The organism is Acuticoccus sp. I52.16.1 (assembly GCF_022865125.1).
Classification (GTDB): domain Bacteria; phylum Pseudomonadota; class Alphaproteobacteria; order Rhizobiales; family Amorphaceae; genus Acuticoccus.
This window is the reverse complement of sequence record NZ_CP094828.1, coordinates 3,759,163-3,874,505: the sequence shown is the minus strand read 5'-3', so window position 1 is coordinate 3,874,505 and position 115,343 is coordinate 3,759,163. Positions and strand designations below refer to the sequence as shown.

Sequence of the window (115,343 nt, the reverse complement as noted above, 5' to 3'; positions counted from 1 at the left end):
GCGAGGAGCCGATGTTGGAGGAGTATTGGAACACCTCCGCCGCCGTCAGCACGCGGTTCTTGCCGTGGAAGTCGCCGATGGCGTACTTGCCGATCTGGAGCTTGCCGCGCGCGTCGATCCGGCTCGACGGGGTGATGATGCCCGAATCGAGGCCCATCGCCAGGGTGAAGGTCTTGAACACCGAGCCCATCTCGTAGACGCCGGCCATGGCGCGGTTCATCCGCACCTCCTCCAGCGCCTGGGCGGGGTCGTTGGGGTCGTAGTCCGGCAGCGAGGTCATCGCGACGACTTCCATCGTCTTGGCGTCGAGGATGATCCCGATGGCCGCCAGCGCCTGGTAGCGCTCGATGGCGCGCGACAGCTCGTCCCGCACCGCATGCTGCACGCGAAGGTCCACCGAGAGCCGCACCGGCGCCAGGTCCCGCCCCTTGCGCGCGAGACCCGTCAGCTGCAACGCCGAAAGGCCGCCGCCGTCGATCGTCTTCTCCATACCCGCGATGCCGGCATTGTCGATGTTGGTGTGGCCGACGATGTGGCCCACCGTCGAGCCGCCGGGATAAAAGCGTTTCGTCTCGGTCAGGAAACCGATGCCGGGGATGCCCAGGTTGTGCACCGCCTCGCGCTTGCGGCCGGAAACCTCGCGCTGCAACCAGATGAAGCCGCGATCGGTCGACAGCTCTTCGCGCAGCTTGTCGGCGTTCAGCTCCGGGATCTCGCGCGTCAGCAGGTCCACCGCCTCGTCGACGTCGGTGATGTTGCGCGGCTCGGCGTAGAGCGACGCGGTGGCGAGGTCGGTCGCCAGCACTTCGCCGTTGCGGTCGACGATGTCGGGCCGGGCGGCCTGGACATCGTCCTGCGGCGAGGCGGCGTAGAGCGAGGCGGCGACGGCGGGGGCCGACGCCAGCGTGACGAGGCGCGCCGAGATGACGCCGAGGATCGCGACGCAACCCAGGAGGAGGAGCGCGATGCGCCCGCGGGACCCGTCGTTGCGAACTGAACTGCGCCTCATTCCTCGCCCCCCTTCCTGTTCTCGCGAATGGCCGCGGCGACGTCGCGCACCGTGGCGATCTGCTTGCCCTCGATCGGCTTCAGCCGCAGGACGTCTGCGTGCCGGTCGACCAGGGCCTGCAGGCGCTGCGGATTGTCGAGTGCGCCCCACTCGGCCCTAAGTTCGCTGATTCTCTGCTGCTCGGCGGCAATCTTTCGATTCAGTTCACGGATTGCGAACGCATCGCGCTCTGCCTCCTTCTTCATCACGAAGACGGCGGCCGCGCTGACGGTCGCGGTCGAGATGGCGAGGACGAGGGCCGCGAAGCGGACCGGGCGCTTCATCATCAGATCCCTTTCAGCCGAACGTTCGGAACGAGGGCGGTGAGGTCGAGTGGGAGGGCCGGCGCGTCGGTGCGCGTGGCGGCACGCAGCTTGGCCGAGCGGGCGCGCGGATTGCGGGCGGCCTCCGCCTCGCCGGCCGACAACGCCCGCTTGGCCGACGGCGCGAAGCTCGCCGCGGGACCGGAGACGACCGGCATGTGGCGCGAGCCGCCGCCGGCGCCGGCGCGTTCGGCGAGGAAGCGCTTCACGATGCGGTCCTCCAGCGAGTGGAAGGCGACGACGACGAGGCGGCCGCCGTTGGACAGGATGCGTTCGGCGGCGGCGAGGCCGCGGGCGAGTTCGTTCAGCTCGTCGTTCACCGCGATCCGCAGCGCCTGGAAGGTGCGCGTGGCGGGGTGGATGCCGGGGCCGGGCTTGAGCGCCCGCTCGCACACCGCGGCGAGTTCGGCCGTGCTCGCCAGCGGGCGGGCGGCGACGATCGCGCGGGCGACGCGGCCGGCGTGCCGCTCCTCGCCGAAGGTGCGCAGGAGGTGGGCGAGGTCCGACACGTCGGCCCGGTTGCAGATGTCCGCCGCCGTCGGCCCGTCTGCGCCCATACGCATGTCGAGCGGGCCGTCGAAGCGGAAGGAGAAGCCGCGTTCGGCCTGGTCGAGCTGGAACGACGAGACGCCGACGTCGAGCACCACGCCGTCCACCGTCTCGAGACCGAGGGCGGCGAGGTGCGTGTCCATCGCGCCGAAGGTGCCTTCGACCATGGTGAAGCCCGGCTCGGTGATGGCCCGGCCTCTGGCGACGGCGTCCGGATCGCGGTCGATGCCGATCACCTGGGCGCCGGCCCCCAGGATGGCACGCGTGTAGCCGCCGCCGCCGAACGTTGCGTCGACGATGCGCTCGCCCGGCTTGGGGGCGAGTTCGGCCATCACTTCGGCGAGCATGACGGGGATGTGCGCGGATGGGGCGCTCTCCCGATCCGCCGTCATCGGTCCGGGCTCTCCGGGCCGGGGGGGCGCTGCCCCATCATCTCCGCGAGGCTGAGCCCGCCGCCGCCGGCGGCGCGGGCGCGGCCACGGCTGCCCGCCTGACGCATCACTTCGAGGGCACGGGCCTGCGAGGCCTGGCGGTGCTCTTCGTACTTCTCGGGCGTCCAGATCTGGAACTTGTAGTTCATGCCGACGAACACGACTTCCTTGTCGATGCCGGCGTGCTTGCGGATCGTATCGGTGAAGACGACGCGGCCTTCACTGTCGATCCGGAGCTGCTCGGAGGCCCCGTAGAAGGTCATCGCCAAGGCTTCGTGCTCTTCGGTCATGGGATCGAAGTCTGCCAGTCGAGACTCGAGAACGTTCAGCAATTGAAACCCTCCCGCATCGACTGTGGGAGCGGTGAAGGAACGGTAGCAGTAGAGGCCGTCGTACCCGTCCTTCGCCAAGGCCGATCGAAAGGGCGCGGGTATGGATACGCGCCCTTTTGCGTCGAGCTTGTTCGTGAAGTTCGAGACGAACCCGGCCACCCCAGCTCCTACGCTGGCGGCCTTGTCACCGCCCGTCAGGTTTCCCGCACCGCTCCGTGACGGGATGATTTGGGATACCATGGGCTCCCATGGGCGTCAACGAAACGATTTACCAAACCGGTCGCATTCGAACGACCTGGGCCAGGTGTGACGATCCTGCAACGGTGAGAAATATCCGCACATTCTGCGGCATTTTCAAGCCCCAACGCCCCTTCGGAGCCATCCGATTCGCCATCCCGAACGACCCCACGTGCGTCCTGGCGGGTGCGACGCCGACTGCTTGTGCGCGGTCGCGTGTCAGATAATCGCAGGTGCAGGGCGCGTGGGCGGGGTCGAAAAGGGGGGACCGGCCCAAACCATCCCATGCCGCAGGCCCACGCGATCCCAGCCGCGGCCCCATGCCCTCCCATGCGCGGCACCGGCCACCGGCGCGCGGCGACGCGGCCGCGCGTCCGCCCTCGCCCGGCGCGGCGACGCGACCGCGCGCCGGGCGCGGCGGCCCGATCAGAGTTAACGAGGAGAGGTTTGCCAGCCGGTCTGTAAGCCGGGTTCTGTATGGCGAGGGCGAACCCTCACGTGACGACCATTCATCTGGGACGCCCGTTGCCGGACGCCTCCTGCGACCCACCCGGGTGGTTATGGCCGGAAACGCGCCACCACCCCTATGCGGTCTTGCTCCCGGCGGGGTTTGCCGTGCCGGAGACGTTGCCGCCTCCGCGGTGGGCTCTTACCCCACCGTTTCACCCTTACCGGCGGGCGAACCCGCCGGCGGTCTGATTTCTGTGGCACTTTCCCTGGGGTCACCCCCGCCGGGCGTTACCCGGCGCCGTGTTTCCGTGGAGCCCGGACTTTCCTCCCCGACGGCCTTTCGACCTTGTCGGAGCGGCCGTCCGACCGGCTGGCCGGGGGGATATGACCCGCCCGCCGCGCGAACGCAATGCGCCGCGGGCGATCAATCGCCACCACGGAACGGAAAAACGGAAAGGAAAAAGGGGTCCGACCAGTGGCCGAACCCCAGTTGAGGGAGGAGCGACACCACTGTCGCACAATTCCTGCCGTACGGGGATAACCGAGAATACACACTCGACGGTTGCGGCAAGCCTCGCGCAAGCCTTGCAGCAAGATTTCTCGAATTATGGCCGAAATGTGCCCTCTTTGGTCACCCTAAGCTATCGAGATAATTGACGATTCTGGTCATCGCGGTGCTCAGACTGTCCTTGCTGCGCAAAAAGCACACTCGAACATATCCTTCCCCGTTTTCCCCAAAAGCGGTCCCCGGAGCCGTCCCGACCATTGCTTCGTCGATCAACTTGAAGGCCGCTTCCTGAGACGATTCGATTCCTGCAACCTTGAAGAAGGCATAGAGCGCCCCGTCCGGCGGCGCATACACCACACGGTTGCGCCCGCCGAGCGCCTCCGAGACGATGTCACGCCCCTCCCGCGCCCGCTCGATCATCGACTTGACGAACCACTCGCCGTCGTTGATCGCGGCGATGCCCGCGCGCTGCATGAACGGAGCGACGCCCGAGGTGGAATACTGGATGAGGTTCTCAAGCGTCTGCTTCAGCGCCAGCGGGGCGTGGATCCACCCCATGCGCCAGCCCGTCATCGCCCAGTTCTTGGAGAAGGTGCCGACCCACAGGATGCGGTCGTCCGCCTCGGCGATGTCGAGGAAGGAGGGCGCGCGGGTGGCGCCGGTCCAGATGTAGCGGGAGTAGATCTCGTCGGCGATGATCCAGAGCTCGTTGGCGCGGGCGAAGGCGAGCAACGCCTCCATCTCCTCGCGCGTCGCCGTCCAGCCGGTGGGGTTGGCGGGGGAGTTGATGAAGATCGCCCGCGTGCGCGGCGTCAGCGCCCGCTCCAGCGCCTCAACCGTCAGCACCCAGCGCCCCCCGTCCTCGTCCATCGGCACGACGACCGGGTTGGCGCCGATCACCGTCGACGCGCCGGCCGCGTTGGGCCACGACGGGGTCGGGATGAGGATCTCCTCGTCGTGCCCCACCGTCAGCGCGACGCAGAGCTGGATCGCCTGCATGCCCGAGCCGGTGACGAAGAAGGTATCCGGATCGAACGGGCGGCCGAACTGATCCTCGTAATAGCCGGCGATCGCCTCGCGCAACTCGGGGATGCCGCGCGAGTGGGTGTAGAAGGTCTCGCCGTCGTACAGGGCCTTGGCGGCGGCCTCGGCGATGAACCGCGGGGTCGGCAGGTCGCCCTCGCCGGCCCACAGCGGAATGACGTCCGGCCCCTTGGCGCGTCCGTAGTTGGCCGTGCGGATGATCCCCGAAATCGGCGTCCGCTGTGCTGCCGGCCGAACAGCCGCCAATAGATCGCCCATCTGCGCTCCCTCCTGATGACGCCGTCGAGTGCCACGCGCGCCGGGGAGCGTCAAACGAGTTCGTTCAGCATATTTTCAGATCGGACCCGCAATGCTTCACGAGCTCTCGAACTGTCTCGCGTAGGGAGCACGGATTGGACCGCCCGGCCCGCATGCGCGAGGGGCCGGGCGGCCCCGCCGGAGGCTTCGGCGAGGCGCGGCGCGATGCGGGCGGCTCCGCGGCAAGGCCCCGCAGCGGTGCCTTGAATGCGGCGAGCCCCCTCGCCCCGCGGTGAGAGTGTGATAGGCTGAACGGACGGTGCCCGAGCGGGACCGCCGACCCCACCATTGACCCAGTTGCGACCAACAACAGACGAGCGATGCGCATCATCCCCGCCGCCACGGTCTTGTCGATCGGCACTGTCGCCTTCCTGGCGCTCGCCGCTCCTCGACTCTACACCGGCTTCGAGGAACGCGAGATCCGCCGCGAGCTGCAAGCCGCCACCCCCGGCGACACGCTGGACGAGAAGGTGCGCGCCGCCCTCGCCGAGGACGACATCGCCGGCGCCGTCCAGTACGCCGAGCTTGCGGACGAGCTGGGCAAACCCGTCGCGCCTCAGACCGCGGCCGCCCTCGTCGACGCGCAGAGCCCGGTGCAGACCGTCCTGCGCAACGCCGGCGACTTCGCCGGCGCCTACATCACCGGCCATGCCGATTCCGCCGCGGGCCTCGCCGGCGCCGTGGTCTCCGACCTCACCGTCGTCGGCGACGTGCGCGACATCATCCGCGAAGGCGGCAAGGCGGCCGTGGGCGAGGACTACTCACAGTTTCTGCTGACACTCGCCGCCGTCGGCCTCGCGGCCGAGGGGGTGACCCTCGCGACCGGCGGCGGCTCGCTCGTCCTCAAGGCCGGGATCTCGGTGCTGAAGGTCGCCAAGCGCACCGGCAACCTCACCACCGCGTTCGCGGCACGCCTCGTCAAGCTCGCCCGCGCCGCCGGCCGCCCGGCCGACACCGCCGTCGCCAGCGCCGGCCCGGTGGTCGTGCGCACGCGCCGGGCGATGGACGACGTCCCCCGAGGCCTCGCCCGCGCCGAGCTGAAGACGACGCTGGGCGCCGTCTCGACCATGGCCGGCAATGCCGGTCCGGCCGAGGCCGTCCGCCTGATGCGCTACGTGAAGACGACCGACGACGCGACCGAACTCGCGACCTTCACCAGCCGCTTCGGCCGCCGCAGCCGCGCCGTCGCGGAGCTGACGGGCAAATTCACCCTGCGCGCCTTCCGCGTCACCATGCGGGGCCTTCGCCTCCTCGTCGGCTTTCTCTACAGTTTCGTCGCCTGGGTCGTCGGGCTGGTCGCCTTCCGCGTCGTGAAGGGCGTCCTGCGCGCGGTCCTCTCGTTGTTCCGCGGCGCCTTCGTTGCCGTCGCCCTGCCCTGATCCCCGGGGCTCTGCGCCGTTCGAGCGAGGGTAATCGCGCGTGACACTCTACCTGCCGATCGCGGAGATGCCCGTCAGCGTCCTGCTCGTTCTCGCCATGGGGGCGGCGGTGGGGCTCATCTCCGGCCTCTTCGGCGTCGGCGGCGGCTTCCTGATGACGCCGCTGCTCATCTTCTCCGGCATCCCTCCCGCCGTCGCCGTCGCCTCGGTGACGCCGCAGATCGTCGCCAGCTCCACCTCCGGCGCCCTCACCTACTGGCGACGCGGGCAGGTCGACTTCAAGCTGGCCTTTCTCCTGATCCTCGCGGGTGCGTTCGGTGCCTACGCGGGCGCCGAACTGTTCGCCGCGCTCGGCAGCCTCGGCCAGCTCACCCTCGTGATCGCCATCTGCTACACGATCTTCCTCGGCGCCATCGGCGGGCTGATGGTGAACGAGAGCGTGCGGGCGATGCTGCGCGCCCGCGCCGCCCGCAAGCGGGGCGAGACGCTGGCCCCCATGCGCCGCTCCGCCTCGCGCGGCTGGATCCACCGCCTGCCGCTGAAGATCCGCTTCCGCCGCTCCAAGCTCTACATCTCCGTGCTGCCGGTGATCGCGCTCGGCGCGTCGATCTCCTTCCTCGGCACGCTGCTGGGCATCGGCGGCGGGTTCATCATGGTGCCGGCACTCATCTACCTCCTCAAGGTGCCGACCTCGGTCGTCGTCGGCACGTCGCTGGTGCAGATCGTCGGCGTCATGGCGATCGCCACCGTCAGCCACGCCATCGCCTCGCAGACGGTCGACATCATGCTCGCCTTCATCCTCATGCTGGGGGGCGTGATGGGGGCGCAGATCGGCGCCTCGATGGGGCAGGCGCTGCGGGGCGAGCACCTGCGCGCGCTGCTGGGGCTCCTGGTCCTCATCGTCGGCGTGCGGTTCGCGCTCAACCTGGTCCTCCCGCCCGAGGATCTCTTCGCCATCACGACGCTGGCGCCATGAGGGGGTTGGTCCTCGCCGTCATGCTCGGTCTCCTCGCGACGCAGGCGCGCGCCGAGACGCTGACCGTCGCCCTCTCCAGCGACGAGATCGCCATCGGCTCCAACTTCTCCGGCACCCGCCTGTCGCTGTTCGGGGTGGTCGAGCGGGACGAGAACACGGTGGCCCGGCCGGGCGCCTACGAGGTGATCGTCGTCGTGCGCGGGCCGGACCAGACCGTGCTGGTGCAGCAGCGCATGCGGCGCTTCGGCATCTGGGTGAACGATGCCGGCGAGCGGTTCGACAAGATGCCATCCTACTACGGCCTCTTCGCCACCCCCGGCGCGCGCGAGCTGATCGAGGACGAGGACGGTGTGGCGCGGCGGCTGTCGCTGACCATGCTGGGCACGGAAGGGTCCACGCGCGAGGCGCAGCGGGCCGCCCACCGCGCCGCCCTCGCCGAGGCGAACCGCGAGGACGGGCTCTACGTCGAGCAGCTCGACGGGATCGAGAAGCTGAGCAAGACCTTCTTCCGCACCGAGGTGCCACTGCCGCCGCTGCTGGACGACGGGCGCTACCGGGTCTTCGTCTTCCTCTATGCCGGCGACACGTCGATCGCCACGGATGAGCTGGGCTTCGACGTGCAAAAAACCGGTTTTGAGCAGCGCATCTTCGAGTGGAGCCGCACCGAGCCGTTGTTCTACGGGCTCGGCGCGGTCGCGCTGGCGCTGGTCACGGGCTACATCGGCGGGGTCGTCTTCCGTCGCGGCTGAGGGCGGGCCCGTCAGCCTTTGGGGCGGCCGATGGCGATGGCGTCGAACACGGCGCGGGCGGTGGCCGCCAGCGAGGCGCCGCCGGTTTCGAGCGCCTCCTGAAGGCTCGCCGGACCGCGGCCGATCGCGAACGCGGCACAGACCCCCTCGGCGGCGAGTTCGGCCGGGGTGACGGCGATGCGGCCGGCGAAGGCGATCACCGGCTTGCCCGCCGCCATCGCCGCACGCGCGACCGCCACCGGCCCCTTGCCCGAGAGCGACTGCGCGTCGAGCGAACCCTCGCCGGTGATGACGAGGTCGGCCGCGGCGATCCGCTCCTCGAGGCGCTGTTGGCGAAACACCAGCGAGAAGCCGTCGACCGCCTCGGTCGGCGCCGCGGCGGCGAGGCCGACCATGATGCCCCCCGCCGCCCCGGCAAAGGGCGTGTCGGCGAGCGGGGCGGCCCCCTTGGCCGTGGCGAGGCGGCCGTCGAAATGGGCGAGAGCGGCGTCGAACGCGTCGATATCGTCCGCGGCGACGCCCTTTTGCGGGCCGAACACCCGTGCCGCGCCCCGCTCGCCGACGAGCGGATTGTCGACGTCGGCGGCGAGGATGATGCGCACGCCCGAAAGGCGCGGATCGAGGCCGGAGAGATCGACCGATTCGACGGTGCGCAGCGCCCGGCCGGCGGGGCGCACCACGGGCTCCTCGTCCGCCGCGAAATACCGCGCGCCGAGCGCTTCGAGGGCGCCGGCCCCGCCGTCCACCGTGATGGAGCCGCCGACCGCCACCACGATTTCGCGCGCCCCCGCGTCGAGCGCGGCGCGGATGAGGTCGCCGATACCGGCACTGGTGGCACGGTCGGGGTCGTAGCCGGCGGTCACATGGGCGTGGCCCGCGGCGCCGGCCATCTCGATGACGGCCCGACCGGCGGCCCCGTCGTAGCCCCAGGGGGCGTCGATGGTGCCGTCGAACGGGGCGGTGACCGCAGTGGTGCGGAACGCGAGAGTGGGGCTCGCCAAGGCGTCGAGCGTCCCTTCCCCGCCGTCGGCGATGGCGATGGCGATGGCGTTGCCAGCGGCGGTGAGATCGCTCGAGGCGAGCGCCTCGAGGATGATGGCGTTGGCTTCGCGCGCCGTCAGGCTGCCGCGAAACTTATCGCATGAGACGAGAATATCCACGGAAGGTCGACGTCGTCCGCCTGTGTGTCAGCCGACGGGGGCGGGGTGGACGGGCATCTGCCAGCCCTGTGCGATATCGTCCATGATCCGGGCGCGGTGCTGAGGGCTCTCGGCGAGCAGGTGGACGTGAACCTCGGTCGCGCCGGACTTGATGGCGCGCATCAGCGCCGGGCCATAGTGGGCGAAGAGATCGTCGCTGACGTTCTCGCACGCGCCGACCATCAGCGGGGTGCAGCTCCCATTCGGCTCGCGCCTGACCAGAACGAAAGTGCCGGGCTCATCACACGAGAAGCCTTTGATGTCGAACACGGACGTGACGTACCAGGCGCTCGACCAACCTTGCCACCAGAAGAGCGGCACCGCGTCGGGCGATCGTCCTGCCGTTTCCGAAGTGAAACCATTGATGAGCATGGGGCCTCCTTGCCAACTCTCGCGTTGCGCGAACTTGACACCGCTGACCTTACCGCATCGTGAAAGACCGAACGAACGTGGAACGGCTTACCCCCCACTATACACAGACTGTGGAAAACTTCCTGCGTTTCTTGCCAAACCCTCAACGTCACGACGCGAAGGCGAACTTTCCACAGCTATCACGCGCCTCACGACCCATTGCGGCTCGCCGTCAGGCCGCTGATTCGGATGCCGATTTCCACCCTCGCCGCCGGATGCATGCCAAAGCCGGCTTTGGAAGCCCTCGGCGCGAATTGATTCGCGACAGCCGGAATTTTCCTTCACCTGTGACACAAAGTGCCGGGCACTTTGCCGCCGAACGAGGCATCCCGGACGGGACCATCGCTTCCACCCGAGAGTCAATTCAGCGTCCGAAAATAAAGATTGTGGATAATTCGTAAACAAGGGATCGAAAAAGCACTCAATTCACACGTGTGTCATTCATAGATAGCTTATTTCACCCTTAGATTGTGTTTAGGGCCACGCCGCCGCTTTTTCACCGCAGAAGCTCGGAGGCAACCGGTTGACGTCGCGCAAGCGCTTGCGCGGCCGGTCGCATCCGCGATCCGGCAATTTAGAATGAGATCAACTTAAGGGGGATGAGAACTATGCCGCCGGGGCGGGCCGGCGGCATCGGCCGGCGCTCGGCGCCCGCCGCCACGGTCTGCGCCGCGAGGGCGGACGGGCGTCCTCGCGGCGCAGATCGGGGCGGCTCAGATCGTGGTGGGTTCAGGGGCGGGCGAGGCCCAGGACGTCGCGCATCGAGTAGAGGCCGGCGGGCTGTTTCACCGCCCAGATCGCCGCCGCCACCGCACCACGGGCGAACACGCCGCGGTCCTCGGCGACGTGGCGCAGCACCACGCGCTCGGCGTCGAGTGCCAGGATCACGTCATGCTCGCCGACGACGGAGCCGCCGCGCAGCGTGGCGAAGCCGATGGTGCCGGCCTTGCGCGGGCCGGTGTGCCCCTCGCGGGCGAACACCCCCTCCTCCTTCAGCGACACGCCGCGGCCCGCTGCCGCCGCCTCGCCCAGGAGGAGCGCGGTGCCGGACGGCGCGTCGACCTTGCGGCGGTGGTGCATCTCCAACACCTCGATGTCCGCCTGCGGCAGTGCCGCCGCGGCCTGCTCCACCAGCACCGACAACAGATTGACGCCGAGCGACATGTTGCCGGACTTCACGATGGCGACGCGTTCCGCCGCCTTGGCGATCCGCGCCTCGTCCGTGTCGCCGAAGCCGGTGGTGCCGATGACGTGGGCGGTGCCCATGCCGGCCAGCGCCTCGGCCAGCTCGGCGGAGGCGCCGGGGGCGGTGAAGTCGAGCACCGCGTCGCACGCGCCGAACGCGGCCGGGTCGGCGCCGATGGCCACCCCGCGCTCGCCGACCCCGGCAAGGACGCCGGCGTCCGCGCCCGTCTCGCCCGCGCCGGCCCGCTCGGTCGCGGCGGCGAGGGTGACGCCCTCGGTCTCGTCGACCGCCCGCACCAGGGCGCGGCCCATCCGGCCCGCGACCCCTGCAACGCCGATCTTGATCATTGGCCGGGCTGGGGTCCGTCGTACCCCTCGATGATGACCTGCTCGCTGACCGAACAGCGCTCGCGCACCGCCAGCGCCTTCTGGTAGCCCTCGGAATAGAAGCAGTCGAGCGCGGCCTGATAGGTCGGAAACTCGATCACCACGTTGCGCTGCCGCGCCTCGCCGACGACCGCCTCGAACGGGCCGCCCCGGACCAGGAACTTGCCGCCGAACTCGGCGATCGGCGCGCCGTTCAACGCGACATATTCCTTGTACCCTTCCGGGTCGTGCACGTCGACGCGTGCCATCCAGTACCCTTTTGCCATCAGTCCCCTCCCGTTTCGGCGCGCCGCGCGGCCTTCAAGGCATAAAGCGCATCGAGCGCCTCGCGTGGGGATAGGGCGTCGGGGTCGATGTCGTCCAGCGTTTCCAGTGAAACGAGCCGGGCGGCGGGCGCCGGATCGACGGCCGCGGGCTCGGCGCCGGCGGCGAAGAGCGGCAGATCGGCGGCGAGCGCGGCCCGCGCGGCCCCGCGGTCGGACTCTTCCAGCCGGGACAGGACGTCCCGCGCGCGGCGCACCACCGTCGCCGGCAGCCCTGCGAGCCGCGCCACTTGCACACCGTAGGACCGGTCCGCCGCCCCCGCCTCCACCTGATGCAGGAAGACGATGTCGCCGCGGAATTCCTTGACCCGCATCGTCGCATTGCCGATGCGCGCGCGGCGCTCCGCGAGGGTGGTGATCTCGTGATAGTGCGTCGCGAAGAGGGTGCGGCAGCCCACCTCGTTGAGCCGCTCCAGCGCGGCCCAGGCGATGGACAGGCCGTCGAACGTCGCCGTGCCGCGGCCGATCTCGTCGAGGATGACGAGCGCGCCGGGGCCGGCCTGGTTCAGGATCGCCGCCAGCTCGACCATCTCGACCATGAAGGTGGAACGGCCGGCGGCGAGGTCGTCCGAGGCGCCGATGCGCGAGAACAGCCGGTCGACGATGCCGATGCGCGCGCGCTTGGCGGGGACGAACGAGCCCGCCTGCGCCAGCACCGCGATCAGTGCGTTCTGCCGCAGATAGGTGGACTTGCCGCCCATGTTGGGGCCGGTGAGGATGACGGCGCGGGCCAGCTCGTCGACCGTCGGCGGGGAGAGGTCGCAGTCGTTCGGCACGAAGCGCGAGCGGTCGCCGAGCGCAGCCTCGACCACCGGGTGCCGCCCGCCCTCGATGTCGAAGGCGAGCCCGTCCTCGATCAGAGGGCGCACCCAGCGCGAGACGGCGGCCCGCTCGGCGAGCGCGGCGGCGACGTCCATCTCCGCCATCTGCCGCGCCACGTCCGACAGCCACGACCGCGCCTCGACGATGGCGGCGACGAGACCGGCGAAGATCGCCTGCTCGGCGGCGCGGGCGTCCTCGGACGCGGCCAGGATGCGCGATTCGAGGTCGCGCAGCGTGTCGGTGGTGAAGCGCGCGGCGGAGGCGAGCGTCTGGCGGTGGGCGAAGGCGTCGTGCGCGCGCAGCGTGTCGGCGTGGCCGGCCGGCACCTCGATGAACCAGCCGAGCACCGCGTTGTGCTTGATCTTCAGCGACTTGACGCCGGTATCGCGCTGGTAGTCCGCTTGCAGCCCGGCGACGAAGCGGCGGCTCTCGTCGCGCAGCGTGCGCGCCTCGTCGAGCGCCGGGTCGATGCCGGCCGCCACGAACCCGTCCGGCTGGTTGGCCGCGGCGGCGCGCTCGTCGAGCGTCGCGGCGAGGCGCTCGCCCAGCGCGCCGGGTGCCGCCGCCAGCACTTCGGCCGCGGCGGCGAGGAGCCGGGGCCGGGGCCGGGGCCGGGTCGGGGGCAGTGCGGCGGCGGCCTCCCCCGCGGCGTGGAGCGCGCGGCACACGGCGAGCGCGTCGCGCGGCTGTCCGCGACCGGCGGCGAGGCGGCCGGCGGCGCGCATCATGTCCGGCACCGCCTTCAAGGCGCGGCGCACCGTGTCGCGGGCGACGGGGTCGGCCTCGAAGGCGGCGACGGCGTCGTGCCGGTCGGCGATCTCCTCGCGCACCAGGGACGGGCTGGAGAGGCGATCGGCGAGGAGCTGCGCGCCGATGCCCGAAACCGTGCAGTCGATCGCCGACAGGAGGGTCGGCCCCTCGGGGCGTGCGGGGCGGGTGATCTCGAGGCTGGCACGGGTCGCGGCGTCGATCGCCATCACGCGGTCGGGCGCGTCCTTGCGCGGCGCATCGAGGGGCGGGGCGTTGTCGAGCTGCGTCTCGGCGAGGTAGTTGACGAGGGCGAGGCCGGCGGCGGCCTCCTGGTCGGTGAAGGTGCCGAAGGCGGCGAGGTCCGCCACGCCGAAATTGCCGGCGAGCCGGGCCGCCGCGCCGGACGCGCGGAACTCGGACGGCACGCGCCGGGCGACGGTGACGCGCAGCGGCAGCGGTGGCAGCTCGGCCCCTTCCGGCGCGATCAGCTCCACCGGATCGAGGCGGGCGATCGCAGCGGCCAGCGTCTCCGGCGTCGCGGCGGTCAGGACGAAGCGACCGGCGGCGACGTCGGCCGCGGCGATCCCGACCTCGGCCTTGCCGCCCTCCCCCTTGCCGGGCGCGATCGCGACCAGCAGCGAGGCGCGGTCGGGCGCCAGCAGGCGCTCCTCGGTGATGGTGCCGGGGGTGACGATCCGCACCACCGCCCGCGCCACGACCGACTTGGCGCCGCGCTTCTTGGCTTCGGCCGGATCCTCGGTCTGCTCGGCGATGACGACGCGGAAGTTCTGCGCGATGAGGCGCGCCAGATATTCCTCGGCGGCATGCACCGGCACGCCGGCCATCTTGATCGGCTCGCCCTGGTGCGTCCCGCGGGTGGTGCAGTGGATGGACAGCGCCTTGGCGGCGATCTCGGCGTCCTCGAAGAACAGCTCGTAGAAGTCCCCCATCCGGTAGAACAGGAGCCCCTCGGGGTTCTGCGCCTTGATGGTGAGGTACTGCGCCATCATCGGTGTGGCGTTGGCGATCTCCGCCTCCGTGGCGGCGCTTCGCGGATCGGCCGGAGTGCCGCGCCCTGCGGTCAGCCCCTCGACGGCAGAGGTCGAGGCGAGCCGCTCGGCGGTCTCGTCGGCGTCGCGGCCCATCGCCTCCATCGGTGTCCCTTGCGCTCAGCGGTCGGCAGGAACGGCGATGGTGCCCCGGCGGGCGGGCCATGAACAAGGGGCGAGGCCGCCTCTCCACAGGCGGCCGCGCGGCGGGGGACAACCGATGGCCGGCGGTGCCAGATCGCCGGATCGGCGCGCCGGCTCAGGCGGGTTCGCGGCTGCGGCCCCGCATCTCCGCGTCGCTGGAGGCACGCAGGTTGGTGATGAAGTCCGAAATCGTCGCCTTGAGGCCGTTGCTGCCGCTGTCGAGCCCGGTCGACGTGTTGAGCACAACCTCGGCGGCGGAGTTCGTCGTCTCCGCGCGGCTCCGGACGCGGCCCATGTTCTGGCTCACCGCGTCGGTGGAGCGGGCCGCCTGGGCGATGCTCTCGGTCACCTCGCGGATCGCCGCGCCCTGCTCTTCCAGCGCCGCCGCCATCGCGGTGGTGTTGGACGACACCTCGCCGATCACCGAGACGATGCGGTCGATCGTGGCGACGCTGGCGTTGGCGGCACCATGCATCGCGCCGATATGCTTCTCGATCTCCGAGGTCGCCTTGGCGGTCTGCTCGGCGAGGGCCTTCACCTCCTGGGCGACGACGGTGAAGCCCTTGCCGCTCTCGCCCGCCCGCGCCGCCTCGATCGTGGCGTTGAGGGCGAGGAGGTTGGTCTTCTCGGCGATGTCGTTGATGAGCTTGGTCGCGTCGGAAATGTCGGAGCTGGTCTTGGCGAGGGCGCGCAGGGTTTCCGCCGCCTTGTCCGCCTCGGTCACGGCCGAGCGGGCGCGGTCGGCGGCGGCGTCCACCTGATGGCTGATCTCCTCGGAGCTGGCGCTCAGTTCCTCGGCCGCGGCGGCGACGGTCTGCACGCTGGTGTTGCCCTGCTCGCAGGACTGCAGGATGTCGGCCGCGTCGTCGGTCATCTCGCGGGCGAGGCCGCGCAGGCTCTGAGCCTGCTGCGTCATTTTGCCGACGTCGCCGCGCATCGCCTCCACGACGTTGGAGATCTTGGCGTCGAGGTCGTCGGCGGTGCGGCGCACGTCGGCGGCGCGTGCGGCCTGGCTGCGCGCCTCGGCCTCCTTCTGCGCCGCCTGCAACTGCTCGCGTTCCATCACCATCCCGCGCAGCCGGCCGACCGAGCGGGCGATGGAGCCGATCGCATCCGCGCGCGCCGCATAGCGGCTCTCCTCCACCATCTCGCCGTTGGCCAGACTGTCGACACGCGCCGCGAGGTCCTGGGCGGGGCCCGACAGGTCACGCGCGGTGAGCCAGTTGACGAAGAGGACGACCGCCGTCGCACACAAGGTGAAGCCGATGCACAGCCAGCGCATGCCGGCGAAGGCGGCGTCCACCGTGTCGAGATAGACGCCGGTGCCGACGAACGCGTCCCACCCCGGCACGGGCACGAAGGCCGAGACCTTTCGCTGCGGCTCGGTCCCACCCTTGGCGGCGAAATAGTATTCCAGCGTGCCGCCGGTGCCCGATTTGATGGTCCGCGTCATCTCCTGGATGATCTTGACGCCGTTGATGTCGGTCGAATCCCACTTGTTCTGGCCCAGCGTGTCGGGTGCGCTGCCGTGGGCGAGGCGGGTGCCGACGTGGTCGTAGGCGAAAAGATATTCCTTGCCGCCCGAGTAGAGCATGCTGCTGACCAGCCGGCCCCAGGCGGCCTTCGCCTCGTCCTCGGTCATCTCGCCGCGGGCGACGGCGGCCTGGAACGGCTTGGCGGCGGTGGCCGCAGTCTCGGCGATACTCTGCGCCTTGGCGAGTTCCCGCTCGATCGCCTGCTGCTTGGCCTGCGGCAACACCATCAACATGAGCGCCACGAGCGTGATCACGTTGATCGCGCCGAGAAGCCACAATTTTCCCGCGATGGACAGTTTGCGATAGAGGCCAAGCATGCCCGTCTCCCACAGTGAGGTCGACTGCGAGCGATACCGCACGGGCGTTGTCCGCAGCTTGCGGCTCCGGGCGACGGATGGGATGCGAACTAACCGGCTACCGTCCCTCCGAAGATTGTGCGCCGCAAGATGGACGAAGGTGCATCGATCAGCGTACGTGTTTGAGCAAAAGTGGCTTTTGGGGGAGCGCGCAAGTGGATGCAGCAGAACGCGGTCGGCGTGGACGGCCAGCGATTACCGACCAGGAGGCGCTGACCTTCCATAGCCGCGGACGCCCCGGCAAGCTGGAGGTCACGCCCACCAAACCGATGGCGACGCAGCGCGACCTGTCGCTCGCCTATTCGCCCGGCGTCGCCGTCCCGGTCCGGGCCATCGCCGAGGACCCCGACAAGGCGTTCGACTACACCACCCGCGGCAACGTCGTCGCCGTGATCTCCAACGGCACGGCAATCCTGGGGCTGGGGAACCTCGGCGCGCTCGCCTCCAAGCCGGTGATGGAGGGCAAGGCCGTCCTCTTCAAGCGCTTCGCCGACATCGACGGGATCGACATCGAGGTCGACACGCAGGACGTCCAGGCCTTCATCGATTCGGTGAAGTACCTCGGGCCGTCGTTCGGCGGCATCAACCTCGAGGATATCAAGGCCCCGGACTGCTTCATCATCGAGAGCCAGCTGAAGGAACTCATGGACATCCCGGTGTTCCATGACGACCAGCACGGCACCGCGATCATCGCCGCCGCCGGCCTCATCAACTCCGCCTTCCTCACCGGGCGCGAGCTGTCGGAAATGCGTATCGTATGCAACGGCGCGGGCGCGGCAGGCATCGCCTGCGTCGAGCTGGTGAAGTCCATGGGCGTGCCGGCCGACAACATCCTCCTGTGCGACACCAAGGGTGTCATCTACGCCGGGCGCGAAGAGGGCATGAACCAGTGGAAGTCCGCCCACGCGGCACGGACCGACCGGCGCACCCTGGCAGAGGCGATGGACGGGGCCGACGCCTTCCTCGGCGTCTCGGTCAAGGGCGCGGTGACGCGCGAGATGGTCGCCTCCATGGCGCCGAACCCGATCATCTTCGCGATGGCCAACCCCGACCCGGAGGTGACGCCCGAAGAGGTCGCCGAGGTGCGTGACGACGCCATCGTCGCGACCGGCCGCTCCGACTATCCCAACCAGGTCAACAACGTCCTCGGCTTCCCCTACATCTTCCGCGGCGCGCTCGACGTTCGGGCGACCGCGATCAACGAGGACATGAAGGTCGCCGCCGCCGAGGCGCTCGCCGCCCTCGCCCGCGAGGACGTGCCGGACGAGGTCGCGGCCGCCTACCAGGGCAACCGTCCCCGCTTCGGCCGCGAGTACATCATCCCGGTGCCGTTCGACCCGCGGCTGATCTCCGTGGTGCCGCCCGCAGTCGCCAAGGCGGCGATGCGCACCGGCGTCGCCCGCCGGCCGATCGAGGACATGGACGGCTACGTCGAGGAGCTGTCGGCCCGGCGCGACCCGGTCGCCGGCACGCTGTCGCGCATCTTCGCCAAGGTCCGCCAGAACCCGCGGCGCGTGGTCTTCGCCGAGGGCGAGGAGGAGGCGGTCATCCGCGCCGCCGCCTCGTTCGTGAACCAGGAGCTGGGCACCGCGATCCTGATCGGCCGCGAGGAGACGGTGCGCGAGCAGGCCTTCCAGGCCGGCATCGAGATGCGGCCGGGGCTGGAGATCGCCAACGCGCGCATCTCCAAGCGCAATACCGAGTACGTGCAGTTCCTGTACGCCAAGCTACAGCGCAAGGGGCACCTCTTCCGCGACTGCCAGCGCATGATCAACCAGGATCGCAACTTCTTCGGCGCCACGATGGTGGCGCTGGGGGACGCCGACGCGATGGTGACCGGCGTGACCCGCAACTACGCCGTCGCGCTCGACGCGCTGCGGCTCGCGATCTCGGCCAAGCCGGGGCACAAGATCATCGGCGTCTCGCTGGTCCTGGCGCGCGGCCGCTCGGTCATCGTCGCCGACACCGCCGTCAACGAGGAGCCGTCCGCCACGGACCTGGCCGACATCGCCGAGGAGACCGCCCGCGTCGCCCGGCGCCTCGGCTACGAGCCGCGCGTCGCGATGCTGGCCTCCGCCAACTTCGGCAACCCGCCGGGCGAGCATGCCGAGCGGGTGGAAGAGGCGGTGAAGATCCTCGGCAAGCGCCGGATCGACTTCGAGGTCGACGGCGAGATGGCCGCCGACGTGGCGCTGAACCCGCAGCTGATGCAGTCCTACCCGTTCTGCCGCCTGTCGGGTCCGGCGAACGTGCTGCTGATGCCGACGCTCGACGCCGCGTCGATCGCCACGAAGATGCTGCAGGAGCTGGGCGGGTCCACCGTCCTCGGGCCGATCCTGGTCGGCCTCGACAAGCAGGTGCAGATCGTGCCGATGGGCGCGCGCGACATCGACATCGTCAACATGGCGGCGATCGCGAGCTTCGGCGTCAACTGACGTGGCCGGCGCGCCGGTCGCGATCGCCTTCCTGCGCGCCGTCAACGTGGCGGGGCATGGCCGCCTCGCCATGACCGACCTCGCCCGCGCCGTCACCAGCCTCGGCGGCACCGACGCCGTGACGGTCCTGCAGACGGGGAACGCGGTCTTCCGCCTCCCCGCCGGCACGGCCCCGGATGCCTTCGCGGCCGCCCTCGCCGACCGGCTCGCCGCCGACCCGGGCGTCGCCACCGAGGTGATCGTCCGCCTGGGGAAGGACTGGTCGGCGACGCTCGCCGCCAACCCCTTCCCCGCCGTCGCCGCCGAGACGCCGCGCAAGCTCGTCGTCATGCCGCTCAGGAACACGCCGGACGCGGCGCGGGTCGCCGCACTCGCCGCCGCCATTGCGGGGCGGGAGGAAGTCGCGGCGGTCGGCACCACGCTCTTCGCGGTCTATCCGGACGGGGTCGGCCGCTCGAAGCTGACGACGGCGCTGATCGAAAAGACGCTCGGTACCCGCGGCACCGGCCGCAACTTCGACACCGCCCGCAAGATCGAGACGGCGGCGCTGACGCTCAGCGCCGCGTGAGCGTCAGGTAGCGCGGCGTGCGGCCTTCGCGCAGGGCCTTCGCCTCGTAGCGCGTGCCGGGCCAGCCGGCATAGGGCGTGGCGGTGTCCTCGGTCAGGTCGAAGGCGTCGTGCGCCGCGACATGGGCGCGGGTCCAGTCCACATAGGTCGGGATGTCCGAAGCGAAGCGCACGACCCCGCCGGCCCGCACCGCGCGGGCGAGCCGGTCGAGCCCGTCCTCGGAGATGAAGCGGCGCTTCCAGTGGCGCTGCTTGTGCCAGGGATCGGGGTAGAGCACGTCCGCCCGCTCCAGCGCGCCCTCCGGCAGCCAGTCCAGCACCCGCCGCGCGTCACCCATATAGAGGCGCACATTGGAAAGGCCCTCGGCCTCGACGGCCGCGGCGGTGCGCATCATCCCGGTCTCGAACGGCTCGACGCCGACGAGGCCGACGTCCGGCGCCGTGCGGGCGTGGTGCAACAGATGCTCGCCCCCGCCGAAGCCGACCTCCAGCCGCACCGGGCGGCCGGCGAACAGCGCCGCGAGGTCGGCCGGCTGTGCGAGATCCAACGCGAGGCGGTCGTAGGCCGGGTCGACCTTGTGGCCGTGGGTGCGGCGGCGGCCGTAGAGGCCGTCGACCGGTGCCTTCTGCGCCCGGCCCAGCAGCGGCTTCTCGAAATGTACCCGCTCGAACGCGGACATGCCGCTGCGGCGGGCCTCGCGATAGCCGAGCCGGCGGTAGAATTCCAGGTTCCGCGCCACGCGCGCGGTCGTATAGAGCGTGATCGTGCGGGCGCCGGAGCGGCGGGCCTGTCGCTCGATCCGCCGCATCAAAGCCCGGCCGACGCCGAGCCCGGCGAAGTCCTTCGTCACCGCGACCGCCTCGACGTAGACGTCGCCCTCGGCGTCCGTCTGCGCGACCAGCACGCCGCACGGGCTTGCGCCCACACTGGCGATGAGCACGGTGCAGGTGGCGATGGCCTCGGCAATGTCCAGCGAAAGCGGTGCAGGCGGGCGGCCGATGACGGCCTCGCGCCCTTCGAACGCGTCGGCGATGATACCGCCGATCGCGCCGCGGTCGTCCGACCGGGCGACACGAATGGCGACCTCGGCCGCAACGGGGCGCGCGCCTGGCGACGGCGCCCCCTCGCAGTGGCCCCGCTGAGGATCAGCGAGGCCGGCCGGCACGTCAGGCGTTGCTACGAAGAGCCTCGACAAGATCGGTCCGCTCCCAGGAGAAGCCGCCGTCCGCTTCCGGCTCGCGACCGAAGTGGCCGTAGGCCGCCGAACGGGCGTAGATCGGACGGTTGAGCTGCAACGCCGTGCGGATCCCGCGCGGCGACAGGTCCATCGACTTGGCGATGGCCGCCTCGATGCCCTCGTCGCTCATGCCGTTCTTCAGGGTGCCGTGCGTGTCGACGTAGACCGACAGAGGCTGCGACACGCCGATGGCGTAGGCGAGCTGGATCGTACAGCGATCGGCCATGTCCGCGGCGACCACGTTCTTGGCGAGGTAGCGCGCGGCATAGGCGGCCGAACGGTCCACCTTCGTGGGGTCCTTGCCGGAGAACGCGCCGCCGCCGTGCGGGGCCGCACCGCCGTAGGTGTCGACGATGATCTTGCGCCCGGTGAGGCCGCAGTCGCCGTCCGGACCGCCGATGACGAACTTGCCGGTCGGGTTGACGTACCAGATCGTGTCGTCGGTCAGCCATTCGGCCGGCATCACCTCACGGATGTACGGCTCGACGATGCCGCGCACGTCGTCCGACGTCAGCGACTCGCTCATGTGCTGGGTGGAGAGGACGATCGAGGTGCAAGCCACCGGCTTGCCGTTCTCGAAGCGCAGGGTGACCTGGCTCTTGGCGTCCGGGCCGAGCTCGGGCTCGGTGCCGTCGTGACGCACCTCGGCGAGGCGCTTCAGGATCTGGTGGGAGTAGTAGATCGCCGCCGGCATCAGAACGGGCGTGTCGTTGCACGCGTAACCGAACATGATGCCCTGGTCGCCCGCGCCCTCGTCCTTGTTGCCGGACGCGTCGACGCCCTGGGCGATGTGCGCCGACTGAGCGTGCAGGTGGACGGCGACTTCGGCCGTCTTCCAGTGGAAGCCGTCCTGTTCGTAGCCGATCTCACGGATCGCGTCGCGTGCGACCGCTTCGATTTTCTCGGGGGTGATGGTGTCGGGCCCACGGGTTTCGCCCGCGATCACGACGCGGTTGGTCGTCGCGAGGGTCTCACACGCGACTCGAGCCTCAGGCATCTCCCCCAAAAAGAGATCGACGACCGCATCGCTTATCCGATCGCACACCTTGTCGGGGTGCCCTTCTGAGACGGATTCACTCGAGAACAGATAGGATTGCCGCGCCAATGCTATGACTTTCCGGGGTTTGGGGCTCCGCCGCCCTGGGAGAAACAAGCGTTTGCGCAGGAGCACGCCAAACGCACCGCGCCGCGAAAGGGGTCCTCGCGGGCGGCGCATTCATCAATCAGATCGGCCTGACGCCGTCAACACGACGATGAGTTTGCAAACCGGTCAGTTAGCCGAAAGCCGAGATGTCCGGCGGGGTGGTCGCTCAGGGGCGCTGGCCGTCCGCGAGGGTTTCCACCAGATCGATGATTCTGCGGCGAATTCGGGCATCTGATATGCGGCTGAAGGCCCTTGCCAGCGCATGGGCTTCACCGCTCGGAACGTGCGGCAGGTCGAACGCCGTGCCCAGGTCCTCGGCGAAGCCGTACTCCATGTTGCGGTCGGCGTCGGGGTTATTTTCTTTCGCGTCTTCGAAGAAATATGCAACGGGGACGGTCAGAATACGGGCGATTTCTTGCAAGCGGCTCGCGCCGATGCGGTTCGCACCCTTCTCGTACTTCTGCACCTGCTGGAACGTCACGCCGAGCTGGTCGCCCAGCTTCTCCTGCGTCATCCCCACCATCGTTCGGCGCAACTTCAGTCGACTGCCGACATGAATGTCGATCGGATTCGGCTGTTTTCGCGGCGCCATGACGTCAACCCGTTTCATATTTCCCTCAAACTCGATGCCCCCAACTCGACGTCGGCACGGCGCGGACCCGATGGTCGCCTCGGGTTGCGGGAGATCAACAACCTTTACCCTACCTGGTTGCGTCGTCTCAAGTTAAAAGTGTTATCCGTAAACAGTTGGGGCGTCAGATACTCCACCCTTTTCATCCACGCCGCCCACCCTTCAGACGCCAGACCTCCGCCCCAACGCAACCCATGCGAGCAACAAGGTGACGACCAGAAGGAACGGGGCGTAACCGAAGCGGGCGTAGAGCGTCGAGACGCTTTCACTTAACGATATGTCGCGAAAAGCCAACCGGCTTAGCAAAATTTCATCTTTTACCCGGCCGTAGGCATCAATTGTGCCCGATAACCCGGTATTTGCGACACGAACCGTCGGCAAGCCTGCCTCAATGCTACGCAACACCACGTGCCGAAAGTGCTGATAGGGGCCCGGCGTATCGCCGAACCAGGCGTCGTTCGTCAGGTTGAGAATCCACCCGGCGGGAGCGTGTCCGGGTTGGTGGGGAAAGATTGCCTCGTAGCAAATTCGCGGCCGGGCGGGTGGCAGGCCGGGCACCTCGAGCACGTCCCGCGGGTCCCCCGGGACGAAGGTGTCGGTGCCGGCGGCGAGCGCCCCGAGGCCGATCCGCGTCAACACTCCGGCGAAGGGCACATACTCGCCGAAGGGGACCAGGTGGGCCTTGTCGTAGCGGTCGGTCACCTCGCCCCGATCGTCGATCACGAGGATGCTGTTCGTCGCACGTCGTCCGGCGTTCGTGGCCTCGATCTCGACCGCCCCGGTCACCAGCACGGCGCCGGGGCCGAGCGCACGGGAGAGCTGCATCTGCTCCAGGCTGGGCGTGCTCCACAGGAACGGCAGCGCCGTCTCCGGCCACACCACGACGGACGGCCGCGCCCCCGCCTCGGACACCTCCGCGGTCAGCCGCAACAACGTTGCCCAAATGCTATTTCGTTCGTCGGGATCCCATTTCTCGCGCTGCGGTATGGACGGTTGCACGATCCGGATTCGCGCGTTGGCGAGCGGGATCGCGTCCTGCGTGAGGCGCATCTCGCCGTAGACGATCGCCGCTATCGCGGCCATCAGCACGGCGCCCGACAATCGCCAGGATCGCGCCACAACCAAGGCAGGCACCGCGCCCAGGAGGATCGCCAGCGGGGCCATTCCAGCGACGCCGACCAGCGCCACCGGCTGCACCAGTGCCGGGATCGACGAGATCTGCACTGCCGGGACGTTCCACGGGAAGCCCGTGAAGGCGAAGCCGCGCACCCACTCGGTCAGCGCCAGGGCGACGGCGAGCGCAACCGTACGTCGCGCGAACCCCGGCGGCGCCAGCCCCGCCAACGCCACGGCCACCGCATGGAACGGCGCCAGCGCCAGCGGCAGGCCGACGACGGCGAGCGGGATCAGCGCGCCGAACTGCGCCGCGTCGACGAGGAAGGCCTCGCCGATCCACCACAAACCGGCAACATGGTACCCGAACCCGAAGGCCGCCCCCAACAGCGCACGATGGGCGATGCGCCGCCGTGCCCACCTGTCCCCGGCCGCGGCGAGCGCGGCGAGACCCGAGTAGGCCGCCAGCGCCGGCAGCAGGTCGAACGGTGGCAGGGTGAGCGAGAGCACGGCGCCGCACACCAGCGCGGCCACGGCGCGCACGACCGCCCAGCGGAACGGCCGCGCCAACGGACCGTCCGCGGTCCAGTTGCCCCCGCGGCGCCGAGACGGTTCCGCCGCGGCCGGGCCGACCACCCCCTCAGGCCGCGTCGTGGGAGCGCTCCTCCAGCACCTCCTGGTGGACGGTCACCTTCACGCGCTTGATGCGCCTGAGGTCCGCCTCCAGCACCTCGAACTCCACGCCCGGCAGCTGCTCCGAGGTGACGATCTCGCCCCGTACCGGCACCCGGCCGAGCAGCGCGAAGACGATGCCGCCCAGCGTGTCGACGTCCTCGAAGAGGTCTTCAGCCTCGGGGAAGGTGATTCCGGCCTCCTCCTGGAAATCGTCGATGTCGAGGCGCGCGTCGGCGATCCATGCGCCGTCCTCGGCCTGGATCACGGTCGGCTCGTCGGGCCAGTCGTACTCGTCCTCGATGTCGCCGACGACCGTCTCGATGAGGTCCTCCAGCGACACCAGGCCGTCCGTCCCGCCGTACTCGTCGACGACGAGGGCGAGCTGGGTCCGGTTGGCCTGCATGCGCACCATCAGGTCCATCGCCGGCATCGACGGCGGGACGAACAGGATCGGCCGCAGGATGTCCATCTCGCTCAGCGGGCGGGACAGGTCCACGCTGCCGAGGCGGATGGCATCCTCGTCCATCGCCTCCTCGGCGACGCGGATCATCACGTCCTTGGCATGGACGAAGCCGACCGGATCGTCGAGCGTCTCGCGATAGACCGGCAGGCGCGAGTGGCCCGCCTCACGGAAGGTCTTCATGAGGTCGCCGAGGCTGATCGTCTCGGGCACGGAGTCGATGTCGGCGCGCGGGATCATCACGTCGAGGATCCGCACGTCGCGCAAGGACAGGATGTTTTGCAAGAGGCGCCGTTCCTCGGCGCTGAAGATCGCGTCTTCGCCGGCGGCGTCCTCGATCAGCGCCTGGGCGAGATTCTCGCGAAGGCCCTCGCTCGCGCGAAGGCCGAAGGCCGTCAGGAGGCGGTCGAACCAGCGCTCCTCGGGCTCACGGTGGTTTGCGGCGACCGGACCGTTGGGTCCGGCCGCGCGGGGACTATCAGCGTCGGCCATGGTCCTCTCGGCGCAAAAAGGCGCCCCTTCAACTCCCCTCATAGGGATCGGCGATGCCGAGCCCTGCCAAAATATTCACTTCCACGCGCTCCATCTCCTCCCGCTCGTCCTCGGTCATGTGGTCGAACCCGAGGAGGTGCAGCATGCCGTGCAGCGTCAGATGGGTAGTGTGGTCGGTCACCGAAATCCCCCGCTCCTTCGATTCCTGCTCGCAGCGGTCGAAAGAGAGGGCGATGCCGCCCAAAAACCACGTCTGCCCCGCCGCCGGCTCCTCCCCCGAGGGGAAGGCCAGCACGTTGGTCGGCGCGTCCTTGTCGCGAAAGCGGCTGTTGAGATCGCGCAAGGCCGCATCGTCGGCGAAAAGGACGTCGCAATTGACATTATGACCCGGCGCGCTGCCCGAGGCTGCGATGGCGGTGAGCACCATGTCGGTGATCGCGACAGGGTCCTGGGCGGACCAACGCAGATCCTCCACCCGGATGTTGGCTTGGAACGAGGCTGGACCGGCGGTCGCATCCTCTTCGAGCGCAGCGCTCACGTGTCATCCTGTTGCGCGGTTTCCTGATCATACGCCGCGACGATACGGGCGACAAGCTCATGACGAACCACGTCTTCCGCCCGGAAGCGCACGTGGCCGATGCCCTCCACCCCGTGCAGCACCCGCGTCGCCTCGTGCAGTCCGGACGCCACCCCGCGCGGCAGGTCCACCTGCGACGGATCGCCGGTGACGATCATGCGCGAGCCCTCGCCCAGTCGCGTGAGGAACATCTTCATCTGCATGGTCGTGGTGTTCTGCGCCTCGTCGAGGATCGCGGCGGCGTGGGCCAAGGTGCGGCCGCGCATGAAGGCGAGCGGCGCCACCTCGATGATGCCCTGTTGAAGGCCGCGCTCGACCTTGTCGGCCGGCATCATCTCGTAGAGGGCGTCGTAGAGCGGGCGCAGGTAGGGGTCGACCTTCTCCTTCATGTCGCCCGGCAGGAAGCCGAGCCGTTCGCCCGCCTCCACCGCGGGGCGCGACAGGATGATCCGCTCCACCAGCCCCCGCTCCAGGAGCTGCGCCGCGTAGGCGACGGCGAGGAAGGTCTTGCCCGTGCCGGCCGGGCCGACGCCGAAGACCAGCTCGTTAGCCTCCATCGCGCGAATATAGGCGTTCTGCGTCGGCGAGCGGGCCTCGACGGTCTTCTTGCGGGTCGAGATCGAGCCGACCGACTTCGGATGGTCGATCGACGGGAAGGAGAGCTGCCGGTCCTTGGCGCGGGCCATCCGCACGGCACCGTCGACGTCCGCGATCCGGATGTCGTGCCCCTTCTTCAATCGCGAATAGAGGTGCTGCAACGCGATCCGGGCTTGCGCGCACGCCTCTTCGGTACCCTGGATCGAGACCTCGTTGCCGCGGGCGGCGGTGGTCACGTCGAGCTTGTTCTCCAGCACCGCGAGGTGCTGGTCGAACTGGCCGAAGAGGTCGGAGGCGAGCCGGTTGTCGTCGAAGGCGAGTGTGACGGTTTCCACCTCCGCTGGCATCGTCAAGCCGCCGCACTCCTGCCTGCCGGCACCTCGCCGAACAGCGAGTTGCCCTCCGCGCTGGTGATGGACACGTCGACGATCTCGCCGATGCCGCCGGCGGAGGCCGCCACGTGGACCGGCTGGAGATAGGGTGAGCGGCCCACCAGCTGATCGCTCCGCCGGCCGGGCTTCTCGATGAGGACCGGCACCGTACGACCGACGATCGACTGGTTGAACGCCTTCTGCTGCGCCGTCAGCAGCGCCTGTAGGCGTTGCAGCCGCTCGCTGGCGACATCCGCGGGGACCTGGTCCTCGCGGCCGGCCGCCGGCGTCCCCGGCCGCGGCGAATATTTGAAGGAATAGGCGGAGGCATAGGTCACGTCGCGCACCAGGGTCATGGTCGCCTCGAAATCCTCGTCGCGTTCACCGGGGAAGCCGACGATGAAGTCGCCCGAGAGGGCGAGGTCGGGCCGGGCGGCGCGGATGCGGCCGATCAGCTCGACGTATGCCTCTGCGGTATGCTTGCGATTCATCGCCTTCAAGATCCGATCCGATCCCGCCTGCACCGGCAAGTGCAAGTATGGCATCAGCTTCGGCTCATCGCGATGCGCGGCGATGAGATCTTCACCCATATCGTTCGGGTGGCTGGTGGTGAAGCGGATCCGCGCCAACCCGCCCAGCTGCGACAGACGGCCGACGAGGTCCGCCAGCGAGGCCGTCCCGCCCCGCCCGTCGGCGCCGTGGTAGGCGTTGACGTTCTGCCCCAGCAGCGTGATCTCGCGCACGCCGGCGTCGACGAGCTGGGCCGCCTCGTCCATCACGTCGGCGACCGGGCGCGAGACTTCCGCGCCGCGCGTGTAGGGCACCACGCAGAAGGCGCAGAACTTGTCGCACCCTTCCTGCACGGTGAGGAAGGCAGTCACACCGCGCGCGGTGACGGCGCGGCGCTGCGGCTTGGCGAGGTGCTCGAACTTGTCCTCGTCGAGTTCGGTGGCGACCGGTTTGGCGCCCGCCCCCGCCTTGGCGATGAGGTCCGGCAGGTGGTGATAGGCCTGCGGGCCGACGACGAAGTCGACCCGCGGCTGGCGGCGGATGATCTCCTCGCCCTCGGCCTGGGCGACACAGCCGGCGACGCCGATCATCGTCGGCGCGCCCGAGGCACCGACCGCACCCTTGAGGCGCCCCAGCTCGGAGTAGACCTTCTCGGCCGCCTTCTCGCGGATGTGGCAGGTGTTGAGGAGGACGAGGTCGGCGCCTTCCGCCTCCTCCACGACGGCATAGCCCGCCGCACGCAACTGGTCGGCCATGCGCGTCGCATCGTAGACGTTCATCTGGCAGCCGTAGCTCTTGATGAAAGCGCGCTTTTCCATCGTTGTCCTAGCGGGACCTGTCATCCCTTAATGTGGTTCCTCGACGGCTTCGCTCTCGCCGAGCCGTCCCGCCGTCGCTTCGCCGACCATACGCCGCACGGTCTCCTCGACGCGCTTCGTCATCGCCTTGCGCTCGGCCCCCCCGTTGAAGGGAACCGCCTCGCCGAAGGCGACGTGCACGTCGATCACGCCGTGGCGCAGCACCCACCACAGGTGCGAGGCCATTTCCATGTCGCCGTACCACGCGACCTGGGTCTTATAAAACCGCCCGATCGGCAGCCCGTCGAGATGGGTGTAGTTGATCGCCAGCGGCTGGACCGTGGCGCTCCCCTTCGCGGCCTCGATCGCCTTCGCCGCGCCGCCCACCAGGGAGGACTTGAACGGCAGGACGTGCGTGCCGTTGGAGCTCGTCCCCTCGGCGAAGAGAACCATCACGTCGCCGCCCGTCATCCGCTCAGCGATCTCGCCGGCGACGGCGCCGGTCTTGGCCCGACGCTCGCGTTCGACGAAGACCGTGCGCTGCAGCTTGGCCAGGGTGCCGAATATGGGCCACCCCGCCACCTCGGACTTGGCGATGTAGCTCAGCGGCATCAGCGAGCCGATGACGGTGATGTCGAGCCAGGAGACGTGGTTCGCGGTGATCAGCAGCGGCCGCGCCGGCGAGGGCGCGCCGTGGACGTGGACGCGGATGCCCATCAGCCGGATCGCGGCGCGATGCCACCACCACGGCAGCGTCCGCATCGCCTTCTTCCACCCGAACGCCTTCGCCACGAGCTGGCAAGGGATCAGCACGAGCGAGGTGAGGACGAGGCCGAGGATCACGAAAATCGCACGGATCAGCGACACGAGGCGGACGCTCCTAAGGGTAGTCCCGCGAACTCGGGCTGCTTGAAGGTGAGACGCATGGTCAGCGCCTTCTGCCGGGCGCCGCCGGCCGACCCATAATAGTCCGGCCGCTCGCCGACCACCGAAAATCCGGCGCCGGCATAGAGATTGACCGCCGCGGCGTTGCTGGGGTCGACCTCGAGGAAGACGGCGGTCACCCGCTCGGCATAGAGGTGACGCAGCGCCGCGTTCAACAGCAGCCGTCCCACGCCGGAACGGCGCTGCCGGCGCGCCACCGCCATGGTGAGGATCTCCCCCTCGTCGGCCGCCTGGCGCACGGTGATGAAACCGATCGGCCGGCGGCTGGAGGTCGCGCCGACGCGGCGGGCGACGAAGGTCGTGACGCCCGGTCCTTCGTTCAGCGAGGCCTGCTCGTCCGCCGACCAGGGGGCGATGAACGAGGCGGCATGTATCTCTTCCAGCGTGTCGTAGTCGGACGGGCGCACGGTATCGACCGCACGCGGGACCGAGAACAACCCCATGATCACTGACTGCGAACCCTCACCCTCATCGGCGCAGTTGGCCACAATGTTCACGCCCGCGCCAGGATTTTGTGCATCTGTGGCCGGGCATCGACCGGCGCCAGGTAGAGCGGCGTCGGCTCGCGGCCCGCGCTGTCGCCGGCGGCGAGCGCGGCGACCGCGGCGAGGTCGATCCGCTCGATCACTTCGCCTTCGCCGAGGGCGGCGACCGCCTCCGCCGGGCCGACGATGCGCGCGCCCACGTCCTTGGCGAGATCCAGCGCTTCGTCCACCGCCATGCGCTTCATGGTGATCGGCCCCTCGACCGAGAGGAGACCGAAGACCGCGCCGTGACGCGCGTCGATCGCCGCCAGGACCGAGCCGCCGGCCCGGTGCGCGAGCGCCTCCAGCGTCGTCACGCCGACGGCCGGGATGCCGCGCGCGAACGCGACCCCCTTGGCGTAGGCGACCCCGACCCGGACCCCCGTGAACGACCCCGGCCCGACGGTGACGGCGACGCGCACGACATCCTCGAAACCGGCGTCGGTGGCGGCGAGCACGGTGGCGACATGGTCGACGATCGCCTCCGCGTCGCCTTGGGAGGGACCGCCGGCCGCTGCGGCGATTCTGCCGTCAGCATCGACCAGGGCGGCCTGGCAGTGCGCCAGCGCGGTGTCGATGGCGAGCGTGAAGGTCACGCGACGGGACGGACCTCGCGCACTTCCGGAACGAAGTGCTTCAGGAGGTTCTGGATGCCCATCTGCAGCGTCATCGTCGACGAGGGGCAACCCGCGCATGCGCCGCGCATCGCCAGCGAGACGATCCCGTCGCGGTAGGAGCGGAAGATGATGTCGCCACCGTCGCCGGCGACGGCGGGGCGCACACGCTCGTCGAGGATCTCCTTGATCATCGCGACGGTGCCGGCGTCCTCTTCGAGGTAGTCTTCCTCGCCGTCGGCCGTCGCCTCGGCGCTCGCGCCGTCCTCCAGCACCGGATCGCCGGAGAGATAGTGCTCCATGATGGCGCCCAGCACGGCCGGCTTCAGGTGCGGCCAGGGCGTGGCGTCCTTGGAGACGGAGATGAAGTCGGAGCCCAGGAAGACCCCCGTCACCCCGTCGACCGCGAAGAGGCGGCGGGCGAGCGGGGAGCCCGCGGCCCCGTCGGCGTCGGTATAGTCGACGACGCCTTCGTCCATCACCGGCTTGCCCGGCAGGAACTTGAGCGTCTCCGGGTTGGGCGTCGCTTCGGTCTGTATAAACATCGCATTCTCCCCAGGCGGTTCAAAGCCGCCGCGAAGTGTTCCAATGAGACATAGGCGAGCCGCCGCCCGGCCACAACGCCACTTGGCTCGGAACACGTGCCACACCACGTGTAAGATGCGGCCCCGATCGTCCCACGTGCCGCCAAGGAGAGCCGCGATGAGCAATCCCGCGCCGGGCTTCCAGTCCCGCCCCGACCACGAGATCCTCCTCGACACCGGGCCGGACACGGTCTCCGTCACGCTGAACGGCACACCCGTCGCCATGACGAGCACCGCCGTCGTCCTGCGCGAGGACGGCTACCCGGTTCGCGCCTACGTCCCCAAGGGCGACATCATGGCGACCCTGGTGCCGACCGCGAAGACCACGCACTGCCCGTTCAAGGGCGACACCGTCTATTTCGACGTCGAGGCCGGGGGCGAGCGGCTGGAGAACGCCGCCTGGGCCTACGACCACCCGTACGACGAGATGACGGCCCTCGCCGGCCACGTCGCCTTCGACGATCGCTTCACCGTCACCATCGGCTGATCAGGGAAGCACCACGTCGACCCACACGAGGTGGTGGTCGGACGCCGCGGCGAGGCGCGCCAGCGGGTCGCCCGCGCCCGGCCGGAAGACGCCGGCGCCGGTCACCCGCAGCGGCGCCATCGGCTGCACGTAGTCGACCCGCATGCCGCCGTTGAAGGCGGCCGTGTCGGGCCCGGCGCTCCCAAGCGGCAGGACGGCGACGGCGTCGGGGTGGCCGAGGAGGCGTGCGATCGCCCCCGGACGTGCCTCGCCGCGGACCGGATCGGCGTTGAGGTCGCCCATCACGACCGCGGGCGTTCCGGGCGCCAGTCCTCCGGCGCGGCCTTCGTCGTCGACGGCGTAGCCGCTCGTTTCGACCGACAGGAGGTCGACGAGGAGGCGGATCTCGTCGGCGTTGCGGCGGCCGTTCCAGTCGACCGCGGGATCGTCGAACACCGGCGGCGTCGGATGCGCGGCGAGGACGACGACGGTCCCTCCGGACGTCATCACCTCGACCATCAAGTGCGTCTTGGACGACAGCGGCAGCACCGCGAGCGCCTCGGCCGAGTAGTGGCCCGGCGGCAGCGCCGCGTCCGGCATGTCGCGCCACAGGAACCGCGCGAAGGTGCGCGTCGCGCCCAGCGGCAGCCGCGACAGGAGCGCGAACGCATACTGCCCCGGATGATGGCCGTAGCCCAGCGCGTCGTTCGGCCCGCCCACGCGGCCGTCGCCGTCGATATCCACTCCGGAGGGGACCCCGGTGTTGCTGGGCGGGAAAACGGTATGCTCGTACCGGATGGGAGCGGCGCCGCCCTGCCCTTCGGCCAGCAACGCCGCGAACAGGGCCAGGGAACGCTCCTGCGGGTCGCGGTCCAGCTCCTGGAGGAGGAGGACGTCCGGCCGCACGCGCTGAATCACTTCGGCGACCAGGCGCGCCCGCGCCTCTCCCGCCTCCAGCCGCGCGACGACGCCGCCGGGCGCATCGTCGTTCAGCGCCGCATTGAAGGTCGCGAAGCGGATGGCACCGGCGGCCTTGGGGGGCGCGCCGTCCTGCGCCGCCGCGGTCGCCACGTTCATCACCAGTGCCGGCAGAAGCCACCGCATCGCCGATCCCTTCCGGCGAACGCTCTCACTCGCCGACGACGGAGAGATGACGCTTGCGGTCGAACACCTTGAGGACGGCGTCGAGGTCGTGGCCACGCTTGAGGATGATCCCCTGACCGGAGACCACCGCCCACATGCCTTGGCGCTTGGAGAGCTTGGGGGTCTTGGTGACGCGGTACATCGGCACCTCGCCCATGCGCCGGAAGATGGAGAAGACGGCCTGCTCCTTGCCGAAGTCCATGGCATAGTCGCGCCACTCGCCGGCGGCGACCATGCGGCCGTAGACCCTCAGGATCTGCGACAACTCGGTCCGGTGGAAGGCCACCATCGGTGGAACCGGGCTTCGTGCGGGCGATTGTGCCGGGCCTTGAGCCTGCGCCCGAGACTGGGCTTGTGCCTGACGCGCGGGCCGCAGCTCCACGATCCGACTATCCTCTCCCTCCGCCATCGGCGACCTCCAGAACGGTTAGCCGACAAACCCTCGCGCGTTCATCGGCTTGGCGCAATCCTCTTGATTGGGCTCCTCGGTGGGCGCATGTGTCCCACCTGTGCGAACCTTTCAACGTTGATCCATGACGAGCCAAACCGAGACGAGCCCAACCGAAACCCGCGCCTTCGAAGCTGATGTCGCCCGCCTGCTCCATCTCATGGTGCATTCGGTCTATTCCAGCCCCGACGTCTTCTTGCGCGAGCTGATCTCCAACGCCGCCGACGCCTGCGAAAAGCTGCGGCAGATGGCCTTGACCGACGCCAGCCTCACCGGCGGCGACACGCTCGCCATCGAGATCACGCCGGACAAGGACGCCGCCCGCCTGATCATCGCCGACAACGGCGTCGGCATGACGCGCGAGGAGCTGATCGAGAACCTCGGCACCATGGCCCGCTCCGGCACGGAGAAGTTCCGCAAGGCCCTCGAGGAGAAGGACAGCGCCGAGGCCGAGAGCGGCAAGGCGCTGATCGGCCAGTTCGGCGTCGGCTTCTACTCGGCCTTCATGGTGGCGAGCGAGGTGACGGTCACCTCCCGCGCGGCCGGCGGCGGCGAGGCCTGGCGCTGGACGTCGGACGGGTCGGGCGAATTCACGGTCGCGCCCGCCGAGGACGCGCCGGCGCGCGGCACCAGCGTCGAGCTGACCCTGCGCGAAGACCACAAGGACTACGCCGACGAGGCGACGATCGAGCGCCTGGTGCGCCACCACTCCGCCCACGTCCCGGTGCCGATCAAGATCCGCACCACGGGCGAGGACGGCGCCGAGACGCGCGAGCTGGTCGACGGGACGGCGCTGTGGGCCAAGCCCAAGTCCGAGATCACGGCCGAGGAATATACCGACTTCTACCGCTTCACCGCCGGCGCGTTCGACGAGCCGGCGCTCACCGTGCACGCCCGCGTCGAAGGCCGGCAGGAATACACCTGCCTCCTGTTCGTCCCGTCGATGCAGCCGTTCGACCTCTTCGACCCGGACCGCAAGGGCCGGCTGAAGCTCTACGTGCGCCGCGTCTTCATCACCGACGACGCCGACCTCGTGCCGCCGTACCTGCGCTTCGTGCGCGGCCTCGTCGACTCGGAGGATCTGCCGCTCAATCTCAGCCGTGAGATGCTGCAGACCAACCCGATGCTGACGCAGATGAAGAGCGCGCTGACCCGCCGCCTTCTGACCGAGATGAAGAAACTCGCCGACACCGAGCCAGAGACCTACGCCAAGGTCTGGGACGCGTTCGGCGCGGTGATGAAGGAAGGCCTCTACGAGGACGCCGAGCGGCGCGACGAGCTCTTCGCGCTCGCCCGCTTCCGCACCACCACGCAGCCGGACGGCGGGCGCAAGCTCGCCGACTACGTGGCGGACATGAAGGAGAACCAGACGGCGATCTACTATGCCGTCGGCGACAGCTTCGATCGGCTGACCGCCTCGCCGCACCTCGAGGGCTTCAAGGCCCGCGGGATCGAGGTTCTGCTCCTCGCCGACCCGGTGGACGCCTTCTGGGTGCGCACCGCGCTCGGGTTCGACGGCAAGCCGTTCAAGTCGGTCACGCAAGGCTCGGCCGACCTCGACCAGATCCCGCTGACCGACCAGCGCCATGTTCCCGACGAGGCCAAGGCAAGCGACATCGCCACGCTCTCGGCGCTCATCAAGCAGACGCTGGGCGAGCGGGTGAGCGAGGTGAAGACCTCGACCCGCCTCGCCACCAGCCCCGCCTGCCTTGTGGCGAGCGACATGGGCTACGACCGGCAGCTGGAAAAGATCGTCGGCCGCCAGGGTCAGGGCCTCGGCGCCAAGCCGATCCTGGAGCTGAACCCCTCGCACCCGCTGATCAAGACGCTGTCGGCGCGGGCGGCGACCGGCGGCGCGGCCGACGTCGTCGGCGACACGGCGTGGCTCCTGTTCGGCGCGGCGCAGATCATGGACGGCGAGAGCCCGACCGATTCGGCGGAGTTCACCGACAAGCTGGTCACGGCGATGGCCGCCTTGGTGCGCAGCCCCGCCCCGACGGACCACGCCGACAGTATCTCGACCGAAGGCAGCGAAGGCGGCGAGAGCGACGCGGGCTGACATCCGGCGCCGGCCGCCCGGGCCGCCCCACCCCGCCGCCGTCACGGCGGCGCACCGCGCGGCACCCGCGAGCGGCGCCGCGCCCCGAAGAAGCCAGCCCGCGGCGCGCGCGCCGCCACTCCGCCAGGACGCCATGCCGTTTTCCGTCGACACCTTCCTCGCCCTGGCGGCCTTCGCGATGGCGACCACCTGGTCGCCGGGGCCCAACAACTTCATGCTGGCCGCCTCGGGCGCCACCTTCGGCTACTGGCGCACCCTGCCGCACATCCTCGGGGTCGCCATCGGCTTCCCGTTCATGCTCTTCATCGTCACCCTCGGTCTGGGCGAGATCTTCCGCACGCAGCCGACGGTGCGCGAGGTTGTCTCGTGGGGCGGACTGTGCGTGATGCTCTACCTCGCGGTGCGCATCGCGCTGCAAACCCCGAAGGACGGCGACGACGCCTCCCGGCCGCTGAGCTTCCTCGGCGCCTCGGCCTTCCAGTGGGTGAATCCCAAGGCGTGGGTGATGTCGATCGGCGTCGCCGCGACGTTCGCGTCCGGCACGTCGCCCACGCTGGGGGCGGCGCTGATCGCGGGCGTCTTCATTCTGGTGGGCCTCACGTCGGCCAACGCGTGGGCGGCGGCGGGCGCCGCGCTGCAGCGGCTCCTGGGCCGCGGCCGGCGGCTGCGGATTTTCAACGTGACGATGGGCATCCTGCTGGCGGTCTCGGCCCTATGGATGGTATTCGACCGCTGATGCTTGCCGCCGCGCAAGAAACAGAGCATCTGGCCCCGATGACCGTCCCCCAATCCCCGTTCGACCGCCTGCGCCGCATCCTCGGCGAGACCCCGCCCGGTGCCGACCCGGTCGACTTCTCCGTCGGTGGCCCCAAGCACGCCCCGCCGGACTTCATCGGCGAGATCATCGCGGCAGAGACCGCGGCCTTCCGTCCCTACCCGCCGATCGCCGGCAACGCCAACTTCCAGCGCGCGGTGCACGGCTGGATCGACCGGCGCTACGAGCTGGACGGCTGGTTCGACACGGCGGGCGCACTGCTGCCGCTGGCCGGCAGCCGCGAGGGGCTCGTCCTGTCGCTGGTGACGGCGCGCGACTGGCTCGCCAAGCCACGCCCCACGGTGCTCTACGCCAACCCCTACTATCAGGCCTACTTGAGCGCCGCGCACGTGATCGGCGCCGAGGCGACGGCGATGCGCACGCCCGCCGGCCCCTCCCCGCTGCCCGACTTCGCCGCCGTCCCGGAGGCGGTGCTGGACCGCGCGATCGCCTATTATTTCGGCTCGCCGTCCAACCCTGTCGGCTCGGTGGCGAGCGCGGCCGACTGGCACACCCTGTTCGACCGGGCCGAGCGGCACGACTTCTTCCTCTTCGCCGACGAGTGCTACTCGGAGATCTACCGCGAGGCACACGGCGCCCCGGTGGGTGCCCTCGAGGTGGCCAGGGAGCGACCCGAGATCCTGAAGCGGCTGATCGTCCTCAACTCGCTCTCCAAGCGCTCCAACGTGCCGGGGATGCGGGTGGGCTTCGTCGCCGGCGCACCGGACGTGATCGAGGCGATGAAAAGCCTGCGCAACCAGATCGCGCCACAGGTCCCGCTCCCGCTCCAGGACGCCGCGGCCGCCGCCTACGACGACGAGGCGCACGTCATCGAAAACCGCCGCCTCTACGACGAGAAGTTCGCCGCCGCGGAGGAGATCCTCGGCCCACTCTTCGACGGCGCGGTGACGCCGGCCGGCGGCTTCTGCCTGTGGCTTGCGGTAGGCGACGACGTCGCCGTCACCGAGGCGCTGTGGCGCGAGAAGGGCGTGAAGGTCATCCCCGGCAGCCTGCTCGCCAGCGGCGAGGGGGCGGACAATCCGGGCGCCGGCCACATCCGCCTCGCCCTCGTCGCCCCCTACGAGGAGACCCGCGAGGGGCTGACGCGCGTCGCCGCCCTCCTCGCCCCCCAAGCGGCCCCGAAACGCGCCGTCACCGCGCGCTGACACGGCAAACACCCGGCCATTCGCCCGGCTCGGAGGTCTGCGGCGGGGTCAGGTCCCCGCCCGGACCCACGCGCAGCGCACCGCGCGAGCATGGGGAGGACGGGGACTTGACGCCGCCGCGGACCTCCACCCACGCTCGATCGGCCGCTCAGCTCAGCTGTCCGCCGCTTCGGCGGACGACTGAGCTGAACGGCTGGCCGTCGCCGAGACGGAGGGAGCGCGAGGGGGGAACCCCCTCGCAGCGGCGGTTCCGCGTCGCACCGCGGGTGCGATCGGGTCAGACGATCGCGTCGATCTCGTCTTCCTTGAGGCCGCCCGGAACGATGGTGATGGGGACGGGATAGCCGCCGGCCTGGCCGCCGGCGATGGCGCTGACGAGCGGCCCCGGCCCTTCCGAGCCCTGGGCGGCGGCGAGCACCAGCACCATGATCGACGGGTCCTCCGAGATCGCCTGGCGGATCCCCTCGATCCGGTTGGCGATGATGACCTTGCGCTCGGGCTCCAAAGGCAGCTTGGGCGCCATCTTGGCGAGGACGCGGTCGAGCATCTCCTCGGCCTCTTCTTCGGCTTCCTCGCGCATCAGATTCTCGACGCCCAGCCAGTGCTGGAACTCCGAGGTGGCGGCGATGCACAGGGCGACGACCGAAGCGTTGGTCTTCGCCGCGCGCTTGCAGGCGTAGAGGATCGCCAGCTCACACTCGGCCGTATCGTCGACGATGACGAGGAATTTGCGCGAACTCACCGGCCGGACCGACGCCCCGATTCACCGATCACCGGCTGGTAGTCGATCTCGAAGAGATCCTTGTCGACGTCGACTCCGGTGGACACGTTGTAGATGGAGACGCTGGTCTCCTGCCCCTTGCCGTCGACCACGTTCCACTGCTTCAGCTCCTTGCTCTGCGAATCGAAGAGCAGCGTCAGCGCGCCTTCGCCGAAGGCGGTGTCCTCCTCGATGCGCACCGAGATGAGGTCGGGCGCGACCTCGACGTCGGTCACCTTGGCGTCGGCGGTGAGGTCGATCGTGTTGTCGAGCAGGAAGCGCAGGGGAGTCTTGGACAGCGGCCAGATGTCCTGCGTGTTGCGGCGACGGTCACGCACGGCGACGGAGGTGCCGTCGGCGATGATGTCCAGCGTGGAGGGTCGGTCGTAGAAGAAGCGGACCTTGCCGGGGCGGGAGATCGCGAAGCGGCCCTGGGTGCGGGACCCGTCGGGCCCGAACTGGACGAACTCGCCGCGCATCGTGTCGATAGCGTTGAAGTACTGATTGATTTCGACCAGCGCCGTGTCGGTCGCCTCCTGCGCGACGGCGGGTGCGCTCGCCATGACGATTGCGGCGACGGCGGCAGCGGCTGCCCGGCGGGCGGAACGAGGGAACGCGATCATGGGATCCTCCGACGATTGCGCGGGCACTCTCGGCCTCGCGCAAAGTACACGGCCTATGAATGACCACACCTCGCTTGGCCGCTCAAGGGCGAGAGCGAGGTGGCGCACACTGATAGGCACCCTCACAAACAATGGGGCCAGCCGCATCTGGGCCCGCCCCTCCTTCGGCGCAAGCGCCCTGCGGTCGTTCGGACCGCGCCGTGCGCGCGCAGGTCGTCGACGAATGGCCGCGGGGGCCTGCACCGCGACGACGCGCGTCAGGCCGCCTCGCCCTCGGCCGGCACGAGGATGTCGCGCTTGCCGGCGTTGTTGGCGGGGCTGACGACGCCCTCTTTCTCCATCCGCTCGATCAGCGTCGCGGCACGGTTGTAGCCGATCGACAGGCGGCGCTGGATGTAGCTGGTGGACGCCTTGCGGTCGCGCAGGACGAGCGCGACGGCACGGTCGTAGAGATCGTCCGACTCCGACATCGCGTCGAGGCCCGAGGCGGCACCGCCCCCGGCGCCCTCCTCTTCCTCTTCGTCGTCCTCCAGAACGGAGTGCAGGTACTCGGGCGCGCCCTGGGAGCGCAGGTGGGCGACGACGTCCTCCACCTCCTCGTCCGACACGAACGGGCCGTGGACGCGCTGGATGCGCCCGCCGGAGGCCATGTAGAGCATGTCGCCCATGCCCAGCAGCTGCTCGGCCCCCATCTCGCCCAGGATGGTGCGCGAATCGATCTTCGACGTCACCGCGAAGGAGATGCGGGTGGGGAAGTTGGCCTTGATGGTACCGGTGATGACGTCGACCGAGGGGCGCTGCGTCGCCATGATGAGGTGGATGCCGGCGGCACGCGCCATCTGGGCGAGGCGCTGGATCGCGCCTTCGATTTCCTTGCCGGCGACCAGCATCAGGTCGGCCATCTCGTCGACGATGACGACGATGAAGGGCATCGGATCGAGGTCGAGCACCTCCTCCTCGAAGATCGCCTCGCCGGTGCGCTTGTCGAACCCGGTCTGGACCAGGCGCGACAGCGGCTCGCCCTGGCGCTGGCTCTCCTTGAGGCGCTGGTTGTAGCCGTCGATGTTGCGCACGCCGAGCTTGGCCATCTTGCGATAGCGGTCTTCCATCTCCCGCACCGCCCACCGCAGCGCCGAGACCGCCTTCTTCGGGTCCGTCACCACCGGCGTCAGCAGGTGGGGGATACCGTCGTAGACCGAAAGTTCCAGCATCTTCGGGTCGATCAGGATGATGCGGCAATGCTCCGGCTTGTGATGGTAGAGGAGCGAGAGGATCATCGTGTTGATCGAGACCGACTTGCCCGAGCCGGTGGTGCCGGCGACCAGGAGGTGCGGCATGCGGGCGAGGTCGGCGATGACCGCCTCGCCGCCGATGGTCTTGCCGAGGCACATCGGCAGCTTCTGCTTGGTGCGCTCGAAGTCTTCCGACGCGAGCAGCTCGCGCAGGTACACCGTCACGCGCCGCGAGTTGGGCAGCTCGATGCCGATGGCGTTCTTGCCGGGGATCACCGCGACGCGGGCGGAGACGGCCGACATCGAGCGGGCGATGTCGTCGGCGAGGCCGATGACGCGGCTCGACTTGATGCCGGGCGCCGGCTCCAGCTCGTAGAGGGTGACGACCGGGCCGGGACGCACGTTGATGATCGCGCCCTTGACGCCGAAGTCGGCGAGCACGCCCTCCAGGACGCGGGCGTTGGCCTCGAGCGCATCCTCGGTCAGCTCGCGGTCGCCGCGGTCGGCGGGGGCGGAGGTGAGGAGGGCCAGCGGCGGGAACTCGTACTCCGACGGGGTGAGGAAGCTCGGCTGCGCTTCGCGCACGATGCGCCGGCCGGGCTTCATCGCGCCGGCGGCGGGGATGACGCGGCTGCCGGAGGCGTCGTACATGGCGCCGTCTTCGCTGTCGCCGTCCTCGGCCTCGTCGTCGTAGTCGGCGTCGTCTTCCCAGCCGGCCTCGGCATCGTCATAGCCGTCCGGCGCGGCGTAGCGGGGCTCGTCGCGGCGGGCGGCCGGCGCGGCCGCGGTGGCCGCCGGCACGTCGTGCTCCTCGGCCGCGTCTTCCTCGTCGTAGTCGTCCTCGCCGAACTCGTCGTCGAACTCGTCCGCCTCGGCATAGGCGGTCGCGGGCGCCGGGGCGGCGGGCTCGTCCTCGCCGTCGTCGTAGTCGTCCTCGTAGCCGGCGGCGTCGTCGTCCTCGTAACCGGCGTCGTCGTCCTCGAGGGCGGCGTCGGCAATCCCGTCGACGCCGGCGATGTCCTCGTAGTCGGCGGCGAGCTCGGCCTCCTCGACTTCGGCGAGGGGCGCGTCCTCGGGCCCCGCCTCGAAGCCGAGGGGCGGCTGCGCGGCATCTTCGTCCCATGCGCCGTCATCGGCGACGATCTTCTCGTCCAGCGCGGCGCGCTCGCGGGCGGCGGCCTCGCGCGGGGGCACGGCGGCGGTGGCGGTGGCCGGGGCGGGCGCGGTGCCGGGTGCGGCGGGGAGCTGCTGCAGGCGGGCGGCGGGACCGCGCAGCGGGCGCGCGAAAGCCATCGCTCCGGCAGCCGCGGCGGCGGCAGCGGCAGCGGCGTCGGCACGGCGCCCCGGTTCGGCGGTCCGCTCGGCCGAGGCCGGGCGACGGCCCCGCTCGGCGCGCTGGGCGGCCTCCGCGGCCCGGCGGCTCGGGCGCGGCTGGCGGACCGGCGCGGGCTCGGCGCGCTGGCGCGGCGCGGGCGCCTCCGGCTCGTCGTCGAGGTCGAACGGCAGTTCGCCCTCGACAAAGCCCGGCGCGGGCGGGACCTGGCGCGCGTTCTCGCGGCGCGGACGCTCGGCGCGGCGCGGGCGATAGACGTCCTGGTCCGCCTCGGCCTCCGGCGCCCCTTCGAGCGCGGCGCGAAGCGCGTTGGTCGGCGCCGGGGCGCGCTTGGCGGACGGCTTGCGGCGGCGCGCCTTCGGTCCCATCAGCCGGGCCCGCAACATCATCACCGAGTGCGCCATCGCGCCGTACAGTTCGGCGAGGCGCGACGAGGCGTCGCTCTCATAGGCGTCGGTGTCGTCGAGGCCGTACTCGTCCGGCTCCATGCGGCTGCGGCGAATGGTGAAGCCGAGGTCGGCCGGCCGCTCGCGGCGCCGCACCGGAGTGATCGCCGAGACCAGCGCGACCGCCGCCAGCAGGCCGGTGACGCCGCCGATGAACCCCAAGACTGCGCCGGAGCCGATGCCGCAGATGTCCGCCCAGACGAAGTGATGCACGCTGCCCACGACGCCGCCGAGGCCGAGCGGCAAGGGCCAGCTCTCGGTGACGGGGAAGACGTTGACGAAACCCGGTGCCAGGAACAGCGCGGCGAGGCCGGCGCCCAGGCGCCCCGGCGTCCACCCCACCGGCCGGCCCGAGACGAGGCGCAGGCCCCAGAGCGGCAACGGCAGGATGAGGAGCGGCGCGGCGACACCGAAGAGCTGCATCACGGGATCGGCGAAGGCGGCGCCGAAGGAGCCCATCGCGTTGACGACCGGCGCGTCGGTGGCATGGGTGAAGCTGGGATCCGAGACCGTCCAGGTCGCCAGCGCGATCGACAGGATCACGGACAGCGCCAGGAAGGCGAGCCCCGACACGGTGGCCATCGCCCGGCGGGCGAACAGCACCGAAGGATCGTCGAGGATTTGCTCCAAAGCTCTCAAACGCATCACGCTCACGGCACGCCTCATCGGTTTCTGGCGACGTGGCTGTGGCGTTCGGTTCGGTCACGGTGGCCTTGATCGGACGGCCAGCCCCGTCACCCGTTTTTGTGACCGGGCTGCGTTAAGGGGGCGTAACCGGAAGCGCGCGACTTGCACCTTCCGCGGAGCCGCGAAGCGCCCGCAGTCGATTTCCGCCGCACTCGGGCAAGAATGTCACGCCACCGCGGCGAGGGAAATTACGCCATCTAAATCAACGAGATGACGCCAGAGCCAGCGCGCCCGACCCTCGCATTCATGCCCGCGCAGGCGGCCCCTTCTATGCGGTTCGGGGCCGTCGCCGGACCAACACGGCGGGCACAATATTTTTACCACCGAGGTGCTCGCCTCAGCGGCGCAGGCGCGAGACGGCGCCGACGGCGCGCAGGGCCGTGTTGCGAGCGAGGATCGCCGGCCTGCCGGTTGACGCCAGCGCGCGATAGGCGCGGTCGGTCAAGCGTACGGTGCGCTGGGCCTGGGCCAGCCGCTCGGCGCGGTAGGGGGCGAGGTCGCGGTCCTCGACGGCCTGGGCGAAGGCGAAGGCGTCGGCGATGCCGAGGTTCATCCCCCGCCCGCCGACAGGCGAGTGGACATGCGCCGCATCGCCCCCCAGGCACACGCGCCCGCGCCCCATCACCTCCGCGACGCGCAGGTCGACATGGAAGGTCCCCTCGCGCAGGACGCGGTGCACGGGCATCAGCCGGCGCGTCATCTCCAGAACGTCGGGGTGATTGGCGATGAGGCGGTGCCGCCCCTCGCCGATGGTGACGATGACGCCGATCTCGCCCACGTCGGAGAGCACCGCGCAGGCCTGGTCGGGCCAGGGGAACTCGCAGTGGGCGTCGGCGACGCTCCAGGTGCCGGGGAGCGTGCGCCCCGGAAAGTCGATGTTGAGGAGGCGGCGGACGGCGGAGTGCGACCCGTCGGCGCCGAACGCATAGTCGGCGCGGATGGTGCGCGTTTCCCCGGTCTCGCGCTGGGTGATCTCGACCTCGACGCCGTCGGGCGACTGGGCGATCGCGGTGGTCTCGTGCCGCCAGAGGATGGTGACGCCGTTGCGGGCCACCACCTCGTGGAGGACGCGCTCGGTCTCGCTTTGCGGCAGGGCGACGAGGGTCGGCCAGCGCCTGTCCTGGCCAGGGACCTTGATCCGGGCGATGGTGTCCTCCCCGGCGACGATGCGCGCGGAGCGGACCACCTCGGCGCGGGCGAGGATGCCCGCGGTCGCCCCGCAGTGGGACAGCAGCGACAGCGAGTTGCGGTTGACGCCGACGGCGCGCGCCTCCTCGGTGATGCCGCTCTCACGATCGGCGACGGTGACCTCGTAGCCGCGCACGGCGAGCGCGATCGCCGCCGACATGCCGACCGGCCCGGCTCCCGAAACGAAGATGTGCATGCCGTCCCCCCATGCCGCGTCTTTGCCGACGCGAGGGCCATGACACCCGGCGTCTCCCCCGCCAAGCCCCCTCGTGCGCGGGGCTTGCACCGGCCTTGCGACAAGGCGGCCGACGCCGGGCGAATGTGCGGCGCCGCGCTCGGGTTCCCGCGAGGCCGTACCGGCGCGGTGCGGCCGGGCCCCCCTCCCCCGCCGCGACCGGCGCGCCGATCGGGCCCTGGTGAGGGCGAAGACGCGGGCCGGGCCGGGCAAGTCGCCTGCGTGCGGCGCATGCAGCACCGGCATCGCCCCGGCCGCACCGCCGGCGGCACCACCGGTTGTCGAACGGGACGCCGTCGACGGTCGGGGGTGGCGGACGCCCGGACGGGGGTGGCGGGAGCCCGTGGCGTCAGTCCAGCGGGCCGGCCACCTTGGCGTTGAAGCCGTGCACGATGCGTGCCCCGCCGAAGGGGATGAGGCGCACGGTGCGCGCCTGCCCAGGCTCGAACCGGGTGGCGGAGCCGGCGGGGATGTCGAGCCGGAAGCCGCGCGTGGCCTCGCGGTCGAACGTCAGCGCGCCGTTGGCTTCGTAGAAGTGGTAGTGCGAGCCGATCTGGATCGGGCGGCCGCCGGTGTTGGCGACGGCGACCTCGATCGCCTCGGCACCGGCGTTGAGCTCGATGTCGCCCTCGGCGGCGATGATCTCGCCGGGGATCATGCCGCGCCCCGCAGCGCCAGGCACTCCGGCTTCTCGCCCAGGACGCGCCGGGTGGAGGCGGGGTGTTTGGCGAGCATGTGCGGCGGGCGGATCGGCCGGGCGACGAACGCGCCGCCGCAATTGGGGCACCGGCCGCCGAGCGGACCGTCCACGCAATCGGCGCAGAAGGTGCACTCGTAGGTGCAGATGCGGGCATCGGGCGAGGACGGCGGCAGATCGCGGTCGCAGCACTCGCAGTTGGGCTTCAGCTCCAGCATGGCCTCACCGGATCGGGTTGTGGACGGAGACGAGCTTGGTTCCGTCAGGGAAGGTCGCCTCGACCTGCACGTGGTCGATCATCTCGGCGATGCCTTCCATCACGGCGTCCCTGGTGATCACGGTCGCACCGGCTTCCATCAGGTCGGCGACGGAGCGGCCGTCGCGCGCCCCTTCCATGATGAAGTCGGAGATGAGGGCGATCGCCTCGGGATAGTTGAGCTTGACGCCACGGTCGCGCCGGCGGCGCGCCACGTCGGCAGCAACGGAAATGAGGAGCTTGTCCTTCTCCCGAGGCGAAAGGTTCATGCGGCCGTCCTACGATCGGGCGGGCAGAGCCCGCTACAGCTGCCATGCGCGCGGCAGCGGCGCGCCGGACAGCGCAACCACCGCCCGGCCGAGCGCATCCTGCAAACTTGTGTGCCCCGGCGCAAGAACCCGCACCACCGTCAAGATGCCGATATTGCTGGCACCCCATCGCACTGAGCTGCCCGCCAGCGCGGCACGGGCGACGGCGGCCGCCCCCTCGCCGAGCGACGGCTCGCCGGCCTCCTCGTCGGCCGGCGGCGGGACGGGCCCCGTCGGACCGATGTGCAGCACCAGGCCGACGCCGCGCGCCCCCGCCAGCGCCGCAGGGCCGGCGGCGCGCGCCAGGGTACCGGCGTCGAGCCCGAACGCGTCGACGAACGTGAGGCGGCCGTCGACGCGCAACTCGACCCGGTCGACGACGTCCGCCGCGGCGACGCACTCGCCCATCGCCTCGCGCCCCAGCACGAGGCCCTCGCAGAAGGTGAGGCCGGCGCCGGACGCGACGTCGATCCGGGTGTGGCGGCGCAGGCGCGCACCGTCGAACAGGATCGTCGGCTGCGGCAGGTGGCGCAGCGACGCGCCGGCGGCGACGGCGACGGCCTGCTCCACCCGCGCCGGCGCCTCCTCGCAGCGGTAGACCCGCTCGCAGGCGAGGGTCGACATGGTGAGCCGATGCGCCTCGGCGGTCATCGCGGTGCGGAAGCGGTCGCCGCTGGCGAGGCCGCCGGAGGTGTTGAGCACCATCGCCTCGATGTTGGCCGCGTCGCGCCCCCCGCCGCCGCGCGGAAATCGCAGCTTGGCCGAGCCCGCCGCCCGCGTGGTGCCGAGCGCGGCGGCGCCGCCCGCATCGACCACCCGCACGACCGCCTCCCCCGTGCTGCGTTGGAAGCGCTCGGGCGTGACGGCCGGCGAGGCGTCCCGATCCGGGATCGCCGCGTCGGCAGGGTCGAGGTGGGGCAAGGGCCGGCTCCCGCTTGGCATCGCGAACGCGGCCTTCAATGGCGGCCGCGGCGGCATTTGTCGATGCCGGGGCCGCGCCGGGCCTGCGGGGCGGCCGGGAGGCGGCCTACTGGGCGGCGGCCGCGGCGGGGAGGTCGGCCAGCACTTCGGCGGCGAGGCGGGTGGAGGTGAGGCGCGCCTCGTGGTCGTGGATGGCGGAGACGACGAAGATCTCGTCCGGCTCGTAGCGCGCCTGGATGGCGGCGAGAGCCCGGCGCACGGTCGCCGGTGCGCCGACGGCGACGACGCGCTGCATCCCCTCCACCATCGGCATCAGATTGGGGCTGATGACCGCCGAGAGATCCGCGACCGGACGCGGCAGCGGGCCGGGGCGGCCGGAGCGCAGGTTGGCGATGGCCTGCATCTGCGAGGAGCGCAGGAAGTGGGCCTCCTCGTCGCTCGCGGCGGCGTAGACGTTGACGGCCATCGCGAAACGCGGCGCGGCGAGCCGGTCCGAGGGGCGGAAGTTGCGGCGGTAGACCGCGATCGCGTCCTCCAGCATGTTCGGCGCGAAATGCGAGGCGAAGGCGTAGGGAAGCCCGAGAATCGCCGCCAGCTCCGCTCCGAAGGTGGACGAGCCGAGCATCCAGATGGGGACGTGCGTCCCGGCGCCGGGAATGGCGGCGACGCGGGTCTCGCCCGGCCGCGAATCGAGGAAGGCGATCAACTCGGCGACGTCCTGGGGGAACTGGTCGGCGGCATCGGCGTAGCGGCGCAGCGCGCGGGCGGTGGCCTGATCGGTGCCCGGCGCGCGACCGAGGCCGAGGTCGATGCGGCCGGGGTAGAGCGTCTCCAGCGTGCCGAACTGCTCGGCCACCATCAACGGCGCGTGGTTCGGCAGCATGATACCGCCGGAGCCGACGCGAATAGTCTCGGTATGGGCCGCGAGGTGGCCGATGAGGACGGCGGTCGCGGAAGAGGCGATGCCGGGCATGTTGTGATGCTCGGCGACCCAGAAGCGGGTATAGCCCCAGCGTTCGGCATGCTGGGCGAGGTCGGTGGAGCGGCCGAGAGCGTCCGCGGCGGTCCCGCCTTCGGGGATCGGCGAAAGGTCGAGGATGTTGTAGGTGACCATGGGGCCTGTCCTTTGGTGCAAGGCGGGGCGCACCGCCCCGCGGCAGCCCTCGGACACCCGAATATGTGCCCTAGCACCGATCCGGACAACCCGCCCCGGCGCCGCCCCCTTTTTCCGGCACCGCCGACATACCCGCCGACTGCCGTGCGGGCCGCCGCGGGGGGCTGGCCGGTGACGGGCCGGCCTGCGCCGCGGCGCATCGCCCTCGGCGCGGACCGAGCGTTGCGGCGCGCTTATTGCGCGGCGGCGATACCGTCGACGGTGAACCGGTCGGTCTCGCCGGCGAGGGTCGAGATGGAGACCGAGCCGCCGCCGCGCTCGGCGAGGATCCGGCGCGCGGTCTCGACCGCCTCCTCGCGCGTGGCGAAGACGTCGGACGAGCGCCCCTGGACCGCGTCGTTCACGACGAAACCCTCGAACACCTCGACCACGTCGATGCGCTGGTCCTTGGCGGCGAGCGCGCGCAAGGACGCCGCCGCGGTGCGCTTCACGTCGGGCGGGACGATCTCGCCGGCGATCATCGCGACGAAGGCGTCGAGCGGCATCGTCTGCGATTCGCGCGAGCCGAGGCGGCGGACGTTGACGGTCTTCTCCTGCGCCTCGCGCGCGCCGACGACGGCGATCACCGGCACCTTGGCGGCGGAGTGCTCGCGGACCTTGTAGTTGATCTTCTCGTTGCGCAGATCGGTCTCGGCGTGGATGCCGGCCGCCTCCAGCGCGCGGCGCACCTCGACGGCGTAGTCGTCCACCTCGGAGACGATGGTGGCGACCATCACCGGCATCGGCGACAGCCACATCGGCAGGTGCCCGGCGAAGTGCTCCACCAGGATGCCGAAGAAGCGCTCCAGCGAGCCGACCATCGCGCGGTGCAGCATCACCGGGGTGTGCTTCTCACCGTCGGCGCCGATGTAGAAGGCGCCGAGGCGGCCGGGCATGTTGAGGTCCACCTGCACCGTGCCGCACTGCCACTCGCGCCCGATGGCGTCGCGCAGCGTGTACTCGAGCTTGGGCCCGTAGAACGCCCCCTCGCCGACGTTGGTCGACCACGGCCGGCCGGTGGAGTTCAGAACGTCGATCAACGCCTTCTCGGCCTTGTCCCACACGGCGTCCTCGCCGACGCGCACCTCGGGGCGATCGGAGAACTTGATGATGACGTCCTCGAAGCCGAAGTCCTCGTAGATCGAGAGGATGAGGTCGTTCATCTTTAGGCACTCGGCCGCGATCTGCTCCTCGGTGCAGAAGACGTGCGCGTCGTCCTGGGTGAAGGCGCGCACGCGCATCAGCCCGTGCAGGGCGCCCGACGCCTCGTAGCGGTGCACTTTGCCGAACTCGGCCACCTTGTGCGGCAGCTCGCGATACGAGCGCAGGCCGTTCTTGAACACCTGGACGTGGCCGGGACAGTTCATCGGCTTGATCGCGTACGTCCGCTCGTCGGGCGTCTGCGTCATGTACATGTTGTCGGCGAACTTCTCGGCGTGACCGGAGGCCTGCCAGAGCGAGATGTCCATCAGCTCGGGCGTGTTGACCTCGTGGTAGCCGGCGGCCTCGTTGCGGCGGCGCACGTAGTTGATGAGCGACTGGAAGACCCGCCACCCCTTCTCGTGCCAGAAGACCGCGCCCGGCGCCTCCTCCTGGAAGTGGAAGAGGTTCATCTCGCGGCCGAGCCGGCGATGGTCGCGCTTTTCGGCCTCCTCCAGCATGTGGAGGTAGGCGTCGAGGCCCTTCTTGTCGGCCCAGGCGGTGCCGTAGATGCGGGTCAGCTGCTCGCGGTCGGAATCGCCGCGCCAGTAGGCGCCCGCGACGCGCATCAGCTTGAACGCGTCGCCGATGTGACCGGTCGAGGTCATGTGCGGACCACGGCACAGGTCGAACCACTCGCCCTGGTGGTAGAGCTTCACGTCCTGGTCCGCGGGGATGGCGTCGACCAGCTCGACCTTGAAGCCTTCGCCCATCCGGCGGAACATCTCGCGCACGTCGTTGCGGGCCTTCACCGTCTTGGTGAAGGGGGCGTTGCGCTTGATGATCTCGCGCATCTTCGCCTCGATCTTGGCCAGATCGTCGGTCGAGAAGGGCGTGTCGCGGTAGAAGTCGTAGTAGAAGCCGTCCTTGATGACGGGGCCGATGGTGACCTGGGTGCCCGGCCACAGCTCCTGGACGGCCTCGGCCATCACGTGCGCGGCGTCGTGGCGGATCAACTCCAGCGCCTCGTCGTCAGTCCGGGTGACGATCTTGACCTCGGCGTCATGGTCGATCGGGTCGGCGAGGTCGACGAGGGTGCCGTCGACGACCATCGCCACCGCCTTTTTCGACAGTGACTTGGAGATGGATGCGGCGATGTCGGCCCCGGACACGCCGGCGTCGTACTGGCGCGATGCGCCATCGGGAAACGTGACTGTAATCATAGCTCTCGCTCAATCTCTGCCCACGGATGCAGGTAAGCAGGGGACCTCTATCTGCCCCTCTCGGACACCGATTGCAATGTGGGATCGCCCCGGTCCCCGCCCGCCGCGCGCGGCGAAATCCGGCGCCGCGCGCCCCGTCGCGAGGCGGATCCGCGCGGCGACCGGGCGCCCCTCTCCCGCGGCGCGCCGGGCCGTGTGACGCCATTGCGTGGGGGCGAGGTTGCGCTTAACCCAAGGTCGTCGATCGGCGCCGCGTCGCCATCGCCCGACCACGGACCCGCGCCAGGACCCTCCGATGAGCCAGACGCAGAACAAGCGAGCCGTTCTCCGCCGCCTGGCCCGCCTCGAAGGGCAGGTGCGCGGGGTCACCCGCATGGTGGAAGACGAGCGCGACTGCGTGGACGTGCTGAAGCAGACCGCCGCGATCCGGTCCGCCCTCAAGGGGGTCGAGCGGCTGTTGATCGACGATCATGCCCGTCGCTGCGTCGACGATGCGGTCACCTCCGGGAGCGCCGATGCGCAGCGCGAGGCGCTGCTCCACCTCGTGGCGCTGATGGACAAGACGCGCGCCGGCTGAGGGCCGCCCTCGCCCTCGCCCTCGCCGTCGCCATCGGCACCTGCGCGCGACCCGGCCGGCGGTGCGGCGTTCGCGCCGGACTCGCCCATCCCCTTGACGCACCGCGGGACAGCGAGTGTGCTCGCCGCGCACAGGAGTGGTGACATGGACGGCGTGATCGTCGGCGGGCCGGTGGCCACGATGACCGAAGGCGGCGAGCGATACGGGCTGTTGCCGGACGGCGCGGTGGCGTTCGGCGACGGCGTGATCCAGTGGGTCGGCCCGGCCGCGGAGCTGCCGTCGGAATATTCCGGGCGACCGCTGACGGACGTCGCCGGCCGCCTCGTCACGCCCGCACTGATCGACTGCCACACCCATATCGTTTTCGGCGGCGACCGGGCCGGCGAATTCGAGATGCGCCTGGAAGGTGCCTCGTACGAGGCCGTCGCGCGTGCCGGGGGCGGCATCCTGTCGACCATGCGCGCGACGCGCGAGGCGGACGAGGACGCGCTCTTGGCGAGCGCCCTGCCTCGGGTCGACCATCTGATCGCCGAGGGGGTCGGCACGCTGGAGGTGAAGTCGGGCTACGGCCTGACGGTGGCGCACGAGGCGAAGATGCTGCGGGTCGCCCGGCGCATCGGCGAGGTGCGACCGGTGCGTGTGGTGACGAGCTGGCTCGCCGCCCACGCCGTGCCGCCGGAGATCGACCGCGCCGCCTATCTCGAGGACGTGGTGCTGGCCGGGCTAGCGGCCGCACACGCGGAGGGCCTGGTCGACGCGGTGGACGGCTTCTGCGAAGGCATCGCCTTCTCGGCCGACGAGATGTCCCGCGTGTTCGACCGTGCCGTGGCGCTCGGCCTGCCGGTGAAGCTCCACGCCGAGCAGCTGTCGCACTCGGGCGGCGCGGCGCTGGTGGCGCGCTATGGCGGCCTCTCGGCCGACCACCTCGAATTCCTGACCGACGCGGACGCCGCGGCGATGGGCGCCGCCGGCACCGTCGCGGTCGTGCTGCCGGGCGCCTACTATACCCTGCGCCAGGATGCGGCGCCCGACATCGCGGCGCTGCGCCGCCACCGGGTGCCGATCGCCGTGGCGACGGACTGCAACCCCGGCTCCTCGCCCCTCACCTCGCTGCTGCTCGCCATGAACATGGCCGCCACGCTCTTCCGCCTGACGCCGGAGGAGGCGCTCGCCGGCACCACGCGCCACGCCGCGGCCGCGCTGGGGCTGGGCGGCGACATCGGCACGCTGGAGAGCGGCAAGCGGGCCGACCTCGCGGTCTGGTCGGTGCGCCAGCCGGCCGAGCTGGTCTACCGGATCGGTTACAATCCCCTTGCCCAGCGGCTGATCGGCGGCGTGCCGAGCTGACCGCGATGCGCCCTCACACCCCTCATCCGCGCCCACCGGCGCCCCTCGCACCGGCACCGCGAGCCGCGCATGCCCGCCTCGCGAGCGCCGGCGCGGTGGCTCACCCGACGGCCGCCGCGCGGCGCCGCCCGCCCCGCGTCACTGGAGTTTCGACGATGACCGCAAGACACGCACGATGACGACACCGTTCACCCTGATCGAGGGCGAGGGACCGGTGCTGATCTCCGTCCCGCACGCATCTCCGAGCGTGCCGGAGGACGTCGCCGACCGGCTCGACGCGAACGGTGCGCTCCTGGCCGACGCCGACTGGCACATCGACACGATCGTCAAGGGTCTGTCGGGGCCGGCCAGCAAGGTCTTCGCCGGCTTCCACCGCTACGTGATCGACGCCAACCGCGACCCGTCCGGCGCCTCGCTCTACCCCGGCCAGGCGACCACCGAGCTGATCCCCACCACCGACTTCGACGGCAGGCCGATCTGGAAGCAGGGCGCAGAGCCGACCATCGCCGACATCGACGAGCGGCGCTTCTCCTATCATGCGCCCTACCACGAGGCGCTGGCGGGCGAGCTCTACCGGCTGAAGGAGGCGCACGGCATCGCGGTCCTGTTCGACGTCCACTCCATCCGCTCGGTCGTCCCGCGGCTGTTCGACGGGCGGCTGACCGACTTCAACGTCGGCACCGACTACACCAAGACCTGCGCCCCCGCCTTCGAGGAGCTGGCGACGCGGCTCTTCCGCCAGGCGAGCGACACCGTGCTCAACGGACGCTTCCGCGGCGGCTGGACGGTGCGCCACCACGGCCAGCCCGCGCTCGGCGTCCATGCGGTGCAGATCGAGATGGCGCAGGCGCTCTATATGGACGAGGCCCCGCCCTTCGGTCTCCACGCGGACGGGGGCGCCTTCGTCGGCGAGGTGTTGCAGCGGGTGGTGGACGGGCTCACGGAGTTGGCCGGGCGGCTGAAGCCGTAGCCCCTCCGCGCCGGCTCACATATAGCGGCGCAGGCGGCGGGCGAGTTCCTCGGGCGTGCGGCAGTTGGCGTGCGGCTGCCCGCGCGGGCGCTTGACCATGTAGACCAGCATCCGCCGTTCGCGCGCGGCGACGAGCTTGGCGGCCGTCGCATCGCCGCCGGAATTCTTCGTCACCATCGCATCGAACCGGAACTGGGCGAATAGGGCGCGTTCGTCCTCGACGGTGAACGGGCCGCGGTCGCGGATGACGGTGACGTCGCGGCGCCCGTCGAGGTCGGGAATCTCGATGGTGCGCACGACGAGGTCGAGGTCGCGGCGCATGAGGAAGGGCCGCAGGCTCCGCCCGCCCACGGTGAGAAACACCACCGAGCCGTTGTCGAGCTGATCGGCCGCCTCCTGCAGGGAGCGCACGTCCACCCAGCGATCGCCGGAGGAGCGGCGCCAGGGCCGGCGCTCCAGCCGCAGGTAGCGCACGCGCGCGCGCCGGGCCGCGCGCTTGGCGGTCGGGCTGATGGTCGCCGCGAACGGATGGGTCGCGTCGGCGACCACCTCGACGCCCTCGTTCTCGATGAAGCGCACCATCGCGTCCTCGCCGCCGAAGCCGCCGCGCCGTTCGTTGCCCGGATAGGGCTCGGCCGACGCGCTCGCCAGCGAGACGATGAAGCTCGCGCCGGCCGCGTCCAGCATTTCCGCCGTGCGGCGGGCTTCCTCGGTCCCGCCGAGCAGCAAAATTTTAGCCATGCGCCACGATATGCCCCGCGCGATCGACGATCATCACGTCCACGCCAACGGATGCCCCGGCGAGACGTTCCCTCGCGGCCTCGCCGGCGCGCCGCGCCACCTGGCCGGCGAGGTCGACCTGACGCCGGCGGGCGAGGTCGAGCGCGGCCATCGCGGTGGGAGCCGCGGCGACGGCGACGGCGTCGGCCTCGGTGCCACCGGCCTCGCGCATCCAGGCGGCGAGGCGTGCATGGTCCACCTGGCTGCGGGACGAGTGGAGGTCCATGGCACCGGCGGCGAGCTTGGTGAGCTTGCCGAAGCCGCCGGCGATGGTGAGCCGCGCGACGGGGTGCCGGGCGAGATATTTCAGGAGCCCGCCGGCGAAGTCGCCCATGTCGATCATCGCCATGTCCGGCAGGCCGAGCGCGGCCTGGGCCGCCCGCTCGGAGGTGGAGCCGGTGGCGGCGGCGATGTGCGCGAGGCCCGCGGCCCGCGCCACGTCCACGCCGCGGTGGATCGAGTGGATCCACGCCGCGCACGAATAGGGCGTGACGATGCCGGTGGTGCCGAGGACCGACAGGCCGCCGACGATGCCCAGCCGCGGGTTCCAGGTCTTGGCCGCCAGCGCCGCCCCGCCGGGGATCGAGAGCGTCACCTCCGCCGCCACGGGAACGCCGGCCGCCGCCGCCACCTCACCGAGCGCGGCGGTGATCATGGCCCGCGGCACGGGGTTGATGGCCGGCTCGCCGACCGCTAGCGGCAGCCCGGCGCGGGTGACGGTGCCGACCCCCTCACCGGCGCAAAACGTCACACCTTCGTGAGTGGTGCGGACGGTCGCGAGGATGGTCGCGCCATGGGTGATGTCCGGGTCGTCGCCGGCGTCCTTGACGACGCCGGCCGTGGCGCGACCGTCGCGGTACCACTCCTGCGCGAGTGCGAAGGCGGCGGAACCGCCCCGCGGCAGCGCGATCGTGACCGGATCGAGGAAGGATCCCGCCAGGATCCGGGCGTATGCGGACTTGGCGGCAGCGGTTGCGCAGGCTCCTGTGGTCCACCCCGAACGCAGGGGTCGATTCGCGTCAACGTTGCGTTCGACCTCGGTCATCTAACCCCTCGGTTGCGTTGACCGACCTGCTCGGGAGGGTCACGGTGGTATGAAGGTCGCATAGACGGCTAACGGCACGCCCCAAGGGGTATCCATCAGTCCATAGCATTCATGGAGTCTGGGATGCTGCGCGCGATCGTTTCTACCTTCCTTCTTAGCCTAGCCTGGACGTCGGTTGCACGGTCCCAGGATTTCCCCCCGGTTGTCGACGTCGAGCTGGTGCTGGCGGTCGATGTCTCGTGGTCGATGGACATCGACGAACAGAGGCTGCAGCGCGAGGGATACGTCAACGCCATCCGCGATCCGGAGGTCATCAGGGCCATCCGTCGCGGCGACTGGGGCCGCATCGCGGTCACCTACGTGGAGTGGGCCGGGGTCGGCCTGCAGCGCACCGTCGTCCCCTGGTCGATCATCGAGAGCCAGCGCGACGCGGACCTCTTCGCCAAGGCGCTGGGCGAGGCCTCCATCGGCCGCATGCGCCGCACCTCCATCTCGAGCGCTCTCCTGATGAGCGCCGCCCTGTTCGACAATGGGATCGACGGTTTCCGCAAGGTCATCGACGTGTCCGGCGACGGGCCCAACAACATGGGCCCGATGGTGACGGAGGCGCGCGACCGCGTCATCCGCCAGGGCATCACCATCAACGGTCTGCCGATCATGGTGAAGCAGCGCATCCGCGGCGATTTCTTCCAGATCGAGAACCTGGACGAATATTATCGCGGCTGCGTCATCGGCGGGATGGGCTCCTTCATGATCACGATCGAGAGCCGGGAGCAGTTCGGCCAGGCGATCCGGCGCAAATTGATTCTGGAGATTGCCGGCGCCCAGCCCACCGTGCAGAAAGCGCAGATCGAGGTGCCGCAGTCGGTGGCTGTGGACTGCATGGTGGGTGAGAAACAATGGAGACGCTGGCGCCGCTTCGACCAGTGGTAGGCTCGTGAGGTTCGTCGTCGCCGCCCCGCACTCGGGGTCGGGAAAGACGGTGATCACGACGGGCCTCATCGCCGCGCTCGCCGCCCGCGGACGCAGCGTCCACCCGGCCAAGGTCGGACCGGATTATATCGACACCGCCTTCCTCGCCGCCGCGGCCGGGCGCCCCGCCCTCAACCTCGACCTGTGGGCGATGCGTCCGGCGCTGGTGGCGGCCCTCGCCGACCACGACGACCTTGTGGTGGAGGGCGTGATGGGCCTGTTCGACGGCCCCTCCTCCGGCGTCGGCTCCACGGCCGACATCGCCCGCCTTCTCGCCCTGCCGGTCGTCCTGGTGGTCGACGCGTCGCGCCAGAGCCAGTCCGTCGCCGCGCTGGTGCACGGCTTTGCGACGTTCGACAGGACGATCACCATCGCCGGCGTCATCCTGACCAGGGTGGGGAGCGTGAAACACGCGCGCATGCTGCGCGAGGCCCTGGCGGTGACGGAGCTCGCCTGCCTCGGCACCGTCCCACGCGACGAGCGGCTCGCCTTTCCATCGCGCCACCTCGGTCTCTATCAGGCCGGCGAATATGCCGACATCACCGAGCGGATCGACGCGATCGGCCGCATCATCTCCGGCGTGGTCGACCTGCCGGCGATCGAGGCGCTGGACGGGCCGCGGCGCACGGCGCCGGCGTTGCCCGACGCGCTGCCGCCGCCCGGCCAGCGGATCGCCGTCGCCTCCGACCAGGCCTTCTCCTTCGCCTACGCCCACATCCTCGATGGATGGCGCCGCGCGGGCGCCAGCCTGCACCCCTTCTCGCCGCTGGGGGACGAGGCACCCGACCCCGCCGCCGACGCCGTCGTCCTCCCCGGCGGCTATCCGGAGCTGTACGCCGGACGCCTCGCCGCCGGTACGCGCTGGAAGGCCGGCCTCGCCGCCGCGGCCGCGCGCGGAGCGCTGGTGGTGGGCGAATGCGGCGGCTACATGGCCCTCGGCGAGACGCTGGTCGACGCCGACGGCGCGCCGCACGCGATGGCCGGCCTGCTGCCGATCGCGACCAGCTTCGCAACTCGCGCCCGCACGCTCGGCTATCGCGAGCTGACGCACGACGGCGGCCTCCTCCCCCGGCGCCTGCGCGGCCACGAGTTCCACTACGCCACCATCGCCCGCGAGGGCCCGCCGCTGTTCGAGGCGCGCGACGCGGACGGGCGCGCCCTCGGCCCCATCGGCACCCGCGTCGGCACCGTGTGCGGCTCCTTCGCCCACGTGATCGACACCGTCTGACCGAGCGCGAGAGCGCTCGCTACGTCCTCGGCCGCCCGTCCAGCGACCGGCGGCGGACGCAGGCACGACACGGCGACGATCTCCGCGGCCCGTCGGTCGTCTTCCCGATCCCGGCGGACGGAACCCTCGACGCGGCCGAGGCGTGAATGGAGGCGGCGGGCGACGGAGCGGGCGCGATGCGATCGCCCGCCGTCGCCGCCCGCCCAGCCTTGACGCGGGCGCCGCGGCCGACAAGAAGCTCACCGAACTCGCCGAGAGCCACCTCGACGTCCGGGCCGAGGCGCTCACGGCCCAAATGCGGGATGACGACATGGCGAACGTGGCCGTTCTGGGCGCGCCGACCGAGGCGGGCACCTATCGCCGGGGCTGCATCATGGGGCCGGCCGCCTTGCGCACCGCCGGGCTCATCGAGTCGCTTCGCGCCCTCGGCCACACCATCGCCGACGATCGCGACCTCACCCCCGATCCGGTGGCGATCGCCGACGCCGCCTACGCCCCGGCGCGCGGTGTCGGCCGGACCGCCGGCTGGGTCCGCGCCGTGCGGCGCGCGTTCGGCGAGGCTCTGCGCGACGGCACCGTGCCGATCCTCCTGGGCGGCGACCACTCGATCGCCGCCGGCTCGCTCGCGGCGATCATGGATGTCCGGCCTGAAACCCACGTCGTCTGGCTGGACGCGCACCCCGATTTCAACACTCTCACCACCACCACCAGCGGCAATCTGCACGGCATCCCCGTCGCCATCGCTTCGGGTCTGGAGGGAGCGGACCTCATCTACGGCGCGCCGATCACCCCGCTCGATCCGCACGCCATCACGATGATCGGCATCCGCTCCGTCGACCCGGACGAGCGGGCGCTGCTGACGCGCCACGGCATCACCGTGCACGACATGCGCGATGTCGACGAGTTCGGCATGGGCGAGCTGATCCGCCGCACGATCCGCCGGGCGGGCGAAGCAGGCGCGCCGCTGCACGTCTCGCTCGACGTCGATTTCCTGGATCCGGACGTCGCGCCCGCGGTGGGCACGACCGTGCCGGGCGGCGCGACGGTGCGCGAGGCCCACCTGGCGATGGAGCTGCTGCACGAGAGCGGCCGCGTCGCCTCGCTCGACATCGTCGAGCTGAACCCTTTTCTCGACGAGCGCGGGCGCACCGCCACGCTGATGGTGGACCTCGCCGCCAGCCTCTTCGGGCGCACGATCATGGACCGCCCGACCAAGGCCTGGTAGGCGCCCACCGCGAACGGCCGGACGCCGGCCCGCGAGGGGCGCGCCGGCCGGCGAGCGAAACGAGAACGCAGGGACGGAAGGGATCACGCCGCGCGCCCGCGCCACGGCGGAGCAGAGGGATTCGCCCCGCGCGCATGCGCTGGGGTCGGCGGTGCTGGTGTCTGACGTCGGAGGCGGGCCGGGCGCGGGCTGGGGAGACTCTCACGCGGCGGCGGGTCGGATGGGGGGACGCCGGCGCAGCTCGGCCCGTCGGCGTGGGTTGTTGCCTGGAGGCGGCGGGGGCCGCCGCATTCGTCGGCGGTCTCAGACCGCCTTCAACTGTTCGGCCGAGGTCCGGCCACGCTTGGGATCTTTATAGAGTTCGTACGTTACGCGCTGACCTTCACTCAGCGAGGTCATCCCGGCACGTTCGACGGCCGAAATGTGAACGAATACGTCGGCTCCGCCCTCATCCGGCTGAATAAAACCATACCCCTTGGTTCCGTTGAACCACTTGACCGTACCTGTCGCCATTCAATGGCCTCCTATCTCCCGGTCCCCTTTCGCGTCCGGCCCCGCACCAGACGTCGACTGCCTGCACGCGCGACCCCACAAGTAGAACAAGCACGCTGTGCGCGCTGTTCCGCTCACCCAATCCAACAGAGGTTGAGGTTGCGCCTACATTCGTCTGCTGGAGCAATCGTCGTGCCACAGCGTATCGTCCGAGCCGCGAAGACTGCGGCAAATCGATCAGGTCCGGTCCACCCGCCGTTGCGAGGGTCAAAACGGCCCGCAAAATTTCGTGACGCCGCACCGGTCGCAACCAGCGCCGCATACGGCGTTAACGAATGCACATCACTGCCCCGTTGCCAAGACGTTTCGCTAAAAAAGCGCGCCAAATGGTTCGGTTTTGGCAATAGACCTTGGACCTATTGCAAAGCCGCGCGCGAAACGTGTCGTCGCGCGCGCTTGCCAGTCGTAGACGTGGCATGGCACGCATATCGGCAACGTCAATCGAGGAGACATCATGGATCTGGGCATCAAGGGCCGTCGGGCAATCGTGTGCGCATCGTCGAAGGGATTGGGCCGCGGCACGGCCGAGGCGCTCGCGGCCGCCGGCGTCCATCTGACGCTGAACGCACGCACCAAGGACACGCTGGACGCCACCGCCGCCAAGATCGCCGACACTTACGGCGTCGAGGTGAAGGCCATCGCGTGCGACATCACCACCGACGAGGGTCGCGCCGCGGTGCTGGAGGCCGAGCCGCAGCCCGACATCCTGATCAACAACGCCGGTGGCCCGCCCCCCGGTGTGTGGTCCGAATGGGGCCGCAAGGAGTGGCAGGCCGCCTTCGAGGCGAACATGCTGACGCCGATCCTCCTCACCACGCAGGTGCTGCCGGGAATGATCGAGCGTGGCTGGGGACGCGTGGTGTCGATCACGTCGGGCTCGGTGAAGGCCCCCATCCCGCAGATCGGCCTCTCCAACGGCGCCCGCGCCGGCCTCACCGGCTTCATCGGCGGCACCGCGCGGCAGGTCGCCAAGCACGGCGTCATCATGAATAATATCCTGCCCGGCCAGCATGACACCGACCGCATCGTCTCGCTGATGAGCGCGCGTTCCAAGAACGAGGGCATCACCGTCGACGAGGCGCGGGCGAGCGCGCAGAAGGCGATCCCGCGCGGCCGCTTCGGCACACCGGAGGAATTCGGCAGCGTCGCCGCCTTCCTGTGTTCGGAGCATGTCGGCTTCATGGTCGGCCAGAACGTGCTGCTGGACGGCGGCTCCTTCAACTCGACTATGGGCTGACACGTCCCGGCGGGCCGGCCTTCGCGGGCGGCCCGCCGCTTCGGTCGGCCGCGCGGCCTAGCCGGCCCGTGCGGCCGCCCGCACCAGGCGATCGAGCGACTGAAGAAAGCGGGATCGGTCCTTCGCGGAGAAGGACTTGCCGCCGCCGCCCGCCTCCAGCGGGTTCGCCGCCCGCCAATCCGCCATCAGGTCGCGCGTGGCCAGCACGTTGCCGATCGAGGCGGTCGTGAACGCCTCGCCATCGGGCCGCAGCGCCGCCGCGCCCCCCTCCAGGACGCGGGCCGCCAGGGGCACGTCCGACGTCACGCACACGTCCCCCGGACCGGCGCGATCGGCGATCCACTTGTCCGCCTCGTCGGGCCCCGCGGGGACCACGACCATCTGCACGAACGCCTCCCGCCGCGGACGCAGCCCCCCGTTCGAGACCATCACAACCTCAAAGCGGTAGCGATCCGCGACACGGATGGTTTCATCCTTGACCGGACATGCGTCCGCATCAATGAATATTGTCCTCATCTCTAACCCCAGCCGACCGGCGGCGATTGCCAAGGCGACACGCCATGCAGATGACCACACACGACCAGACTCCGAAGTCGAAGTCCAAGCCCCTGACCAAGCGTCTGAAGGGCGCGATCAACTGGCCCGGCAAGGCCGCGGTGCGCAAGCTCGAGACCGTCATGGGCCACGCTTCTCTGATCGGCGATACCCCCGTCTTCGACAACAGCGCCTTCCCGTGGGTCGCGCGGCTCGAGGCGAACGCATCCGTGATCCGCGAAGAACTCGAGGCGGTGCTCGGCCTGCAGCAGTGCCTGCCGACGATGCAGCAGATCTCCAAGACGCAGCGCAAGCTCATCCAGACGGACGGGTGGAAGACCTACTTCTTCACCGCGTTCGGCGAGCGGGCGACGCGCAACTGCGAGCGCTGCCCCCGTACGGCCGCGCTGATCGATACGATCCCGGACCTTGAGGAGGCCTTCTTCTCGATCCTGGCGCCGGGCTCGCATATCCGCGCCCACCGCGGCGTCTATAAGGGCCTCGTGCGCGCGCACCTGGGGCTGATCGTGCCCGAGCCGTCGGCCGAGTGCCGCATGGCGGTGGGCGACGAGACGATCCATTGGCGCGAAGGCCGGTGCGTGGTGTTCGACGACACCTACCAGCACGAGGTCTGGAACGACACCGACGGCGTGCGCGTGGTGCTGCTGATCGACGTGCACCGCCCGCTGCCCCGGCGGCTCGATCGTCTCAACAAGACCTTGCTGCGGATCGCGCGGATGATGCCGTTCGTCCGCGACCCCGTCCGGCAACACCGCGCGTGGGAAAAGGACTTCTACGCCAACGCTTGAGGTTTTCGGGCGCCAGCAACGCCGGCGCCGGCCTCCTCCGCCCGACGCTTCGCGCATTCGCCATGTTCGGTCACCGCCCGGAGCCGGTGCGGGGCGACGGCGGTCCGGCCGGCGCGACCGCCCTCCGCGCGCGCCGTCCAGAGCTGCGCGCGGCGGGCACGAGGCGCTACCGCTCGCCGCCAAGTTCGGTTACACCGCGCGCATGAGCCTCGTATCCGACCCCGTTTCCAACGATTTCCTGACGCGTGCCAGGGATGCCGCCGACGCCATCCGTCCGCTGCTCGCGCCGACGCCCATTTTGCGCAACGCGCACCTGTCGGAGCGTTACGGGGCCGACATTTACCTCAAGCGCGAGGACCTGACGCCGGTTCGCTCCTACAAGCTGCGCGGCGCCGCCAACTTCTTCCGCAAGACGCTCGCCACCCACCCGCAGGCGCGGACCTTCGTGTGCGCCTCGGCCGGCAACCACGCGCAGGGCTTCGCGTACGTGTGCGCCCACCACGGCGTCACCGGCACTGTCTTCATGCCGACGACGACGCCCAAGCAGAAGATCTACAAGACCGAGACCTTCGGCGGTGACGCCATCACGGTCCGCCTCATCGGCGACACCTTCGACCAGTCCTACAAAGCCGCACGTGAGTTCGCCGAGGCCGAGGGGGCCGTCTTCGTCCCCCCGTTCGACCATGCCGACATCATCGAGGGACAGGCGAGCGTGGGCCTCGAGATCCTCGACGCTCTGGAGCGCGCGCCGGACCTGCTGATCGTCCCGGTCGGCGGCGGCGGGCTGGCGGCCGGCATGGTCCAGGTGTTCGAAGCGCTGTCGCCCCGGACCGAGATCGTCTTCGTCGAGCCTGCCGGCGCGCCGTCCCTCCATCGCAGCCTCATCGAGGGGCATCGCGTCACGCTCGACAAGGTCAACAGCTTCGTCGACGGTGCGGCGGTGGCGCAGATCGGCTACGCCAACTTCGCGGTGCTGGGCACACGGCACCCGGCGCAGGTGACCCTGGTGCCGGAGGACCGGCTCTGCGAGACCATCCTCGAGATGCTGAACATCGAGGGTGTCGTGCTGGAACCGGCCGGCGCCATGCAGATCGACGCGCTGCGCTCGCTGCCGCCCGAGCGGCTGAAGGGGCGCACGGTGGTGTGCATCACGTCCGGCGGCAACTTCGACTTCGAGCGTCTGCCCGAGGTGAAGGAGCGGGCGATGCGCGCAGCGGGCACCAAGAAGTACTTCATCCTGCGCCTGCCGCAGCGCCCCGGCGCCCTGCGCGAGTTCCTCGACCTCCTCGGTCCGGACGACGACGTGGCGCGGTTCGAGTACCTCAAGAAGTCGGCCCGCAACTTCGGCTCGATCCTGCTGGGCATCGAGACCCCGTCGCGCGCCAACTTCGAGGTGCTGACGGCGCGGCTCGACGCGGCCGGCTTCGTCTATCGCGACATCACCGACGACGAGGTCGTGGCAGGCGTCCTGATCTGATGTTGGCGTTGACGATGGGCGAGCCCGCCGGAGTGGGCGGGGAGATCACGCTGGGGGCCTGGAAGGCGTTGTGCCGCAGCGGCCCGGCCTTCCTCCTGATCGACGATCCGGAGCGCGTCCGCGCCCTCGCCGCCCGCCACGCGCCCGACGTCGCGGTCGAGGCGGTCGCCGGGCCCGCCGCGGCGGCGGACGTCTTCCCCCACGCCCTCCCCGTCCTGCCGCTCGGGCGGCGCGTGCACGCCCAACCCGGCGTCGCCGACCCCGCCAACGCCGACGCGGTGCTGGAGGCGATCCGCACGGCCGTGCGCCTGGCCGAGGCCGGCGCGGTCGGCGGCATCGTCACCAACCCGATCCACAAGGCGGTACTGCTGCAGGCCGGTTTCGCCCACCCCGGCCACACCGAGTTCCTGGCCGAGCTTTCCGGCGCGCAACGCACCGTGATGCTGCTGGCCGGCCCCGGCATCCGCGTGGTGCCGGTGACGATCCACATCCCCCTCGCCGAAGTGCCGGCGGCGCTGACGGCGGCGGCGCTGGAGGAGACCGCCCGCATCGTCGACCACGACATGCGGGCGATGTTCGGCCTCGCGCAGCCGCGCCTGGTGGTGGCGGGCCTCAACCCGCACGCCGGCGAGGACGGCGAGATCGGCCGCGAGGAGGTGGACACCATCGCCCCCGCCGTCGCCCGCCTCGCCGCGGAGGGCCTCGATATCGACGGACCGCGCAGCGCCGACACGATGTTCCACGAGAGCGCGCGGGCGAAGTACGATGTCGCACTGTGCATGTACCATGACCAGGCGCTGATCCCGATCAAGACGCTCGCCTTCGACGACGGCGTCAACGTCACCCTGGGGCTGCCGTTCGTGCGCACGTCGCCCGACCACGGCACCGCCTTCAATATTGCGGGCCAGGGCGTCGCGCGTCCAAATAGCCTCCTCGCGGCGATCCGACTGGCCGCCGAGCTTGCCTGCAATCGGAGAGCGTCGTGACCGTCCCCCCTGCCCCCGCTGTGCCCCGCCTCGGCGTCAACATCGACCATATCGCCACCCTGCGGAACGCGCGCGGCGGCAAGCACCCGGACCCGGTCCACGGCGCCCTGCTGGCCGCAGAGGCGGGGGCGGACGGGATTACGGCGCACCTGCGCGAGGATCGCCGCCACATTCGCGACGAGGACGTCCGCCGGCTGATGGCCGAGAGCCCGCTGCCGCTCAACTTCGAGATGGCGGTGACCGAGGAGATGTTGGCGATCGCCACCGCGCTGCGTCCGCACGCGGCCTGCCTGGTGCCGGAGAAACGCCAGGAGGTCACCACCGAGGGCGGCCTCGAGGTCGCCGACGCGACCGTGGACATGGCCGGCTTCGTCGCCAGGCTCGGCGAGGCGGGGATCCGCGTCTCCCTCTTCATCGATCCGGACCCGGTGCAGGTCGAGGCGGCCAAGCGCGTCGGCGCCCCGGTGATCGAGCTGCACACCGGCGCCTATTGCGACGCGCCCGACGCGCAGCGCCCGGCGCAACTCGCCCGCATCGTGGAAGCGGCGGCCCTCGCGGCCGAACTCGGCATCGAGTGCCACGCCGGCCACGGGCTCGACTACGCCACCGCCGGCCCCGTCGCCGCGATCCCCAACATGGCCGAGCTGAATATCGGCCATTTCCTGATCGGCGCGGCGGTGTTCACGGGGATCATTCCGGCGATCCAGGAGATGAAGCGCGTCATCGCCGCCGCCCGCGCCGGCTGAGGCGCGCAGCGGGGACTGTCACAGAACTTTCGCAGGACCGTCCGCGGACCGACACGAAGGCGACGGTAGAGACGGGCCACCATTGTGGAGGTCCTTCATGAACCGTCTCCTTCTCGGCGCCGCCCTCGCGCTGCTCCCCGTCATCCTACCCGCCGCGGTCGCCGAGGCGGACGAGCCGCTGACCTACGGCGTGCGCCCGTTCTACCTCATCGACAAGCTCCCCGACGGCGAGCTGAAAGAGAAGCTCCTGTCCTGCACCGGGCAGACGCCCGCCCGCACGACCTTCTCGATCGGCCACCGCGGCGCCCCGCTGCAGTTCCCCGAGCACACCGTGCAGTCCAACCTCGCCGCCGCGCGGTCGGGCGCCGGTATCCTGGAATGCGACGTCGCCTTCACGGCCGACAAGGAGCTGGTCTGCCGCCACGCGCAGAACGACCTGCACACCACCACCAACATGCTCGTGAGCGACCTCGCCGCGAAGTGCACCACGCCGTTCACCCCGGCCGCCGGTGACACGCCCGCCGCCGCCGAATGCCGCACGTCGGACATCACGCTCGCCGAGTTCCAGACGCTGACGCCCAAAATGGACGCCGCCGACAAGACCGCGACGAGCGCCGAGGCCTACCAGGGCGGCGTCCCGTCCTGGCGCACCACGCTCTACGCCGACGGCGCCGAGCTGATGACGCACAAGCAGTCGATCGACCTCTTCAAGTCGCTGGGCGCGAAGTTCACCCCCGAGCTGAAGGACCCGGCCGTCGAAATGCCGTTCGACGGCTTCTCCATGGACGACTACGCGCAGAAGCTGATCGCCGAGTACGAAGACGCCGGCATCCCGGCGGCGGACGTCTTCCCGCAGTCCTTCAACCTCGACGTCATCAAGTACTGGGTCGCCAACGCGGGCGACTACGGGCAGCAGGCGGTCTACCTCGTGGAGCCGGCGGACGACTGGTCGGCCGACGACGAGTCCACCTGGACCCACACCCCGGCCGAGATCGCCGAATTGGGCGTGAACTACCTCGCCCCGTCGATCAACATGCTGGTCTCGCTGGACGACGACGGCGAGATCGTCGCCTCGGCCTACGCCGAGGCGGCCAAGGATGCGGGCCTGACCCTCATCACCTGGTCGCTGGAGCGCTCCGGCCCGCTCGCCAACGGCGGCGGCTGGTACTACAACTCCGTCACCGACGCGATCGACAGCGACAGCGACTACTACGCCGTGCTCGACGTGCTGGCGCAGGACGTCGGCGTCGTCGGCGTGTTCTCCGACTGGCCGGCGACCGTCACCTACTACGCCAACTGCTTCGACCTCTGAGCCGCGCCGGGGCTCGCACCTGCGGCAATCTGGGAGGGGCGCTTCGGCGCCCCTTTTTCATGCGCCCGTTTTGCGCCACCTAAGGGGCAGGAAACCGGAGTGTGCACCATGACCGACGCCGAACGCACGGAGCTGGAGGCGGCCGCCTTCCGCCGCCTCGTCGACCACCTGCGCGAACGCACCGACGTGCAGAACATCGACCTGATGAACCTCGCCGGCTTCTGCCGCAACTGCCTGTCCCGCTGGTACGGCGAGGAGGCCGACGCGCGCGGCATCGCGCTCGACAAGGAAGCGGCGCGCGAGATCGTCTACGGGATGCCTTACGCCGAGTGGAAGGCGAAGTATCAGAGCGAGGCGACCGACACGCAAAAGACCGCCTTCGAGGCCACCCACCAGCATTGATGCCATGCGGCGGGCCCCGGATCGCGGCGGCCCGCCCATGGCTCCGCGCCATGCCGGCGCACATCCGCGCCGCGCCCGCAAGACCGTGCGGCGGTGGCCGGCCCCCCTGTCGCCGCTGCCATATTCTGCCGGCCCGGCGCGTCTCAGCGGCACCGTCCCGCCTTCTCTTCGCCATTATTGCCGCTCGATCGACAGGCCAGAGGGGCCGGCGCCGGCGCGAACTCGCGCATGGCCGATCGTGCGTCTCGCGATGGAATGCCTCGCAATCCCAACGGCCAAGCGCGGTTTCGAGGCCGCGACTTACTTTGCGCGACAACGAATTCATGGCCCGTCACGCATTCGTGAACAGACCCGATCCTCGACAATTGGGCCATCGTCTGCGGAAATGATGCCACAAATGAAATATAGGCAAAGATGTTCGTTAATAACGTGGGAGAAATTTTAGGACCACGGTGTCGGCCAACATGAGGAGCCCGATTAGATGGGGCGCGACACAGAACGATTTTGGAATTCGCAGTTCGACACCACGGCGGCCATCCCTGATTTTGCCGCGTGGCAAGACCGGCACGAAGCGCTCTCGGCTCGCGCGGACGCCTTCGGCGCGCCTCAACGCATCCCCACCGGACCGCACGACGCCCAGGTGGTGTGGCGCTCCCGGCTCGGGCGACCCACCCACGCGCTCGTCTTCATCCACGGCGGCGGCTGGAAGAGCGGGTGCGCCGACGATTTCGCGTTCGCGGCCGAGACCGCCGCCGCCAGCGACGCCACCTTCTACAACATCGACTATCGCCTGATGCCCAGCGCGCGGATGCCGGACCTGGTGGAGGACGTCGTCAACGCCTGCCAAATCGTCATGACCGAGGCGGACACGGTGCTGCTGACGGGGCACTCTGCGGGCGCGCACCTGGCGCTGGAGGCGTCGGCGCGGCTGTCCGACCCGCCGCTCGCGATCGTCGCCATCAGTGGCATCTACGACCTCGACCCGCTGCGCTACGCCCCTATGCAGGACGAGCTGCACCTGACCGAACGCGAGGTGCTCGACTACTCGCCGCAACGCCACGCCGGCGACATTCGCTGCCCGGTGCACCTGCGCACGGGGGCGGACGAGACGTTCGAGTTTCGCCGCCAGGCGGCGCGGATGTACGATGCGGTGGACGCCGCCGGCGGCACCGCGACCATCGAGTTCACCGAGAACCACCACCACTCCAGCCTCGTGGCCGAACTCGCCGACGACAACAGCGTCCTCTCTCACCTCATCCAGAACCTCCTCGCCTGAGCGAGGCGCGCGGCCGCCCGGCGCTTGTGCCGATGAGCACAAGACCGCCTCCGGGCCGCCCCCATCTCCGTCCTGTCGCCGGATGACACCGGCCTCACCAACACGGAGACCAGACATGACCATGAAAACCGCCATCCTCGCCGCCGTGATCGGGTTCACCGCCGTCACCGGGACCGTCGGCGCGAACGCCGCCCCGCTCAGCGCGCCGGCCATCGCGGCCGAAGCGGGCACGACCCAGGTCGGCGGCCACAGCTTCCACTCCCACCGCCGGGTGACGACGTTCAACCACCGGGCGCACTTCCGCCGCCACTGCTTCGACAAGAAGGTTCGCGTCTGGAGCGACTTCCACAACGCCTTCATCGTCAAGATCAAGACGGTCTGCGTGCGCAAGCCGATCTGGTAGGGATCGGCCGGGAGGGTTGTGGGACCCTCCCTTGCGCCCCGCCGCGGCCGTCAGCCGGCGGCGGGGGTCGCGGCGCGCACCATGCCGTTGGGTTCGCGCTCGGCGTGACCTGCGAGTTCCAGTTCGACCAACGAGGCGATGACCGTCCCCGTCGCCAGCCCTGTGACGCGAACCAGCGTGTCCACCGAGACCGGGGCGGGCGAAAGCGCACGGCGCAGCTCGTCGATCACGTCGCTCGGCGTCTCTTGCGGCAACCTCCCGTCGTCCTCCTCGCCGAAGCCGGGCAGCATGGGCTGCTGGGCGGGCCGGAGCTGGTCGACGATGTCGCGCGGGTCGATCGCCAGTGTCGCACCTTCCTTCAGGAGCTTCAGGCATCCGGCCGCGCGCGGATCGAGCGGGGAGCCGGGCACCGCGAACACGTCCCGCGCCGCACTGGCGGCGAAGTCGGCCGTGTAGAGCGCGCCGGACTGCGCCGCCGCCTCCACCACCACCACCCCGTGCGACAGGCCCGCGATCAACCGATTGCGGCGCACCAGAAGTCGCGCAAACGGCTCCACGCCCAACGGCATCTCCGAGACCAGCGCGCCTTGGTCGGCGATCGCGGCGGCGAGGTCGAGGTTGGCCTCGGGGCTCGGCCGGTCCACCCCGCCGGCAATCACCGCGACTGTGCCGGTGGCGAGCGCGCCGCGATGCGCCTCCGCGTCGATTCCCAGCGCCAGGCCCGACACCACGGTCCATCCCTCGCGGCCGAACGTCTCGGCCCACGTGCGCGCGATGGTGCGTCCGGAGGCCGAGGCCTGACGCGCGCCGACCACCGCGATGCTGGGCCGCTGCGCCAACGAGATGTCGCCGCGGACCGTCAACACCGGGGGCGGACCGCTGATTTCGTAGAGGAGCGGCGGATAGGCGGCCGTACCGAAGAAGACGTAGTGAACGTCGAGGCGGGCGGCGGCGGTCAGCTCACGTTCGATCCGGCCGGGGTCCGCCACCACGATGGGCCGCTGCCGCCCGCCCGCCGCCGCCAGGTCCGGCAGCGCCTCCAGCGCGGCGCGCGCAGAGCCGAAACGGCGCAGCAGAGTGAAGAAGGTCTCCGGACCGACGTTCTGCGAGCGAATGAGGCGGAGCCAGTCGAGCCGGTCCGTCTCGGTCGCCGGCCCGGTCATTTCTTGCCGATCCGGCTCTCGGTGCCCTTCAGCAGCCGCGCAATGTTGGCGGCGTGCTTGAACCAGAGCAGCGCCGTCAAGACGCCGAAGATCTCCGCGTATTGCAACTCGCCGCGGATCGCCAGGACGATCGGCGTCGCGAGGGCCGCCAGCAGCGCCGCCAGCGAGGAGAACCGCGTCACGAAGGCGGTGGTGAGCCAGATCCCGGCGAACGCCAGCCCCGCCGGCCAGGAGGCCGCCAGCAGGACGCCGATGTAGGTCGCCACGCCCTTGCCACCGCGGAAACCCAGCCACACCGGAAAGAGGTGCCCCAGGAAGGCGCCGAGCGCGGCCGTGACGACGAAGTCCGCCCCGCCGACGCGCCAGGCGACGAGGACGGGCACCGCCCCCTTCAGCGCGTCGAGCAACAGCGTCCCGGCGGCGAGGTCCTTGCGTCCGGTGCGCAGGACGTTGGTGGCGCCGATATTGCCGGAGCCGATCTTGCGCACGTCGCCGAGGCCGGCGAGGCGGGTGAGCAGCAGGCCGAACGGGATCGAGCCGGAGAGGTAGCTCGCCACGAACGCGGCGGCGAAGTAGGGCCACACGGCGGCCCAGCTGATCGGATCCGGCATCGTCTCCCCGAGCGTTCGTCGCGCAGCCGGCGGGCCGGGCGCCCGGCGGTCCGTCTCGCGGTCCGGCTCCGGACTCGCCGATCGCGCGGGCGACCGCCGGGCTGGAGCCCATCACGCGGCGATTGGTGGCCGAAAGCTCGTCGCGACGCAAGTCGGGCGTTGATGCCGGGCCAAGGCCCGGTTACATCTTACCGACGGCCGTGACACTGGGTCGGTGGTGAGGATGGCTTGTTGCACAAGACGATGGACGACACGCTGAACCGGCGCGTCGGCATTCGCCGCGCGACGGAACCCGTGTCCTCCCCGGCCCGTCCGCCAGAATATGCTGGCCTCAATACGTTCGCGTCCGATCCCGTGCTCGCCGCAACACTCGATTCGGCTCTCGACGAGGCCGGCGAAGACCATCTCAAGGCGATCGGCGCCTACTGGGGCTCGGCAGAGGCGCAGGAGGTCGCGCGCATCGCCGCGGCCTGCCCGCCGCAACTCCGCCGGACCGACTTCGACGGCTACCGGGTCGACCAGCTGGAGATCCACCCCGCCTATCACGCGCTGATGAACCGCAGCGTGACCGCCGGCCTCGCCTCCTCCGCGTGGGAGGACGGGGACGACCGGCGCCAGCACCGCATGCGCGCGGCGGTGCTCTATCTCACCGCCCAGTGCGACCGCGGCCACCTCACGCAGGTCTGCGCCACCCACGCCTCCGTCGCCGCCCTCGCCTACGCCAGCGACCTGGAGTCCGAGCTCTTCCCCCTCGTCGCCACCCGCCGGTACGACCGCAAGCCCGCCGCCCTGTCCGAGAAAGGCGGCGCGACGATCACCCTCGCCCTCACCGAGCGGGATAGCTGCGCCGACCGCAGCGCCGTCGCCATGCGCGGCGAGGTCGTGGCCGGCGACCGCCTGCGCCTGGCGGGCGACAAGTGGTTCGTCTGTGCCCCGGCGGCCGACGTCGCCCTCGTGCTCGCCCGCACGATCGAGGGGCCGACCGCCGCCATGGTGCCCCGCTACGGGCCCGAGAACGCCGACACCATCACCATCGAGGCACTGCGCGACGTCGGCGGGCTCGCCTCGCAGGCGGTGGCGAGCCTGTCGTTCCAGGGGGCCACCGGGCGCATTCTCGGCGAGCCGGGCCGCGGCCTCCACGTCCTGCGTGACGTGCGCACCCTCCTCCAGCTCGACAGCACGATCGTCGCCGCCGGCGCCATGCGCGCCGCGGTCGGCCGTGCGGTCCACCACGCGCGCTACCGCGAATCGTTCGGCAAGCTCCTCGTCAGCCACCCGCTGCATGCCCGCCTCCTCGCCGACCTCGCGCTCGAGAGCGCGGCGCACACGGCCCTCGCGATGCGCGTCGCCGCCGGCTTCGATCAGGCGTTCGAGCGGGACGGCGACCACGCCCTCGCCCGCCTCGTCACCCCCGCGGCACGCTTCTACACCATGACCGTCGCGCCGCAGGTGGCGCTGGCCTGCACCGAGGCGATCGGCGGGGCGGCGTTCGACGCGCTGCATCCCGCCGCCCGCCTCCATGCCGACCTGACCGCCCTCGCCCAATGGGACGGCACCGCCAACGAGGCGGCGATGGACCTCGTCATGCAGGTCGACCGGGACAAAGCAGTGCTGCAGGACGCGCTGGGCGAGCTCGGCGCCGATCTCGGCAACGCCAACGCCGACCTGATCGAAGACACGTTGGAGCTGGGCGAGCGTGCCGCCGGCGACGCCTCCCTCGCCCGCGCCTTCGCCGAGCAGCTCGCCATGGTCGCCGCCGCCTCGGCGATGCGCCGCAACCTGCCGCGCGTGATCGCCGACGCCTACATCGCCACGCGGCTGCGCGAGCGCTTCCGCGCCGGCTTCGGCACTCTCGACGGCCGCTTCGACGCCGCCGCCATCCTCGACTTCATCGTCCCGGAAGACTGATACCCGGAAGACTGATGCCCGTCCGCCGCGCCCCTCCGACTGCGGGCGGCGCGGCGGGGCTTGCTCAGTGGGCCATCATCGCGTCGGCGATCTCTTCGGGGCCGAGGTCGAAGGGGTAATAGGTCGGCCAATTGGTCACCTCCTCCAGCAGGGCGGCGCGGTCGTCACCCCAATAGAGGTGGTAGTGGTCGGCGTGCGCGGGCGCGATGCGGTGATCACTGAACTGGATGAAGGCGGGCGCGGCGTCGTCACCCTCACTCTTCGAGAAGATATAACGTACGCCCCGATTGCCCTTCTTGTAGGTCAGCACCGCGAAGCCGTCGTCCGCGTAGCGGCCGCTCACCGGCACGCCGCCCCTGTAGAAGGTCACCGTGTCGCCCTCGATGGTGATGCGCTCGACGTCGGTCTCGTAGCCGACCTCGTAGGTGGCACGGTAGGCCTCGGCGGTCTGGTCGCCGGTTTCGGCCTTGTGCTCCATGACGACGTCGAGGTCGCCGTTCATCAGGAGGGGGTAGACCGATTGCCAGTCTCCCGCCCAGTCGCCGAGCGAGCGGGGCTGGATCTGGTCATCGTCGAAATAGCCCTTGTAGATCCGCTCGTCCTGAGCGTGGGCGTGGCCGGCCTTCTCCTCGCCGGAGGCCGGCAGGGCGAGAAGCATCGCCGCCGCGATCGTCATCGCGAGCGTCCGCCCGGGAAACGTCATCTTCATCGAGTTGCGCCTTGTCTGACTGTGGGCCTGGAGGATCGATCGTCGCTCCATCTATTATGTTATAACATAACGGATACGCTCAGGCCAATATGTCCTCCCTGGGCGCGGGCGCGTCCGGCGGTTATCCCGGGCAGGTCAGGGCGGATCAGAGCGGGTCAGTCGCTGCCGGGTGCGTAGTCGGTGTCGGCGGCGCGGGCTTCTGGCGCGCGGCGCGCCTTGTCGCCGTAGCCGCCGCCGCCGGGGGTCAGCACCTCGATCCAATCGCCGGCGTGAAGCACGTAGCCCTCGCCCTTGGAGAGGTGCTCGGGGGTCGTCACGCGGCCGGCCTGGCCGATGCGGATCTCGTTGGTGAGGCCCGCCTCGCCACCCAGAATCCCCGGCGGGCCGACCCGGCCGTGCTCCATCAGGAACGAGGCCTTGCCCTCCCCGCGCAGCAGGCGGAAGCGGTAGTCGATGCCGTAGCCTCCACGGTACTCGCCCGCGCCGGCCGAGCCTTCGCGCAGGTTGTAACGCTCGAAGAGGAGCGGGTAGCGCTGCTCCAGGATCTCCACCGGCTGGTTCTTGGAGATGCCGATGGTCGAGCAGCCGTTGGTGAGCCCGTCGCCGCCCCACCAGCCGCCGTAACCGCCGCCCGAGAAGGTGTACATGATGTAGCTCTGACCTGTCGCCGGGTCGAACCCGCCGAGGGAGAGGTTGCCGCTCGACCCCGCGCCCGCGGCGAAGGTCTTGTCCGGCAGCGCGGTGGCGAGCGTCAGGCACACCGCCTCGACGATGCGCTGCGAGGTCTCCGAGGCGCACCCGGCGACCGGCCGCGGCTCCTTCGCCTCCAGGAAGGTGTCTTCCGTGCCCGCCACGGCGACCGGCTTGAAGCACCCGGCGTTCATCGGCAGGTCCGGGAAGATGTGCTTCAGCCCGACGTAGACCGCCGACAAGGTGGACGCCCACACCGAATTCATCGGCCCGGCGCACGGCGCGGAGGAGCGGGCGAAGTCGAGCGTGATGTCGGAGCCTGCGATGGTGGCGTCGAGCGCGATCTCCAGCGGCGCGTCGACGACGCCGTCGGAGTCCATGAACGCGCTGGCCGAGTAGGTACCGTCGGGGATCGCGGCGATGTGCGTGCGCATCAGCGCCTCGCCGCGGGTCTCCAGCTCGGCGATCGCGGCCTCCACCGTCTCGCGGCCGTAGCGGTCGAGGAGCGCGGTGAGGCGCTTCACGCCCGTCGCCAGCGCCGCGATCTGGGCCTTGATGTCGCCGATCCGCTCGGACGAGACGCGCACGTTGGCGAGCACGATGCGGATGATGTCCTCGTCCATCACCCCCTCGCGCACCAGGCGGACGGGCGGCAGGCGCAGGCCCTCCTGGTAGATCTCGGTGGCGGTGGAGTTGAAACCGCCGGGGACCATGCCGCCGGTGTCCGGCCAGTGCCCGGTGTTGGCGAGATAGCACCACAGCCGGCCCCGGTAGTAGAACGGGCGCACCATCTTCACGTCCATCAGGTGCGTGCCGCCGAAGTACGGGTCGTTGACCAGCACCACGTCGCCGTCCTTCAGGTCTGGCCGGGCGGCGATGACGGCGCGGGTCGTCTCCTGCATGACGCCGAGGAAGATGGGCAGGCCGAGCGCGCCTTGCGCGATCATGCGGCCGTCGTCGGGCGCGTAGATGCCGTTGGAGCGGTCGAGCCCCTCGGAAATCACCGGCGAGAAGGACGTCTTCTCGTGGACGAGGTCCATCTCGGAGCAGACCTGCTGCAACCCCTTCTCGATCACGGTGAGGGTGACGGGGTCGATCGCGGTTCGGGCCATCTGGTCCATCACATCAGCTCCACGACGAGGTTGCCGACACGGTCGACGGTCGCGCGCGATCCGGGATCCAGCACGAGGGTGGAATCGGCCTGCTCGACGATCGCCGGCCCTTCGATGACGGCGTCGGCGGGAAGCGCCTCGCGCGCCCAGATCGCCGCCTGGTGCCAGGCCCCGTCGAAATAGGCGCGGCGGGTACCGCGGCGGGCCGCCGCGAGGTCGCCGCCAGCGGGCGCGAAGACGGCGAGGTCCACCCGCTCGCGCACGCCGACGAGGGTGGTGCGCACGTTCGCGAGCATCGGCACCATCTCGGGAAATTCCAGCTCGAAGCGCGTGCGGTAGGCATCGGCGAAGGCGGCCAGCACCGCGTCGGCGTCGAACCGCTCGCCGTCGATCGGGACGCGCAGGACGTGGGTCTGTCCTTTGTAGAGAAGGTCGGCCTCGTGGACGATGCGGACCTCGGCGACGGCGACCTTCTCGCGCGCCAGGAGATCGCGCCCCGCCTTCGCTTGGGCGGCGAGGATGGCGTCGATCTCGGCCGGGTCGAGCGCGGCGACGGGGCGGTTCACCGTCTGCACGAAGTCGTGCCGGACGTCGGCGAGGATGCAGCCGAGCGCCGAGGTGAGGCCCGGGAAGCGCGGCACGACGATCTTGGGGATGCCGAGCTCGCGGGCGATCTCGACCGCGTGCAGCGGCCCTGCGCCACCGAACGGCATGTAGGCGAAGTCGCGCGGGTCGTGCCCCTTCTCGATGGAGACGAGGCGGATGGCGCCCGCCAGCTCGGCGATGGCGATGCGGATGATCGCCTCTGCGGCGCCCGTCGCGTCGAGCCCCAGCGGCGCCCCCAGCGCATCCAGCGCTTCCCGCACGGCGCCCAGCGGTGCGGCCCCCGCGCCGGTGACGGCGTCCGGGTTGAGGCGGCCGAGGTGGAAGTTGGCGTCGGTGATCGTCGGCTCGGTGCCGCCACGGCCGTAGCCGATCGGCCCCGGCGTCGACCCCGCGCTCTCCGGTCCGACCCGCAGCATCCCCGCCGCGTCGATCTTGGCGAGTGAACCGCCTCCGGCCCCGACGGTGTGGATGTCGATCATCGGGATGCGGATGGGGACCGAATAGGCGAGGTCCTTCTCGGCCGAGATGACCGGCGCGCCGCCGACGACGAGCGCCACGTCGAACGAGGTGCCGCCCATGTCGCCGGTGATGATGTTGGGCGTGCCGGCGGCCTCGGCGATCGCGGCGGCGGCGAGGACGCCGGCGGCCGGCCCGCTCATCACCGTCTGCACCGCCTGGCTCGCGACCAGCGAGGACGCCAGCATCCCGCCGTTAGCCTGCATCACCAGAAGCTCGCCCGGGAAGCCGCGATCGGCGAGCTGCGTGGCGACGGATTTGATGTAGCGCGAGACGATGGGGCCGATACCGGCGTGGATCGCGGCGGTCGACGCGCGCTCGAACTCGCGCACCTCGCGGATGATCTCGTGTCCGGCGACGACGTGCTCGTTGGGCCACATCTGCCGCACGATCGCGGCCGCGCGCGCCTCATGCGCATCGTTCACGTAGGCGTGCAGGAAGTGGATGACGACCGACTCGATCCCCGCGTCGAGGAGCGCGGCGGCCTGTGCCCGCACGGCCTCCTCGTCGAGCGGGACGACGACGTTGCCGGCGGCGTCGATCCGTTCGGCCACCTCGCGGCGATGGCGGCGGGGGATCAGCGGGGTGAAGTTGCCGGCGAGCCCGTACGGCTTGGGCCGGGTGCGGCGGCCGAGCTCCAGCGTATCGCGAAAGCCGGCGGTGGTGATGAGGCCGACGGGGGCGCTCTTGCGCTCCAGCACGGCGTTGGTGCCGGCGGTGGTGCCGTGGACCAGCCAGTCGATCGCGCCGGGCGCGACCGCGAGCGCGTCGATCCCTTCGAGGAAACCACGGGCGCGGTCGTCGACGGTGGTGGGGACCTTGGCGGTGCGGAAGGTGGCCGCCGCGGAGTCCAGCATGAGGAAGTCGGTGAAGGTTCCGCCGACATCGACCCCGACGCTGACCGTCATGACATGTCCCCCCGCTCCATGGCCGCAGCCGACCGGGTCACGTTGGCCGGGGGAGGAACGGGCTGTCAACGCGCGCAAACCTTGTTTGAGCGCGAATGACCTTCAGTCGGGCACCGAGGGCCGGTCGGCCCTCAATCTCAGCGGCAGTTGCGCAGCTGGAAGGCGTAGGTGTTGGCGATGTTGGCCGCTTTCGTGGCCGTCGCCTGGGCGCCGGACTGGTTGCGCCATGCGCCGCGCCCGTAGCCGGCCCAGCCGGACCGGTAGCTGAGGTAGAGCGAATAGGCGTCGTCGCGCGAGATCCCGTACTGCTGCACCGTCTTGGAATAGTACCAGCCGACAAAGTCGACGCTGTCGCCGAAGTCCGTGCGGCGGGCCATGGTCCGGCCGGTCTCGCGGCGGTATTGCGACCACGTGCCGTCGAGGGCCTGGCTGTAGCCGAAGGCGCTGGACGGGCGCTTGCCGGGAACGATGCCGAGGAACTTCCTGCGCGGGGGCCGGGCGTCACCGTCGAACCCGGATTCGACGCGCATGGTCGCCATGAGGACGTGGACGGGGATGCCGTACTTGCGCTCGGCGCGCTTGGCGTCGTCGTACCAATCGTCGAAGAACCCGTCCCGCTGGGCGAACACCGAGCATACGTCGTTGATCGACGAGGGCGGCGTGCTGCCGCAGCCGGCGAGTGCCAGCAGGCCGAGGACCAGGGGGATGTGGAACAGGTGTCGCATGGGCGCAGTGTGCCGGGGAGGCATGAAAGCGCCTTTGCGGAAGTTGGTTAAAGCCTCGCTCGAATCGCCCGGAAAATCGTAACGGCCGCCCCCCGGTCCGAGGCGAGGCTAGGCGCGAACCCGCGGCCTACCCGCGCAGCGGCGGGTTCCGCACGCGACGCGGCTGCGGCGTCGACCCGCGACGGCGCGGCTGGACGATACTCGATTTGGGATCTGGAAGTGCCGGGGACGTGGTGGGCGGTACTGGGATTGAACCAGTGACCCCTTCGATGTCAACGAAGTGCTCTCCCGCTGAGCTAACCGCCCGGACGCCAGCGAGGCCCCGATATAGACGCACAGCCGGCGGGGGGCAAGCCCGTTTTTGCCCCGATTTCACACCCCGGCGGCGCACCCGTTCCGCGGCCGTGGCGGGCGGCCGTCGACCGATGCCGGCTCAGGCATATTCCAGCATGCGGCCGACTTCGCGCACCAGCTCGCGCAGGTGGAAGGGCTTGGACAGGACCTTGGCGCCGCGCGGGGCACGGTGCTCGCCGTCGAGCGCCACCGCGGCGAACCCGGTGATGAACATCACCGCCAGATCCGGGTCGAGCCGGGTCGCGCGGCGCGCCAGCTCGACCCCGTTCATGTTGGGCATGACGATATCGGTCAGGAGGAGCGAGAAGGGCTCCTCCTGAAGCCGGGCATAGGCGGTCTCGCCATCGTCCACCGCGACGACGTCGTACCCTGCCCGCTCCAGTGCCCGCTCGAGGAATCGGCGCATGTCCTCGTCGTCTTCGGCCAGCAAAATTCGCACAGTGTGTCGCCGCAGCCCAGAAGCGCCGCGTCCCTCGTTGCAATGACGAGTTGGACTTTGCGGCCAGTCGATTTAAGTCGCGGTCAAGCGTCTCGCTTAGGAGATGCTTACTGCGCTCGTGCGAATCGATTCGATCTGACAGCGACGCAGGTCGTGGTATGACGGCCGATCTGTACGGAGCGGAGATGTGGTGATGCTGATCGTCGACGACTTTTCCGAAGGGACGACGTTCGACCTCATCGAGCCGACCGTTCCTTCGGTGCCCTTCGTTTTCAGCGCCCCGCACAGCGGCACCACCTACCCCAAATCGCTCCTCTCGCGCGCCCGGCTCGACCGGCTGACCCTGCGCCGCTCGGAAGACACCTTCGTCGACGAACTGTTCGCCGGGGTGCCCTCACTCGGGGCGCCGCTGATGCGCGCGCACTTCCCGCGCGTCTTCCTCGACCTCAACCGCTGCTCCAGCGAGATCGACCCGTCGATGTTCGACGCGCCCCCTCCTCTGCCGATGCAGGCCGACAGCCCGCGCGTCGCCAGTGGTCTCGGCGTGATCGCCCGCATCGTCGGCGAAGGCCAGGAGATCTACGCCTCGCACCTTCCCGCCGCGGAAGCCGAAGACCGGCTGACGCGGTTCTACCACCCTTATCACAACGCCCTCTCCGCCCAGCTGGCGACGCATGTGGAGCACTTCGGCGCGGCGGTCCTGGTCGACTGCCACTCCATGCCCTCCGGCGCGATCCGGCACGATGTCGGCGACCCCAACCGGATCGACGTGGTGCTGGGCGACCGCTACGGCACGAGCTGCTCTGGAATGCTGTCGGAGGAGTTCGCGCGGCTGCTGCGCGACCAGGGCCTCACCGTCGGCCGCAACAGGCCCTACGCCGGCGGCTTCATCACCGAGCGCTACGGCCACCCGCCGATGATCCATGCGATCCAGATCGAGATCAATCGCGCGCTCTACATGAACGAGGCGACGTTCGAGCGGAACGCCGGCTTCGACGCATTGCGCCTGGCGCTGATGGCGACCTCGGCCAGACTGATCGACTGGTTCATGGCACACGACGCCGGCGTGGACTGGCAGCAGGCCGCCGAGTAGCGGCCACCCTCCCCCCGACCGCGATCGCCACGCCACCGCCATTACCGGCGCCGGCTTCGCCATGACGTAGCCCAGATTGAGGAGGCACACTCTGTCCGCTCTACCGCGTGATCCCCACCGCGCCCCGCCCCTCGTGGGCGACGCGGCACCCGGACAAAAAAAAAGGCCGCTCCGAGGAGCGGCCGTAAGTCTAGGGAGGAAACGCCCAAGGAGGGCAGCGAGACGACAACCGCCGTCCCGCGCTGCAACAAATGCAGCCGCGGCGCACAATCGTCAAGATGCTTAGATGGTAGACACCCCAAAAAAATGCTCAGGGATTTGGCAATTGGGTTATGTGCGCATCGCCTGAAGTGCGAGGCGAGAGAATTTCCAATTCAAATTCAGTGACTTACAGAGACATCGAAAAATCGTCACCCGAATGTATCAGGACCGTTACATTAATGCATGGCACCCATGCGATGAATAATAACCTCGATCGCGACCTCCTGGAGCGCCTCGCGGACGCCGCCAGCGACGCCATCCTCCCTCATTTCCGCAAATTGCCGGGGGTCGACAACAAGGCGGCCGAGGGGTTCGATCCGGTCACCGTCGCCGATCGCGAGGCCGAACTCGCCATGCGCGCGGTGCTGGCGCGCGAGCGTCCCGAGGACGGGATCTTCGGCGAGGAGTTCGACGCGGTGGAGAGCCGCAGCGGGCGGACCTGGATCCTCGACCCGATCGACGGCACGCGCGGCTTCATGGCGGGGTTGCCGACCTGGGGCGTCCTCATCGCGCTCGCCGACGCGACGGGGCCGACGCTGGGCATGATGTGCCAGCCCTATGTGGGCGAGCGGTTCGTCGGCGGACGTGACGGGGCCACCTTCTCCCGTGGCGGCGAGGTGCGGCCGCTGCGCACGCGTCCCTGTCCCGGCCTCGCCGAGGCGACGCTCGCCACCACCGGCCCGCAGCACTTCGCCCCGGACGCGCTCGCCGCGTTCGAGCGGGTCGCCGGCCGTAGCCGCCTGGTGCGCTACGGGACCGACTGCTATGCCTACGCGATGCTGGCCGCAGGGCAGATCGACGTCGTGGTGGAGGCCGGTCTCAAGCCGGTCGACATCGCGCCCTTCGTCCCCATCGTCGAGGCGGCGGGCGGTGCACTGACGGACTGGGAAGGCGCGCGGATCGGTCCGATGCTGCCGCACCGCTTCGCGGGCACGACGGTGGCCGTCGGCGACCCGGCGCTGCTCGACGCGGTGCTGAGCGCGCTGAAGGGCCGCTGAAGCGTCAGGACGCGAGGCGCTTGGAGAGGACGACGACGTCTTCCTCTGCATAGCCGAGGGCCGCGTAGAAGCCCGCCACGGCGCGGTTCTCGCGGCGGACCATGAGGTTGAGCTTGGGCACGCCGCGCGCCTTCAGCCACGCCTCCGCCGCCGCCATCATCGCGCGCCCCGTACCGTCGCGCTGCGCCTCCGGCGCCACCGCGACGTAGTAGACCGCGCCGCGGTGCCCGTCGTGGCCGACCATGACGGTGGCGACGAGCCGCTCGCCGACCCGCCCGACCAGCACCGCCGACGCCGCACCCTCGACCGCGAGCCGCAGGTCGGCGACCGGGTCGTTCCATAGCCTCGTCAGCCGGCAGGCATCCCACAGCGCGACGATCTGCGCGACGGCCTCACCGGTGTCGAGGTCGGCGGCGGCGAGAGGTTCGATGCGGAGCGGCATGGCGGTCATCGTCGGCGTTGCGGGTGTGGAAACGGAACGGGGCGCGAGATCGACCCGCGCCCCGACGGGTTTTGTCGTGGCCGGGTCGCTCAGCCGCCGAAGAGGCGGCCGAAGAAGCCGCGCCCGTTGTCCTGCTGCGGCGCCGGGCGGATCCAGTCGTCGCGCCCGCGCCGGATCTGGCGCTGCTGCTCCAGCTGCTGCGGTGCGGCAGCGACCGGCTGGCCGAACTCGATCTCGTAGTCGTCGGGCGCGGCCTCGATCGGCTCGGGGAGCTGGTCCATGCCCGGCAGATCCGCCGGCACCATCCCCTCCTGCACCTTGTTCATCAACGTCTTCCACAATTCGGCCGGCAGCGAGCCGCCGGTGGCCTTCTTGGTGGATGAGTTGTCGTCGTTGCCGAGCCACACGCCCGCCGTGAAGAAGGCGGTGTAGCCGACGAACCAAGCGTCGCGCCACGCCTGACTGGTGCCGGTCTTGCCGGCGGCCTGCCAGCCGTCGATCGCCGCGCGGTGTGCCGTCCCCGAGGTGAGCGCGGCATGCAGCATCGTGTTCATCTGCCCGACATGCTCCAGGCTCACCACCTGCCCCGGTCCACCGCCGCGGCGCTCGTAGAGCATCTGCCCGTCGGCGGTCTTGATCCGCCGCACCACGTGCGGGACGACGCCGATGCCGCCGTTGGAGAACGGCACGTAAGCGGTCGTCAGCTCCAGCAGCGTCACCTCCGAGGTGCCGAGCGCGATCGAGGCGTTGGGCGCCATCTCGGAGCGGATGCCGAGCCGGTGCGCCACGTCGGCGACCGTCTTGGGGCCGACCTCGGCCGTCAGCTGCGCGGCGATGGTGTTGAGCGACAGGGCCAGCGCGCGGGTCAGCGAGACGGGGCCGAGATACTTGCGGTTGTAGTTCTCCGGCTCCCAGTCGCCGATGCGGGTCGGCTGGTCGATGCGCATGGTGTACGGCGTCAGCCCATGCTCCAGCGCAGCGAGGTAGACGAACGGCTTGAACGACGAGCCCGGCTGGCGATGGGCCGAGACGGCGCGGTTGTACTGGCTCTCGGCGTACTTGCGCCCGCCCACCAGCGCCTTCACCGCGCCCGACCCGTCGAGCACCACCACCGCGCCTTGGCTGACCCCCTTCGCCTCGCCCTCCTTGGCGATGACATCCTGCAGCGCGCTCTGGGCCAGATCCTGGAGTTCGAGGTTGATGGTCGTCTCGACGACGATGTCGGACGTCAGCGAACCGGCGAAGCCGGGCAGCACCTCGGCCACCCAGTCGGCCACGTAGCCGCCGGAGGTCGCCACCTTGGGCGCGGCGACGGAGGCGGGGTTGTCGACCGCGTAGGTGTATTCGTCGCCGGAGATGAAGCCGACGTCGCGCATCGCGGCGAGAACCACCTCGCCCCGCCCGCGCGCGCGGGCGAGGTCGTTGGTGGGGGCGTAGTAGGTGGGCGCCTTGAGGAGGCCGGCGATCATCGCCGCCTGGGCCAACGTCAGCTCCTCGGCCGGCCGGTCGAAGTAGCGGCGGGCCGCGCCGTCGATGCCGGTGGCGCCGGCGCCGAGATAGACGCGGTTGAGATACATCTCCAGGATCTCGTCCTTGGAGTATTTCATCTCCAGCCATACCGCGAAGACCATCTCCTGGATCTTGCGCTCGATGGTGCGCGAGGGGGTCAGGAACATGTTCTTGGCGAGCTGCTGGGTCAGCGTCGAGCCGCCTTGCTCCAGCCGCCCGGAGGTGAGGTTCGTCACCATCGCCCGCGCCAGGCCGATCGGGTCGACGCCGGGGTGCGAATAATAGCGCCGATCCTCGATGGCGATGACCGCCTGCGGCACGTAGGGCGGCAGATCCGCCAGCTTGACGGCCCGCCCGCCGGTGTCGCCGCGATTGGCGATCAGCTCGCCCCCCTCGGAGAGGATGGCGACGTTGGGCGGGCGCTCGGGCACCGCCCACTCGTCGACCGGCGGCAGCGTGGCCGCATAATAGGCGATGATCGCGCCGACACCGACGACGCCCAGGAGCGCCAGGGTGAACGTCATGCGGAAGGCGAAGCGCAGCAGGCTGAAGCGGCGCCGGCGGGGACGCTCGCCCCGGCTGCGGCGCTTCGGCTCGGCGCGACGCCGGCTGGCGGCTTGCTGCGCCGCCTCGCGTTCCACCGGCTCGGCCCGCCCGCGCCGGGGCGCCGCCGCGGCCTGGGCGGGGGCCGCCGCCTTGGCGCTCGCGGCCTTGCCGGCGCCGCCGGCGCTGCGGGATACGGCACCCGCCTTCGCGGCCTTGGCCGTCGACGTGCCGCTGGCGCTCTTGGCCGCAGCCGTGCGGGGCGCCGCCGCCTTGGCGGTCGCGGCCGTCTTGCCGGACGGCGCCTTACCCGAGGAGGTCTTGCCCGAGGACGTTTTACCTGGGGATGGCGTCCCCGACGCGGCGCCAGCGGACCGGGTCGCACCGGAGGGGGCGCGTTTGGGAGGGGCGCCGTCGGCGCCGCGCCGCGGCTCGGCGCGCTCGGGGTCGGCGCGTCTCTTCGCGCCCGCGGGCGGGTCGCTGGCTTGCGGGGAACGGTCGTGCGTGTCCTCGCCGAAGCGGGGGGCAACGCGTGTCGTCGACTTGTTCCGTCCCGATGCAAGCGCGCCGCGCGGCTTGGCGTCCTTCATGACGGCGTACTCATCACTGTTGTCGGTCGGCGCCAGTGTCGCCGACCAGGGCTAACGGAACCCTTCGCCAATCGCTTCACGCGAATCAAGGCGAATGGTTAATCGATCCTGTGCCGCTGCCGCGCCCCTCCGCCCGAGGATGACGGCACGAGGACGGGATGGCGCCGCCGCGTGGCTTGATCGTCGCGGCAAGGCGCCCCAATGTCCGCCGGCCCGCGCGGGGCCCGTCCGGGGCCCCGGCCGGAGTGGAGCGCCGGACCACCGGGCTCCGTCCACCGCGCGGCAGGCGGAGCGGGACGACGACGGCGCCCGCTGGAGGAACACGAGCATGACCGACCTGAAGACCCCCGGCCCCGGCGACACCGTCTTCCTGGTGGACGGCTCGTCGTTCGTCTTCCGCGCCTACTTCCAGTCGATGAACCAGGACCGGAAATACAACTACCGGGCCGACGGGCTGCCCACCGGCGCGGTCCGCCTCTTCTGCAACAAGCTCTACCAATTCATCAAAGACGGCGCGGCGGACATCCACCCGACCCACCTCGCCATCATCTTCGACAAGTCGGAGGCCTCGTTCCGCAACGAGATGTACCCCGAGTACAAGGCCAACCGCTCCGCCCCGCCCGACGACCTGATCCCGCAGTTCCCGCTGATGCGCGCCGCGGTGGAGGCGTTCGGTCTCACCCCGATCGAGAAGGGCGGGTTCGAGGCGGACGACATCATCGCCACCTACGCCCGGCAGGCCGCCGACAACGGCGCAGACGTGCTCATCGTCTCGGCCGACAAGGACCTGATGCAGCTCGTGAACGAGCGGGTTGCGATGTACGACCCGGCCTCCGGCGAGGGCCGTCGCGCCGGCCAGGGGCGCATGGGTGTGCGGCCGGAGCGGCGCATCGGTGTCGATGAGGTGGTCGAATATTTCGGTGTGCCGCCGGAAAAGGTGGTCGACGTGCAGGCCCTCATCGGCGACGCGACGGACAACGTGCCGGGCGTGCCGGGCATCGGCAAGAAGACCGCCGCCCAGCTCATCGACGAGTGGGGCGACCTCGACACGCTGCTCGCCAACGCGCAGGAGATCAAGCAGAACAAGCGGCGCGAGAACCTGATCGAGTTCGCCGACCAGGCGCGGCTGTCCCGCAGCCTCGTCAAGCTCGACGACCGGGTGGAGCTGGAGCAGGGCCTCGAGGCGCTGACCCTGCAGCCGGTGCCGCCCGAGCCGCTGGTCGCCTTCTTCAAGGCGATGGACTTCGGCACCCTCACCCGCCGCGCCGCCGAGGACTTCGGCGTCGACCATGCGAAGGTCGAGGCGGACGGGCGTTACCTCAACCTCGGCGCGCCGATGGCGGACCCCGAGGAGACCGCGGACGACATCGCCACCGCCGGCACCCCGGCCGACCTCGCCGCCCACCTGGAGCGCGCCGCCGCCGGCGCCGCGATCGACCTCGCCGCCTACGAGACCGTCACCACCGCCGAGCGCCTCGCCGAATGGCTGGAGGCCGCCCGCGCGACCGGCACCATGGCGATCGCGGTGCGGCTGGCGAACGGGCCGGTGATGCGCTCGGCCGTCGCCGGGATCGCCATCGCGGTGGGGCCGGGCAAGGCCTGCTACCTCGCCATCGGCCAGCAGGCCGTCGACCTCATGTCAGAGCCGCAAGGCATGGCGCTCGACGAGGCGGTGCCGCTGCTGAAAGGGCCGCTGGAGGACCGCGGCATCGCCAAGATCTCCACCGCGATGAAGCGCGACTACCTGGCGCTGCGGCGGATCGGGATCGAGGTCGCCCCGATCGACGACGTGTGCCTCCTCTCCTATACGGCCGATTCCGGCAACGGGCTGCACGACTATCCGGGCCTCGCCAAGCGCTACCTGACGCACACCCCGCTCGACGACCGCGACGTGATGGGGACGGGGCAGAAGAAGATCCCCTTCGCCGACGTGCCGCTGGAGTCGGCCACGCGCCACGCCGGCGAGGAAGCGGACGTCGCCGTGCGGCTGTGGCCGGTGCTGCGCCAGCGCGTCGTCGCCCAGCGCCTCAGCCGCGTCTACGAGACGCTGGAGCGGCCGCTGGTGACGGTGCTGGCCCGGATGGAGGAGAACGGCGTCCTGGTCGACCGCCACATCCTGTCGCGCATGTCGGGCGACTTCGCGCAGACGCTGGCGCGGATCGAGGACGAGATCTACGAGCTGGCCGGCGAGAAGTTCAACATCGGCTCGACCAAGCAGCTCTCGGAGATCCTGTTCGACAAGCTGGGCCTGCCGGGCGGCAAGAAGACCAAGACCGGCGCCTGGTCCACCGGCGCGCAGGTGCTGGAAGACCTCGCCGCCGAGGGCCATCCCCTCCCCGTCAAGCTGTTGCAGTGGCGGCAGATCTCCAAGCTGAAGTCGACCTATACCGACGCGCTGCCGAACGAGATCAACGCCGAGACGGGCCGGGTGCACACCACCTTCATGATGGCCTCGACCACCACCGGGCGCCTCTCCTCGACCGACCCGAACGTGCAGAATATCCCGATCCGCACCGAGGAAGGCCGCAAGATCCGCACCGCCTTCGTCGCCGCGCCCGGCACCACGCTGATCGCCGCCGACTACGGCCAGATCGAGCTGCGCGTGCTCGCCCACATCGCCGACATCCCCCAGCTGCGCGAAGCGTTCGCCGACGGACAGGACATCCACGCCATCACCGCGTCGGAGATGTTCGGCGTGCCGGTCGAGGGGATGGACCCGATGGTGCGCCGCCGCGCCAAGGCGATCAACTTCGGCATCATCTACGGGATCTCGGCCTTCGGCCTCGCCAACCAGCTCTCGATCCCGAACGCCGAGGCGTCGGCCTACATCAAGAAGTACTTCGAGCGCTTCCCCGGCATCCGCGACTACATGGAGGCCACCAAGAAGACCGTGCGCGAGAACGGCTACGTGGAGACGCTGTTCGGCCGCCGCGCGCACTACCCGGAGATCGACACCAAGAACCCCTCGTTGCGCGCCTTCTACGAGCGGGCGGCGATCAACGCGCCGATCCAGGGCTCCGCGGCCGACATCATCCGCCGCGCGATGGTGCGCATCGAGCCGGCGCTCGCCAAGGCCGGCCTCGGCACCAAAATGCTCCTCCAGGTGCACGACGAACTCTTGTTCGAGGCCCCGGAGTCGGAGGCCGAACGCGCGATCAAGATCATCGCCACGGTCATGAAGGGCGCGGCGGAGCCGGCGGTGAAGCTGGCCGTCCCCCTCGACGTCGACGCTCGCGCCGGCACCAGCTGGGCCGAGGCGCACTGAGGCGGCGAGCCGCCGGGCGCTATCCCCGTCCGAAGCGGGCCTCGGCGAGGCGGTCGGCGACCTCGCCGGTGGGGCGGCCGGTCCGGTCGGCCTCGGTGAAGATCTCGCCCAGACGGTCGGCGATGCCCTCGACGCGGCGGGCGACCTCGGCGTCGTCCCAGCGGTAGTATTCGCCGGCCATCTTGATGACGCCGCCGGCGTTGATGACGTAGTCGGGCGCATAGAGGATGCCGCGCATGCGCAGCGCGTCGTCGTCGGCCGGCGTGGCGAGCTGGTTGTTCGCGCCGCCCGCCACCGCGCGGACCTGGAGGCGCGGGATGGTGTCGGCGTTGAGCCCGGCGCCGAGCGCATTCGGGGAGAAGATGTCGGCCGCGACGGTGGCGATCTCGTCCACCGGGACGGATGCGGCGCCCCACTCCGCCTCGGCCTGTCGCACGCGCTCCGCGGCGATGTCCGCCACCGTCAGCCGGGCGCCGGCCCTGGCGAGATGGGCGGCCAGTCCGTAGCCGACGTTGCCCAGCCCTTGCAGCGCCACGTGGACGCCTTCCAGCGAGGGAAATCCGACCGCCCGCGCCGTCGCCGCGACGCCGATGAAGCAGCCGTAGGCAGTGGTGGGCGACGGATCGCCGACCCCGCCGTCTTCCGGGGCGAGGCCGGTGACGTGCCGCGTGTGCCGTTTGACGAAGGCGAGATCGCGCGGCGAGGAGCCGACATCCTCGGCGACGATGTATTTGCCCGAAAGGTCCTCGATGGCGCGGCCGAGCGCTTCGAACATCGCCGGCGTCGCCGCGCCGCGTTCGGGCACGATCATCACCGACTTGCCGCCCCCCAGCGGCAGGTCCGCCATCGCCGACTTGTAGCTCATCCCGCGCGACAGGCGCAGCGCATCGGTCAAGGCGGCGTCGTCGTCGTCGTAGGTCCACACGCGGCAGCCGCCGAGCGCCGGGCCGCGCACGGTGTTGTGGATCGCGATGATCGCCTTCAGTCCGGAGGCCGCGTCCGTGGCGTGGAGGACGCGTTCGTGATCGTCGAACGATGGGTGATGGAACATCGGAACCCCGGCGCTGAGACAGCTGACGAGGCCGTGCCGATTGTCCCGACACGGCCGTGCTGCCAATGTTGCGCGCCGACCCTGGTCCGACAATGGCGCCGTCAGCCCAGAACGGTCACGTCTTCCGGCGGGACCGCGACGGCCTTCAAAATCGCGGTGCAGGGGCAGCCCGGCGCAAGGCCCAGGTCGCGCACCGATCGCTGCGTCAGCCGGGCGAGCAGCCGGTCATCGCCGCACCGCAGCCCCACCAGCGCCCCCGGCCCCTCCCCCTCCCGCACGAACGAGACGACCGCCGGGAGCACGTTGTGGGTCGACAATCCGGCCACCGCGCCGGTGCCGACGATGATGTCCGTCGCGCGCAGACGCAGCCGCACCCGCGTTCCCGGCGGTGCGGCGACCAGCGGCAGCGTCAGCCGCACGGTGGAGAGGGCGACCTCGGTCAGCGCGTCGTCCGGCAGGTGGGCGGCGATGCGCCCCTCCAGGATGGCGCCGGCATCGCGCGGGCCCATGATCGCGGCGGTCGCGGCGTCGGCGAAGACCTCGGCCACCGGACCGGCGGCCACGCTCCGGCCGCCTTGCAACATGACGACGCGGTCGGCGAGCCGCGCCACCTCGCTCACCGCGTGGCTGACGTAGATCATCGCGAGGCCGGTCTCGGAGCGCAGGCGGTCGAGGTAGGGCAGGATCTCGGCCTTTCGCGCCTCGTCGAGGGCGGCGAGCGGCTCGTCGAGCAGCAGGAGATCCGGCGAGGAGGCGAGCGCGCGCGCGATCGCCACGCGCTGCTTCTCGCCGCCCGACAGCCGTCCCGGCCGCCGGTGCAACAGCCCGCCGATGCCCAGAAGCTCGACGATCGGCTCCAGCGGGCGGGGTGCGCCACCGCCGAAGCGGCGTGCAAAGGCGAGGTTGCCGGCGACGGTGAGATGCGGGAACAGGCGCCCGTCCTGGAACACCACCGGCGTGCGGCGCGCATGCGGCGCGACAGCCCGGCCGCGCTCGGAATCGAACAGCACCCGATCGCCGACGACGACCCATCCCGCCTCCGGCCGCTCCAGCCCGGCGATCATCGCGATCACGGTGGATTTACCGGCGCCGGAGCGGCCGAACAGCGCGGTCACGCCGCCCTCCGCCTCGAACGCGACGTCGATCGGGAAGCGGGCCCGACGGCGCAGGTCGACGGAGACCTTCAATGCCCGCGCACCCATTTGGCGGTGCGGGTGGCGAGGATCTCCGACCCGAACAGCGCCACGACCGAGATCGCCACCGAGATAGCGACCAGCACCAGCGCCCCCTCCTCGCCGCCGGGAACCTGAAGCTCGGTGTAGATCGCGAGCGGCAGCGTGCGCGTCTGACCCGGTATGTTGGAGACGAAGGTGATCGTGGCGCCGAATTCGCCCAGCGCCTTGGCGAAGGCGATCACCATGCCGGCGAGGATGCCGGGTGCGATCAGCGGCAGCGTCACGAACACGAACGTCGCCACGGGGCCGGCGCCGAGATTGCGCGAGGCCGCCTCGACGCGCACGTCGACCGCGTCCACCGCCAGGCGGATCGCCCGGACCATCAGCGGAAAGGACATGACCCCGGCGGCGAGGGCCGCGCCCGTCCAGTTGAAGGCGAAGACGATGCCGAGGTCGGCGAGCCAGGCGCCGATCGCCCCGCGCCGCCCGAAGAGCAACAGCAGGAGGTACCCGGTCACCACCGGCGGCAGGATCAGCGGCAGGTGAACCAGGACGTTGAGGAGCCAGTGCCCCGGAAACCGTGCCCGCGACAGGACGACGGCGACCACGAGGGCCAGCGGCAGCGCCGCCATCGTCGCGGTCAGCGCCACCTGGAGCGACAGGCTCACCACGGGCCAGATGCTCACGTCCATCAGCGCGCGGGCCTCGTCGGCGCATCGGCCGGGGCCGCGCCACGCGGCAGCCGCCTCATTGTCGCAGACATCTCGATCGGTCGAGCCTCGTTCGGGTCGATGGCGAGGCGGCGCCGCCCACGACGCGCGCCGGCACCGCAGCCGCCGAGCCGGAAAAAAAAAGTGCCGCCTCAGTGGTGTCTGAGACGGCTTAGCCCATCAGGGAGGAAAACGCACCTCGCCGATACGCCGGCGAGGCGAGGACGACAGCGCCGCCCCGAGCGGGATCCGCGGCGCGGCCGCGGGCGCGGTCAGCTGACGAAGACCTGCTGCTCGTGGTCGCGCAGCAGCGCGGAACGGAGCTTCTGCAGGGCGCGGTTCTCGATCTGGCGGACGCGCTCCTTGGAAATGCCGAGCTTGGCGCCGAGCGATTCCAGCGTCGCGCCCTCCTCGGTCAGGCGGCGTTCGCGCACGATGCGCAGCTCGCGCTCGTTCAGCTCGTGCAGCGCGGTCGCCAGCCATTGCGAGCGGCGGTCGGTGTCGATCGTGTCGGTGACGTTCTGGTCCGGCAGGGGGGCGTGGCAGGGGAGGAAATCCTGCCGATCGGCCGCGGAGGAATCGCTCTCGATGACCGGGGAGTTGAGCGAGGTATCGGGCGCGGAAAGGCGCGAGTTCATCAGCTCCACGTCGGCCTTGGAGACGCCGATCGCCGCGGCGATCTCCTCGTACATCGCCGCGTCGGGCGAACCGGAGCCGTTGCGGGCCATCTTGGCGCGCAGCCGGCGAAGGTTGAAGAACAGCGCCTTCTGCGTCGACGACGTGCCGCCGCGCACGATCGACCAGTTGCGCAGAATGTAGTCCTGGATGGAGGCGCGGATCCACCACGTCGCGTAGGTCGAGAAGCGCACGTTGCGCTCCGGCTCGAACCGCGCGGCCGCCTCGAGCAGTCCGACGTGGCCTTCCTGGATGAGGTCGCCCATGGCGAGGCCGAAATGACGGAAGCGCGACGCGATCGAGATCACGAGGCGCATGTGGGCGGCGGTCAGCTTGGAGAGTGCGCTCTCGTCCTTGTCGTCCCGCCACCTCAGCGCCAGTTGGTGTTCTTCTTCGCGTTCCAGGTAGGGGGCGCTCATGGCGGCCTTGACGAAGTGACGCGGCGATCCATTTTCCGTTGACATAGAAGAACACCTTCCCCGGGCACGAACGATCTGGTGGCTCCATGTGAAGTCACGTGCGATGGCATTCGTTCCCTGGAATCTTCCGCCTCAGGCAAAAAAGTTGTCGCAGATTAACATTAGCCCTAATGACGCGCGTCGATTCGCGGGCGCGTCTCTCACGCGAGGCGCGTCGGCAGGGGCGGCCCGCGACGGGCCCGCCCCTGGCATGGCGCCCCCCGCTCTCGCGGACCGGAGGGCGCGCCGCACTACCGCCTGAGGATCGTCTCGGGGGCCGTCCCCTCCTCGACCCACACCTCGATCGGGCCGACGAGATCGAGATCGGCCTGGGAGATGCCGCCGGGTCCCGGTTGCAGGCCGCAATGGTCCATGCCGGGGATCATGAAGAGGCGCACGTTGTTCTCCAGCGTGTCCTTGCCGCCGGAGAGGTCGCTCGCCTTCTCGTACCAGTCGACGGTCTTGTAGGGCGTGACCAGCGGGTCGGCCCAGCCGTGATAGACGATCATCTTGCCGCCCGCCGCGATGAAGGCCGACAGGTCCGGGTCGTCAGAATTGTAGACGCTGTTCATCATCGCGACCTTGGCGGGGTCGGTCTCGAAGTCGAAGTCCTGGGGCGACCAGGTCGGTCCCGGATCGTTCGGGAAGGCCATGAACTGGCCGAACGAGGTGGCGAAGGGCGTCATCAAAGGCGCGCCGCCGGGCTTGCCGGTCAGCCATAGGCTCCAGAACGGCTCCGATCCCTCGGGGATGCCGCCGGGGTAGAGCTGCTCGCCGGCCGCGTTGCGCGGTCCCTTGCGCCACTTGTCGATCACGCCGAGCTCGGCCTCAGAGAGGCAGCCCTCCTCGGCTTCGGCGGTGCAGGCGATGGTGGACAGATCGACCGAGCACGCGCGGGGGTCGGCGATGAGGCCGTCCTCGGCGCCGTCGGCCGCGTCGCACTGCGCCATCACCTCGTCGCCGATCAGCGCCTCCTTGCCGGGCTCGAGGATCGGCTGCCCGTCGGCGCCGGTGTTGGCCTGGAGGAAGTAGGAAAACGCCGTCGCGACGAGGCCGGGATAGTCGATCGCCGGGGCACCGGAGATGATCCCGTCGAACATGTCCGGGTAGGTGAGTGCGGCTCGCTGGGCCATGCGACCCCCGGTTGAGCAGCCTTGGAAGTAGGCGGTGCCGGCGGGCGCGGCGTAGAACGCCTCGATCAACGCCTTGGCGACGCGGTTGGTCTCGCCGATGGAGCGCCAGCCCCAGTCGCGCTCGCCCTGCGGGTTGGCGTAGGCGAACGAGGCGTCGACCACCGAGAGACCGTGGTGGCCGGAGTCGGACGTCGCCGTGGCGTACCCCTTCTCGAGGCCGGGGCGCATGGCGTTGATCACGCCCGGCGCCGAATCGGCGCGGCCGAGGATGCCGCAGAAGCCGCCGCACCCGGTCTGATAGAGCTTGCCGTTCCAGCCCTCGAGCGGCAGGCGCACCTCGATGGAAATGGCCGGGCGGGCGGTGACGCGCACCTCGCAGTAGGCGGGCGAAGCGTCGACGGCTGGCATCCGGCGCGCGGAGCCGACTGTGGCGGCGTCGATCACCACCTGCTCCAACGCCTCGCAGGCGGCAGGGTCCTGAGCGGCGGCGGGGCTCGCGGCGGCGAGGACGGCGGCGCCGGCGAACGCGGCCGCCCATGGGGCTCTGTGGGACATGGTTCCTCCGAAGTTCTTCTTATGATGCCCCCTTCATAGCCGATCTTTCGGGCCGCGTGATGACGTCTCGAACGCCGCCGTCGGTGCCGAGCCACCGGCAACTTTCATCGAGGTTAAAGAGGGAACGGGCGGGCGGCGCCGAACATTCTGGATCGCGGAATGAGTTCCGCGAGGAGAATGAAGATGGCGATGAAATCGCTGAACGATCTTTTTGTCCACACGCTCCGCGACGTCTACTACGCGGAGAAGCAGGCGCTGAAGGGCATGCGCGCGATGCAGCGCAAGGCGAATTCGGACGAACTGATGGCGCTGATCGAGACCCACCGGGAGGAGACCGAGGGGCAGATCGAGACGCTGACCAAGGTGTTCGAGAGCCTGGGCCTGCGACCGCGCGGCGTCACCTGCGATGCGATCAACGGTATCATCGAAGAAGCGCAGGAATTGATGGAGGAGTCGAAGGACGACGCGGTCCGTGATGCGGCCATCGCCGCCGCGGCACAGGCGGTCGAGCACTACGAGATCGCGCGCTACGGCACGCTCGTCGCCTGGGCCGAGGTTCTGGGCCACGCAGACGCCGCGACGATGCTGGCCGAGATCCGCGACCAGGAGATCGCGGCCGACGAGAAGCTGTCCGCCCTCGCGACCGGTTCGCTCAACGCATCGGCGGCCGGCGAGCAGCAGACCGACGACGACGCCCCTCCCGGCGACGACGCCGACATGGAGGCCGACGACGTGGACGGCGCGGCCAAGGGCTCGGCGAAGACCAAGCGTCCGACGCGCAAGGCGGCCTGATCCCGCACCGCGCCGCCGCCACGCCGAGATCGACCCACACGCGGCGACAGCCGCGAAATGGACCGGCGCGCGGCGGCGAACACGAGACTGGCAGACGGGCGGCGAGACAGCCGCCCGTTTCGCGTTTCGGGGCCCCGCGTCAGCCCGGCCGCTCCAGCTCGGCACGCAAGATCGCGGCGGCCTCGGCGAGGGCGCCGTCGCCGGGGTGGGGCAACGCCTGGAAGGTCAGCGTCTCCTGCGCGATGTAGCGGCGGTCGTCGGCATGGACCGTCACCGCCGGGATCTACCCGCGCGATCCGGCAGAAGAGGCAGGACGTCTCGACGGTCGCCATGGGGTCTCCTCGCCTTGCAGCGGTCTTCGCATTGGCGCGCCAGCCGCCGCAGGACAAAAAAAGGCGGGCCGAGGCCCGCCTTTTCTCGTGATCGGGCGGCAGGCCGAAACCTGCCGCCGTGAAGGGAGATCCCTTACTGATCGGTGTTGCGGGCGCGCAGGGCGGCGCCCAGGATGTCGCCCAGCGAGGCGCCGCTGTCGGTCGAGCCGTACTGCTCGACGGCTTCCTTCTCCTCGGCGAGCTCGAGCGCCTTGATGGAGACCTGCACGCGGCGCGCCTTGCGGTCGAACTGCGTGACACGGGCGTCGAACTGCTGGCCGACCTTGAAGCGCGTGGGCTGCTGGTCGTTGCGGTCGCGCGCCAGCTCGGAGCGACGGATGAAGGTGGCGAGCTCGGTGCCCACGATCTGGACCTCGAGACCGGCTTCCTTCACTTCCTTCACCTCGACGGTGACGATCGCACCACGACGGACCTCGGCGCCGTCGGCCGCTTCGGTGAACGGATCGGAGCCGAGCTGCTTGATGCCCAGCGAGATCCGCTCCTTGTCCGGGTCGACCTCGAGCACGACCGCCTTCACGACGTCGCCCTTGTTGTAGTCTTCCATGACCTCTTCGCCCGGACGGTTCCAGTCGAGATCGGAGAGGTGGACCATGCCGTCGATGTCGTTCTCGAGGCCGATGAACAGGCCGAACTCGGTCTTGTTCTTGACCTCGCCCTCGACCGCGGTGCCCGGAGGATTGGCGTCGAGGAACGCCTCCCACGGGTTGTCCATGACCTGCTTGAGGCCCAACGAGATACGGCGCTTCTGGGCGTCGACCTCAAGGATCATCACGGTCACTTCCTGCGACGTGGCGACGATCTTGCCCGGATGGACGTTCTTCTTCGTCCAGGACATCTCGGAGACGTGGATCAGACCCTCGATCCCCGGCTCCAGCTCCACGAACGCACCATAGTCGGTGATGTTCGTGACGCGGCCGGTGAAGCGGGCGTCGATCGGGTACTTCGCCTCGATGCCTTCCCACGGGTCGGCCTGAAGCTGCTTCATGCCCAGGGAGATGCGGTGCGTCTCCTGGTTCACCCGGATGACCTGGACCTTCACGGACTGGCCGATGGAGAGGATCTCGGTCGGGTGATTGACGCGGCGCCAGGCCATGTCGGTGACGTGCAGCAGGCCGTCGATGCCGCCGAGGTCGACGAACGCACCGTAGTCGGTGATGTTCTTGACCACGCCCTCGATGATCTGACCTTCCTCGAGGGACTGGACGATCTCGTGACGCTGCTCGGCGCGGGTCTCTTCGAGGACGACGCGGCGGGACACGACGATGTTGCCGCGGCGCTTGTCCATCTTGAGGATCTGGAACGGCTGCGGCGTGTTCATCAGCGGCGTGACGTCGCGCACGGGGCGGATGTCGACCTGGGAGCGCGGCAGGAAGGCCACGGCCCCGTCGAGGTCGACCGTGAAGCCGCCCTTGACCTGATTGAAGATCTTGCCGGTGACCTTCTCGTTCTTCTCGAACGCGGCCTCCAGGCGGACCCACGACTCTTCGCGGCGGGCCTTTTCGCGGCTGAGGACGGCCTCACCGAGCGCATTCTCGACGCGCTCAAGGTAGACTTCGACGACGTCGCCGATGGAGACGTCTTCCTCTTCGCCGCGGACACCGAATTCCTTGGCCGGCACCCGGCCTTCGACCTTGAGGCCGACGTCGATGACGACGAGATCCTTCTCGAAGCCGACGACGGTGCCCTTGACGACCGAACCTTCGGCCATCTCCGTCTGGTTGAGCGACGCCTCGAGGAGGGCCGCGAAATCGTCACGGGTTGGGGTTGATAAGCTCATTCAATCTCCGGATGCGCCTCTCGGCGCGGCGGCGGGGTTGGTGTTGGTCGGAGCACCCGCCGGCGGTGGTCGCCGCGGTCCATCAGCGGGGGCACAGGTCTCGGATTGCGCCGGGTGGAGAACACGCAAGCCCGAAGCGCAAAAAGCGCAGCCAGCCGCAGCCGTCTCCGCATCAGGCCTCATTTACGCGACGAGAGCGCGCTCCACAACCCTGATCGCGGCGGAAAATGCCGCCTCCGCGTCCATCCGCGTGGTGTCGAGAACGTAGGCGTCGTCGGCCTGTTTCAGCGGGCTGGCGGCGCGGCCGGTGTCGCGCGCGTCGCGCCGTCGCAGCGTCTCGAGGAGTTCGTCGAACAGCGGCCCTTCGGCGACGCCGTGCAGCTCCAGGGCGCGGCGCCGGGCCCGTTCGGCCACGTCCGCGGTGACGAAGAGCTTCACCGTCGCGTCCGGCAGGATCACCGTGCCGACGTCCCGTCCGTCGAGCACGGCGCCGGTGCCCTCGCGTGCGGCGCGCTGCGCGAACGCCCGCTGGCGCTCCACCAGGGCGGCCCGCAGCGCCGGCATCACCGCGATCCGCGAGGCCCCCTCCCCGGCGTGCGTGCTCGTCATCTCCGGGTCGTCCAGCATCGCGAAGTCGAGCGTCCCGGCCGCCTCCACCGCTGCGGCGACGTCGTCCAGCCCGGTGCCGGCGCGCTGCATGGCGAGCGCCACCGCGCGGTAGGTGCGGCCGGTGTCGAGGTAGGCCAGACCGTACTGCGCGGCCAGACGCCGGGCGAGCGTCCCCTTGCCGGAGGCTGCCGGTCCGTCGACGGCGATGATCATGCCTCCACCTCGATGGTCCCGCCGATCCGCGTCATGAGGTCGACGAAGCCGGGGAAGCTGGTTTCCATCACCGACGCGTCGTCGACGGTCACCGCACGGTCCGCGCCCAGGCCCAGCACCAGGAAGCTCATCGCGATGCGGTGGTCGAGGTGGGTCGTCACCATGCCGCCGCCGATCGTGGCGGCACGGCCCGTCACCTCGAGCCAGTCCGCCCCGGTGGCGTGCGGGACACCGTTGGCGGCGAGGCCCGCGGCCACGGCGGCGAGCCGGTCGCTCTCCTTCACGCGCAACTCCTCGAGCCCCTCCATCCGCGTGGTGCCCTCGGCATAGGCGGCGGCGGCGGCGAGCACCGGGTACTCGTCGATCATCGAGGGCGCGCGGTCCGCCGGCACGGTCACGCCCTTCAGCCGGCTGGCGACGACCCGGATGTCGGCGATGGTCTCGCCCCCGGCGTCGCGCTCGTTCTCCATCGTGAGCGCGCCGCCCATCTCGACGAGCGTGGTGATGAGCCCGATACGCGAGGGATTGAGCATGACGTCGCGCACGACCAGCTCCGACCCCGGCACGATCAGCCCGGCGACGATCGGGAACGCGGCGGAGGACGGGTCGGCCGGCACGGTGACGTCGCACGGGCGGAGCGGCTCGCGGCCGGTGACGGTGATGCGCAGGCCCTCCGGCGACGGGGTGCGGCGCACGGTGGCGCCGAATGCGGCGAGCATGCGCTCGGTGTGGTCGCGGGTCGGGACGGGCTCGATGACGGTCGTCTCGCCGGGTGCGTTGAGGCCCGCGAACAGGATCGCCGACTTCACCTGCGCCGAAGCGACCGGCAGACGGTACTCGATCGGCGCCAGCGTCTGCGGCCCGCGGATCGTCAGCGGCAGCCGGTCGCCGGAGCGTGCCACCACCTCGGCGCCCATCTCGCGCAGGGGGTTGGCCACGCGCCCCATCGGCCGGCGCGACAGGGAGGCGTCGCCCACGAAGGTCGCCGCGATCGGATGGCCGGCGACGATGCCCATGGTGAGCCGCGTGCCGGTGCCGGCGTTGCCGAAGTCGATCACGCCGTCCGGTTCGCCCAGCGCGCCGAGGCCGACGCCGTCGACGGTGATGCGGGTGCCGTCGATCGCGATGCCGGCGCCCATCGCGCGCATGGCGGCCGCGGTCGCGAGGACGTCCTCCGCGGTGAGCAGGCCCTCGATGTTCGAGCGGCCGATTGCGAGGGTCGCCATCATCAGGGCGCGATGGGAAATCGACTTGTCCCCGGGGACACGCACGTCGCCTTTCAGCGGCCCGCTCGCCCTTGCGCTTGCCACTCGCCTCTTGCCGGTCATAGATCGTTCGCTCCTACTCCCGCCGTCATAGGCAGTCGCACGTCGGTGATCCACCCTCGCCTCGTGCGGGTGCCGACCGAAGATAGGCGCTTTACATTCCGCCGTGAGGTATGCCATGGGGCCTCGCCTCACTGAAATTCACCATTTTCCTCGACGCTAACGGAGCTTGTCCTTGGCCAAACCCGAACTCGGCACAAAGCGGCTGTGTCCCAACTGCGGGGCCAAGTACTACGATCTGAACCGCGATCCGATCATGTGCCCCAAATGCAACGCCTCCTTCGCGACGGGCATCATCGCCACCCGGCGCGAGACCGCCCGTCCCGCCGACGACGAAGACGAAGAGCTGGAGGCCGACGACGAGGGCGTCGAGCTGGTCGCGCTCGAAGAGGCCGAGGACGACGCCGACGATACGGCCGACTCTCTCGGCGTGGACGACGACGACGACGTGACCGTCGACACCGACGACGACGTTCTTGTGGATGACGAGGACAGCGACGACGAAGTTTCCGACGTCGTGCGCGGTTCCGGCGAGGACGACGACGAACACTAGTTGACGGCGGGAAGCGGACTGTTTATGTCCGCTTCCACCGACGGGGGGCCATAGCTCAGTTGGGAGAGCGCTTGAATGGCATTCAAGAGGTCAGGGGTTCGACTCCCCTTGGCTCCACCATTCCCCGGAGTTTCCAGGATCTAGCTGCGAGCCGAGCGGGTGTGCCACACGAGTGATGCACACGGACGAAGCTGGACGCATCGGTGATACGGACCTCGCGGCGCCTTTCTGGGGAGAACCGGCGAGACGCAGGCCGGACGGCCATGACCGCCGAGAACATGCGGGTCGAACTGGACCTCTCGAAGGTGCGGCATCGGCCTGCGCGGCCCGTCGCGCCTTTGATTCGCGGAGACGCGCAGGAGGGGTCCGGTCACTCCAAGTCGACGGGCGGCGGTCCGACAGGTCCATCCATTCGCCGAGTTTGGCGGTCCTGATCCTAGTTCGAGGCCCCATCGAAATGGGGCGCCTCTTCACCAGTTCACGGTGCCGCCGATCCGTACGCCCAGCGCGTGGCCGGAGACGTCGTTCATCCGCACGTCGTAGTCGCCCGACGCGAACAGGCTCACCCGATCCGACAGGGCCATCGATGCGCCCAGGCCGAGCTGCACCCGCGTGCCCTCGAGCCCGGAATCGAACGACATGGCGTTGCCGCCGCCCAGCCCGGCGAACGTCACCTCCGGTCCATCGCCGAAGGCGTGCCAGAGGTTGGCACGGGCCCAGCCGGTCAATTCCTGGCCGTTCTCCAGCGCCCAGCCACGGCTGACGCGCCCGCCGATCCGGCCGAAGACGTCGTTCGCCGCGTCGTAGTCGACCCGTCCGTAGCTGTCGGCCCCATCGTCGAAGGAGAGACGCTGATAGACGAGCTGCGCCTGCGGCTCGATCACCCAACCCTGGCCGACGTCGAAGCGATAGCCGGCTTCCAGCGAAGCGATCAGGCCGACGCCGTCGGTCTCCAGCGTCTCGCCGGGGACCGAACGCGCTCGGGCCTCGTCGTAGAAGGTGCCTTGCAGCACGGCATCGATGTGGAGCCCGCCGGCCTGTGCATGGTTCCAGTAGGCGCCCAGCGAATAAGCGTCCATCGACACCTTGCCCGCCGAACCGCCGTAGACCGCGTCGACCTTACCGCGCGCCTGCCCCGCGCCGACATAGAAGCCGATCAGATTCTGGATGGTCTCGCCGGGCAGGGAGAGCCGGTGATCATAGCCGGCCTGGAAGCCCGCGAGGTCGACGTCGTAGCTCGGCCCGTCGCTCCGGAAGCGGTCCCACTGCGCCTGCGGGTCGCCGCCGCTGGATCCCTGGCTGCCGGTCTCGCCGAACACGCGGGCCCAGGCCGTGCTGTCGCGGCCCGGCACCCGGGCGGCGACGCGCTCGTCACGGGTGCCGAGAACGGCGAGCCCATATTCGGACGCGATGGCGGGGAGCGCGGTGTCGACGGCGACTTCCGCCCTCACGGCGGGCAACGCGGCGGGGCCGGTCGCACCGCCTTGGGTCGAACGCAAAAACCAGTCGTCGCCCCCGGACGCACCGCCACGATGGATGCCGTATTCGAGCGCGCCGCTCGCGACACGGCTGCCGAGCGTGAAGGCGCGCGGCGTGGTCCGCCCACCGTCGACCGTCTCGATCAGCCGGATGCCGTCGCCCGTGGTGAGCCCGCCGTCGCCGATCGGCGCGACGAGGACGCGGGTCGACCCGCGCGCCAGCCCGCCGTCGACGACCAGGCGATCGCTCGCCCCCCGCGCGCCCAGCGCGGCGTTCATGACCAGAGTGCCATCGACGCCGGAATAGTCGCCGACGGTCAGGCTCTGGAAGCCCGCTCCTTCCGGCGGCGAGAACACCACGGTGCTACCGGAGTTCGCCAGCGCGTCGACTTGCGATCTCACGCCGGCGCCTGCGGCGGGTAGCACCCAGGTGCCGGCGTCGGCCAACGTCAGGTCGATGCGCGCATCGGGCGAGCGGGTGATCGCGCCGATCACCTGCGACCCGGCGGCCGTCAGCGTCAGGTCCGTCCCGCCGGCCACGACCGCCGTGCCGCTTGCGGCAAGAAGCTCGCCGTTCGTCAGCGAAAGCACGGCGCTTCGACGACCCGGCAGATCGCCCATGGAGAGCGCGGCGACGGCCGCCGCGGCCGGGCCCGAGGCGGAGACCACCAGGTCGCTCAGGTCGACACGGGCGCCCTGCCCCAGCACGACGGCATGGGCATCCGCGCCGCGCGTCACCACCGACCCGCCGGCGAGCGCGACGTGCGCCCCCTCGCCCTGCGCGAGCACGCCGAAGCTGTTCGGCGCCGAGGTCGCGACCGAAAGGTTCGTCCCTCGCATCTGTGCGGTCCCGCCCCCGCCCGAGACGTGGAGGCCATAGCCTGTCCCGCTCAACAGGATCCGGCTGTCGACGAGGTCGACCGAACCGTTGGCCTCCACCCACACGCCGTCGCCGCGGGCGAGCACCATGTCGACGTCCGCACCCCGGATCGTCGCCGGGGCGTTGCCGCCGGCGTGAAGTCCCGCGAGGACCGTGCCCGACAGGCTCACGCGGTTCAACTCGGCGACCGAGTTGTCCCGCGCGTCGATACCGATGCCGCTGACCTCGTCGCCGGACAGAACGAGATCGACGTCCGTCAGGGACAGCGAGGCGATACCCGTCGTCGTCGCCAGGAACGCGCCGTCGCCGCCGACCGAGGCGGTGATGTCGCCGCCGCGATCGAGGGTCACGGTGCCGTTTCCGACATAGATCGCGGGCACATAGTCCTGGATCGGCGCGAGCGTCACGCGGCGATCGGCCGAGGCGGAACCGCCATTGTCGGCATAGACGGCGGCACGCGTCAGGAACGGTCCGCTGACGAGGCCGGTCCAGACGGTGCCGGCGCCCACGATGTCGCGTTCGCCATCGGCCGCGACCTGACGCTGGCTGTCCGGTCCGGCCCAGCCGAGAATGTCCAGCAGATCGCGGAACAGATGGGCCGGCGCATCCGAATCGTCGAAATTGCTGGCGTTGAGCAGAATGGAGATCGTGCGATCGTTCGCCCGGTCGTACATGACCAGCGCTTCGAAGCCGAGACCGTTGCCGGTATGGCCGATGAAGCCGGAGATCTCGCCGAGGCCGAAGCCGTAACTGTCATATTCCGGACTTTCCGGGTCCGAGGCGGTGGAACCGAAGGACTTCAGCCGCGCGACATACTCGCGCTTGGTGAGCAACTCCCCGCTGCCGACCGCTTTGCCCCAGCGCTCGACATCGCCGATGACGCCGATCAACCCGCCCGAGGCACCCGCGCCCGTGACGTTGAAGGCGGCGAGCGATTCGGGCTCGGTTCCGTCGTCGTAGTCGACGTAGCCGACCCCGTTCGGCGTCGGCATCGAACCCGCGCCCTGATAGGTGACGGAGTTCAGCCCGAGCCGGTGCGACAGGCGGCGCCGAACCTCCACCGACCAGTCGTTGCCTGTGGCGGCCTCGATCACCTCGCCGAGCAGCACGGTATTGGTGTTCGAATACTCGTAGGACGTGCCCGGCTCGAACTGCAACGGTTCCACGAAGGCGAAATCGAGCAACTCCTGCGGGGTCCAGTCCCGGCCGGGATCCGCCAACAGTTCCGGGACGAAGACCGTGGACGCGGTGTAGTTGAACAGGCCGGAGCGCATCTGCGCCAGCTGGCGGATCGTGATCACGTCGCCGCCGGGCACGCCGCTCACATAGTTGCCGACCGGATCGTCGAGCTTGATCCGCCCCTCGTCGGCCAACTGCAGGACGACCGTGGTGACGAAGGACTTGGTGACACTGCGATACCCGAAATAGGTCTCGGGCGTCGGTGCGGCGCCAGTGGCGATATCGGCGAGACCGGAGTTCGACGTCCAGCGAACATCGCCCTGGCGGACGGCGACCGAGGCTCCGGGAATGCGCTTTTGCGTCAGCGCCTGGTCGATGGCGCGCTGCATTTGTGCCGCCGTCGCCGGGTTGTCCCAGGGGACATCCGTCGCCCCCTGCGCAAGGGCAAGCGTCCCTTGCGTCACGGACCACAATACCAGCGCGGCGGTCGTGAATAGTCGCCCCGCGCGTGCAGCAAAAATGCAGTTCAACCCAGCCACCAGCACAGTCTATCTTCAACTGATGGCACAATACCCACGTTGATTGCGAAATCCACTTGCCGTCCGCCCCGCGCGGCGACGACGCGGGCGCGGCATGGCCTGCATGCCGCACCGACCGCCATGCGATGCCGTGTTCAGAACCGTTTGTTGATCCGCAGCATGCCGCCATGGCTCGAGAAGTCGTTCCCGAAGGCGCCGTTGTACTCGACCCGCGCGTCGATGGCGGACGGCGCGTGCGACAGCGTGAGGCCGATGTCGACCTCGGCGATCGCGGCCGCGATCGGCACCGTCGACTCGAACGTGCCCGAGGCGCGGGGGGCATATTCGAGCCGCGCGTCGGTCTCCCAATCGTCCAGCGTCGAGAAGCTGGCGCCCAGCACCGCGAAGCCGCCGATCCGCAATCCGTCGCCCAACATGCGGCCGAGGCCGAACTCGATCGCCGGGCTGGCGACGAAGGCCACGCGGTCGTGCGGCGAAACGTCGAGGTTGTAGATGCCGCCACCGCGCTCAGTATAGCCGCTCGCGTGGGTGTAGACGACGTCGAGGTCGACCCGCGGCTGGACGTATCCGAACGCCAGGTCCGCCTGGTAGGCGGCGCGGATCCGGCCGCCGATGGTCGCGAGGTCGGTGTCCCCCTCGGCCGTGCCGGCGAAGCCCGGCATCAGCACCGTGCGGCGCGTGTCGTAGGTCCCCCAGCTCCCGGAGAACCCGCCCGACACGGTAATCCCGCCGAAGCGCCGCCCCACCGAGGCCGAGAGGTAGCCCGATGCGCCCTCGACGCTGGAGAGCCCGTTCGAGGCATCGAAGTCGCTCTGCTCGAAGCCGGCCGCGCCGCCGACGATCCAGCGGTCGGAAACCTCCGCCTGCGCGCCGATCGCGAGGCCCCAGGTCGGCCCGTCGTAGCCGTCCTGACCGCGCTGGCCGACATGGGCGCCCCGGCCGCTGGCCCAGGCACACACGTTTTCGTCCACCGTCTGCGCGCCGAACAGCTGGCGGCAGTGCAGCGCCGCGTCCAGCCGCTCGCGCATCAGCGTCGACTGCGCCGCCGCCATCGCCTGCGACGCGCCGGGCGTCAGCGTGGCCACCGCGCGGGCATAGTCGGCCCCGTCGCCGACCTCGGCGAGATCGGCGAGGGCGGCGAGGGCGGTGGCGTAGCGCCCGGACCCGCCGTCGAAGATGGCGTCGAGATGCGACGCGGCGGCCCGCGCGTTGGGGGTGAAGTCCTCGAATGCGCCGGCGAAGTCCGTCCCCGCGACGCTGATGGCGAAGTCGGAGCCGACACGGCGGGCCGCATAGTCGACCACGCGGGTGTCACGGGCCGTCAGCGCGCCGCCGGCCCGGCCCGCGGCGCTGACGACCGCGATTTCGACGTCGCGTTGCAGCGAGATCGCGTCGATCTCCACCGTGCCGGCGAGGCTGACGTCACCGCCGACCTCGAGACGGTGGGCGGTGCCGGCGGCGAAGTCGGCGCCGACGCGCAGCGTGCCGGAGCGGGCCTGCGTATAGTCGCCCGTGACCGAGAACACGCCGAAGCCCGTGCCGCCACGCGAGGCGGCGCTCCGCGTCTCTCCCGCCGCTGCCGGGACCACCGCCCCGGTGACGGCATCACCCGCTCCGGCGGTCAGGTCGATCGCACCGGCGTTCACGACGCTCGCGGCGCTGGCGCCGTCCGGGTTCCAGACGCCGCCGTTCTGGTTGGAGATGGTGCCGACCGTCTCCCCGCTCGCGTTCACCATCGACACGTCGCCATTGATGGTGCCGGAGTTGTTCACCGTGAGCGTGCCGGCATAGGCGGTCTCGAAGCGGTACGCCAAGGCGTCGCCGTCCCCGGCCGAGACGATGGCGCCGGCGGCGATATTGGAAACGTTCGACGTCCCTTCCGAGATGAAGACCGCCGTCCCGTCGGCACCCGTGCCGCCGACGACGGTGCCGGCCACGTCCACCGTCACGGTGTCGCTGGCGGCGCCGAGGCTCTGCGCGAAGATGCCCGCCGAACCTTCGCCGGACGTGCTCAGCGTGCCGGCCTGATGCACGTAGACGCTGCCGCCGACATCCCCGCCCCCGGCCGAGCCGAACGAGACTCCGCCCGCGTCGCCGACGATCCCGCCCCCGCCGGCGATCGACTGCGCGACGATCCCGAAGGCCCGGTCGCCCGTGGTCGCGAGGGTGCCGTCATAGGTGACGCTGACCGCCCCGCCGTCGCCGGCGCCGCCGTTGGTGCCGATCATGCCGCGCGCGCTGGAGAGGCCGCCGCCGACGTCGCCCGCGAGACCGCCGCCCCCGCCGACCGACTGGGCGAGGATGCCGAACGCGCCGTCGCCGTGCGTGGTGATGCTGCCGGTCATGTCGACCGTGACGGTGCCGCCGGTGCCGCCGGCCGTGCCGTCCCCGCCGACGGTCGCGCTGGCGATGGACTGCGCCGCACTCGACCCGCCGACCCCGCCACCGCCACCGACCGACTGCGCCAGGATCGCGATGGCCCGGTCGCCGGAGGTGGTGACGGCGGTGCTCCCGCCGATGGAGACGCTGGCGCCTTCGCCCGAAGCGCCGCCTTCGCCGCCGACCGCGATGTCGGCCGACAGCGACAGCTTGCGCACCGACGGGGTCGAGGTGCCGGACGCGCCGACGCCGCCGCCGCCGCCGATCGACTGGGCGAGGATGCCGAAGGCGTCGTCGCCGGCGGTGGTGATGGTGCCGCCGCTCGACGCGTCGAGCGTCACCGTGCCGGCGTCACCGGCCGCGCCGCCGCTGCCGCCCCTGCCGCCGCCGATCGAGATCTGCCCCTTGGAGTTGGTCGAGCCGTCCGCGCCCTGACCGCCGCCGCCGCCGATCGACTGCATCAGCACACCGTAGGCGTGTCGGCCCTCGGTGCTGATCGACGGTGTCTTGCCGTCGCTGGCGTCGAGCGTGACCGCGACCGCATTGCCGACGCCGCCGGTCCCCCCGGTACCGCCGACCCCGAGGTGAACCTGGACCCGGGCGTTGACCGTCTGCGAGACGGCGGTGCCGCCGGTGCCGCCGCCACCGCCGAGCGACTGGGCGACGATGCCGTCCGCGTAGTCGCCCTTCGTCGCGATCGTCCCGCCGTGCGTGACGTCGACGTCGCCGCCGTCGCTCCCGGTCCCGCCGGTGCCGCCGATCTCGGTGTCCATGTCGAATTTCGGCCCGCGGATGATGCCTTCGTAGGCGCCGCCGTCGCTGGGGGCGCCCGCGTCGTCGCCCATCGAGCCGCCGAGGCCGCCGCCACCGCCGATGGACTGGGCGTGGATGCCGTCCGCATCGTCGCCGGTGGTCGTGATCGATCCGTCGGCGGTGATCATGACGGTGTTGCCGTTCTGGCCGGAGCCGCCCGCGCGGCCGACCGCGACGCTCACCGACCCGGTCACGCCGAGCTTGTCGTCGTCATCACCGTTGCCGCCATCGTCGCCACCGCCGTCGTCGTCGCCGGCGCTGCCGCCGCCACCCTCGCCGCCGTCACCTTCACCGTCGCCGCCACCGATTTCGTAGGCGGCGGAGAGGCCGATGGTGCCGCCGGTCGAGGTGCCGCCGCCGCCGCCGATCGACTGGACGAGGATGCCGCGCGAGCCGGAACCGGTGGTGGAGATGGCCGTCCCGGATGCGGTCGTGACGAACACCTCGCCCGCCACGCCGCCGGAGCCTCCGGTGCCCCCGAGCCCCATCTCGACCTGCGCGACCGCGCCGCCGCCGAACTCGTTGTTGACCGCGCTGCCGACGCCGGCATTGCCGCCGCCCCCGGCGATCGACTGCACCACGACCGCCTGGGCGTGGTCGCCGGCGGTGTCCACCCGCGAGCGTCCCTTCAGGTAGAGCACGGCCTCGCCGCCCGAGCCGCCGCCGCCACCATCGTTGCCGACAGAGGCGGAGGCGTTGAACTGAACCGTGTCGGAATCGCCGATGACGGACGCCAGCGAGGACGCGCCGCCGGCATTGCCGCCACCGCCCCCGACCGACTGGATGACGATGCCGTGCGAACCGTCGCCGCCTGTCAGAATGTGGCTGAGGCCGGCGACGGTCGCCTCCGCCGCCCCGCCGTCGCCCGCCACGCCGCCCTTGCCGCCTACCGCCACCGACGCCGCCGCAGCGAACGAGGTGCCGTCGAAGTCGGGCAGGAGCAGGGCGAGCGCCTTGCTGGCCGAGGCCCCGCCCGTGCCGCCGCTGCCGCCGACCGACTGCACGACGAGGCCGATCGCGTCGGTCGCATCGGCGATCAGCTCGTTCTGCACGCCGTAGCCGGTCGCGACGCGGGTCGAGCGCAGCACAGCGTCGGCATTGCCGCCGTCTCCGCCCGCGCCGCCGCCGGCGCCGATCGAGGTGGCGAAGCTGAAGCCGACCGCATCGTCGATCGCCGAGGCCGCGCCGCCGGTGCCGCCGCCGCCGCCGATCGACTGGGCGACCACGCCGTGCGCATGAGCGCCCAAGGTAAAGACGAAGCTGCCGCCGAGGTCGATCGTCGCCGACTGGCCGGCCCCCGCATTACCGGACGTCCCGCCGATGGAGATGGGCACGAGGGTTTCTCCGTTGGTGGAGCTCGCGCTGCCGCCGGTGCCACCGCCCCCGCCGATCGACTGGGCGAGGAGCGCAATGGCGTTGTCGCCATTGGTGCTCGCGGCATATTCGCGAAGCACGATCGACGCCGGCCCGCCGGCGGCCGCGGCCCCGCCGCTCCCGCCGATCTGCACGTTGAGGCCCTGCACCGCGCCGATGCCGGTGACGCTGCCGCCCGTCCCGCCACCACCCCCGATCGACTGCACGACCACGCCGTGGGCGAAGTCTCCGTAGGTCGTCAGGAAGGCCCGGCCGACTGACGGTGCGCGGGTGCCGGAGTCCGGATCGGTATAGGAATACCCGTCGGCGCCGGTGGCGCGCGAGGGGCAATTGTTGTCGTAGAAGTTGGTCACGCACGCGGCGCCTCCGTCGCCGCCCCCGCCGGCCGATCCGCCGACACCGAAGCCGACACCCGCCACCGAGACGTCGAGCGCGTCGCCGCCCGTGCCGCCGCCACCGCCGATCGACTGGGCGAGGATCCCATAGGCGTGATCGCCCGCCGTCAGGATCGTCCCGCTCACGTGGTAGATCAGCGCGTTGCCGCCGTCGCCGCCGCCGGAACCCGTGCCGCCGACGGAATAGAGCCCGCTGCTGCCCGCCGCCGATCCGCCGCCGCCGCCGACCGCCTGCGCGAGCAGGCCGATCGCCGCGTCGCCGACGGTCGCGACGTTTCCGTTCGAGGTGATGCGGGCGGTCGGAACCGCCGAGGACGAGGACTGCGCCCCGGCGTCGCCGCCGATGGAGAGCGCACCGCCGGACGTGCCCGCCGCACCGCCGCCGCCGGAAATTCCCTGCGCGACGATGGCGTTCGCGCCATATCCTTTGGTCGCCACGTCCCCGGTGTTGTTGATCGTCACCGTGGCGCCGACGCCGCCACCGCCGCCGTCGCCGCCAAGTCCGATCAAGAGGCCCGTGCCGACGCCGCCGTGCCCCCCGCCGCCGCCGATCGACTGGCCGAGGACACCGTAGGCATACTGGCCCTCGGTCCCGAGCCTGGCGCCGTTGTCTATTGTGACGTCGCCGGCATTGCCGCCCGGCCCGCCCGTGCCGCCCCCGCCGACGAGGACGCCGGTGAAGTCTGCGCCGACCCCGCCTCCCCCGCCGAGCGAATGCAGCGTGATGCCGTTGGCGTAGTCGCCCACCGTCTCGATCGAGGTGCCCGCGTCGGCGTTCACCGTCACGGTACCCCCGGCGCCGCCGGTGCCGGCGGTGGCCGCGTTCCCCCCGCCGATGCCGCCGATCGACTGGGCGAGCATGGCGTAGCCGCTCGCCCCCCGGGTGACCACGCGGCCCCCGGCGAGGATATCCAACTCGATGTCGCCGCCCGCGCCGCCGGCCCCGCCGCTCGAATCGCTGGCGCCGTTGCCGCTGCCGCCGTCGCCGCCCGCGCTCAAGGCGACGATGCCGCTGACGTCGGTCCCGCTGACCGTGATCGTCCCGGCCGAGTGGGAAACCTTCGTCGTCGCGTCCGAGGAGCCCGGCCCGCCGGCGCCGCCGACGTTCTTGTTGGACGATTCGCCTCCGGATCCGCCGGTCGACCGTGCCATCATCGCCGCCGACTGGGCCGCCGGAGGCGCGGAGAACGTGGCGTCGATCGTGATGTCGGCGCTGTTGGTGAGGGCGACGTGCTTGCCCCCCTCGCCCTTCCCGCCCGGATCGGAATTGTCGTTCGACGTGTCGCCGACATTGCCCGTGCTGTAGCCGTAGATGCCAATTACGCCGTCGGTGGTCTCGTCGCCGGCCCAGTAGATCGAGATGTCGGCGGTGTTGGTGACGGTCGGCTGCGCGCCGGTGCCGCCCGAGCCGTTGTCCGGCCCGCCGGTGCCGCCGTTGCCGCCCGCCTCGATCGCGCGGGCGAAGTTCGTCCCGAGCAACGGCGTGTCCGCCGAACCGATGGTGATCGCCGCGTTGTTGTTGACGGTGACGTCCTTGGCGTCGCCGCCGTTGCCGCCACGCTCGTCGCGCGCGCCGTTGCCCTGGGGACCGCCGTCGCCCGCGATCGACTGGGCGAGGATGGCGCGGGCCGCGACCGGATCGATGGTGCCGCTGCCGGTGATCGTGATGGTCCCGTTGTTGGTCACGGTGACGATACCGCCGTCGCCGCCGCGGCCGCCGTTGTTGCCGAGGCCCGAGGGCTGGACGCCGTTGCCGCCCTGCTGGGTCACGAAGATCGGGCGGATCTCCGGGGCAGTGCCGCCCAGCGCGGTGATGGCGCCGTTGTTCGTCAGCGTCGTGGTCCCGCCGTAGACCGCAGTGCCCTTCTCGTCGTCCGCCCCCTCGACGTCGCCGATCCCGTTGTTGCCGACGATGTTGACCTCGAGGATCTCTTCCTGGTCCGAGGTGATGGCGGCGTTGTTGGTCAGGACATAGTCCGACTGCACCCCGACCGGGTCCGCCAAAACCGTCACATTCGAGATCGCCGCGGTGTCCGGGATAGTGCAGGTCGCGGGTTCGGTGTCGGTCGCGGGCGACGGGGCCGGGCACGAGTAGTTCTGCGCGCCGGCCGGCGATGCGGCGAGGATGCCGAGCGCCGATGCCGAAAGGAGAAGCGCGAGACGAAGCGTCCCGGCGCACGTGTGCTGCGGGGTCGTCGATGCCGGCGTGTCGGTCATAGGATGCGGTCGCACTCGGTCGCGGATCGGAGCGCCACGGCGTCGCCCGGAACCGCCGAACTCCGGAGGCTTCGAGACTGTGCCGGTGCAACGCTCCCATCGGCAGGTTGTCATTTCCACCGAGGCACCATGATTTCGGGGCGGAGGATAATCACAACCGCGGCAGATGCGCGGGGGTGCCGGCCGCCCTCATCATGTGTGGCAACTCCGCCACTCGGGCGGCCTGATCTTGCGCGAACTTGTGCGATTGTTCGCGGCGCGCCGCCGTGCCGGACGAGGGCCGGCGCCGTAACCTCCTATCGCGGCTCCGCTTATCCGAAATTCGCGCCCGGCCCGCGGCGGCTCACCGCCCCCAGCCGCGCCGCGCGTCCATCGGCCGACGCCGGAACCGCGGCGGGTTCGCCGCCGCGGTTCTCCTCCTGTCTCCATCCAACGTCCGGCCGATGGGCCGGGCGGCATCAGATCAATGCGAAGTCGCCCCACTGGGAGATGTCGCCGACCAGCGTGAGGTCGTCGCCGTGGTGCAGCACCGGCCCGTCCTCGCCGGCACGGTTGAAGCGCAGGACGTCGTCGTCGAACGTGACCGCCGCATCGTCGTCGACCGCGATCACTCCGCCGTTTTCGCCGGCGATGTTGCGGCGCAGGTCGCTGCCCGTCACCTCGATGGTCGCACCGTCGCCGGCGAAGACCACCCCGCCCTCGCCGCCCGCGATGTTGTTGATCAGCGTGCTGCCGGCGAGCGAGAGGTCCAGCGCCGCGCCCTCCGCCTCGCCGATGGCGAAGACACCGCCGTTGCCGCCGGCGCTATTGCGCACCGCCTCCAGCCCCGATCCGTCGATCGTCGCCTGGCCGCCCGCCACGTGGAGCACGCCGCCGTCGCTCTCCCCCGCCACCGCGCGGTTGCCGGTGAAAGTGGCGTCCGAGAGGTTCGCCGCAACGCCTTCGCCGAAGGCGAACACGCCGCCGTGGGCGACGGCCTTGTTGCGGGTGTATTCGCCGCCGTCGACCGTGAGGCTCGTCCCGTCGCCGGCCCAGAGCACGCCGCCTTCGCCCCACGCGGTGTTTGCGGCCGCGCCCATGTCGGCGAGGTGCACGACCGCGTCGTCGCCGAGCGCGAACACGCCGCCACTGCCGCTCGCCGCATTGCGCGCGAACATCGCCCCGTCGACCGCCAGGCTGGCACCATCGCCGGCCGCGATCACGCCGCCATGGCCGAGCGCGCGGTTGCCCTCGTATTCGCCGCCGACGATCGAGATCGTCGCCCCGTCGCCCATCGCGATCGCGCCGCCGTCGGAAAACGCCGTGTGGCCGCTCATGTCGACGTCGGTGAGCGTCAGCGTGACGTCGTCGCCGGCGAGGATCGCGCCGCCGTCCGCGTCCGCCACCGGGCGCATCACGATGCGGCCCTCTTCCAAGCCGAGGTCGGCCAGTTCCACCGTGGTCCCGTCCGCGATGGCGAAGATGCGCCCGGTGCGGTTGGCGTCGATCGTCACCTGCGCGCCGGCGATCGCCACGTCGTCGGTCAGGTCGAGCGTGCCGTTGCGCAGCGCCATCGTACCGCCGGCGAGTGCCGCGTCGAAGACGATCGTGTCCGCCCCCTCGGCCGCATTGGCCAGCGCCACCGCCTCGCGCAGCGAGGTGACGCCGTCGTCCGCCACCCGGTCGCGCAGCGTGTCGACGACGATGCCGGCGGGCGCCGCCGCCTCGGAGAGGTCGATGATGGCGACGTTGTCGAACGTGGCGCCGGCGACGCCCCAGGAGTAGACGCCCGCCGCACCCGCTTCGGCGTACCGCGCCTCCAGGTCGTAGGCGAAGAGCTCATGCCCGTCGACGGTGACCTGCATGGTCCCGTCCACGCTCTCCGCGGCGAGGTGGAAGGTGTCGCCCGGCGTGTAAGTGGTGCGCACGCGGCCGATGAAGGCCTCGTAGCCGTCCACCACCTCGACGAGGGACGCGAGGTCGGCGTGGGCGTCGATCTCGAGCTTGTAGTAGTTGTCCGCATCGACGTAGTTCAGCATGAAGCCGACGCCGCCGTCCTCGCCTTCGGGAGCGGTGACGTCCGCCTCGATGGCATAGTCGGTGAGCGCGGTGTCGCCCTCGTAGAGCGCATAGGTCCCCTTGTGCAGGGCGTAGACACCGTCGCCATGAGGCGACCAGCCTCGCTCCCACACGTCCGACGTGCTGGCATAATCCCAAGTCAGCTCGCGGCTATATGCGCCTTCCTGCTCCACCAGCGCCCCGTCGACGACGGCCCAGTCGGCGGAGCCTTCGGCCGCCTTGCCCGCGCCGTCGAACTCGGTGGTGTCGACGATGAGCCACCCGTCCATCGACCCGTCGTCGAAGGTCTCGGCGACGACGAGCCGCTCGCCGCTGACGACGTCGACGACCATCGTGTCGCGATCGTCGCCCACGGTCACGGTGACGGCGGTCTCTCCCGCCGCGAACTCGCGCACCAGCACCTCGCCGGTGAGTCGGTCGTCCTCGAGCGTGAAGACCGGGGTGGAGCCGGTCGACATCGAGGCGTCGACGCGGACCGTCTCCACGCCGTCACCGTCGAAGTCGACGACGCGGATGTCGGCGCCGGCGTCCGCCTCGTCGCCCGGCGCTCGCACGGTGATGTCGTCGAAGATCGAGCCGTCGTTGTCGGAGGAGTAGAAGCCGACGGTGCCGGCCGCCAGCGGGTCGGTGTCCGTGACGATACCGCCGAAGAGCTGCACCCCGTCCAGCGACACGCCGATCGCCCCGCCCTCGGCGGTGATCTTCACGTCGACCTCGTCGTAGAAGGTGTAGCCGCCGGCCTCTTCGGCGATCACCGTCTCTTCGCCGTCCTCGACGCGAACGAGCTGGCGGACGTTGTCGGCATTGGAGATCTGCAGGCGGTAGTGGTCGCCGCTGACCTCGTCGTAACGGAAGACGACGCCCATCGTATGATTGGACAGCGACATCATCGTGGTCTGCAGGACCATGTCGCCGATCAGCTCGCCCTCGCGCACGAAGACGTTGTCGGCGGTCTCGGACAGGTCGTAGAGCGCGCCTTCGACCCCGTCGACGCCCGGCGCCTGCTCGCGTGAGTTGGCCGAGCCCTTCACGTCGAACGGCGTGTTCAGGGTGCGGATGCCGGCGAGTTCCATGGAGCCGGGCCCGTAGTCGGCCGCGTCCAGCGAACCGTCGAAGGTCCACTGTGTGCTGAAGCCGCCGATCCCGTCGACCGGCCCGTCGGCATCCACGCCGCCGAGCGCGGCGATCTCATCGTCCGTCGCCACGCCGTCGACGAAGGTGAAGGCGCCGAGCGACACCTCGTTGGTCTCGTCGCTGTCGTCGGAAAGGATATAGAAGCCGTCCTCGGCGTCGAAGGCCCAGCGCGACCCGTCGCTGACGTCGTCGTCGACCACCTGGGTGCCGACCTTCTCGCCGTTGATATATTTCGTCATGACGTGCGCGCCGTCGACGACGCTGAAGGTCACCGCGAGCCGGTTCCACGCATCGTACGCGAACGCGCCCTCATAGGTGCCGGAGATGCCGACACCGGCGGTGCCGTCCCCCTTGTCGTTGAGGAAGAACTCGGCGTCACTCGCGTTGGTCATGTCGGTCTGGAGGAGCGCGGTGTAGCCGGACTCCTGCCCGCTGGCGACGTAGATGTCGTAGACCAGCGTGTACTGCGCGACAGCCCCCGTCGCGCCGTCGGCGGACACCTTGATGGCCTCGGACGAACCGAGGGCGCCGATCGTGACGGCGCTGGCGCCGACCCCGTCCTCGATCGCCGGCAGGCCGAGCTCGACGTCGCTCCCGAAGGTGAGGAGGCCGCTGGTGTCGATGTCGGTGGGAGCCTTCCAGCCGGCGGCGTCGCCGTCGTTGAAGTCGTCCGAGAAGTAGGTGGCGTCGGTCTCGACGATGACGCGCGTCGTGTCGGTCGAGGACACGCCGTGCGCGGTCTCGACCGTGAGCGTCACGTCATGGACGCCGGCTTTCATCGCGACGGTCGGCTCCAGACCGCGGGCGACCACGTTGCCGTCGCCATCGCGCCAGACGTAGGCGGTGACGTCGTTCTGCTGGTCGACGGTGAAGGCGGCCGAGAGCGTCACCTCGGCCGTCTCGGCGCCGGCCTGTGCCCGTACGATCTGGTCGTCCCCGGCTTCGGCGACCGTCTCGGCGTCACGCTGGCCGATGCCGGCGTTCTCGATGGTCTCCTCGTGGCCCTTGTAGGGGCCGGTCAGGCCGTCGCGGTCCAACTCCTCGGACCCGCGCACGGCGGTGAAGTAGGTGTCGAGTTCGGAGAAGTAGGTCTCGGTGTAGACCGCGTCGTTCTCCGGGTCGATCGTCACCAGGCGGATCGCGCCGTTGCCGCCGTTGGCCCCCTGGCTGGAGAGGCCCGCCCCGGTGATCTCGGTCGAGACGCCGCCCTGGTAATTCACCAGCATCTGGTAGACGTCGTAGCCGTAGGCGTTCGAGTCGATCGTCGTCTCGGCACCGTCACCGAAGACGTGGCCGCCGAAGGTGAACACCACGTTGGAATGCCGCGAGACGACGTCCCGCCACAGCATCTCGCCGTCCCAGGCGCCCTCGTCGCTGTCCTGCAGGCCGTAGTCGTAACCGGCCGGCTCGGCCGCCACCTCGTCGCCGATCGCATCGAGGCGCCCGTCGAAGTTGGTGGAGGCGTGCTCGATGACGATCGCGTTGCGGTCGGCGTGCTCGGTGAGGACGTCGTCGGCCCAGCGCATGACGTCGTCGCGCTGGCCGAACTCCAGGTTCAGGATGATCCAGCCGGTGCCGTCCGGCGCGTCGTAGAGGTGGTAGTTGTTGTCGATCCGGTCGGGCTCCTGATCGTAGCCGCCGCCGTAGGTCGGATCTTGTGACATGTACGTGACGGAGAAGGCGTCGTTCATGTTGTCGGTGTCGCGCACGTCCGACTTGCCGTTGGTGCCGATGTCGTGGTTGCCGGGCACCACCGAGAACGGGACACCGGCCTTGCGCAGGTTGTCGAACGCCTCGAAGGCGACCTCCCACTCGGCGTCGGTGTTGTTGTTGACGATGTCGCCGACGGAGGAGACGAAGCCGATGCCCTTGTTCTCGGCGTTGTCCGCCAGCCACTGGAACATCTGGTTCATGGCTTCCGGGGAGGCGCTGTCGCCGTTCGGGTAGTCCTGCGTATCGGGGACGATGGCGAAGGTGTAGGCGTTCTCGCCGGCGACGCGCACGCGCACATTGTCGGTCAGCGTCACCCCCTCGGCGGTGGTCCCGGTGACGACGAGGTCGGCGTAGTCGTAGGTCGCGCCGAAGTCGAGCGAGAGGACCCCGTCGGCGATCGTCGCCTCGACGACGTCGCCGTTCGAATTCGTCACCGAATAATCGTGCGAGCCCGCGCCGAAGACGGTGGCGAGGTCGTAGGTGGCGCTCGCCGTGTCCGGGGTGACGAGCAGGTCCTTGATGGGCTCGGCGACGGCGATCACGTCGGTCAGCTCGACGCTGGAGAAGCCGAACTCGATGGTCGGCTCGCGGTCGTCGAAGCCGATCTGCAGCGGCGCGTCCTCGTCCAGCACCAGCGGATAGAGCCGCTCCGCCGAGCCGACCAGCGTGATCTGGTCGGTGGCGGTCGACAGCAGCTCGCCGTCCGGACCGCCCGCGGCATTCGTGGACACCTCGAAGGACGTGATCCGCTGGGTGGTCGTGTCCCACCCCGTGGCACCGGCGACGCCGAACCGGGCCGTGTCGCCGATGACAGCCTCGAGGTCGATCTCGGTCTCCATCAGCGGCGTGGACGGCTTCACGTCCTCGTCGTTCAGGTAGACCCGCATGGTCGTGCCGTCGTAGTCGACCCAGGCGTGCAGCGTCTCGCCGCCGTCGAGCTGGAACGGCAGCTCGGTGACGGAGACGACACCCGCGTCTCGCGCGCCGTGACCGACCACGATGCGCATCGCGTTGTCGGACGTCTCGGGGTCGTTGGCGAACAGGTCGAAGATGATCGACACGATCGGGACGTTACCGTCCGGGATGCCCATGTTGCCGCCACCGCCGCCGAGGTAGTTGCCGCTCCGCGGACCGTCGATGCGCATCGCGAAGCCATCGGCGCTCTTGCCCACCTCGTCGATGATCTTGAACGACATGCTGGTCTCGAAGGTCAGCCCGTCGGTGGCGACGGTGTCCTTGGCATAGAAGCCGCCGACGCCGCCGCGGCCTTCCTCCATCAGCTGGACCGGAGCGACCTCGACCTGGCCGGGCAGCAGCTCGGGCTCGTCGAACGGGCCGTCGCCGTCGACGGGGCCGAGCGCGGCGACCTCCTCGGCGCTCAGCGGCAGCGGCGACAGGCCGAAGTGGGCGAGAGCGCCGGTCCCGGTCTCCCCGTCGGCGTCGGAGAGAATGAAGAACTTCTCGTTCGGCGACAGCGTGAAGCGGTCGGTGTCGACGGTCTGCGTTCCGACGAGCTCGCCGTCGATGTACTTGGAGAGCGTCGACGTCCCGTCGCCCTGGTCCTCGACGGTGATCGCGATGCGCGACCACTCCGCCACCGGCACGGTGCCGGAATACTCCCCGTCGAGGCCGAGGCCCATGTCGGAATCGACGAACAGATCGCCGTCGCCGACATTGGCGAACGCGGTCTGCAACAGGCTGACCCGCCCGTCCGTGACGGCGTCGAGGCGCACGTCCCACACCGCGGTGAAGCTCGTCACCTTCTGCGAGATGTCGGGCATCGTGACGGAGATGCCCTCGCGCGCAGTGTAGGCGGAAAAGGCGAGGACGGGGATGTCCTCGCCGCCCGGCCCCTCGATACCGAGCTGCGACGGGTGGGCGAGGATGCTCTCCCCCACCCGCTCGGGCGAGCCGAAGCCGAAGCCCTCGAGGTCGACGCTGGCGGCCCCGTAGCGCGGCGTCACGTCGGCGCCGGCGAAGTCGATCTCGATGGCGCCGGCACTCGGTTGCTCGGCGAAGAACCCGCCGGCACCGGCGGTCGCCCCGGCGGCGACCACCGCCTCGACGTCCGTGTCGGTGCTGAAGAAGACGTCGGACACCGCGAGCGGCGCGGTCTCCTTGCTCTCGTCGGTGAAGAGGGTGAGGCCGAGTTCGCGGGTGATCTCGAAGCGGTCGGTCCCGCCGACGTTCTGCGTGCCGACGAGCTGGCCGTCGATGTATTTGGTGAGGATCGTATCGCCGTCGACGACGGATACGCCCAGCACGATGCGCGTCCAGGTATCGAACGCGACTTCGCCGTCATACTGGCCGGAAATACCGATGCCGAGCGTCCCGTTGCCGAGGCTGTTGTCGTGCAGGAAGATGTCGCCGTCGTCGGTATCGGGGCCGAG

The 115,343-nt window shown here is 70.3% G+C and carries 89 protein-coding genes, 2 tRNA genes, 1 other RNA gene and 1 pseudogene (2 of these 93 only partly in view); 31 read left to right on the top strand and 62 right to left on the bottom strand.

The genetic code is table 11. The annotated features are described in order from the left end of the window. The 6 genes from MRB58_RS17410 to MRB58_RS17385 form a co-directional block, all read right to left on the bottom strand. On the bottom strand, nt 1-1,009 hold the 5' portion of the coding sequence (locus tag MRB58_RS17410) for a penicillin-binding protein 2 (protein WP_244778369.1). 668 nt of this gene lie to the left of the window's left edge; 1,009 of the gene's 1,677 nt are visible here — the first part of the coding sequence; the start codon lies at nt 1,007-1,009; its stop codon lies off the left edge, out of view. Next, nucleotides 1,006-1,335 (bottom strand): hypothetical protein, encoded by a 330-nt coding sequence (locus tag MRB58_RS17405; protein WP_244778368.1) that lies wholly within the window; start codon nt 1,333-1,335, stop codon nt 1,006-1,008. Before MRB58_RS17405 ends, MRB58_RS17410 begins: the two co-directional genes overlap by 4 nt. Continuing rightward, nucleotides 1,335-2,312, bottom strand: a complete 978-nt coding sequence (gene rsmH, locus MRB58_RS17400; RefSeq protein ID WP_244778367.1) for a 16S rRNA (cytosine(1402)-N(4))-methyltransferase RsmH — start codon at nt 2,310-2,312, stop codon at nt 1,335-1,337. The genes MRB58_RS17405 and rsmH overlap by 1 nt, the downstream gene beginning before the upstream one ends. After that, on the bottom strand, nt 2,309-2,842 hold the full coding sequence (gene mraZ, locus MRB58_RS17395) for a division/cell wall cluster transcriptional repressor MraZ (protein ID WP_244778366.1): 534 nt from the start codon (nt 2,840-2,842) through the stop codon (nt 2,309-2,311). The genes rsmH and mraZ overlap by 4 nt, the downstream gene beginning before the upstream one ends. A gap of 524 nt (nt 2,843-3,366) precedes the next feature. After that, nucleotides 3,367-3,744, bottom strand: an RNA gene (gene rnpB, locus MRB58_RS17390) — RNase P RNA component class A. A gap of 257 nt (nt 3,745-4,001) precedes the next feature. Then, complete coding sequence (locus MRB58_RS17385) at nt 4,002-5,180, bottom strand: pyridoxal phosphate-dependent aminotransferase (RefSeq protein ID WP_244778365.1); 1,179 nt, start codon at nt 5,178-5,180, stop codon at nt 4,002-4,004. A 359-nt stretch (nt 5,181-5,539) separates the two neighbouring features. On the opposite strand from MRB58_RS17385, the gene MRB58_RS17380 reads away from it, so the two are divergent. Genes MRB58_RS17380 through MRB58_RS17370 form a run of 3 tightly spaced genes read left to right on the top strand, consistent with a single transcriptional unit; the run spans nt 5,540 to nt 8,323 of the window. Further along, nucleotides 5,540-6,598 carry a hypothetical protein gene (locus MRB58_RS17380; RefSeq protein WP_244778364.1) on the top strand — a complete coding sequence of 353 codons (1,059 nt, stop codon included), beginning with the start codon at nt 5,540-5,542 and terminating at the stop codon, nt 6,596-6,598. A 40-nt stretch (nt 6,599-6,638) separates the two neighbouring features. Beyond that, nucleotides 6,639-7,574, top strand: a complete 936-nt coding sequence (locus MRB58_RS17375; RefSeq protein ID WP_244778363.1) for a sulfite exporter TauE/SafE family protein — start codon at nt 6,639-6,641, stop codon at nt 7,572-7,574. Next, nucleotides 7,571-8,323 (top strand): TIGR02186 family protein, encoded by a 753-nt coding sequence (locus tag MRB58_RS17370; RefSeq protein WP_244778362.1) that lies wholly within the window; start codon nt 7,571-7,573, stop codon nt 8,321-8,323. Before MRB58_RS17375 ends, MRB58_RS17370 begins: the two co-directional genes overlap by 4 nt. An 11-nt stretch (nt 8,324-8,334) precedes the next feature. On the opposite strand, the gene MRB58_RS17365 is transcribed toward MRB58_RS17370, so the two are convergent. The 6 genes from MRB58_RS17365 to MRB58_RS17340 all read right to left on the bottom strand — a co-directional run bounded on the left by MRB58_RS17365 (nt 8,335) and on the right by MRB58_RS17340 (nt 16,445). Then, nucleotides 8,335-9,483, bottom strand: coding sequence for a glycerate kinase (locus tag MRB58_RS17365; protein WP_244778361.1), 1,149 nt, complete (start codon nt 9,481-9,483; stop codon nt 8,335-8,337). A gap of 27 nt (nt 9,484-9,510) precedes the next feature. Then, entirely contained in the window at nt 9,511-9,894 is a 384-nt protein-coding gene (locus tag MRB58_RS17360) for a hypothetical protein (protein WP_244778360.1), read from the bottom strand. A gap of 768 nt (nt 9,895-10,662) precedes the next feature. Beyond that, entirely contained in the window at nt 10,663-11,466 is an 804-nt protein-coding gene (dapB, locus tag MRB58_RS17355; protein WP_244778359.1) for a 4-hydroxy-tetrahydrodipicolinate reductase, read from the bottom strand. Continuing rightward, complete coding sequence (locus MRB58_RS17350; protein WP_244778358.1) at nt 11,463-11,771, bottom strand: DUF1330 domain-containing protein; 309 nt, start codon at nt 11,769-11,771, stop codon at nt 11,463-11,465. The genes dapB and MRB58_RS17350 overlap by 4 nt, the downstream gene beginning before the upstream one ends. Then, entirely contained in the window at nt 11,771-14,554 is a 2,784-nt protein-coding gene (gene mutS, locus MRB58_RS17345) for a DNA mismatch repair protein MutS (RefSeq protein ID WP_244778357.1), read from the bottom strand. Before mutS ends, MRB58_RS17350 begins: the two co-directional genes overlap by 1 nt. Nucleotides 14,555-14,708: 154 nt before the next feature. Further along, complete coding sequence (locus MRB58_RS17340; RefSeq protein WP_244778356.1) at nt 14,709-16,445, bottom strand: methyl-accepting chemotaxis protein; 1,737 nt, start codon at nt 16,443-16,445, stop codon at nt 14,709-14,711. A gap of 194 nt (nt 16,446-16,639) precedes the next feature. Between MRB58_RS17340 and MRB58_RS17335 the strand changes: the two genes are divergently transcribed. Both MRB58_RS17335 and MRB58_RS17330 read left to right on the top strand, forming a co-directional pair. After that, on the top strand, nt 16,640-18,919 hold the full coding sequence (locus MRB58_RS17335) for an NADP-dependent malic enzyme (protein ID WP_244778355.1): 2,280 nt from the start codon (nt 16,640-16,642) through the stop codon (nt 18,917-18,919). A 1-nt stretch (nt 18,920) separates the two neighbouring features. Continuing rightward, nucleotides 18,921-19,487 (top strand): DUF1697 domain-containing protein, encoded by a 567-nt coding sequence (locus tag MRB58_RS17330; protein WP_244778354.1) that lies wholly within the window; start codon nt 18,921-18,923, stop codon nt 19,485-19,487. Here MRB58_RS17330 and MRB58_RS17325 read toward each other — a convergent pair. From MRB58_RS17325 to MRB58_RS17270, 12 genes are all read right to left on the bottom strand, one after another. Continuing rightward, entirely contained in the window at nt 19,474-20,682 is a 1,209-nt protein-coding gene (locus MRB58_RS17325; RefSeq protein ID WP_244778353.1) for a GNAT family N-acetyltransferase, read from the bottom strand. The two genes, MRB58_RS17330 and MRB58_RS17325, sit on opposite strands and share 14 nt — an antisense overlap. Beyond that, on the bottom strand, nt 20,654-21,829 hold the full coding sequence (metK, locus tag MRB58_RS17320) for a methionine adenosyltransferase (protein ID WP_244778352.1): 1,176 nt from the start codon (nt 21,827-21,829) through the stop codon (nt 20,654-20,656). Before metK ends, MRB58_RS17325 begins: the two co-directional genes overlap by 29 nt. Before the next feature lie 205 nt (nt 21,830-22,034). Continuing rightward, a complete protein-coding gene (locus tag MRB58_RS17315; protein WP_244778351.1) occupies nt 22,035-22,478 on the bottom strand; it encodes a helix-turn-helix domain-containing protein in 444 nt (147 codons plus the stop codon). A 183-nt stretch (nt 22,479-22,661) separates the two neighbouring features. Then, the gene (gene lnt / locus MRB58_RS17310; protein ID WP_244778350.1) at nt 22,662-24,182 is read right to left on the bottom strand and encodes an apolipoprotein N-acyltransferase; all 1,521 of its coding nucleotides are present in this window, start codon (nt 24,180-24,182) and stop codon (nt 22,662-22,664) included. Nucleotides 24,183-24,252: 70 nt separating this feature from the next. Further along, nucleotides 24,253-25,239 carry a hemolysin family protein gene (locus MRB58_RS17305; protein ID WP_244778349.1) on the bottom strand — a complete coding sequence of 329 codons (987 nt, stop codon included), beginning with the start codon at nt 25,237-25,239 and terminating at the stop codon, nt 24,253-24,255. Between the two features lie 28 nt (nt 25,240-25,267). Further along, nucleotides 25,268-25,777, bottom strand: coding sequence for an rRNA maturation RNase YbeY (gene ybeY, locus MRB58_RS17300; RefSeq protein ID WP_244778348.1), 510 nt, complete (start codon nt 25,775-25,777; stop codon nt 25,268-25,270). Then, nucleotides 25,774-26,760, bottom strand: a complete 987-nt coding sequence (locus MRB58_RS17295) for a PhoH family protein (RefSeq protein ID WP_244782029.1) — start codon at nt 26,758-26,760, stop codon at nt 25,774-25,776. Before MRB58_RS17295 ends, ybeY begins: the two co-directional genes overlap by 4 nt. Before the next feature lie 2 nt (nt 26,761-26,762). Continuing rightward, nucleotides 26,763-28,112, bottom strand: coding sequence for a tRNA (N6-isopentenyl adenosine(37)-C2)-methylthiotransferase MiaB (gene miaB, locus MRB58_RS17290; RefSeq protein WP_244778347.1), 1,350 nt, complete (start codon nt 28,110-28,112; stop codon nt 26,763-26,765). Between the two features lie 27 nt (nt 28,113-28,139). Further along, nucleotides 28,140-28,958, bottom strand: a complete 819-nt coding sequence (locus MRB58_RS17285; protein ID WP_244778346.1) for a 1-acyl-sn-glycerol-3-phosphate acyltransferase — start codon at nt 28,956-28,958, stop codon at nt 28,140-28,142. After that, complete coding sequence (locus MRB58_RS17280; RefSeq protein WP_244782028.1) at nt 28,949-29,479, bottom strand: GNAT family N-acetyltransferase; 531 nt, start codon at nt 29,477-29,479, stop codon at nt 28,949-28,951. The genes MRB58_RS17285 and MRB58_RS17280 overlap by 10 nt, the downstream gene beginning before the upstream one ends. A gap of 50 nt (nt 29,480-29,529) precedes the next feature. Further along, entirely contained in the window at nt 29,530-30,156 is a 627-nt protein-coding gene (gene tsaB, locus MRB58_RS17275; protein ID WP_244778345.1) for a tRNA (adenosine(37)-N6)-threonylcarbamoyltransferase complex dimerization subunit type 1 TsaB, read from the bottom strand. After that, nucleotides 30,153-30,719, bottom strand: a complete 567-nt coding sequence (locus tag MRB58_RS17270; protein ID WP_244778344.1) for a NifU family protein — start codon at nt 30,717-30,719, stop codon at nt 30,153-30,155. Before MRB58_RS17270 ends, tsaB begins: the two co-directional genes overlap by 4 nt. Nucleotides 30,720-30,876: 157 nt before the next feature. Here MRB58_RS17270 and MRB58_RS17265 point away from each other — a divergent pair, with 157 nt between their 5' ends. Continuing rightward, the gene (locus MRB58_RS17265; RefSeq protein ID WP_244778343.1) at nt 30,877-31,245 is read left to right on the top strand and encodes a DUF427 domain-containing protein; all 369 of its coding nucleotides are present in this window, start codon (nt 30,877-30,879) and stop codon (nt 31,243-31,245) included. Here MRB58_RS17265 and MRB58_RS17260 read toward each other — a convergent pair whose 3' ends face one another. Both MRB58_RS17260 and MRB58_RS17255 read right to left on the bottom strand, forming a co-directional pair. After that, nucleotides 31,246-32,328, bottom strand: coding sequence for an endonuclease/exonuclease/phosphatase family protein (locus MRB58_RS17260; RefSeq protein WP_244778342.1), 1,083 nt, complete (start codon nt 32,326-32,328; stop codon nt 31,246-31,248). A 25-nt stretch (nt 32,329-32,353) separates the two neighbouring features. After that, nucleotides 32,354-32,656 carry a DUF2794 domain-containing protein gene (locus MRB58_RS17255; protein ID WP_371747197.1) on the bottom strand — a complete coding sequence of 101 codons (303 nt, stop codon included), beginning with the start codon at nt 32,654-32,656 and terminating at the stop codon, nt 32,354-32,356. 244 nt (nt 32,657-32,900) lie between these two features. On the opposite strand from MRB58_RS17255, the gene htpG reads away from it, so the two are divergent. The 3 genes from htpG (at nt 32,901) to MRB58_RS17240 (ending at nt 36,854) form a co-directional block, all read left to right on the top strand. Further along, complete coding sequence (gene htpG, locus MRB58_RS17250; protein ID WP_244778340.1) at nt 32,901-34,874, top strand: molecular chaperone HtpG; 1,974 nt, start codon at nt 32,901-32,903, stop codon at nt 34,872-34,874. Nucleotides 34,875-35,007: 133 nt separating this feature from the next. After that, nucleotides 35,008-35,610: a LysE family translocator gene (locus MRB58_RS17245; RefSeq protein WP_244778339.1), complete on the top strand. Its 603-nt coding sequence runs from the start codon at nt 35,008-35,010 to the stop codon at nt 35,608-35,610. A 38-nt stretch (nt 35,611-35,648) separates the two neighbouring features. Further along, nucleotides 35,649-36,854, top strand: coding sequence for an aminotransferase class I/II-fold pyridoxal phosphate-dependent enzyme (locus MRB58_RS17240; protein ID WP_244778338.1), 1,206 nt, complete (start codon nt 35,649-35,651; stop codon nt 36,852-36,854). 277 nt (nt 36,855-37,131) lie between these two features. Here MRB58_RS17240 and MRB58_RS17235 read toward each other — a convergent pair whose 3' ends face one another. The 10 genes from MRB58_RS17235 to thrS all read right to left on the bottom strand — a co-directional run bounded on the left by MRB58_RS17235 (nt 37,132) and on the right by thrS (nt 49,056). Beyond that, nucleotides 37,132-37,596 carry a universal stress protein gene (locus MRB58_RS17235; RefSeq protein WP_244778337.1) on the bottom strand — a complete coding sequence of 155 codons (465 nt, stop codon included), beginning with the start codon at nt 37,594-37,596 and terminating at the stop codon, nt 37,132-37,134. Then, nucleotides 37,593-38,237: an outer-membrane lipoprotein carrier protein LolA gene (locus MRB58_RS17230; protein WP_244778336.1), complete on the bottom strand. Its 645-nt coding sequence runs from the start codon at nt 38,235-38,237 to the stop codon at nt 37,593-37,595. The genes MRB58_RS17235 and MRB58_RS17230 overlap by 4 nt, the downstream gene beginning before the upstream one ends. 257 nt (nt 38,238-38,494) lie before the next feature. Beyond that, entirely contained in the window at nt 38,495-41,902 is a 3,408-nt protein-coding gene (locus tag MRB58_RS17225) for a DNA translocase FtsK (protein WP_244778335.1), read from the bottom strand. Between the two features lie 370 nt (nt 41,903-42,272). After that, nucleotides 42,273-43,319, bottom strand: a complete 1,047-nt coding sequence (locus MRB58_RS17220; protein ID WP_244778334.1) for an NAD(P)/FAD-dependent oxidoreductase — start codon at nt 43,317-43,319, stop codon at nt 42,273-42,275. Between the two features lie 388 nt (nt 43,320-43,707). Next, nucleotides 43,708-44,016 (bottom strand): urease subunit beta, encoded by a 309-nt coding sequence (locus tag MRB58_RS17215; protein ID WP_244782027.1) that lies wholly within the window; start codon nt 44,014-44,016, stop codon nt 43,708-43,710. Then, on the bottom strand, nt 44,013-44,273 hold the full coding sequence (locus MRB58_RS17210) for a DUF1272 domain-containing protein (protein ID WP_244778333.1): 261 nt from the start codon (nt 44,271-44,273) through the stop codon (nt 44,013-44,015). The genes MRB58_RS17215 and MRB58_RS17210 overlap by 4 nt, the downstream gene beginning before the upstream one ends. Nucleotides 44,274-44,277: 4 nt before the next feature. Further along, complete coding sequence (locus MRB58_RS17205; protein WP_244778332.1) at nt 44,278-44,580, bottom strand: urease subunit gamma; 303 nt, start codon at nt 44,578-44,580, stop codon at nt 44,278-44,280. Nucleotides 44,581-44,613: 33 nt separating this feature from the next. Then, nucleotides 44,614-45,540: an urease accessory protein UreD gene (locus MRB58_RS17200; protein WP_244778331.1), complete on the bottom strand. Its 927-nt coding sequence runs from the start codon at nt 45,538-45,540 to the stop codon at nt 44,614-44,616. Nucleotides 45,541-45,646: 106 nt separating this feature from the next. Then, on the bottom strand, nt 45,647-46,654 hold the full coding sequence (locus tag MRB58_RS17195) for an LLM class flavin-dependent oxidoreductase (RefSeq protein WP_244778330.1): 1,008 nt from the start codon (nt 46,652-46,654) through the stop codon (nt 45,647-45,649). Between the two features lie 233 nt (nt 46,655-46,887). After that, nucleotides 46,888-49,056 carry a threonine--tRNA ligase gene (thrS, locus tag MRB58_RS17190; RefSeq protein WP_244778329.1) on the bottom strand — a complete coding sequence of 723 codons (2,169 nt, stop codon included), beginning with the start codon at nt 49,054-49,056 and terminating at the stop codon, nt 46,888-46,890. 295 nt (nt 49,057-49,351) lie between these two features. Between thrS and MRB58_RS17185 the strand changes: the two genes are divergently transcribed. From MRB58_RS17185 to hutG, 3 genes are all read left to right on the top strand, one after another. Continuing rightward, entirely contained in the window at nt 49,352-49,633 is a 282-nt protein-coding gene (locus tag MRB58_RS17185; RefSeq protein ID WP_244778328.1) for a metal-sensitive transcriptional regulator, read from the top strand. Nucleotides 49,634-49,777: 144 nt separating this feature from the next. Beyond that, a complete protein-coding gene (hutI, locus tag MRB58_RS17180) occupies nt 49,778-50,980 on the top strand; it encodes an imidazolonepropionase (RefSeq protein WP_244778327.1) in 1,203 nt (400 codons plus the stop codon). 175 nt (nt 50,981-51,155) lie between these two features. Next, a complete protein-coding gene (gene hutG / locus MRB58_RS17175; protein ID WP_244778326.1) occupies nt 51,156-51,950 on the top strand; it encodes an N-formylglutamate deformylase in 795 nt (264 codons plus the stop codon). Between the two features lie 15 nt (nt 51,951-51,965). Here the strand turns inward: hutG and cobK are convergent, their stop codons facing one another. Together cobK and MRB58_RS17165 are read right to left on the bottom strand one after the other, a co-directional pair. After that, nucleotides 51,966-52,691 (bottom strand): precorrin-6A reductase, encoded by a 726-nt coding sequence (cobK, locus tag MRB58_RS17170; RefSeq protein ID WP_244778325.1) that lies wholly within the window; start codon nt 52,689-52,691, stop codon nt 51,966-51,968. After that, the gene (locus MRB58_RS17165; RefSeq protein ID WP_244778324.1) at nt 52,684-53,775 is read right to left on the bottom strand and encodes a cobalt-precorrin-5B (C(1))-methyltransferase; all 1,092 of its coding nucleotides are present in this window, start codon (nt 53,773-53,775) and stop codon (nt 52,684-52,686) included. Before MRB58_RS17165 ends, cobK begins: the two co-directional genes overlap by 8 nt. A 123-nt stretch (nt 53,776-53,898) precedes the next feature. Here MRB58_RS17165 and MRB58_RS17160 point away from each other — a divergent pair, with 123 nt between their 5' ends. From MRB58_RS17160 to rocF, 3 genes are all read left to right on the top strand, one after another. Continuing rightward, nucleotides 53,899-54,708: a DUF1194 domain-containing protein gene (locus tag MRB58_RS17160; RefSeq protein WP_244778323.1), complete on the top strand. Its 810-nt coding sequence runs from the start codon at nt 53,899-53,901 to the stop codon at nt 54,706-54,708. Beyond that, nucleotides 54,665-55,975, top strand: a complete 1,311-nt coding sequence (locus MRB58_RS17155; protein ID WP_256461681.1) for a cobyrinate a,c-diamide synthase — start codon at nt 54,665-54,667, stop codon at nt 55,973-55,975. The genes MRB58_RS17160 and MRB58_RS17155 overlap by 44 nt, the downstream gene beginning before the upstream one ends. 310 nt (nt 55,976-56,285) lie before the next feature. Beyond that, nucleotides 56,286-57,200 carry an arginase gene (gene rocF, locus MRB58_RS17150; RefSeq protein WP_244778321.1) on the top strand — a complete coding sequence of 305 codons (915 nt, stop codon included), beginning with the start codon at nt 56,286-56,288 and terminating at the stop codon, nt 57,198-57,200. Nucleotides 57,201-57,503: 303 nt separating this feature from the next. Here rocF and MRB58_RS17145 read toward each other — a convergent pair whose 3' ends face one another. Beyond that, nucleotides 57,504-57,713 carry a cold-shock protein gene (locus MRB58_RS17145; protein ID WP_244778320.1) on the bottom strand — a complete coding sequence of 70 codons (210 nt, stop codon included), beginning with the start codon at nt 57,711-57,713 and terminating at the stop codon, nt 57,504-57,506. Between the two features lie 493 nt (nt 57,714-58,206). Here MRB58_RS17145 and MRB58_RS17140 point away from each other — a divergent pair, with 493 nt between their 5' ends. Continuing rightward, nucleotides 58,207-58,989 carry an SDR family oxidoreductase gene (locus tag MRB58_RS17140; protein ID WP_244778319.1) on the top strand — a complete coding sequence of 261 codons (783 nt, stop codon included), beginning with the start codon at nt 58,207-58,209 and terminating at the stop codon, nt 58,987-58,989. Nucleotides 58,990-59,046: 57 nt separating this feature from the next. Here MRB58_RS17140 and MRB58_RS17135 read toward each other — a convergent pair whose 3' ends face one another. Next, nucleotides 59,047-59,505: a YaiI/YqxD family protein gene (locus tag MRB58_RS17135; protein ID WP_244782026.1), complete on the bottom strand. Its 459-nt coding sequence runs from the start codon at nt 59,503-59,505 to the stop codon at nt 59,047-59,049. A 44-nt stretch (nt 59,506-59,549) separates the two neighbouring features. Between MRB58_RS17135 and MRB58_RS17130 the strand changes: the two genes are divergently transcribed. The 8 genes from MRB58_RS17130 (at nt 59,550) to MRB58_RS17095 (ending at nt 66,934) form a co-directional block, all read left to right on the top strand. Then, entirely contained in the window at nt 59,550-60,332 is a 783-nt protein-coding gene (locus MRB58_RS17130; RefSeq protein ID WP_244778318.1) for an aspartyl/asparaginyl beta-hydroxylase domain-containing protein, read from the top strand. Nucleotides 60,333-60,570: 238 nt separating this feature from the next. After that, nucleotides 60,571-61,809, top strand: a complete 1,239-nt coding sequence (ilvA, locus tag MRB58_RS17125; RefSeq protein WP_371747300.1) for a threonine ammonia-lyase IlvA — start codon at nt 60,571-60,573, stop codon at nt 61,807-61,809. Further along, a complete protein-coding gene (gene pdxA / locus MRB58_RS17120; protein WP_244778316.1) occupies nt 61,809-62,795 on the top strand; it encodes a 4-hydroxythreonine-4-phosphate dehydrogenase PdxA in 987 nt (328 codons plus the stop codon). The genes ilvA and pdxA overlap by 1 nt, the downstream gene beginning before the upstream one ends. After that, a complete protein-coding gene (locus MRB58_RS17115) occupies nt 62,792-63,541 on the top strand; it encodes a pyridoxine 5'-phosphate synthase (protein ID WP_244778315.1) in 750 nt (249 codons plus the stop codon). The genes pdxA and MRB58_RS17115 overlap by 4 nt, the downstream gene beginning before the upstream one ends. A gap of 97 nt (nt 63,542-63,638) precedes the next feature. Continuing rightward, nucleotides 63,639-64,853, top strand: a complete 1,215-nt coding sequence (locus MRB58_RS17110) for a glycerophosphodiester phosphodiesterase family protein (RefSeq protein ID WP_244778314.1) — start codon at nt 63,639-63,641, stop codon at nt 64,851-64,853. Nucleotides 64,854-64,961: 108 nt separating this feature from the next. Next, a complete protein-coding gene (locus MRB58_RS17105) occupies nt 64,962-65,255 on the top strand; it encodes a DUF1244 domain-containing protein (protein WP_244778313.1) in 294 nt (97 codons plus the stop codon). Between the two features lie 481 nt (nt 65,256-65,736). Beyond that, nucleotides 65,737-66,531: an alpha/beta hydrolase gene (locus MRB58_RS17100; protein ID WP_244778312.1), complete on the top strand. Its 795-nt coding sequence runs from the start codon at nt 65,737-65,739 to the stop codon at nt 66,529-66,531. A 115-nt stretch (nt 66,532-66,646) separates the two neighbouring features. Next, nucleotides 66,647-66,934, top strand: coding sequence for a hypothetical protein (locus tag MRB58_RS17095; protein ID WP_244778311.1), 288 nt, complete (start codon nt 66,647-66,649; stop codon nt 66,932-66,934). A 50-nt stretch (nt 66,935-66,984) separates the two neighbouring features. On the opposite strand, the gene dprA is transcribed toward MRB58_RS17095, so the two are convergent. Together dprA and plsY are read right to left on the bottom strand one after the other, a co-directional pair. Beyond that, nucleotides 66,985-68,097 (bottom strand): DNA-processing protein DprA, encoded by a 1,113-nt coding sequence (dprA, locus tag MRB58_RS17090; protein ID WP_244778310.1) that lies wholly within the window; start codon nt 68,095-68,097, stop codon nt 66,985-66,987. Continuing rightward, nucleotides 68,094-68,708 carry a glycerol-3-phosphate 1-O-acyltransferase PlsY gene (gene plsY / locus MRB58_RS17085; RefSeq protein WP_244778309.1) on the bottom strand — a complete coding sequence of 205 codons (615 nt, stop codon included), beginning with the start codon at nt 68,706-68,708 and terminating at the stop codon, nt 68,094-68,096. Before plsY ends, dprA begins: the two co-directional genes overlap by 4 nt. Before the next feature lie 231 nt (nt 68,709-68,939). Between plsY and MRB58_RS17080 the strand changes: the two genes are divergently transcribed. Then, nucleotides 68,940-70,616 carry an acyl-CoA dehydrogenase family protein gene (locus MRB58_RS17080; protein WP_244778308.1) on the top strand — a complete coding sequence of 559 codons (1,677 nt, stop codon included), beginning with the start codon at nt 68,940-68,942 and terminating at the stop codon, nt 70,614-70,616. A gap of 64 nt (nt 70,617-70,680) precedes the next feature. Here MRB58_RS17080 and MRB58_RS17075 read toward each other — a convergent pair whose 3' ends face one another. From MRB58_RS17075 to cpdR, 6 genes are all read right to left on the bottom strand, one after another. Further along, the gene (locus MRB58_RS17075) at nt 70,681-71,325 is read right to left on the bottom strand and encodes a ZinT family metal-binding protein (RefSeq protein WP_371747196.1); all 645 of its coding nucleotides are present in this window, start codon (nt 71,323-71,325) and stop codon (nt 70,681-70,683) included. Nucleotides 71,326-71,480: 155 nt separating this feature from the next. After that, entirely contained in the window at nt 71,481-73,136 is a 1,656-nt protein-coding gene (locus MRB58_RS17070; RefSeq protein WP_244778307.1) for a hydantoinase B/oxoprolinase family protein, read from the bottom strand. Next, nucleotides 73,136-75,157, bottom strand: a complete 2,022-nt coding sequence (locus tag MRB58_RS17065; RefSeq protein WP_244778306.1) for a hydantoinase/oxoprolinase family protein — start codon at nt 75,155-75,157, stop codon at nt 73,136-73,138. The genes MRB58_RS17070 and MRB58_RS17065 overlap by 1 nt, the downstream gene beginning before the upstream one ends. 137 nt (nt 75,158-75,294) lie before the next feature. After that, nucleotides 75,295-75,882, bottom strand: coding sequence for a transglycosylase SLT domain-containing protein (locus MRB58_RS17060; RefSeq protein WP_244778305.1), 588 nt, complete (start codon nt 75,880-75,882; stop codon nt 75,295-75,297). A gap of 231 nt (nt 75,883-76,113) precedes the next feature. Further along, nucleotides 76,114-76,188 (bottom strand) — tRNA-Val (locus MRB58_RS17055). A 127-nt stretch (nt 76,189-76,315) separates the two neighbouring features. Continuing rightward, nucleotides 76,316-76,675 (bottom strand): cell cycle two-component system response regulator CpdR, encoded by a 360-nt coding sequence (gene cpdR, locus MRB58_RS17050; RefSeq protein WP_305853204.1) that lies wholly within the window; start codon nt 76,673-76,675, stop codon nt 76,316-76,318. Nucleotides 76,676-76,868: 193 nt separating this feature from the next. On the opposite strand from cpdR, the gene MRB58_RS17045 reads away from it, so the two are divergent. Together MRB58_RS17045 and MRB58_RS17040 are read left to right on the top strand one after the other, a co-directional pair. Continuing rightward, on the top strand, nt 76,869-77,768 hold the full coding sequence (locus MRB58_RS17045) for an N-formylglutamate amidohydrolase (RefSeq protein ID WP_244778303.1): 900 nt from the start codon (nt 76,869-76,871) through the stop codon (nt 77,766-77,768). Nucleotides 77,769-78,226: 458 nt separating this feature from the next. After that, nucleotides 78,227-79,027, top strand: coding sequence for an inositol monophosphatase family protein (locus tag MRB58_RS17040; RefSeq protein ID WP_244778302.1), 801 nt, complete (start codon nt 78,227-78,229; stop codon nt 79,025-79,027). Between the two features lie 4 nt (nt 79,028-79,031). On the opposite strand, the gene MRB58_RS17035 is transcribed toward MRB58_RS17040, so the two are convergent. Both MRB58_RS17035 and MRB58_RS17030 read right to left on the bottom strand, forming a co-directional pair. Continuing rightward, complete coding sequence (locus tag MRB58_RS17035) at nt 79,032-79,469, bottom strand: GNAT family acetyltransferase (RefSeq protein ID WP_244778301.1); 438 nt, start codon at nt 79,467-79,469, stop codon at nt 79,032-79,034. A gap of 89 nt (nt 79,470-79,558) precedes the next feature. Next, on the bottom strand, nt 79,559-82,111 hold the full coding sequence (locus MRB58_RS17030; RefSeq protein WP_244778300.1) for a transglycosylase domain-containing protein: 2,553 nt from the start codon (nt 82,109-82,111) through the stop codon (nt 79,559-79,561). Nucleotides 82,112-82,439: 328 nt separating this feature from the next. Here MRB58_RS17030 and polA point away from each other — a divergent pair, with 328 nt between their 5' ends. After that, nucleotides 82,440-85,376, top strand: coding sequence for a DNA polymerase I (polA, locus tag MRB58_RS17025; protein ID WP_244778299.1), 2,937 nt, complete (start codon nt 82,440-82,442; stop codon nt 85,374-85,376). Between the two features lie 19 nt (nt 85,377-85,395). Here the strand turns inward: polA and MRB58_RS17020 are convergent, their stop codons facing one another. From MRB58_RS17020 to MRB58_RS17000, 5 genes are all read right to left on the bottom strand, one after another. After that, nucleotides 85,396-86,427 carry a Glu/Leu/Phe/Val dehydrogenase dimerization domain-containing protein gene (locus MRB58_RS17020; RefSeq protein ID WP_244778298.1) on the bottom strand — a complete coding sequence of 344 codons (1,032 nt, stop codon included), beginning with the start codon at nt 86,425-86,427 and terminating at the stop codon, nt 85,396-85,398. Nucleotides 86,428-86,528: 101 nt separating this feature from the next. Continuing rightward, on the bottom strand, nt 86,529-87,614 hold the full coding sequence (modC, locus tag MRB58_RS17015; RefSeq protein ID WP_244778297.1) for a molybdenum ABC transporter ATP-binding protein: 1,086 nt from the start codon (nt 87,612-87,614) through the stop codon (nt 86,529-86,531). Beyond that, on the bottom strand, nt 87,611-88,294 hold the full coding sequence (gene modB, locus MRB58_RS17010) for a molybdate ABC transporter permease subunit (protein ID WP_244778296.1): 684 nt from the start codon (nt 88,292-88,294) through the stop codon (nt 87,611-87,613). Before modB ends, modC begins: the two co-directional genes overlap by 4 nt. 290 nt (nt 88,295-88,584) lie before the next feature. Next, nucleotides 88,585-89,451, bottom strand: a complete 867-nt coding sequence (locus MRB58_RS17005) for an RNA polymerase factor sigma-32 (protein ID WP_256461680.1) — start codon at nt 89,449-89,451, stop codon at nt 88,585-88,587. 245 nt (nt 89,452-89,696) lie between these two features. Further along, the gene (locus tag MRB58_RS17000; protein ID WP_244778294.1) at nt 89,697-91,133 is read right to left on the bottom strand and encodes a tannase/feruloyl esterase family alpha/beta hydrolase; all 1,437 of its coding nucleotides are present in this window, start codon (nt 91,131-91,133) and stop codon (nt 89,697-89,699) included. Nucleotides 91,134-91,316: 183 nt separating this feature from the next. Between MRB58_RS17000 and MRB58_RS16995 the strand changes: the two are divergent. Next, nucleotides 91,317-91,802 (top strand): annotated as a pseudogene (locus MRB58_RS16995) (ferritin-like domain-containing protein); the annotation flags it as partial. A gap of 262 nt (nt 91,803-92,064) precedes the next feature. Here MRB58_RS16995 and MRB58_RS24840 read toward each other — a convergent pair. From MRB58_RS24840 to aroA, 4 genes are all read right to left on the bottom strand, one after another. After that, the gene (locus MRB58_RS24840; protein ID WP_256461679.1) at nt 92,065-92,199 is read right to left on the bottom strand and encodes a hypothetical protein; all 135 of its coding nucleotides are present in this window, start codon (nt 92,197-92,199) and stop codon (nt 92,065-92,067) included. A 191-nt stretch (nt 92,200-92,390) separates the two neighbouring features. Continuing rightward, entirely contained in the window at nt 92,391-94,094 is a 1,704-nt protein-coding gene (rpsA, locus tag MRB58_RS16990; protein ID WP_244778293.1) for a 30S ribosomal protein S1, read from the bottom strand. Nucleotides 94,095-94,277: 183 nt separating this feature from the next. Beyond that, the gene (gene cmk, locus MRB58_RS16985; RefSeq protein ID WP_244778292.1) at nt 94,278-94,916 is read right to left on the bottom strand and encodes a (d)CMP kinase; all 639 of its coding nucleotides are present in this window, start codon (nt 94,914-94,916) and stop codon (nt 94,278-94,280) included. Then, the gene (aroA, locus tag MRB58_RS16980) at nt 94,913-96,244 is read right to left on the bottom strand and encodes a 3-phosphoshikimate 1-carboxyvinyltransferase (protein WP_244778291.1); all 1,332 of its coding nucleotides are present in this window, start codon (nt 96,242-96,244) and stop codon (nt 94,913-94,915) included. The genes cmk and aroA overlap by 4 nt, the downstream gene beginning before the upstream one ends. A gap of 172 nt (nt 96,245-96,416) precedes the next feature. On the opposite strand from aroA, the gene MRB58_RS16975 reads away from it, so the two are divergent. Further along, nucleotides 96,417-96,794: a TIGR02300 family protein gene (locus tag MRB58_RS16975; RefSeq protein WP_244778290.1), complete on the top strand. Its 378-nt coding sequence runs from the start codon at nt 96,417-96,419 to the stop codon at nt 96,792-96,794. A gap of 44 nt (nt 96,795-96,838) precedes the next feature. Next, nucleotides 96,839-96,914: transfer RNA gene (locus MRB58_RS16970), tRNA-Ala, on the top strand. Between the two features lie 350 nt (nt 96,915-97,264). Here the strand turns inward: MRB58_RS16970 and MRB58_RS16965 are convergent. From MRB58_RS16965 to MRB58_RS16955, 3 genes are all read right to left on the bottom strand, one after another. After that, nucleotides 97,265-100,720, bottom strand: coding sequence for an autotransporter outer membrane beta-barrel domain-containing protein (locus MRB58_RS16965; protein WP_244778289.1), 3,456 nt, complete (start codon nt 100,718-100,720; stop codon nt 97,265-97,267). A gap of 284 nt (nt 100,721-101,004) precedes the next feature. Continuing rightward, entirely contained in the window at nt 101,005-108,048 is a 7,044-nt protein-coding gene (locus MRB58_RS24885; protein ID WP_244778288.1) for an autotransporter outer membrane beta-barrel domain-containing protein, read from the bottom strand. Nucleotides 108,049-108,506: 458 nt separating this feature from the next. After that, nucleotides 108,507-115,343, bottom strand: the 3' portion of a protein-coding gene (locus tag MRB58_RS16955; RefSeq protein WP_244778287.1) for a LamG-like jellyroll fold domain-containing protein. 222 nt of this gene lie beyond the right edge of the window; only the last 6,837 of its 7,059 coding nucleotides appear in the window; the start codon falls outside the window, past its right edge — the gene reads right to left on this strand; the stop codon is at nt 108,507-108,509.

Coding starts and splice junctions, on each gene's coding strand:
- MRB58_RS17045 (WP_244778303.1), top strand. CDS start 76,869: ATGCTGATCGTCGACGACTTTTCCGAAGGGACGACGTTCGACCTCATC.
- MRB58_RS17185 (WP_244778328.1), top strand. CDS start 49,352: ATGAGCCAGACGCAGAACAAGCGAGCCGTTCTCCGCCGCCTGGCCCGC.
- cmk (WP_244778292.1), bottom strand. CDS start 94,916: ATGATCATCGCCGTCGACGGACCGGCAGCCTCCGGCAAGGGGACGCTC.
- miaB (WP_244778347.1), bottom strand. CDS start 28,112: ATGGAAAAGCGCGCTTTCATCAAGAGCTACGGCTGCCAGATGAACGTC.
- dprA (WP_244778310.1), bottom strand. CDS start 68,097: ATGACCGGGCCGGCGACCGAGACGGACCGGCTCGACTGGCTCCGCCTC.
- MRB58_RS17030 (WP_244778300.1), bottom strand. CDS start 82,111: ATGAAGGACGCCAAGCCGCGCGGCGCGCTTGCATCGGGACGGAACAAG.
- MRB58_RS17070 (WP_244778307.1), bottom strand. CDS start 73,136: ATGGACCAGATGGCCCGAACCGCGATCGACCCCGTCACCCTCACCGTG.
- MRB58_RS17210 (WP_244778333.1), bottom strand. CDS start 44,273: ATGCTGGAGCTGAAGCCCAACTGCGAGTGCTGCGACCGCGATCTGCCG.
- MRB58_RS17145 (WP_244778320.1), bottom strand. CDS start 57,713: ATGGCGACAGGTACGGTCAAGTGGTTCAACGGAACCAAGGGGTATGGT.
- MRB58_RS17305 (WP_244778349.1), bottom strand. CDS start 25,239: ATGGCCGACGCTGATAGTCCCCGCGCGGCCGGACCCAACGGTCCGGTC.
- MRB58_RS17060 (WP_244778305.1), bottom strand. CDS start 75,882: ATGCGACACCTGTTCCACATCCCCCTGGTCCTCGGCCTGCTGGCACTC.
- mutS (WP_244778357.1), bottom strand. CDS start 14,554: ATGGAGGCGATGGGCCGCGACGCCGACGAGACCGCCGAGCGGCTCGCC.
- MRB58_RS17020 (WP_244778298.1), bottom strand. CDS start 86,427: ATGTTCCATCACCCATCGTTCGACGATCACGAACGCGTCCTCCACGCC.
- MRB58_RS17260 (WP_244778342.1), bottom strand. CDS start 32,328: ATGCGGTGGCTTCTGCCGGCACTGGTGATGAACGTGGCGACCGCGGCG.
- plsY (WP_244778309.1), bottom strand. CDS start 68,708: ATGCCGGATCCGATCAGCTGGGCCGCCGTGTGGCCCTACTTCGCCGCC.
- MRB58_RS17315 (WP_244778351.1), bottom strand. CDS start 22,478: ATGAAACGGGTTGACGTCATGGCGCCGCGAAAACAGCCGAATCCGATC.
- hutG (WP_244778326.1), top strand. CDS start 51,156: ATGACGACACCGTTCACCCTGATCGAGGGCGAGGGACCGGTGCTGATC.
- MRB58_RS17270 (WP_244778344.1), bottom strand. CDS start 30,719: ATGTTTATACAGACCGAAGCGACGCCCAACCCGGAGACGCTCAAGTTC.
- dapB (WP_244778359.1), bottom strand. CDS start 11,466: ATGATCAAGATCGGCGTTGCAGGGGTCGCGGGCCGGATGGGCCGCGCC.
- MRB58_RS17240 (WP_244778338.1), top strand. CDS start 35,649: ATGACCGTCCCCCAATCCCCGTTCGACCGCCTGCGCCGCATCCTCGGC.
- MRB58_RS17255 (WP_371747197.1), bottom strand. CDS start 32,656: ATGGTGGCCTTCCACCGGACCGAGTTGTCGCAGATCCTGAGGGTCTAC.
- MRB58_RS17110 (WP_244778314.1), top strand. CDS start 63,639: ATGAACCGTCTCCTTCTCGGCGCCGCCCTCGCGCTGCTCCCCGTCATC.
- MRB58_RS17005 (WP_256461680.1), bottom strand. CDS start 89,451: ATGTCAACGGAAAATGGATCGCCGCGTCACTTCGTCAAGGCCGCCATG.
- MRB58_RS17105 (WP_244778313.1), top strand. CDS start 64,962: ATGACCGACGCCGAACGCACGGAGCTGGAGGCGGCCGCCTTCCGCCGC.
- aroA (WP_244778291.1), bottom strand. CDS start 96,244: ATGACCGGCAAGAGGCGAGTGGCAAGCGCAAGGGCGAGCGGGCCGCTG.
- hutI (WP_244778327.1), top strand. CDS start 49,778: ATGGACGGCGTGATCGTCGGCGGGCCGGTGGCCACGATGACCGAAGGC.
- htpG (WP_244778340.1), top strand. CDS start 32,901: ATGACGAGCCAAACCGAGACGAGCCCAACCGAAACCCGCGCCTTCGAA.
- MRB58_RS17370 (WP_244778362.1), top strand. CDS start 7,571: ATGAGGGGGTTGGTCCTCGCCGTCATGCTCGGTCTCCTCGCGACGCAG.
- MRB58_RS17095 (WP_244778311.1), top strand. CDS start 66,647: ATGACCATGAAAACCGCCATCCTCGCCGCCGTGATCGGGTTCACCGCC.
- MRB58_RS17165 (WP_244778324.1), bottom strand. CDS start 53,775: ATGACCGAGGTCGAACGCAACGTTGACGCGAATCGACCCCTGCGTTCG.
- MRB58_RS17000 (WP_244778294.1), bottom strand. CDS start 91,133: ATGTCCCACAGAGCCCCATGGGCGGCCGCGTTCGCCGGCGCCGCCGTC.
- MRB58_RS17245 (WP_244778339.1), top strand. CDS start 35,008: ATGCCGTTTTCCGTCGACACCTTCCTCGCCCTGGCGGCCTTCGCGATG.
- MRB58_RS17385 (WP_244778365.1), bottom strand. CDS start 5,180: ATGGGCGATCTATTGGCGGCTGTTCGGCCGGCAGCACAGCGGACGCCG.
- rocF (WP_244778321.1), top strand. CDS start 56,286: ATGGCGAACGTGGCCGTTCTGGGCGCGCCGACCGAGGCGGGCACCTAT.
- MRB58_RS17405 (WP_244778368.1), bottom strand. CDS start 1,335: ATGATGAAGCGCCCGGTCCGCTTCGCGGCCCTCGTCCTCGCCATCTCG.
- MRB58_RS17040 (WP_244778302.1), top strand. CDS start 78,227: ATGAATAATAACCTCGATCGCGACCTCCTGGAGCGCCTCGCGGACGCC.
- MRB58_RS17205 (WP_244778332.1), bottom strand. CDS start 44,580: ATGAACCTTTCGCCTCGGGAGAAGGACAAGCTCCTCATTTCCGTTGCT.
- pdxA (WP_244778316.1), top strand. CDS start 61,809: ATGTTGGCGTTGACGATGGGCGAGCCCGCCGGAGTGGGCGGGGAGATC.
- MRB58_RS17265 (WP_244778343.1), top strand. CDS start 30,877: ATGAGCAATCCCGCGCCGGGCTTCCAGTCCCGCCCCGACCACGAGATC.
- MRB58_RS16965 (WP_244778289.1), bottom strand. CDS start 100,720: ATGCAGCGCGCCATCGACCAGGCGCTGACGCAAAAGCGCATTCCCGGA.
- MRB58_RS17075 (WP_371747196.1), bottom strand. CDS start 71,325: ATGAAGATGACGTTTCCCGGGCGGACGCTCGCGATGACGATCGCGGCG.
- MRB58_RS17295 (WP_244782029.1), bottom strand. CDS start 26,760: ATGCCAGCGGAGGTGGAAACCGTCACACTCGCCTTCGACGACAACCGG.
- MRB58_RS17280 (WP_244782028.1), bottom strand. CDS start 29,479: ATGGGGTTGTTCTCGGTCCCGCGTGCGGTCGATACCGTGCGCCCGTCC.
- MRB58_RS17140 (WP_244778319.1), top strand. CDS start 58,207: ATGGATCTGGGCATCAAGGGCCGTCGGGCAATCGTGTGCGCATCGTCG.
- rsmH (WP_244778367.1), bottom strand. CDS start 2,312: ATGACGGCGGATCGGGAGAGCGCCCCATCCGCGCACATCCCCGTCATG.
- MRB58_RS17160 (WP_244778323.1), top strand. CDS start 53,899: ATGCTGCGCGCGATCGTTTCTACCTTCCTTCTTAGCCTAGCCTGGACG.
- MRB58_RS17350 (WP_244778358.1), bottom strand. CDS start 11,771: ATGGCAAAAGGGTACTGGATGGCACGCGTCGACGTGCACGACCCGGAA.
- MRB58_RS17215 (WP_244782027.1), bottom strand. CDS start 44,016: ATGATCCCCGGCGAGATCATCGCCGCCGAGGGCGACATCGAGCTCAAC.
- cobK (WP_244778325.1), bottom strand. CDS start 52,691: ATGGCTAAAATTTTGCTGCTCGGCGGGACCGAGGAAGCCCGCCGCACG.
- MRB58_RS17195 (WP_244778330.1), bottom strand. CDS start 46,654: ATGGTCACCTACAACATCCTCGACCTTTCGCCGATCCCCGAAGGCGGG.
- modB (WP_244778296.1), bottom strand. CDS start 88,294: ATGGACGTGAGCATCTGGCCCGTGGTGAGCCTGTCGCTCCAGGTGGCG.
- polA (WP_244778299.1), top strand. CDS start 82,440: ATGACCGACCTGAAGACCCCCGGCCCCGGCGACACCGTCTTCCTGGTG.
- MRB58_RS24885 (WP_244778288.1), bottom strand. CDS start 108,048: ATGACCGACACGCCGGCATCGACGACCCCGCAGCACACGTGCGCCGGG.
- MRB58_RS17130 (WP_244778318.1), top strand. CDS start 59,550: ATGCAGATGACCACACACGACCAGACTCCGAAGTCGAAGTCCAAGCCC.
- MRB58_RS17035 (WP_244778301.1), bottom strand. CDS start 79,469: ATGCCGCTCCGCATCGAACCTCTCGCCGCCGCCGACCTCGACACCGGT.
- thrS (WP_244778329.1), bottom strand. CDS start 49,056: ATGATTACAGTCACGTTTCCCGATGGCGCATCGCGCCAGTACGACGCC.
- MRB58_RS17065 (WP_244778306.1), bottom strand. CDS start 75,157: ATGACGGTCAGCGTCGGGGTCGATGTCGGCGGAACCTTCACCGACTTC.
- MRB58_RS17230 (WP_244778336.1), bottom strand. CDS start 38,237: ATGATCGCGTTCCCTCGTTCCGCCCGCCGGGCAGCCGCTGCCGCCGTC.
- MRB58_RS17340 (WP_244778356.1), bottom strand. CDS start 16,445: ATGCTTGGCCTCTATCGCAAACTGTCCATCGCGGGAAAATTGTGGCTT.
- MRB58_RS17100 (WP_244778312.1), top strand. CDS start 65,737: ATGGGGCGCGACACAGAACGATTTTGGAATTCGCAGTTCGACACCACG.
- MRB58_RS17135 (WP_244782026.1), bottom strand. CDS start 59,505: ATGAGGACAATATTCATTGATGCGGACGCATGTCCGGTCAAGGATGAA.
- MRB58_RS17220 (WP_244778334.1), bottom strand. CDS start 43,319: ATGCACATCTTCGTTTCGGGAGCCGGGCCGGTCGGCATGTCGGCGGCG.
- rpsA (WP_244778293.1), bottom strand. CDS start 94,094: ATGAGCTTATCAACCCCAACCCGTGACGATTTCGCGGCCCTCCTCGAG.
- MRB58_RS17380 (WP_244778364.1), top strand. CDS start 5,540: ATGCGCATCATCCCCGCCGCCACGGTCTTGTCGATCGGCACTGTCGCC.
- MRB58_RS17360 (WP_244778360.1), bottom strand. CDS start 9,894: ATGCTCATCAATGGTTTCACTTCGGAAACGGCAGGACGATCGCCCGAC.